This is a genomic window from Rouxiella silvae (genome assembly GCF_002093625.1).
Taxonomy (GTDB): Bacteria; Pseudomonadota; Gammaproteobacteria; order Enterobacterales; family Enterobacteriaceae; genus Rouxiella; species Rouxiella silvae.
In genome coordinates this window covers 1-107799 of record NZ_MRWD01000006.1, presented here as the reverse complement: position 1 = coordinate 107799, position 107799 = coordinate 1, and the positions used below count along the sequence as shown (strand labels likewise).

At 51.5% G+C, this 107799-nt stretch carries 89 protein-coding genes; 52 read left to right on the top strand and 37 right to left on the bottom strand.

Going from position 1 to position 107799, the window contains the following annotated elements; all coding sequences use genetic code 11:
* Window positions 1–289: 289 nt before the first annotated feature.
* A complete protein-coding gene (locus tag BS639_RS04225) occupies window positions 290–490 on the bottom strand; it encodes a DUF7736 domain-containing protein (protein ID WP_084982334.1) in 201 nt (66 codons plus the stop codon).
* Window positions 491–1498: 1008 nt separating this feature from the next.
* Here BS639_RS04225 and cspE point away from each other — a divergent pair.
* From cspE to BS639_RS04200, 5 genes are all read left to right on the top strand, one after another.
* Window positions 1499–1711 carry a transcription antiterminator/RNA stability regulator CspE gene (gene cspE, locus BS639_RS04220; protein ID WP_055781380.1) on the top strand — a complete coding sequence of 71 codons (213 nt, stop codon included), beginning with the start codon at window positions 1499–1501 and terminating at the stop codon, window positions 1709–1711.
* A 540-nt stretch (window positions 1712–2251) separates the two neighbouring features.
* A complete protein-coding gene (locus tag BS639_RS04215) occupies window positions 2252–2926 on the top strand; it encodes a heavy metal response regulator transcription factor (RefSeq protein ID WP_055781383.1) in 675 nt (224 codons plus the stop codon).
* Window positions 2923–4371 carry a heavy metal sensor histidine kinase gene (locus BS639_RS04210; protein ID WP_055781385.1) on the top strand — a complete coding sequence of 483 codons (1449 nt, stop codon included), beginning with the start codon at window positions 2923–2925 and terminating at the stop codon, window positions 4369–4371. The genes BS639_RS04215 and BS639_RS04210 overlap by 4 nt, the downstream gene beginning before the upstream one ends.
* A 1-nt stretch (window position 4372) precedes the next feature.
* Window positions 4373–5029: a Qnr family pentapeptide repeat protein gene (locus BS639_RS04205; protein WP_055781388.1), complete on the top strand. Its 657-nt coding sequence runs from the start codon at window positions 4373–4375 to the stop codon at window positions 5027–5029.
* 68 nt (window positions 5030–5097) lie between these two features.
* Complete coding sequence (locus tag BS639_RS04200) at window positions 5098–6198, top strand: DUF1615 domain-containing protein (protein WP_139804039.1); 1101 nt, start codon at window positions 5098–5100, stop codon at window positions 6196–6198.
* 49 nt (window positions 6199–6247) lie between these two features.
* Here the strand turns inward: BS639_RS04200 and BS639_RS04195 are convergent, their stop codons facing one another.
* Window positions 6248–6517 carry a hypothetical protein gene (locus BS639_RS04195; RefSeq protein WP_233427619.1) on the bottom strand — a complete coding sequence of 90 codons (270 nt, stop codon included), beginning with the start codon at window positions 6515–6517 and terminating at the stop codon, window positions 6248–6250.
* 151 nt (window positions 6518–6668) lie between these two features.
* Between BS639_RS04195 and licT the strand changes: the two genes are divergently transcribed.
* From licT to BS639_RS04175, 4 genes are all read left to right on the top strand, one after another.
* On the top strand, window positions 6669–7529 hold the full coding sequence (licT, locus tag BS639_RS04190; RefSeq protein WP_055781392.1) for a BglG family transcription antiterminator LicT: 861 nt from the start codon (window positions 6669–6671) through the stop codon (window positions 7527–7529).
* 244 nt (window positions 7530–7773) lie between these two features.
* On the top strand, window positions 7774–9663 hold the full coding sequence (bglF, locus tag BS639_RS04185) for a PTS beta-glucoside transporter subunit IIABC (RefSeq protein ID WP_055782087.1): 1890 nt from the start codon (window positions 7774–7776) through the stop codon (window positions 9661–9663).
* Between the two features lie 15 nt (window positions 9664–9678).
* Window positions 9679–11076, top strand: coding sequence for a glycoside hydrolase family 1 protein (locus BS639_RS04180; protein WP_055781395.1), 1398 nt, complete (start codon window positions 9679–9681; stop codon window positions 11074–11076).
* An 82-nt stretch (window positions 11077–11158) separates the two neighbouring features.
* Window positions 11159–11596 carry an aspartate/glutamate racemase family protein gene (locus tag BS639_RS04175; RefSeq protein WP_233427618.1) on the top strand — a complete coding sequence of 146 codons (438 nt, stop codon included), beginning with the start codon at window positions 11159–11161 and terminating at the stop codon, window positions 11594–11596.
* Between the two features lie 518 nt (window positions 11597–12114).
* Here the strand turns inward: BS639_RS04175 and BS639_RS04170 are convergent.
* The 4 genes from BS639_RS04170 to BS639_RS04155 all read right to left on the bottom strand — a co-directional run bounded on the left by BS639_RS04170 (window position 12115) and on the right by BS639_RS04155 (window position 16951).
* Window positions 12115–13482, bottom strand: a complete 1368-nt coding sequence (locus BS639_RS04170) for an L-serine ammonia-lyase (protein WP_055781398.1) — start codon at window positions 13480–13482, stop codon at window positions 12115–12117.
* Between the two features lie 41 nt (window positions 13483–13523).
* Window positions 13524–14816 carry an HAAAP family serine/threonine permease gene (locus BS639_RS04165; protein ID WP_055781402.1) on the bottom strand — a complete coding sequence of 431 codons (1293 nt, stop codon included), beginning with the start codon at window positions 14814–14816 and terminating at the stop codon, window positions 13524–13526.
* Window positions 14817–15265: 449 nt separating this feature from the next.
* A complete protein-coding gene (locus BS639_RS04160) occupies window positions 15266–15520 on the bottom strand; it encodes a hypothetical protein (protein WP_055781404.1) in 255 nt (84 codons plus the stop codon).
* A 168-nt stretch (window positions 15521–15688) separates the two neighbouring features.
* Window positions 15689–16951 carry an MFS transporter gene (locus BS639_RS04155; protein ID WP_055781407.1) on the bottom strand — a complete coding sequence of 421 codons (1263 nt, stop codon included), beginning with the start codon at window positions 16949–16951 and terminating at the stop codon, window positions 15689–15691.
* Between the two features lie 437 nt (window positions 16952–17388).
* Here BS639_RS04155 and BS639_RS04150 point away from each other — a divergent pair, with 437 nt between their 5' ends.
* Window positions 17389–18234, top strand: a complete 846-nt coding sequence (locus BS639_RS04150; RefSeq protein WP_084982332.1) for a VOC family protein — start codon at window positions 17389–17391, stop codon at window positions 18232–18234.
* Between the two features lie 309 nt (window positions 18235–18543).
* Here BS639_RS04150 and BS639_RS04145 read toward each other — a convergent pair whose 3' ends face one another.
* Window positions 18544–19431, bottom strand: coding sequence for a LysR substrate-binding domain-containing protein (locus BS639_RS04145; RefSeq protein WP_084982331.1), 888 nt, complete (start codon window positions 19429–19431; stop codon window positions 18544–18546).
* A gap of 104 nt (window positions 19432–19535) precedes the next feature.
* Between BS639_RS04145 and BS639_RS04140 the strand changes: the two genes are divergently transcribed.
* From BS639_RS04140 to glnB, 9 genes are all read left to right on the top strand, one after another.
* The gene (locus BS639_RS04140) at window positions 19536–19859 is read left to right on the top strand and encodes a carboxymuconolactone decarboxylase family protein (RefSeq protein WP_055781417.1); all 324 of its coding nucleotides are present in this window, start codon (window positions 19536–19538) and stop codon (window positions 19857–19859) included.
* Window positions 19860–19871: 12 nt separating this feature from the next.
* A complete protein-coding gene (locus tag BS639_RS04135) occupies window positions 19872–20279 on the top strand; it encodes a tautomerase family protein (RefSeq protein WP_055781421.1) in 408 nt (135 codons plus the stop codon).
* A 10-nt stretch (window positions 20280–20289) separates the two neighbouring features.
* A complete protein-coding gene (locus tag BS639_RS04130) occupies window positions 20290–20838 on the top strand; it encodes a DUF4865 family protein (protein ID WP_084982330.1) in 549 nt (182 codons plus the stop codon).
* 203 nt (window positions 20839–21041) lie between these two features.
* Window positions 21042–21407 carry a hypothetical protein gene (locus BS639_RS04125; RefSeq protein ID WP_055781428.1) on the top strand — a complete coding sequence of 122 codons (366 nt, stop codon included), beginning with the start codon at window positions 21042–21044 and terminating at the stop codon, window positions 21405–21407.
* A gap of 243 nt (window positions 21408–21650) precedes the next feature.
* On the top strand, window positions 21651–23597 hold the full coding sequence (mrdA, locus tag BS639_RS04120) for a penicillin-binding protein 2 (protein WP_055781430.1): 1947 nt from the start codon (window positions 21651–21653) through the stop codon (window positions 23595–23597).
* A 569-nt stretch (window positions 23598–24166) separates the two neighbouring features.
* A complete protein-coding gene (locus BS639_RS04115) occupies window positions 24167–25603 on the top strand; it encodes a sensor histidine kinase (protein ID WP_084982329.1) in 1437 nt (478 codons plus the stop codon).
* A gap of 62 nt (window positions 25604–25665) precedes the next feature.
* A complete protein-coding gene (gene qseG, locus BS639_RS04110) occupies window positions 25666–26403 on the top strand; it encodes a two-component system QseEF-associated lipoprotein QseG (protein WP_055782090.1) in 738 nt (245 codons plus the stop codon).
* Entirely contained in the window at window positions 26400–27740 is a 1341-nt protein-coding gene (gene glrR / locus BS639_RS04105; RefSeq protein WP_055781435.1) for a two-component system response regulator GlrR, read from the top strand. Before qseG ends, glrR begins: the two co-directional genes overlap by 4 nt.
* Window positions 27741–27891: 151 nt before the next feature.
* Window positions 27892–28230 (top strand): nitrogen regulatory protein P-II, encoded by a 339-nt coding sequence (glnB, locus tag BS639_RS04100; protein ID WP_009638933.1) that lies wholly within the window; start codon window positions 27892–27894, stop codon window positions 28228–28230.
* A 97-nt stretch (window positions 28231–28327) separates the two neighbouring features.
* Here the strand turns inward: glnB and hmpA are convergent, their stop codons facing one another.
* A complete protein-coding gene (gene hmpA, locus BS639_RS04095; RefSeq protein ID WP_084982328.1) occupies window positions 28328–29533 on the bottom strand; it encodes an NO-inducible flavohemoprotein in 1206 nt (401 codons plus the stop codon).
* Window positions 29534–29878: 345 nt separating this feature from the next.
* Here hmpA and glyA point away from each other — a divergent pair, with 345 nt between their 5' ends.
* Complete coding sequence (gene glyA, locus BS639_RS04090; protein WP_084982327.1) at window positions 29879–31132, top strand: serine hydroxymethyltransferase; 1254 nt, start codon at window positions 29879–29881, stop codon at window positions 31130–31132.
* A gap of 72 nt (window positions 31133–31204) precedes the next feature.
* Here the strand turns inward: glyA and BS639_RS04085 are convergent, their stop codons facing one another.
* Both BS639_RS04085 and csiE read right to left on the bottom strand, forming a co-directional pair.
* A complete protein-coding gene (locus BS639_RS04085; RefSeq protein ID WP_084982326.1) occupies window positions 31205–32350 on the bottom strand; it encodes a hypothetical protein in 1146 nt (381 codons plus the stop codon).
* Between the two features lie 89 nt (window positions 32351–32439).
* Window positions 32440–33720 (bottom strand): stationary phase inducible protein CsiE, encoded by a 1281-nt coding sequence (gene csiE, locus BS639_RS04080; protein WP_055781448.1) that lies wholly within the window; start codon window positions 33718–33720, stop codon window positions 32440–32442.
* A 222-nt stretch (window positions 33721–33942) separates the two neighbouring features.
* Between csiE and BS639_RS04075 the strand changes: the two genes are divergently transcribed.
* Together BS639_RS04075 and BS639_RS04070 are read left to right on the top strand one after the other, a co-directional pair.
* Window positions 33943–34599 carry a DUF1007 family protein gene (locus tag BS639_RS04075; RefSeq protein WP_084982325.1) on the top strand — a complete coding sequence of 219 codons (657 nt, stop codon included), beginning with the start codon at window positions 33943–33945 and terminating at the stop codon, window positions 34597–34599.
* Window positions 34590–35639, top strand: a complete 1050-nt coding sequence (locus BS639_RS04070) for a nickel/cobalt transporter (protein WP_139804036.1) — start codon at window positions 34590–34592, stop codon at window positions 35637–35639. The genes BS639_RS04075 and BS639_RS04070 overlap by 10 nt, the downstream gene beginning before the upstream one ends.
* Window positions 35640–35680: 41 nt before the next feature.
* On the opposite strand, the gene BS639_RS04065 is transcribed toward BS639_RS04070, so the two are convergent.
* Window positions 35681–36496, bottom strand: coding sequence for an SDR family NAD(P)-dependent oxidoreductase (locus BS639_RS04065; RefSeq protein ID WP_055781455.1), 816 nt, complete (start codon window positions 36494–36496; stop codon window positions 35681–35683).
* Window positions 36497–36766: 270 nt separating this feature from the next.
* Here BS639_RS04065 and BS639_RS04060 point away from each other — a divergent pair, with 270 nt between their 5' ends.
* From BS639_RS04060 to BS639_RS04050, 3 genes are all read left to right on the top strand, one after another.
* Window positions 36767–37714 carry a GlxA family transcriptional regulator gene (locus BS639_RS04060; RefSeq protein WP_055781457.1) on the top strand — a complete coding sequence of 316 codons (948 nt, stop codon included), beginning with the start codon at window positions 36767–36769 and terminating at the stop codon, window positions 37712–37714.
* 236 nt (window positions 37715–37950) lie between these two features.
* On the top strand, window positions 37951–39324 hold the full coding sequence (locus BS639_RS04055; protein ID WP_084982324.1) for an NAD-dependent succinate-semialdehyde dehydrogenase: 1374 nt from the start codon (window positions 37951–37953) through the stop codon (window positions 39322–39324).
* Window positions 39325–39388: 64 nt separating this feature from the next.
* Window positions 39389–39847 carry a tautomerase family protein gene (locus BS639_RS04050; RefSeq protein ID WP_055781463.1) on the top strand — a complete coding sequence of 153 codons (459 nt, stop codon included), beginning with the start codon at window positions 39389–39391 and terminating at the stop codon, window positions 39845–39847.
* A 58-nt stretch (window positions 39848–39905) separates the two neighbouring features.
* On the opposite strand, the gene suhB is transcribed toward BS639_RS04050, so the two are convergent.
* Complete coding sequence (gene suhB / locus BS639_RS04045) at window positions 39906–40709, bottom strand: inositol-1-monophosphatase (protein ID WP_055781466.1); 804 nt, start codon at window positions 40707–40709, stop codon at window positions 39906–39908.
* A gap of 172 nt (window positions 40710–40881) precedes the next feature.
* Here suhB and trmJ point away from each other — a divergent pair, with 172 nt between their 5' ends.
* The 5 genes from trmJ (at window position 40882) to sseB (ending at window position 45941) form a co-directional block, all read left to right on the top strand.
* Window positions 40882–41619, top strand: a complete 738-nt coding sequence (trmJ, locus tag BS639_RS04040) for a tRNA (cytosine(32)/uridine(32)-2'-O)-methyltransferase TrmJ (protein WP_055781468.1) — start codon at window positions 40882–40884, stop codon at window positions 41617–41619.
* A gap of 203 nt (window positions 41620–41822) precedes the next feature.
* Window positions 41823–42317 carry a Fe-S cluster assembly transcriptional regulator IscR gene (gene iscR, locus BS639_RS04035; protein WP_055781471.1) on the top strand — a complete coding sequence of 165 codons (495 nt, stop codon included), beginning with the start codon at window positions 41823–41825 and terminating at the stop codon, window positions 42315–42317.
* 267 nt (window positions 42318–42584) lie between these two features.
* Window positions 42585–43751 (top strand): IscS subfamily cysteine desulfurase, encoded by a 1167-nt coding sequence (locus BS639_RS04030; RefSeq protein ID WP_084982323.1) that lies wholly within the window; start codon window positions 42585–42587, stop codon window positions 43749–43751.
* A gap of 31 nt (window positions 43752–43782) precedes the next feature.
* Complete coding sequence (gene pepB, locus BS639_RS04025; protein ID WP_084982322.1) at window positions 43783–45090, top strand: aminopeptidase PepB; 1308 nt, start codon at window positions 43783–43785, stop codon at window positions 45088–45090.
* Between the two features lie 2 nt (window positions 45091–45092).
* A complete protein-coding gene (gene sseB, locus BS639_RS04020; protein WP_084982321.1) occupies window positions 45093–45941 on the top strand; it encodes an enhanced serine sensitivity protein SseB in 849 nt (282 codons plus the stop codon).
* Window positions 45942–46042: 101 nt separating this feature from the next.
* Here sseB and BS639_RS04015 read toward each other — a convergent pair whose 3' ends face one another.
* From BS639_RS04015 to BS639_RS04000, 4 genes are all read right to left on the bottom strand, one after another.
* Window positions 46043–47203 carry a DSD1 family PLP-dependent enzyme gene (locus BS639_RS04015; RefSeq protein ID WP_084982320.1) on the bottom strand — a complete coding sequence of 387 codons (1161 nt, stop codon included), beginning with the start codon at window positions 47201–47203 and terminating at the stop codon, window positions 46043–46045.
* A 50-nt stretch (window positions 47204–47253) separates the two neighbouring features.
* On the bottom strand, window positions 47254–48204 hold the full coding sequence (locus tag BS639_RS04010; RefSeq protein WP_055781484.1) for an ornithine cyclodeaminase family protein: 951 nt from the start codon (window positions 48202–48204) through the stop codon (window positions 47254–47256).
* Window positions 48201–49190: a threo-3-hydroxy-L-aspartate ammonia-lyase gene (locus BS639_RS04005; protein WP_055781486.1), complete on the bottom strand. Its 990-nt coding sequence runs from the start codon at window positions 49188–49190 to the stop codon at window positions 48201–48203. Before BS639_RS04005 ends, BS639_RS04010 begins: the two co-directional genes overlap by 4 nt.
* Before the next feature lie 61 nt (window positions 49191–49251).
* Window positions 49252–49890, bottom strand: coding sequence for a helix-turn-helix transcriptional regulator (locus tag BS639_RS04000; RefSeq protein WP_139804035.1), 639 nt, complete (start codon window positions 49888–49890; stop codon window positions 49252–49254).
* Between the two features lie 230 nt (window positions 49891–50120).
* Between BS639_RS04000 and BS639_RS03995 the strand changes: the two genes are divergently transcribed.
* From BS639_RS03995 to katE, 12 genes are all read left to right on the top strand, one after another.
* A complete protein-coding gene (locus tag BS639_RS03995) occupies window positions 50121–55151 on the top strand; it encodes an alpha-2-macroglobulin family protein (protein ID WP_084982319.1) in 5031 nt (1676 codons plus the stop codon).
* A 60-nt stretch (window positions 55152–55211) separates the two neighbouring features.
* Window positions 55212–57518 carry a peptidoglycan glycosyltransferase PbpC gene (gene pbpC, locus BS639_RS03990; protein ID WP_233427616.1) on the top strand — a complete coding sequence of 769 codons (2307 nt, stop codon included), beginning with the start codon at window positions 55212–55214 and terminating at the stop codon, window positions 57516–57518.
* Between the two features lie 180 nt (window positions 57519–57698).
* Window positions 57699–58124, top strand: a complete 426-nt coding sequence (gene ndk, locus BS639_RS03985; protein WP_009638953.1) for a nucleoside-diphosphate kinase — start codon at window positions 57699–57701, stop codon at window positions 58122–58124.
* Window positions 58125–58453: 329 nt separating this feature from the next.
* Window positions 58454–59593, top strand: a complete 1140-nt coding sequence (locus tag BS639_RS03980; RefSeq protein WP_055782096.1) for a bifunctional tRNA (adenosine(37)-C2)-methyltransferase TrmG/ribosomal RNA large subunit methyltransferase RlmN — start codon at window positions 58454–58456, stop codon at window positions 59591–59593.
* A 67-nt stretch (window positions 59594–59660) separates the two neighbouring features.
* Window positions 59661–60428, top strand: coding sequence for a type IV pilus biogenesis/stability protein PilW (gene pilW, locus BS639_RS03975; protein WP_084982317.1), 768 nt, complete (start codon window positions 59661–59663; stop codon window positions 60426–60428).
* The gene (gene rodZ, locus BS639_RS03970) at window positions 60418–61401 is read left to right on the top strand and encodes a cytoskeleton protein RodZ (RefSeq protein ID WP_055781500.1); all 984 of its coding nucleotides are present in this window, start codon (window positions 60418–60420) and stop codon (window positions 61399–61401) included. Before pilW ends, rodZ begins: the two co-directional genes overlap by 11 nt.
* Before the next feature lie 77 nt (window positions 61402–61478).
* Window positions 61479–62600 carry a flavodoxin-dependent (E)-4-hydroxy-3-methylbut-2-enyl-diphosphate synthase gene (ispG, locus tag BS639_RS03965; RefSeq protein WP_055781504.1) on the top strand — a complete coding sequence of 374 codons (1122 nt, stop codon included), beginning with the start codon at window positions 61479–61481 and terminating at the stop codon, window positions 62598–62600.
* A gap of 149 nt (window positions 62601–62749) precedes the next feature.
* Window positions 62750–64024, top strand: a complete 1275-nt coding sequence (hisS, locus tag BS639_RS03960) for a histidine--tRNA ligase (RefSeq protein WP_055781507.1) — start codon at window positions 62750–62752, stop codon at window positions 64022–64024.
* A gap of 13 nt (window positions 64025–64037) precedes the next feature.
* Window positions 64038–64658, top strand: coding sequence for a YfgM family protein (locus tag BS639_RS03955; protein WP_055781510.1), 621 nt, complete (start codon window positions 64038–64040; stop codon window positions 64656–64658).
* Window positions 64659–64669: 11 nt separating this feature from the next.
* The gene (gene bamB, locus BS639_RS03950) at window positions 64670–65851 is read left to right on the top strand and encodes an outer membrane protein assembly factor BamB (protein WP_084982316.1); all 1182 of its coding nucleotides are present in this window, start codon (window positions 64670–64672) and stop codon (window positions 65849–65851) included.
* Window positions 65852–66113: 262 nt separating this feature from the next.
* Window positions 66114–67598: a ribosome biogenesis GTPase Der gene (gene der / locus BS639_RS03945; protein WP_055781517.1), complete on the top strand. Its 1485-nt coding sequence runs from the start codon at window positions 66114–66116 to the stop codon at window positions 67596–67598.
* Window positions 67599–67828: 230 nt separating this feature from the next.
* Complete coding sequence (gene katE / locus BS639_RS03940; protein ID WP_084982315.1) at window positions 67829–70054, top strand: catalase HPII; 2226 nt, start codon at window positions 67829–67831, stop codon at window positions 70052–70054.
* Window positions 70055–70127: 73 nt separating this feature from the next.
* Here katE and BS639_RS03935 read toward each other — a convergent pair whose 3' ends face one another.
* A complete protein-coding gene (locus tag BS639_RS03935; protein ID WP_084982335.1) occupies window positions 70128–71207 on the bottom strand; it encodes a LacI family DNA-binding transcriptional regulator in 1080 nt (359 codons plus the stop codon).
* A 214-nt stretch (window positions 71208–71421) separates the two neighbouring features.
* On the opposite strand from BS639_RS03935, the gene BS639_RS03930 reads away from it, so the two are divergent.
* Window positions 71422–72735, top strand: a complete 1314-nt coding sequence (locus tag BS639_RS03930) for an MFS transporter (protein ID WP_055781523.1) — start codon at window positions 71422–71424, stop codon at window positions 72733–72735.
* Complete coding sequence (locus BS639_RS03925) at window positions 72732–75098, top strand: glycoside hydrolase family 31 protein (RefSeq protein ID WP_084982314.1); 2367 nt, start codon at window positions 72732–72734, stop codon at window positions 75096–75098. Before BS639_RS03930 ends, BS639_RS03925 begins: the two co-directional genes overlap by 4 nt.
* Before the next feature lie 45 nt (window positions 75099–75143).
* Here the strand turns inward: BS639_RS03925 and xseA are convergent, their stop codons facing one another.
* Complete coding sequence (gene xseA, locus BS639_RS03920; RefSeq protein ID WP_084982313.1) at window positions 75144–76547, bottom strand: exodeoxyribonuclease VII large subunit; 1404 nt, start codon at window positions 76545–76547, stop codon at window positions 75144–75146.
* Window positions 76548–76726: 179 nt separating this feature from the next.
* Here xseA and guaB point away from each other — a divergent pair, with 179 nt between their 5' ends.
* The gene (guaB, locus tag BS639_RS03915; protein WP_055781534.1) at window positions 76727–78193 is read left to right on the top strand and encodes an IMP dehydrogenase; all 1467 of its coding nucleotides are present in this window, start codon (window positions 76727–76729) and stop codon (window positions 78191–78193) included.
* 108 nt (window positions 78194–78301) lie between these two features.
* On the top strand, window positions 78302–79879 hold the full coding sequence (gene guaA / locus BS639_RS03910; protein ID WP_055781537.1) for a glutamine-hydrolyzing GMP synthase: 1578 nt from the start codon (window positions 78302–78304) through the stop codon (window positions 79877–79879).
* A gap of 80 nt (window positions 79880–79959) precedes the next feature.
* On the opposite strand, the gene BS639_RS03905 is transcribed toward guaA, so the two are convergent.
* Window positions 79960–80253 (bottom strand): hypothetical protein, encoded by a 294-nt coding sequence (locus BS639_RS03905; protein ID WP_206601148.1) that lies wholly within the window; start codon window positions 80251–80253, stop codon window positions 79960–79962.
* Between the two features lie 450 nt (window positions 80254–80703).
* Here BS639_RS03905 and BS639_RS03900 point away from each other — a divergent pair, with 450 nt between their 5' ends.
* Window positions 80704–81402: a molybdate ABC transporter substrate-binding protein gene (locus tag BS639_RS03900; protein WP_084982311.1), complete on the top strand. Its 699-nt coding sequence runs from the start codon at window positions 80704–80706 to the stop codon at window positions 81400–81402.
* A gap of 95 nt (window positions 81403–81497) precedes the next feature.
* Here the strand turns inward: BS639_RS03900 and BS639_RS03895 are convergent, their stop codons facing one another.
* The 11 genes from BS639_RS03895 to BS639_RS03845 form a co-directional block, all read right to left on the bottom strand.
* Complete coding sequence (locus tag BS639_RS03895; protein WP_084982310.1) at window positions 81498–82172, bottom strand: DUF3313 domain-containing protein; 675 nt, start codon at window positions 82170–82172, stop codon at window positions 81498–81500.
* Between the two features lie 108 nt (window positions 82173–82280).
* Window positions 82281–82715, bottom strand: a complete 435-nt coding sequence (locus BS639_RS03890) for a GNAT family N-acetyltransferase (RefSeq protein ID WP_082457427.1) — start codon at window positions 82713–82715, stop codon at window positions 82281–82283.
* 59 nt (window positions 82716–82774) lie between these two features.
* A complete protein-coding gene (locus tag BS639_RS03885; RefSeq protein WP_084982309.1) occupies window positions 82775–84052 on the bottom strand; it encodes an OprD family porin in 1278 nt (425 codons plus the stop codon).
* 125 nt (window positions 84053–84177) lie between these two features.
* The gene (locus BS639_RS03880; protein WP_084982308.1) at window positions 84178–85581 is read right to left on the bottom strand and encodes an FAD-binding oxidoreductase; all 1404 of its coding nucleotides are present in this window, start codon (window positions 85579–85581) and stop codon (window positions 84178–84180) included.
* A gap of 30 nt (window positions 85582–85611) precedes the next feature.
* Window positions 85612–86427: an ABC transporter permease gene (locus BS639_RS03875; protein ID WP_055781613.1), complete on the bottom strand. Its 816-nt coding sequence runs from the start codon at window positions 86425–86427 to the stop codon at window positions 85612–85614.
* Between the two features lie 4 nt (window positions 86428–86431).
* A complete protein-coding gene (locus BS639_RS03870; protein WP_084982307.1) occupies window positions 86432–87259 on the bottom strand; it encodes an ABC transporter ATP-binding protein in 828 nt (275 codons plus the stop codon).
* Entirely contained in the window at window positions 87256–88239 is a 984-nt protein-coding gene (locus tag BS639_RS03865) for an ABC transporter substrate-binding protein (RefSeq protein ID WP_084982306.1), read from the bottom strand. Before BS639_RS03865 ends, BS639_RS03870 begins: the two co-directional genes overlap by 4 nt.
* 13 nt (window positions 88240–88252) lie before the next feature.
* Window positions 88253–89134, bottom strand: a complete 882-nt coding sequence (locus BS639_RS03860; protein ID WP_055781623.1) for a creatininase family protein — start codon at window positions 89132–89134, stop codon at window positions 88253–88255.
* Between the two features lie 21 nt (window positions 89135–89155).
* Window positions 89156–89626, bottom strand: coding sequence for a RidA family protein (locus BS639_RS03855; protein WP_055781628.1), 471 nt, complete (start codon window positions 89624–89626; stop codon window positions 89156–89158).
* On the bottom strand, window positions 89616–90896 hold the full coding sequence (locus tag BS639_RS03850) for an amidohydrolase family protein (RefSeq protein ID WP_084982305.1): 1281 nt from the start codon (window positions 90894–90896) through the stop codon (window positions 89616–89618). The genes BS639_RS03855 and BS639_RS03850 overlap by 11 nt, the downstream gene beginning before the upstream one ends.
* A gap of 20 nt (window positions 90897–90916) precedes the next feature.
* Complete coding sequence (locus BS639_RS03845) at window positions 90917–91885, bottom strand: PDR/VanB family oxidoreductase (RefSeq protein WP_084982304.1); 969 nt, start codon at window positions 91883–91885, stop codon at window positions 90917–90919.
* Between the two features lie 237 nt (window positions 91886–92122).
* On the opposite strand from BS639_RS03845, the gene BS639_RS03840 reads away from it, so the two are divergent.
* The 4 genes from BS639_RS03840 (at window position 92123) to BS639_RS03825 (ending at window position 96747) form a co-directional block, all read left to right on the top strand.
* Window positions 92123–93046 carry a LysR family transcriptional regulator gene (locus BS639_RS03840; RefSeq protein WP_084982303.1) on the top strand — a complete coding sequence of 308 codons (924 nt, stop codon included), beginning with the start codon at window positions 92123–92125 and terminating at the stop codon, window positions 93044–93046.
* Window positions 93047–93304: 258 nt separating this feature from the next.
* Window positions 93305–94294, top strand: coding sequence for an ABC transporter substrate-binding protein (locus BS639_RS03835; RefSeq protein WP_084982302.1), 990 nt, complete (start codon window positions 93305–93307; stop codon window positions 94292–94294).
* Between the two features lie 11 nt (window positions 94295–94305).
* The gene (locus BS639_RS03830) at window positions 94306–95733 is read left to right on the top strand and encodes an amidohydrolase family protein (RefSeq protein WP_084982301.1); all 1428 of its coding nucleotides are present in this window, start codon (window positions 94306–94308) and stop codon (window positions 95731–95733) included.
* Window positions 95734–95760: 27 nt separating this feature from the next.
* On the top strand, window positions 95761–96747 hold the full coding sequence (locus BS639_RS03825; RefSeq protein WP_084982300.1) for an isopenicillin N synthase family dioxygenase: 987 nt from the start codon (window positions 95761–95763) through the stop codon (window positions 96745–96747).
* Between the two features lie 80 nt (window positions 96748–96827).
* Here the strand turns inward: BS639_RS03825 and BS639_RS03820 are convergent, their stop codons facing one another.
* From BS639_RS03820 to efeU, 4 genes are all read right to left on the bottom strand, one after another.
* On the bottom strand, window positions 96828–97886 hold the full coding sequence (locus BS639_RS03820; RefSeq protein WP_084982299.1) for an NAD(P)-dependent alcohol dehydrogenase: 1059 nt from the start codon (window positions 97884–97886) through the stop codon (window positions 96828–96830).
* 135 nt (window positions 97887–98021) lie between these two features.
* Window positions 98022–99290, bottom strand: coding sequence for a Dyp-type peroxidase (locus BS639_RS03815; protein WP_055781656.1), 1269 nt, complete (start codon window positions 99288–99290; stop codon window positions 98022–98024).
* Window positions 99291–99293: 3 nt separating this feature from the next.
* On the bottom strand, window positions 99294–100520 hold the full coding sequence (gene efeO / locus BS639_RS03810; RefSeq protein ID WP_084982298.1) for an iron uptake system protein EfeO: 1227 nt from the start codon (window positions 100518–100520) through the stop codon (window positions 99294–99296).
* Window positions 100521–100531: 11 nt separating this feature from the next.
* Window positions 100532–102124, bottom strand: a complete 1593-nt coding sequence (efeU, locus tag BS639_RS03805; RefSeq protein WP_084982297.1) for an iron uptake transporter permease EfeU — start codon at window positions 102122–102124, stop codon at window positions 100532–100534.
* A 549-nt stretch (window positions 102125–102673) separates the two neighbouring features.
* Between efeU and BS639_RS03800 the strand changes: the two genes are divergently transcribed.
* A complete protein-coding gene (locus BS639_RS03800) occupies window positions 102674–103909 on the top strand; it encodes a mechanosensitive ion channel family protein (protein WP_055781665.1) in 1236 nt (411 codons plus the stop codon).
* Between the two features lie 52 nt (window positions 103910–103961).
* On the opposite strand, the gene BS639_RS03795 is transcribed toward BS639_RS03800, so the two are convergent.
* The 3 genes from BS639_RS03795 to BS639_RS03785 form a co-directional block, all read right to left on the bottom strand.
* Window positions 103962–105389 carry a cytochrome c gene (locus BS639_RS03795; RefSeq protein WP_084982296.1) on the bottom strand — a complete coding sequence of 476 codons (1428 nt, stop codon included), beginning with the start codon at window positions 105387–105389 and terminating at the stop codon, window positions 103962–103964.
* Window positions 105389–107014 carry a GMC family oxidoreductase gene (locus tag BS639_RS03790; protein ID WP_084982295.1) on the bottom strand — a complete coding sequence of 542 codons (1626 nt, stop codon included), beginning with the start codon at window positions 107012–107014 and terminating at the stop codon, window positions 105389–105391. The genes BS639_RS03795 and BS639_RS03790 overlap by 1 nt, the downstream gene beginning before the upstream one ends.
* A gap of 114 nt (window positions 107015–107128) precedes the next feature.
* The gene (locus tag BS639_RS03785) at window positions 107129–107677 is read right to left on the bottom strand and encodes a sugar dehydrogenase complex small subunit (protein WP_084982294.1); all 549 of its coding nucleotides are present in this window, start codon (window positions 107675–107677) and stop codon (window positions 107129–107131) included.
* Window positions 107678–107799: the final 122 nt, after the last annotated feature.

Sequence of the window (107799 nt, the reverse complement as noted above, 5' to 3'; positions counted from 1 at the left end):
GTTTTATATCTCATTTAAATAAGGGTTTTAAGATAACCTTCGTTTGTGAAACTAAGAGTATTAAATAGCAAAGCAGGATGTAATACAACGATATTCCCCTCAACTAACCTTTTTCCGTACTCGTCCTAATCGTTGGTTAAATTTTAATATTAATCGGCAGGTGGGAACTTACTTTCACAATTAACAGGAAAGAAAATAAAATTTAAGGCGTTTAGAGCAACCGCGCAGTACGCGGGTCGCCCATGACCAAGACAATAAAGTGTGCTCGGCTAACTAAACATGCGGTCTATCAGTCTGGCATGAGTGCAGAAAAGTCGCCTTCATACAGCGCCTTGCACTGGTCCATAAATTCTGGGTATCCCAGCTCTGAAGTTTGCACCTCGCGAGCCAATCTTTTTTCCAGGTCAGCGTGAAACCATTCAAATTCGCCGTGCAGGATGCCGGTAAACCCGGTGAGGATGATGCATTGTTGTGGTGTAAGTTTGGTCACTGGAGGCCTCGTCATGTCAACGGCTGGGAATAATCTTCATCGTGGCATTCTGCACCAAAAAGGCGAGTGAGGACAACCAGAGTAAACCGATAAGCGGCAGTATCACGCTCGGAGAAAGCATCAAAAATGCTATGCTACAAGTGTGATGTTGATCACACTTAAGCTTTTTGCTATTACTAGCGCCAATATGGAAGGAAGGTTCTTTTGCGCCATCAGCGATGTTATTGGTGTTGGCTTCAGTTTCACCCGCCGTGTTGGTTGCCTCTCATATTAGGTCATTATTTTAAAAGGATTTTTATGAAAGTCGTTATTATCGCCTGCGCAGCCAGTCTTGCCTTTATGGCATTGATGGATTGGCAATTCATGGTGCATGTTTCTAAAAACTAATTAACAGGACTGGTTTCCGCGTCCTTGTTGCTGTGCTTTGAGGGTTTTATGCTGAAATTAGTTATCTATTCCAGCTTGGCGGTATTGTTGGCCAATCTGGTGATTGACTTGCCCTTTGTTCTAGAGGCGAGCGGTTTCTAAGCGCGAAGGTCAACGTTAGTACAAAAGTTCCCAAAGGATAATCGCAACAATGGCCAGCATGGCAACTAGCACTTCAACGTCCTGAATGGTTACTTTGCTCTGAGACTTGCCGTGGGTAATGTTCATATGTGCTCCTCGATTTGTTAGACAAATAGTGGCGCCGTTGAGAAAATATTTTTGTGATAAACATGTAAGTTTTAACAAAATGAACCTAACAGTTCACATTTTTGTTAACGAGGTCACTGTAAGAACTTAATAAAATAAACCTTGCGTAAATTTTTTCAGCGTGCGTTAATGCACTCCTCGGTTTGTAGTACAGACCTTATGAAAGCAATTTGAGTAAAGTAGTTCACTGTATTAGCGTATCCTTACTAGATATCTCTTCACCGCGAATTTCCTTCTTTAGTGCCCCATAAGTATCACAACTAAAAAAACAGACCTCCCTCGCCTTATGGCGGCTAAAATTTAAAGGAAATTATTATGTCTACTAAAATGACTGGTTTAGTGAAATGGTTTGACGCTGGTAAAGGTTTCGGCTTTATCTCTCCTGCAGACGGCAGCAAAGACGTGTTCGTTCACTTCTCTGCTATCCAGAGCAACGATTTCAAAACTCTTGATGAAGGTCAAAAAGTTGAGTTCTCTATCGAGAGCGGCGCTAAAGGCCCATCAGCAGTAAACGTTGTTGCACTGTAATCAGTGAGCAACGGGGTAATCTTACGATAGCGAAGAAGGTGTAAACCTGAGCAGATGAGTGACCCCAAGCCAAAAACCCGCCTTAGTGCGGGTTTTTGCGTTTTTGTCTTTCAAATTTTAATCCACATCTTCAACCCGTAACTTCAACCTACAACTTGAATCCGCAACAAAAACAGTTAGCTTCGTCATTTTTTTGTAATGATTGAGTCATGCTGCTGTGGACGCTAGGTCACTACACTAGCCTCATCGCGTAACAGCCTTATAAACTCAAGCGTTATTAAGGAAAAATCACGAAAAACTCATCAAAAAAAGGTGTCATTACGTCATCTCTTTTCGCCCATATTCCAGAGCCTCGTGGCAGGTGAAACCAAGTTGGTATAAGGTTGCGGAATTAAACCACACAATAAGTGGCAGAACGGATTGAGCAAAAGGCTACGCACCCCATTAGTTCAATACGCAACTCATCAAGCACTGTGATTACCGGGCAGGGCGCAATGGGTTATGCGTACCTACAGACCAGAACGTCAGAGGAGAAGTCGTGTGAGAATTTTGGTCATTGAAGATGAACCCAAAGCAGGTGAATACATGCGCAGCGGTCTGACCGAGGCCGGCTATGTTGTTGATGTCGCGAACAATGGACTTGACGGTCTACACCTCGCGCAGGAGTTCCTCTATGACCTTATCCTGCTGGACGTGATGATGCCTGAGATGGACGGCTGGGAAGTGATGAGACGGCTTGATAAGCAAGTTAAAACGCCCGTGCTTTTCCTTACCGCCCGAGGAACGCTTGAAGACCGGCTTAAAGGCCTTGATTTAGGCGCAGATGATTATCTGGTTAAACCGTTCTCTTTTGCCGAACTTCTGGCGCGCATCCGCGTGGCCTTACGCCGTGGGGGGCAGGTTCGGCAAGAGGACATCGTAGAGCTTGCAGATTTGAAAATGGATATCCCCAAGCGGCGTGTTATTCGAGCTGGAAATCGTATCAGTCTGACGAATAAAGAGTTTAATCTGCTTCAACTGTTTATGATGCATGAAGGGCAAGTGCTGTCGCGCTCGGCTATCGCATCGCGCGTCTGGGATATGAATTTTGACAGCGATACCAACGTGGTCGACGTTGCGGTACGCAGACTGCGGCAAAAAATTGACGATCCTTTCGAAAACAAGCTGATCCACACCGTTCACGGCGTGGGTTATCGCTGTGAAGATGAATCATGAAGCCTGTCATATTGCCTGTGAGGCGTCAGCTCTCGCTAACAACTCGGCTGTCGCTTATTTTTGCGCTGCTCTCGTTTGTGATTATCACACTGGTCGGTTTCACACTGTATCGCACGCTTGAAAAGCAGCTTAGTATCCGTGACGACGGGGCACTTCTCACGCGCGTTGAACAAATTCGTACTCTGCTGCGCGATGAAGACGTGATTAATCTTATTCACGACAAACCCAAACTTTTCGCCAATATGCTTGGCAACCATGAGGCCCTGTTGGTGCTGCGCTTTCCAGGGCAAGCGCCACTGATTGAAGTCAATCCAGGTCATTCTCCGGTACCCAATATCACGCCGGTTCCCGCCGATGCTGACCTTACCCTGTCAGCGGTTCAGCACAGCATTACCGAAAATGACACGCCATTTATCTCTGTTTCTGCCGCAGCTAAAACGTCTGACCAGCCGCACCAGTTAGAAATCATTAGCGGCAGGCTGATGACTGAGCGCACGCGAATTTTAGATGTCTATCGTGATCAAATAATCCTCCTGGCATTGGTGGCGGCAGCGCTTACCGCGTTTCTGGCCTATTTTATTGCAAGACGGGGACTTAGCCCGTTGCGCCGACTGGCCGGTCAAACGGCGGAAATCGGTATCAAGAACTTGTCCGTGCGAATTAACAATGCGCAGGCACCGCGTGAACTCTTAGCGCTAATCGACGCTTTTAACCAAATGCTCGACCGCCTTGAAATCAGTTTTACCCAACTAAGCCAGGTTTCTGCCGACATGGCCCACGATTTGCGTACGCCGATTGGTAATCTGCTTGGGCAAACTGAAGTCGCCCTCGGTCAGCGTCGCAGCGTGGAATATTATGAAAATCTGCTTGGCTCTAATTTTGAAGAGCTGCTTAGGTTGTCAAAAATGACGGACAATATGCTATTTTTGGCTCGTGCAGAGCACGCCGACCATGCGATTGAGCGTAGTGAGCTTCAGGTGGAAGACGAGTTTCAGCGGGTGGGTGAATATTTTGAAGGACCGGCCGACGAGCGCGACCTGCGGGTGAGCCTAAGCGGTGAGGGATGTGTTTGGGCCGATGCCAATTTGTTGCGACGTGCGCTGGCTAATCTGCTGGCCAACGCGATTCGCTATGCTGACCCCGGTAGCGAAGTCTCTTTATTGGCCGAGCAGGAGCCTGGAGGTACGCGCATAAGTGTAACTAATCATGGACCTACGATCGCGCCGCAGCATCTGAGTCGACTGTTTGACCGTTTTTATCGCGCAGATATTTCTCGCAGCACCACAACTCACGCGAGCGGGCTGGGATTGTCGATTGTACGCAGTATCATGGGCCTGCATCAGGGAACCTGGCAGGCGAGCAGCCAGGATGGAATTACGCGATTTACACTTTTCTTTCCGCTAAAAAAGCCTGCTTCAGGTTTGAAAAACGTCAACAGGGAATAGGATGATCGAAAATAAAACCTACAGCGACATGCGTATAGACGATGCGACTTTTTGCGGTGAAAAACTTCAAAACTGCCGTTTTATCCGCTGCGATTTTACCGGTGCAGATTTGGCTGAAACCGCATTTACTGACTGTAGTTTTTACGATGAAAGCCAGCAGCTCGGCTGCCGATTTGAACGCGCTCAGCTGCGTGAAAGCAGTTTTATCCGCTGTGATCTCACCATGGCTAATTTTAAGCACATTGACGCCATTGGCTGTGAAATTCGTGAATCTAAGGCATCTGGAGCCGATTTTCGCGGCGCCAGTTTTATGAATATGATCACCAGCCGCTCTTATTTTTGCCGCGCCTATATGACCAAAAATAATTTTAGCTATGCCAACTTTCAGAAAGTGGTGTTGGAGAAGTGTGAACTGTGGGAGAACCGCTGGACCGGTGCAAATCTTTTGGGGGCCAATTTCAGCGGTTCGGATCTTTCGGGCGGGGAGTTCCACCAAATAGACTGGGCCACGGCTGACTTCACTCACTGTGATATTACAAATTCTGAACTGGGTGACTTAAATATACGGCGGGTTAACCTCGAAGGCGTCAAAATTGATATTTGGCAACAGTCACAGCTATTAGAACGGATTGGTCTGATTGTGGTAGGCTCAGTTTAAAATTTAAAAGATTATTCAGGGATCTGATGACGCTTAATACTGCCACTATTCAATTAATTAGCCCCAATATGTTTCGGGAAAATCGCCTGAAACTGCCGATTTTTCCGCTACTTGGCATGGCCCTATTATTGCTGCTCGCGGGGTGCAGTTCGCAAAAAACGACTGAAAATGGTAAGCATCCAGAGCAGGTGCGTGCGGACATTGTCAGTCTGATGCCTGCCAACGTGGCGGACAAGCAGGGGTGGGCCAAAGATATTAACACCGCTTTTACCACGCAAAAAATTGATCCTTCGAAAGATAACATCTGCGCCGTTTTGGCGGTCACCGAGCAGGAATCAAATTTTAATGCCAATGCCCCGGTACCGGGGCTGGGAAAAATTGCCTGGAAGGAAATAGACCGCCGCGCTGGCGAGGTGCATATTCCGGCTTTTTTGGTTCACACTGCGTTAAAAATTAATTCACCCAACGGCAAGTCCTACAGCGAGCGCCTAGACAACGTACGCAGTGAAAAAGAGCTGAGTGCCATTTTCGATGACTTTATCGGCATGGTTCCGATGGGACAAAAACTGTTTGGCAATCTCAATCCAGTGCATACCGGCGGCCCGATGCAGGTCAGCATCGCCTTTGCCGAGTCAAAAGCCAAAGGCTATCCCTATCCCATAGACGGCAGCATTCGACGAGAAGTCTTCAGCCGCCGCGGCGGGGTCTATTTTGGTATTGCGCATCTTCTTGGCTATCCGACCCACTACAGCCAAACCCTTTATCGATTTGCCGACTACAACGCAGGGTTCTACGCCAGCAGAAACGCCGCATTCCAGCAGGCGGTGAGTCGTTTAACCGGTGTGCGTTTGGCGTTGGATGGTGACGTGGTGAGCTACAGCGACAAGCCCGGCAAGACAGAAATGGCGGTTCGCAGGTTGGGGAAAAAGCTCGATCTCAGCGACTCGAATATTTCACGCGATTTAAAGCAGGGGGAGTCGATAGATTTCGAGAAAACGCCGACCTGGCAGTTGGTGTTTGCTTTGGCTGATAAAACGGCCGGTAAACCCGTTGCGCGAGAGATGCTGCCGGGTATAGAACTTAACAGCCCGAAAATTACCCGCAAGCTGACCACCGCGTGGTTTGCTCAACGGGTTGACGAGCGCCGGCAGCGCTGTATGGCTAAGTAAGACCAGTAATTTCCCTGCAGTCAGCGTGCTGCAGGGATTTGAAAGGACCTTACAGCACGGTCGGCAGCAGGGAAGAGACGCAGTTCAGCACGTCAGTACGGAATTTCTTCGATGCATCTTCGATTTCGCTCGCGTTCAGCGCATCTTTCTCGCGCTCAACGAAGGTTTTCACACCCGACGTAAAGCTATTTTCAAACTTTGTATTCATGGTATTGCCGACGCTGCCGAACAAAATGCGCATTGCCGATACTTGAACCAGAAGTTCGCGGTTAACGCGTTCCAGTTGATCAATTCTTTGGATTAAATTTTCATCGCTCATTTCAGCCTCCTGTTTAAAACACGCAAACCCTACCCCAATTTTACGCAATAAGAAACGAGTGCTCGCTTTTTCCCACGGTTTACAAGAATAATAATCACCGCCCATCAGTGGTTTTCTGGGAGAGTTTTGCGATTTAACGCTAGGGAAGATAATGAAAATTATAAAAATTCTAAATAATAATGCAGTGATCGCTGTCGACGAACATCTCCATGAGCAAGTCATGATGGGAAAGGGGTTGGCATTTCAAAAAAAAATCGGTGAACTGATTGATTGCGACAAGGCTGAAAAGGTTTTCTCACTGCGGGGGAATCCTTTGAATGCGAGGCTTAGCGAACTGCTGGCTGAAATTCCTCTTGATGTATTAACTACCACAGAGAAAATCATCGATCTGGCGCAGACTCGCCTTGGTGAGAAACTCGGCAATAATATATATATTGCTCTCACCGATCACTGCCATTTTGCTATCGAACGATTTAAGCAGGGGATAACGTTGCCAAATGCGTTGCTGTGGGATATCAAACGCGTTTATCACCGCGAGTTCGCGATCAGTCTTGAGGCGCTGGATATTATTGAGCATCGCCTTGGCGTAAGGCTACCTGAAGACGAAGCCGGATATATTGCCCAGCATTTGGTTAAGGGGCAGCTTAACGGTGAGATGTCCGAGGTGGTGAAAATAACGCAAATTATTCAGCAAATTATGCACATCGTGAAGTATCAACTTCGGCTTGATTACCGTGAAGATACCCTGAGCTATCACCGTTTCATTACACATTTGAAATTTTTTGCCCAGCGCATGCTCAGCAAAAATTTGGTTCACAGTGACGATGAATCCCTGCACGATGAGGTTAAAAACCTGTACCCACAAGCTTGGCTTTGTGTGTTGAAAGTGGAACATCATATTCAGAAAAATTATCACTATGCGTTGAGTAAAGAGGAAAAAATGTTTCTCGCTATCCACGTTGAGCGTGTGCGTAAAGAAACGCTGAATCAGAACAACAGCACTGGCGATTAATTCGGGATCCTGTTCACAAAACCAGAACGTTAAAGATTTGCCGCCTTGAGTAAACGCGTCTCAAAGGGCATGCTGCTTCTGAAATTTAGGATTGTTACTGGAAAGCAGGCAAAACCTAAACCGATTTTTTGTTATCGCCTTTTGGGCGAGTAACAGGGCATCGGTTTAGGTTTTTTTTTGGCCTGAATTCCATCGGTGACTTACGCCAGCGCACGGACATTGGGCAGGAATAATGGGCAACTGTATGAAATTAAATGAATTAGCTAATGAAGTATTGGCAAAGGTCGGTGGGGCAGAAAATGTTGTTAGCCTGGTTCATTGTGCCACGCGCCTGCGTTTTAAACTGCGTGACAGCAGCAAAGCGCAAACCCTGGTATTAAAAAATACGCCCGGCATTATCATGGTGGTTGAGAGCGGCGGCCAGTATCAAGTCGTGGTTGGCAACGAGGTAAGCCAGGTTTATGAGCTGATTGCGCCTCTTCTTGATGGCGACGCATCTGAGCAGCAGCCTAATGAATTAGAGGGAAAAGAAGGTTTTTTTGCACGCTTTATCGACATTATTTCCGCAATCTTTACCCCGTTTATTAGCCTGCTTATCGCTGGAGGGATGCTTAAAGGTTTGCTCTCGGTAGCAATGGTTGCGGGTTGGCTGACGGCGCAAAACGGTACCTACCAGATTCTTTTTGCTGCCAGCGATGCCATGTTCTACTTCTTGCCACTTTTTCTTGGCTACACGGCCTGCAAAAAATTTAAGGGCAATCCGTTCATTGGTATGGCGATTGGCGGCGCGCTGGTCCATCCCATGATGCTCGCTGCCTTTACCGCATCGCAAATGCCCGGCGCGCAGCCGCATCACTTTCTTGGGTTGCCGGTCATTTTGATTAACTACAGTTCGTCGGTAATTCCGATTATTTTTGCCTGCTGGCTGTCGGCGTGGCTTGAGCGGCTAATTTATCTTCGGCTGCCAAGTGCAGTACGCAATTTTATCACCCCGCTGATTTGCATCGTGGTGGCCGTACCCCTGACATTTCTGCTGATTGGCCCTGCCGCAACGTGGGTGAGTAAAATGCTCGCCTTGGGTTACGAACTGCTTTACGGCTTTAATTCAGCCATTGCCGGTATGCTAATGGGGGGCCTGTGGCAGGTTTGTGTCATCTTTGGCGTCCACTGGGGCATGGTGCCTATCATGATGAATAACATCAGTATAACGGGTCACGACACACTGATCCCGCTGCTGGTTCCTGCAATTTTTGGACAGGTTGGTGCCACCTTAGGCATATTTTTACGCACTAAAAATGCACAGTTGAAAGGTAGCGCAGGATCGGCATTAGCGGCTGGGATTTGTGGAATTACCGAACCTGCTGTCTACGCGATTACTTTGCCCAACCGACGCGCCTTTGTTTTTGGTTGTCTCGGCGGCGCAGCGGGAGCAGGCGTAGTCGGCTATTTTCACAGTGCGGTGTATTCGTTTGGTTTCGCCAGCATTTTCACCCTCACACAGCTTATTCCACCTACGGGTTACGATTTTACGGTAACTGCCGCCATTATTGGCTTGTTAGTTTCTCTGACGCTTTCAACGCTGCTGACCTATTTCTTTGCGCGAGTTAATGCGCCCAAAACGGTTCCCTGTGCCGATAGCGCGGTGGACGCATCGTTAACACAAACGCATGGGCAGGTTGAGCGGGAGACTATCACCAGTCCGATGCAGGGCAGGTTGATGCCATTAACACAAATAGACGATCCCATTTTTTCCGGAGGATTATTGGGTAAAGGCGCATTTATTACGCCATCCCAAGGTCGCGTAGTGTCACCCGTTGACGGAACAGTGGCCTCATTGTTCAAGACGTTTCACGCCATCGGGCTGGAGTCATCGGGCGGCGCCGAAGTATTGATTCACGTCGGCATTGATACTGTCAAACTCGATGGAAAATATTTCACCCCGCACGTGGCTGAAGGCGACGAAGTCGTTCGCGGCCAACTGCTGCTGGAATTTGATGCTGACGCCATTCGCGCGGCCGGATATAGCCTTGATACGCCAATTTTGATCACCAATAGTGATGATTTTAGCGACGTTATTGTCTCTGATGTCAACGATATTGAAGAAAATACCCCTTTATTGACCTTGGTCCGTTAAAACAGGAGAAAGACGATGAGCCAACAGTTTCCAAATAATTTCCTATGGGGCGGTGCCGTTGCTGCCAATCAGGTTGAAGGTGCTTATTTGACCGATGGCAAAGGCCTTTCCACCTCAGACGTGCAGCCAAAAGGTATTTTTGGCGGCGTAGTTGAGCGCGTGGCAGGCGATAGCGGGATTAAAGATGTCGCGATCGATTTTTACCATCGCTATCCGCAAGATATTAAGCTGTTTGCCGAGCTGGGTTTTAGCTGCCTGCGTACCTCAATTGCCTGGACGCGCATCTTCCCGCAGGGCGACGAGCTTGAGCCGAACGAGGCCGGTCTGGCGTTCTATGACCGGTTGTTTGACGAAATGGCAAAATATAACATCACGCCACTGGTTACGCTGTCGCACTATGAAATGCCGTATGGCCTGGTGATTAATCACGGCGGTTGGGGAAGTCGTCAAACCATAGAATTTTTCGAGCGCTATGCGCGCACCGTATTCCAGCGCTATCAGCATAAAGTGAAGCATTGGCTGACGTTTAATGAAATTAACATGTCGCTGCACGCGCCACTGACCGGCGTGGGTTTGCCAGAAGACAGCAGCCCGCAAGCCGTATATCAGGCCATTCACCATCAACTGGTAGCCAGTGCAAAAGCGGTGAAAGCCTGTCACGAGATTATTCCTGATGCAAAAATCGGCAATATGTTATTGGGCGGACTGCTCTATCCGTTGAGCAGTAAACCAGAAGACGTGATGGAAACTCTCCAGCAAAATCGCGAATGGTTGTTCTTCGGTGACGTTCAAGTACGCGGGAGTTATCCGGCTTATATGAAACGCTTTTTTGCCGATCGCGGCATAGATATTACTATCACCGCCGAAGACAGGTCAGCGCTGAAATCAACAGTCGACTTTATCTCTTTCAGTTATTACATGACTGGCTGCGTAACCACCGATGAAGAGTTGAATCAGAAAGCGCGAGGCAATATTCTTTCTATGGTGCCTAACCCACACCTGCCCAGCTCCGACTGGGGATGGCAGATTGATCCGCAGGGTATTCGCATCCTAATGAATGAACTTTACGACCGTTATCAGAAACCGTTATTTATCGTTGAGAATGGGTTGGGTGCTTACGATAAGCCTGACGCTGACGGCGCAATCAATGATGATTACCGCATTGCCTATCTCAATGATCATTTGGTACAGATTGGCGAAGCCATTGCCGACGGTGTTGAAGTATTGGGTTACACCAGTTGGGGACCGATCGACTTGGTCAGTGCCTCAAAAGCCGAGTTCTCCAAGCGCTACGGTTTTATTTACGTTGACCGCGATGACGAGGGCAACGGCACGCTGGAGCGTCGTCGCAAGAAAAGCTTCTATTGGTATCAAGGTATTATCCAAAGTAACGGTGCATCCCTGAAGCGTTAAATCTACCCACTGCTCATCGGCGACGAATATAACGCCGATGAGTTTCTCACATAACTTTTGTACCGCGACACCCTGCCTACCTATGCGCACTGAAAATCTGCGTATGCCTTCCCTCGAACAGACTTTAGGTTATGATTCATACAGCGCGTTGAGTCATGCGTTTACGCGCATCATGTCTTGCTGTGAGCAAGCGCTCACCTTCAGCCACAGCGTTGGCGTTGTCGGTATTGAACCGTGCGCGCCCGAAATAATTTATGAAATGCTGCACGACAAACTCCGCACCTACCGACAGCCAAATGGGGTGAACTGTACCCATGAACTTCATACTGAAGCGGGAAAAGCAGCGATTATTGAAGCCGTTTTAGCCTGTGAAAAAGAGGGGGCAAAGGTCATTGCACTTGCCTGTACAGGCATGGCGACTACGGACGTTGCTGCGCTGGTTGCGCCTCACACTACTCTGCCGATTATTAATCCGGTGCTGGCAGCCGGTATTTCGGTGAGAAAATTACTCAACAGCTAGCGGAGAGGGGCTACTGTTTGCGTGGAGAAAAATCGCGCCAGTCACGCATCAAGGGTGACGAAAAGCAGAGCAGGAATTGTTAAATCTTATTTGGTCAAAGGCGTATTATCAGAAATATCCCCTTGCAGAGCTAACGCCGTTTTAAACGAGTGCCGGAGATAAGCGCCGGGAAAGGGGATGAAACATAAAGCCCTGCTTAAACAGCAGGGCTTTATGCCGTTTATCGTTCGGCAAACTTAAGTAGGATGACGAAAGCCTTAAAAAATAGGCAAAAAAAAGCCCGCTTGGGAGCGGGCAAAATAACAGGGGTACTACAGGGTTTCTACACAACAGGGTTTCTACAGATTTACACAGGGACATCACTTTCTCTCGATGGATTTAAGATACCAAACCCAATGTATGGTTTTGTCATCGTCCAGTAAGGTTAAGAATCGATATGTAAAGCGTTGCATTGATACGACGGAAAGTATAAAGGCTTACTTTTCAAGGTAAGCCTTTATACTGTTTAGCGATGCAAATCAGTGGCAGGGAAGGATTTTCAATGCCAGTCCGCCTAAGGACGTTTCGCGGTATTTAGCATTCATATCTTTGCCAGTCTCATACATTGTTTCAATGACCTGATCGAGACAAACCTGCGGTTTGCAGGTGCGTCGCAGCGCCATTCGTGAGGCATTGACCGCCTTTACTGAAGAAATGGCGTTGCGCTCGATGCAGGGAACCTGAACCTGACCCGCAACCGGGTCACAGGTCAGTCCCAGATGATGCTCCATGGCAATTTCCGCCGCGATAAACACCTGAACAGTATTACCGCCCAGCAGTTCAGTCAGACCCGCCGCCGCCATTGAACACGCAACGCCAACTTCTCCTTGGCAGCCTACCTCGGCGCCAGAAATTGAGGCATTCATCTTGAACAATGCGCCAACGGCTCCGGCGGCAAGGAAGAAGCGTGCGCTAGCATCGGTACTCAGCGGTCGAATAAACTGATCGTAATACATTAATACGGCAGGAATAATGCCGCATGCGCCGTTGGTCGGGGCTGTGACTACGCGACCCCCGGCCGCATTTTCTTCGTTTACTGCCATCGCGTACATGTTTATCCAGTCAACGACGCCCATCGGATCGATGCTGTTTTTGCCCTGCGTCACTAAAATGTTTCGCAGCGCGGCCGCACGTCTTCTGACCTTCATTGGACCCGGAAGCAGGCCCTCGGTGTGGATCCCGCGCTCGATACCTTCACTCATCACCTGCCAAATAGCCGCAAAATGAGCATCAATGGTCGCTTTATCATTCAACGCCAGCTCATTTTTCATCATCACGCTCGAAAGTGACAGCCCTGACTCATCGCAGTGGCTCTGCAAATCGGCGGCGGAATTGAACGGATAGGGCACACACGGCGCATTGGATTGCGTAACGCCAAACTCGGCATCGGTAACCACAAATCCACCGCCAATGGAATAGTAAGTCTGCGTGAGCAGCAGCGCATCGTGGTTAAAGGCGCAAATGGTCATGCCGTTTTCATGACGGGGTAAATTGCTGTCATGAAAGCGCAGGCCGTCCGGCAACGGAAAGTCTACCTCTTTACCCACGCTGGCGAGAGGTAGGCGACCGCTCTGTTGTACCTGAGCGATAAAAGGCTTGATGGCGTCAATATCTACGGTGTCAGGCTTATTGCCGGCCAAACCCATAATAATGGCGATATCGGTGTGATGTCCTTTACCGGTCAGTGACAAGGAGCCATAGACGTCAACCTGGAGACGCGTTGTTGACTCGAGCAAACCGCTCGAAGCCAGCTCATCGATAAACGCCTTCCCTGCTTTCATCGGACCTACGGTATGCGAGCTTGAAGGCCCGATACCAATCTTAAAAATGTCGAATACGCTGATCATCATTGGCCCCTTGGCCGAACTGTTTATAAACGGATCATGAATTAACCTACCAGGCTATAAACAATCGCAGACATAGCAACCAAACCGACCAGCACCACAAAAACATTGCTGATATGACCGCCATACTTTCTCATTGCGGGCACTTTACGAATAGCGTACATCGGCATCAGGAACAGCAGCATGGCAATAATTGGGCCACCCAGCGTTTCAATCATGCCCAAAATGCTTGGATTCCAGGTGGCAATTGCCCACGTCGTCAGCAGCATGAACACGGCCGTTACGCGATTCATTTTCACCAGACTGATAGTTTTACCGCGGCTGCGCAGCGATTTGGTTACTAGGCCATTAAACCCTTCACGCGCGCCAAGATAGTGGCCGAGGAATGATTTTGTAATGGCAATAAAGGCAATAACCGGAGCGATGTAGGCGATAATCGGCGTTTGGAAATGGTTGGCAAGGTAGGAAAGAATCGAGATGTTTTGCTGTTTGGCTTCCATCAGGTCCGCGGGAGAAAGGCTGAATACGCAGCTGAACACGAAGAACATGACGGTCACTACCATCATCAATGTACTAAAGGTCAGGATCTTAGAACATTTCTTCTCGGCTTCATCACCATATTCCTGACGTTTTGCAACGGCAAATGAGGAAATAATCGGCGAGTGGTTAAAGGAGAAAACCATCACTGGAATAACCAGCCACAGCGTCATTAACATCCCTTTTCCCACACCGTTAGTTGTTGCTGAGGCATGGTCGAAAATAGAAGCATTCCAATGCGGAATAAGGTAAAGCGACAACGCCATTAAAACAATAACAAATGGATAAACAAGAATACTCATTGCCTTAACAATTAGGTGTTCACCAAAGTGAACCAATGTCATCAGGCCCAGAATTAATATCAGTGCTAATAGGGCCCTTGGCGGGGCATTCATGTGCATTTGGTGAGTGATGAAACTTTCGACAGTATTGGTAATCGCCACGCTATAAACCAATAAGATAGGATAAATAGCAAAGAAATAGAGTAGCGTGATGAGCTTGCCTGCCGAAATCCCAAAATGTTCTTCAACGACTTCAGTAATATCCTGACCGGCATTCTTGCCAGAAAGAACAAAGCGGGTTAAACCTCGGTGAGCAAAGAAGGTCATGGGGAAGGCAAGAATAACCATGATGATCAGTGGGATAAGACCGCCAATGCCTGCGTTTATCGGCAGGAATAATACCCCGGCGCCAATGGCCGTGCCATACAGGCCCAGCATCCACATGGTATCAGTTTTACGCCATGCACCCGTTTTTTCAGCGCTTTCTGTTGCAAGAATATCAACTTGAGAATTACTCATAAAACCTCTGGTGAACAAATTTAAGTCATCTCAAATAGAGAGAGACTAGGTCACAATATTAAAAAATGTCGCCTGGGAAGGGACATATTTTGGATGGCGTGATGGTACTCATGAGAAGTAGGAATGTCCGTGATTTGGATCACCTAAAGATTAATATATGGAGTTTTTCGTACTTGTACGATAAATAAACTACAGAAGTGGTGATATAAGGATTTATTAACGAAGACGCCATTTCTTTTGCCATGCAGGGTGCTGAAAATATTCAGATTAGAATAGCATAAACCTTATTTTTCTTAAATTAAGACGCGGAATTGCATGGGGAAAGTTATCGTAAAAAAAGTATAGGCGGGTCAGAATAGGTAGACAGAAAGGCGGAATTAATCGGTAAGTACGCTGAATCAACCGCTCAAAATATCGGCTGATTCAGATTGATAACGAGAGTGAGTTTATTATTTAAGCAGTTCGTTATTGCCAAATAATTTATTACTGTTGCTACTCTGCAAGCTCGTCAGGCAGTGGTTGCTCGATTGATTAGCGGGTTGTTCTGGTATGTTAATCATATCGTGATTGCCTGCGTGGACGTTAAACGAAGCGTGTTCCACACAAGGTTGCGCCACGCTGCTCAGAGGGATTTCTGCCGCCTGAACGCCCAACGCCGCGCTGGAAAGTAACAGGGCGGCTAGAATACTTTTACTGCTGATCATGTTAAATGTGTCCGAAAATCTTCAGGTAAATAGCTGTCGAACCTCTCATCACGGATGCGGAGGTGAAGCTTTTATTAGGGTTTTAAGTGTGCAGAGGCTTAAGGCTGACGATAGAAAACGGGAGCCAGCGCTCCCGTTTACCGTTCATGAAAGGGTCAGAACATCGGTCTACACATGTTGGAGCGTATTCTGCTCTTGAATCTCTTTATTCGGTAGGCGAATCGTGGCAGAAATCGCAAGTGAGATAATTAATAGCACGGTAATGAAGCTGAAGGTCACGACAAATCCCCCAAACAGCGAAGCTATCAGTGAGCCTAGCACGCTGCCAATACCGAAGCCCAGATACAGCAGCCCATAGTTTTTGGTCAGGTTGTTAAGGCCGAAGAAATCGCTGACCAGTGACGGATAAACGGTGATCGTACCGCCAAAGCTGAAGGCAACGCAGGCAACGGAGGCAAAGAAGGTGGCTTCATTCATATGGGTGAAGAGCAGAATACTCATACCCACCAGAGAAATAACCTGCGCAATCGAGATAACGCGAATACGGGCTATTTTATCGGAAAGCACGCCCAGCACCAGTCTGCCGCTGAGGTTGGCGATGGCTATGACAGTAACGGCGTTGGCAGCAGTCACCGCATTCAGATGAACCAGGCCTTGGCCAATGTCTTTTGCTACACCGATGACGTAGAGGCCACTCATGCAGGCGGTCAGGAACATCAGCGCCAGCATCCAATATTGCGGCAAGCGAATCGCTTGGGCCAGACTGAAATCACGCGGTTGTTCGATGTGATTATTCACAATTTTAACTTCCTGCTTCGGCGCATCTGTCATCATCAGGCCGCCGATGATGATCATCGTCATGGCCAGCAATCCCCAAATGATGAAGGTATTTTCCAACGTGCCGATGCTCAGCAGGTAACCGCAAATAAACTTGAAGCCAAGGCTGCCCAATCCGTAGGCGCCGATAGCGCAGGCTGAAACCACGCCTTTGCGCTCAGGGAACCATTTTACACAGTTCGACAGTGACATCAGATACCCGGCACCGTCCGCCAAACCAACCAACACGCCAGCGCTGAGGTAGAGCATTATCAGGTTGTTGGAGTGGGCAGTCAGGAAAAAGCCTACGGCCATTAAGACGCCGGCACCGAGGGTTACATTGCGCACGCCAAAACGTTCTTGCAGTTTACCTGCGACGGAAGAGGCCACGGCCAGTCCCAAGCTCAGCAGACCAAACGAGAACGCAACGCGGCTGATAGGCTCGTCGAGTTTGGCCGAAAGCTGACCGTTAAACAGGCTCCAGGTATAAACCGATCCCAAAGCAAACATAGTGATGATGGTGCCTATCAATGTCATCCAGCGGGTGCGATTGAGATTGGGCGTTGCAGCAATGTGTGCTGCACTTGCATTTGTGAAGCCTGATTTATCACGCATAGTGGGTTCTCCCGAGCGAGACTGATTCAATTAGATTGACGCTATGATAAGTCTTAATCAGGAGACTGAACCGATTCAGGCATGAAATGCCCGGTTAGTGGAATGAAGTGCATTAATCGTGGTATGAATGGCCTAAAAACGGATTAAAACGCCTCCAAAACGCGTCGAAAGCCCCCTTTGCAGCCCGCGTGGTGCCTGGGTTTATTTGATCTAAATCACAATTTAGTCAGTTATATTCAGCGTTGCATCGCGCATCAACATCTTGAACGGCTATAAAAGCAAATCGTCATCACTTTTAGGCGTTTTTTGTGATGAGATAAATGGAGGTGTTTATCTCAAAAGAGGGATTGGTTTTGCGGAAAACTTCGTTCTTGAAAACCCCGCTTCTCTTTATCCTGCTTTCTATCGCTTACTAATATGATAGAAGAGAGTGTTATATGTCTTCCCTTACTCCTCATCTTGACCACGTGGTTATCAACGTTGCCGACGGCCTCGATCAGTCACAGTTGCTGTTTCGTCGACTGGGTTTCAGCCTGACTTCACGGGGGCATCACTCCCTAGGCTCAAGCAATCATCTGGCAATTTTTAATGATAATTATCTGGAACTGTTGGGTTATGAAGACCGCGCAAATTTGCAGCGCAAAGACTTGTGGCAGGCACCGCTTGGCTTGAACGGGCTGGTGTGGAAGACGCAGGATGCCGACGAGATTTATCAGCATCTTACTCGGCAACGGGTGGCAGACACGCCACCCAAGGCCTTTTTCCGACCAGTAAAATTGAACGACGGAACTGAACCGAACGCACGATTCCAAACCGTGTCGGTGGCCGCTTCGCGCATTGCACACGGCAGAAGCTTTTTTTGCCAGCATCTCACGCCGGAACTGGTTTGGCGCGCAGAGTGGCAGTCACACCCAAACGCCGTGTCGCACATCAGCGAGTTCGTTATTTCGGCGCCGGATATCCAGCAGGCTGCGCAGGTTTATGTTGAGATTTTTGGAGCAGAATATCTTGAAAACGTTGATGCAGAGGAAATAACCCTGCGCGCCGGACGCGCAAAGGTACGATTTGTCAGCCCGCAGAAGGCACTTTCTGGCTGGGGTGTTTCGCCAGAGGAGGAGCCTCAGGAGGCCAAAATGATCGCACTCGGTTTCGCCACTCACTCCCTGGAGGCGGCACGTCAAAGCCTCCAGCGCGGCGAGATTCATGTCGAAGACGATGGTCAAAAAATTGTGCTGCAGGTAGGGCATGGGCTGGGTCTAACGTTAACATTTAGTGAGCAATGATCGAGAAGTGTAAAAGGTGAAACTTCCGCTAAGGCCATCGGTCCAAAAGTCACAACATAACTTTTGGACAATCTTAGCGGGCCACACGATGCGTACTTTTAGCAAAATATCGATGATTGCATTGGTTTTTATGATTCTTAATGGTTGCACGTTGCAAGGTGATTCAGGTGATACCAACGTTCAGGCGCACGGCACCCTCAGTGCGGGTACGACGATAAGGTAATGACTGTTCCCGATGAGGAGCCTAAGGTTGATCCCCTCCCTCATTTTGTGCGTTCAGTTCACGTTGGGGGAGAGTTCGGCCACGCGTTATCTCGAAAACTGGAGTGGGAAAAGTTCACGGATGGTCTGCTGCAGGTATTCCGTTGCCGGTGTTAGCTGGCAGTTGGACTGGTGAAGCACAATGCCAATATCACCCATCTCAGGCAGTGACGAGGCTTCAAGATGGCGCAGGGAGTTCGGCATACCCATTTCGGTGCGCAACGTAATGCCTAATCCGGCCGTTGCGGCAGCCCAAATACCGCCCAGACTGCGGCTGGTGAAGGCTATTCGCCACGGGATGCCGGCTCTGTCTAGTGCGGCAGTGGCTGCATTTCGCATAATACAGGGCGCGTCAAACACCAGCAGCGGCAGCGGTGTATTACTGTCCAACAGGGCATTCACGTCGAATTGCGCATCCCCAATCCAGCGCAGCGGCAATCGGCCTAAGGGTTGACTAAAAGGCGTGCTGTCGTCTCCCTGCCAGCTAAGTGCGAGATCCAATTCATTTTGTTTAATGCCGGTGAGCAGCGGCAGATTTCTGCTGACGCTGGCTGAAATCTGTACATTGGGATGAGCGCGAGCGAACTTGCCGAGAATGGCCGGGAGCAGAACTTCACCAAAATCCTCCTGCAACCCAAGGCGCACTTCCCCCCCCACTGCACTGGCCGTCATCGCCGCGCATGCTTCATCATTCAAACTTAACAGCCTGCGGGCATATCCCAGCAGAATCTCTCCGCGTTCTGTCAGCGCCAAATGCCGTCCAGACTTTTGCACCAGCGCCGCGCCTGCCTGCTGTTCCAGTTTCTTAAGCTGAGCGCTGATAGCCGACGTTGAGCGCCCAAGCCGTTCGGCGGCAAGCACAAAACTGCCCAGCTCAATACCGGTGACGAAGCTTCTTAAAGCCTCGGCATCAAAAGTTAGCGGTCTTTTTGCCATTTCAATCATCCTGCTTTTAGGGATTAATGGTGCTGATATTTCTGATTTTATAAACCATCATAGGCGTTTATCTTCTTTATTACATCTATGAAGAGGAATTTCCCATGAGCCGTACTACGCCGTTAACCATCAATCGCGAAACCTTGTTACAGATTGCCCCTAAGCTGGCACAGCTGAGTGAAGACGTATTGTTTGGTGATGTCTGGCAACGCAGCGAGCTGTCGGCTCGCGATCGCAGCCTGATTACCGTGAGTGCGCTGGTAGCGCTCTCGCGAACCGAGCAACTGCCTTATCACCTACAGTTGGCTAAAAAAAATGGCGTAACCCACGATGAAATTGTTGAGCTCATCACCCATCTGGCTTTTTACTCAGGCTGGCCAACTGCCGCCTCGGCATTAACCGTTTTCGCTAATTTAGCGGCCGATTAACAGGAGGAAATTATGCCTATAACTCGAATTTCACTGCCTCGGCAGCGGCTCAATTATTGGCAAAGCGCCATTTCCAGCGCGCTTCAGCAGGCGCTGGAAAGCCGTTTTAACGTGCCAACTGGCGACTGTTTTCAGTTTTTTGACTGTTATGACCCTGAGCAGCGAGTCATTGACCGACATTACCTGTGTGGAGCAGAAGCGGGGCGCAGCGAAGACTATTTACTGTTTCAAATTACCGCTGGAAAGCCACGCAGCACCGAACAAAAGCAGGCGTTATATTCAGAATTAGTCGAGCTGTTACAGGCCTCTATCGGCATCAAAGCGCAGGATGTGATGGTGGTTGTGAGCTTTACCGAGCCTGAAGACTGGTCGTTCGGCAGTGGTGAAATGTTCCAACTCTCCAATATCCCCAAGAGCTAGGAGGCTAAACATGCTTGCGATGCAATACAGTTTTACGCTGCCCGCCGACTACGATATGGCGATTATTGAGCGACGCATTGCAGAAAACGGCCATCGGTTGGACGGATTTCCGGGCTTGTTGTTCAAAACGTACCTTTATGCACGCCAGAACTGCCCGCTTATCGGCAGTAAGGAAAATGTCTATGCGCCTTTCTATCTTTGGCAAGACGCCGACAGCATGCACCAATTTTTGCTTGGTGCCGGGTTTGAGGCATTAACCCGGGCGTTTGGCTGGCCTCAGGTGAAAGTTTATCCGGTGCTTGCCGCTTCGCTCGCAGACAATATCGACCAGGCAAAGTTTGCCACTCGTCAATTTGAGCCTATTGAACGCTATAGCTCACTCACGTCCCTGAGCGATTCGCCGGCGTTAGACGGCGCACTGGCGCAGGTGGTGGCATGGGATACCCAAAACTGGCAGCTTATCCGCATCAGCCTATGGCAAACCTTGCGGCAAAAAAGTGACGCGTCGAGGCAAAACTATCAGATTGGCCATATTTCCCTGCCTGCGCAACGACCCTGAAAACGCGGCCTGCGCGAGTCGTAAAAGGATTATTTGTCATCCTTCTGGATAGCGATATTTTATTGTCGCCCGCACGAAAAAAGTGCGGGCTTTTATTATCACGCTAAGCATTGAATAAATTATGACTATTTCTTTGCCGACTACTTTCTATAATATTGCCAAGTGATAGGATGTGGCTCACTTTTCTTAGTTGGGATTTTTCAATGGCCAGGCTCGTCGCTTTCATTGCGGTATTACTGACTTTTACATCTTGTTCAGCGTTTGCAGTGACAAACTATAAATGTGTTTTGACCCACAGCATTCAGCGCCCCGACGGTGATGACTCGGCTGAAGTCTTGAATAAAGACGCGCGGGTAGCGGACGCCGGTAATACTTTTACCGCCTACCCTGATAACAGCAGAACCATTACCAGCCCTGAACTGACCGATATTATCGGCCAGAATAATCAGCCGATGAAGGCGGGAACCGCTAACCATCTGATGTATATTCACGTGCAAAACAGTTTTGTCATCGCCAATGAAACCGAAGGTTTTATCTACGGTGACTGTATCAAAATAGAAGACAAGTAAGCTCTGCGCGCCTCAACCCCATAATTCATGGATTGAGGCTGTTATCCCGCCCCAGCCACTTTCCTGAAGCATTCATAACTTTCAATCCTGCTTAACTATTCATAAATAGAAACATTACTCTTGCTTGATTAGCACAGTTCTTATGGTCGTGCTGGCTGATAAGCGTTATCCTTTCGCCCTTTCCGAACACCCCGCATTTTTCGCATTTGACCGACGTTTGACAAGAAAGGTAATCCCCCGGTAATGGCCCTACTTAACGATGAAATCCGCGACCATACGGCTGAGTCACTGCTGTTCATACGCCGTGCCGTTATCGCTTTTGTTATTGTCGTGCTGCTGTTTGGGGTACTCATCTTCAATCTTTACCACCTTCAGGTAGGGATGCACTCCTTCTATCAGACGCGTTCGAATCAGAACGACATCAAAATGTTGCCGATCGCCCCAAGCCGTGGGCTGATTATGGACCGTAACGGCGTGATCCTGGCTGATAACATTACGCTTTATCAGATTCAGGTGATCCCAGGAAAAGTGCCGGATCTACAGGCCACTCTGAAGGCGCTGACGCCGATTGTCGATCTCACGCAAGACGATCTCGACAATTTTAAAGACTCGATGTATCACGGCCGTAAATTCGCAGAAATTCCACTGAAGCTTGCGCTGACTGATGAAGAAGTCGCGCGCTTTTCCGTTAACCAGTTTGAATTTCCCGGCGTGTCTATCAGCAGCTATCAGCAGCGTCGCTACCCTTACGGTGCAGAACTGGCGCACGTAGTAGGCTATGTGTCGAAGATAAACGATCGCGATGACAAGCAGCTCTCGGCTGACGGTCTGGCAGAAAACTATGCCGCCGACCACGATATCGGTAAGCAGGGTATCGAAAAGTACTACGAAAAAGAGCTGCACGGGCAAACCGGTTATCAGGAAGTTGAGGTGGATAACCACGGCCACGTGGTGCGTCTTTTAACCGAGACGCCGCCGCAGGCTGGTCAAAACATTAAGCTGACGCTGGACCTTGGGCTACAGCAGTACATTGAGCAACTGCTTAAAGGCCAGCGTGCCGCCGTGGTGGTGGTTGACCCGCGCGACGGTGCGGTACGTGCGATGGTCTCCAGCCCAAGCTATGACCCGAATCCGTTTGTTAACGGCATCTCTGGTAAGGCTTACAGCGCACTGCTGAAAAACCCTGACCTGCCGTTGATCAACCGCGTGACGCAGGGACTTTACCCGCCTGCATCCACCATCAAACCTTATATGTCGATTTCAGCGCTGTTTGCCGGGGTTATTACGCCGCAAACCACCTTCTTTGGCGCGCCGACCTGGACACTACCCGGTACCGATCGCCACTATCGTGACTGGATGAAGACCGGCCACGGCTACCTGAACGTCACCAAGGCGATTGAGGAGTCGGCGGACACCTTCTTCTATCAGGTTGCCTATGAAATGGGTATCGACCGCATTCATGAATGGCTGAGCAAATTTGGCTACGGTAAATCATCGGGTATCGACCTTGACGAACAGTATTCCGGCAACCTGCCAAGCCGCGAATGGAAAATGAAGGTTCATAAGAAAGAGTGGTATCAGGGCGACACAGTTTCGGTAGGGATAGGCCAAGGCTACTGGATTGCAACGCCGATTCAGATGGTCAAGGCGCTGACTATTCTTATCAATAACGGCAAGATTTTGACCCCGCACCTGATGGAGTCAATGCAGCTTGGCAAAGTGATTACGCCGTACAAAATGCCGCCAACGTCGCAGATTGCTGACCCGAAATCACCGTACTGGACCATTGTTAAAAATGCTATGTTCGGCATGGCCAATGCGCCAAACGGCACCGGTTATAAGCTTTTCCATACCGCACCTTACAAAATTGCGGCAAAATCGGGAACTTCACAGGTGTTTAGCCTGCGTGAAAACCAGAACTATAATGCCAAAATGACGCCAGTCCGCCTGCGTGACCATATTTTCTACACCGCCTTTGCGCCGTTTGATCATCCAACCGTTGCCGTGGCGCTGATTCTGGAAAACGGCGGCGGCGATGGGGTGGTTGCAGGCCCGACGATGCGCGCGATACTTGACCACATCTTTGTGAAAGATGATGCTACAGACTGTGTGGATGAAAAGAACAAGAGCAGCCCAGCCTGCCAGTTAACGGAACTTAAACCTGGAACGCAAGGCTACGACGAACACTAATACTGTCTGGGATTGGCGACAGCGAAGGCATTGAGTGTCTCCAAAAGGAGACGCTTAACTCACTGATTTATATGTATTCATGTTTTCTGCTGTTTATTTGTCGCTTTTTAGAGACTAAATGCCGGATTTTTAAGCATAAATAATCCGCTCAAAATGGACTTTTAAATTTAATTTAATTTTTTATCCAATGAATAACAGTAAGTTAGAATTTAGCTTTAATTGTTGGCATGATTCCTGCTATAATATTCTTGGTTGCTCATTCACTCAGTTATAAATGCTTTTGCGGTTTCACCGCAATTCACGCTCATAACCACTAGAATGACGCCGTAGAAAAGGTGCCTATCGTTCACTACTCCGATATCGTTGCTTCGGCAATCTTATCAAACATCGAACGACACGTTGAGTGAGGCACCACCTCTTCTGCCCTGTAGACCGGCCTTCGGCATGTTTGCAGGGCAATCCCCCAAGTTTGCATGATAACTCCAAAAAACACCTCTGCTTCACACAACGCTACGTTGTTTCTTTATTCATCCGGCTCGGTTAGCATCAGCGAATGTATTGAGAGCGAGATGATTTCATTGAAAAAGTGGCGTTTATTCCCAGGTTCGCTTAGGCAATTGGTTTTAATGGCCTTTCTATTGGTTCTGCTGCCACTGTTGATTTTGGCGTATCAGGCCTACGAAAGTCTTAATCATCTCAGCAGACAAGCGGCCGAAATTAATCGCACCACCATTGTCGATGCTAGACGAAGCGAATCGATGACCAGCATTGCGCTGGAAATGGAGCGCAGCTATCGGCAATACTGCGTGCTTGATGACGACACGCTTTCTACGCTTTATCAGAGCCAGCGACGTCAATATTCGCAAATGCTCGACGCACACGCCTCAATTCTTCCCGACGTTCGCTATTATCAAAATCTGCGCGACCTGCTGACCCAGCTCTCATCATTCAAATGTCAAAATAATAGCCCCGAGCCTGAAGCCTCGCGCCAGCTTGAGGAGTTTTCTCGCTCTAACGCCGAGATGGTGCAGGCCACCCGTGAAGTGATTTATTCACGCGGACAGCAGTTGCAGCATGCCATTGCCGATCGCGGCAAGTTCTTTGGCTGGCAGGCACTTGTTCTGTTCTTGCTCAGCGGCATGCTGGTTGTGCTGTTTACCCGCATGATTATCGGGCCGGTAAAAGGCGTTGAGCGCATGATTAACCTACTGGGGGAAGGGCGAGCACCAGGCAGCGCCTCTAAATTTCGCGGGCCGCGAGAGATTCGCGCTTTAGCAAAACGGATCAACTGGCTGAGTGACAGGCTTGCCTGGTTTGAGTCCCAGCGGCATGAGTTTTTACGCCATATTTCCCACGAGCTGAAAACCCCCTTGGCCAGCATGCGTGAAGGCACCGAGCTGCTGCGTGATGAGGTGGCCGGCCCCTTGACTGACGATCAGCGAGAAGTGGTCACCATCCTTAATACCAGCAGCCGACACCTGCAAACCTTGATTGAGCAGCTGCTCGACTACAACCGTCGACTGGCCGACGTGGCCGCAGACAAAGAGCAGGTCAATCTGTCTGACATTCTCAATAACATTGCTGCGGCACATAGTCTGACGGCGCGAGCCAAGATGATCCATACTGAGATAAACACTGAGGCGCAACATTGCTGGGCTGAATCTGTTCTATTAGTGCGGGTGCTGGATAATCTGTACTCCAATGCGGTGCACTACGGGGCTGAATCCGGTAACATTTGGCTTAATAGCTGGCAGGATGGCACACGCACAATGATCGATGTTGCTAATTCCGGGACGCCAATCCCTACGGCAGAGCGTGCGCTGATTTTTGAACCTTTTTTTCAGGGGAGCCAACTGCGTAAAGGCGCCGTTAAGGGCAGCGGATTGGGGCTGAGTATTGCCAACGATTGCATCAAGCGTATGCAGGGTGAACTAAAACTGGTCGATGTCGACTACGCCGATGTCTGTTTCCGCATCGAATTGCCTTCAGGCAGCGGAAAAATTTAGCTGAGTATAATCAAACCATGCAGACAAGATTTTTCTCTTTTTTGAGCCGTTTTGGCTTTTTCATGCCCAGGATTATCGCGCCGATCGTGCTGACACCGATCCTGCTTACCGGCTGCACGCGTGACAAAGGCGAGGGACTCTATCAGCCGGTCGAAGACGTTATTCCCGGCAGTAAAGTGATCGACTTCCGCATTGCGCCCTGTGAAACCCTTTGGTCGCTCGACGACAGCGCCACGTTGACCAACTCACTGTACTGGCTGCGGGCGATGGACTGCTCTGATCGTATGAGCAACACGCAGGCGAGTTATCAGGCCGCGCTCATTCCTGCGTCAGGATGGGCTAATATCTTTAAACAAAGTATTTTAGCCGCCGGCGCGGACCCTGATTTGTCGCAACGCAGAACGTTGCTTAACAATGTGAGTGACTATCGCGGGCAGATGCCGGGTAATATTCGTCCGTTGGTGCAGCTGTGGCGAGAGCGTCAGTCGCTGCAAATCGCTTTTGAAGATGAAAAAGCGCGTAATTCGCGCCAGCAGACTGCTAATGAAACTAAAATAGGCGAGATGTCCCTGCAGCAAAAAGAGTTGCAGGATAGCCTAGCGGACACGCGCCGCAAGCTCGAGAATTTGACCGATATCGAGCGACAGCTCTCTTCGCGCAAGCAGCTGCAGGGTGAAATACCCGACGGCGACGCCACGCCCGCGGCAACCGGCCGAAGCAGCACCGGCTCCAACGTTCAGGCTAAAGACACCTACGTTCCGCCCAAAGGCCTACAGTTAAAATCGACGGGAGACAAATGACCGCACGGAGAAATGCCAGCTTACTGCTGGTAGATGACGATCCCAGCCTGTTGAAATTGCTTGGGATGCGCCTTTCAAGCGAAGGTTTTCAGGTAAGTACGGCGGGCAGCGGTGAAGAGGCATTAAAGCTGCTGCGCCGCGAGCGCGTCGATTTGGTGCTCAGCGATCTGCGAATGGACGAAATGGACGGCATGGCGCTGTTCGCCGAGATCCAGAAGCATCAGCCCGGCATGCCGGTGATTATTTTGACCGCTCACGGTTCTATTCCCGACGCCGTGGCCGCCACTCAGCAGGGCGTGTTCGGCTTTTTGACCAAGCCGGTTGACCGCGATGCCCTGTATAAAGCGATTGATGAAGCGTTGGCGCAGTCTGCCCCGGCCGGTGATGAAAGCTGGCGCGAACAGATTGTCACGCGCAGCCCCGTTATGCTGCGTCTGTTAGAGCAGGCCAAAATGGTGGCACAGTCCGACGTTAGCCTGCTGATTAATGGCCAAAGTGGCACGGGTAAAGAGGTGCTGGCGCAGGCAATTCACCGCACCAGCCCGCGAGGTAAAAAGGCTTTTATTGCCATTAACTGCGGTGCATTACCCGAGCAACTGCTGGAGTCCGAGCTGTTTGGCCACGCTAAAGGGGCGTTTACCGGCGCAGTGAGCAGTCGCGAAGGCCTGTTTCAGGCAGCCGATGGTGGCACGCTGTTTCTTGATGAAATAGGCGACATGCCGCTCTCCTTGCAGGTTAAGCTGCTGCGCGTATTGCAGGAGCGCAAAGTGCGGCCGTTGGGCAGTAACCACGACCTCGACGTGAATGTGCGCATTATTTCCGCCACCCACCGCGATTTGCCGAAAGCGATGGAGAAGGGCGAGTTTCGTGAGGATCTGTTCTACCGACTGAACGTGGTTAACCTCAAGCTACCGGCGCTTAACGAACGTGCAGAAGATATTCCGCTTTTGGCCAATCATCTGCTGCGCGCCGCGGCGCAGCGGCATAAGCCGTTTGTCAGGAGTTTTTCAACCGATGCTATGAAGCGGCTGATGGCCGCGAGCTGGCCGGGCAACGTGCGCCAGTTGGTTAACGTAATAGAACAGTGCGTGGCGTTGACCTCAGCACCGGTTATCAGCGAGGCTCTGGTTGAACAGGCGCTTGAAGGCGAAAACACGGCGCTGCCGACCTTCGTCGAAGCTCGTAATACCTTCGAGCTGCACTATTTACGTAAGCTTTTACAAATTACACGCGGCAATGTGACACAGGCGGCGAGAATAGCCGGGCGCAACCGAACCGAGTTCTATAAGCTGCTTTCAAGACATGAACTCGAAGCCAACGACTTTAAAGAGTCTTAAAAATTGATTGCCGTTATTTCGCTGCGTTTTAAGCATGACGGGGATATGATACTTTATGCGCCTGCCGGTGCCGTTGGCACCCAAAAGCAAAGAATTAATCTTGCCGCTGCCAATAAAAAGCACCGACATACGAATGATAAAAGGGCCTGCCATGAAAAAAATTGACGCAATTATTAAACCTTTCAAGCTCGATGATGTACGTGAAGCGTTGGCTGAAGTGGGTATTACCGGGATGACGGTGACTGAAGTTAAAGGCTTTGGTCGTCAGAAGGGCCACACCGAACTGTACCGTGGTGCAGAGTACATGGTGGATTTTCTGCCTAAAGTTAAAATCGAAATCGTTGTGGCTGACGATATCGTGGATACCTGCGTAGAAACCATCATGACCACCGCGCAAACCGGTAAAATCGGCGACGGCAAAATCTTCGTCTTTGACGTGGCTCGTGTTGTGCGTATTCGCACCGGTGAAGAGGACGAAGAGGCTATCTAAGCACTCTTTGCGGGCCAGTTAGTATTTTACCGGCCCGCACCTACTTTATCATCAGCCATTATCGGTTTTGCGTGCCTGCGCAAAGCCTTTCCTTTCGTTATATAACCTTATGTGGGCCAAAGCATTCGTAATGTATGTGGGCTTCTTCAATACCTAGCTCTAGCAGCTGGCGCGCGGTAAACTGCATAAATCCAACCGGTCCACACAGGTAAAACTGCATCCCATCGGCAGCTAGTTCAGTTTTGACGGCGCTTAAATCCAGTAGTCCCTGATATTGATAATCTTCCCCCGGTAAATCGAGCACATTCGGGTGCTGATACCAGACATGTGTTTGCAACTGCGGCAGTGTGGCCTTAAGTGCGTTAACTTCGTCGGCGAAGGCGTGCACCTGTTTATTTTCCGCCGCATGTATCCATTGTACTGCCGCCGGATGCTTCTGCGCCGCCAACTGATTGAGCATCGCCAGCATCGGCGTTTGGCCTACGCCGCCGGAAATAAGCGCCACCGGCGTTTGTGGCGTGACGTCCAGATAAAATTCACCGTGGGGCGGTGCCAGATAAAGCGTGTCACCAACCTTTGCCCGCTGGTGCAGATAGTTAGATACCGTGCCCATAGCCTCGCGTTTCACCGCAATGCGGTATGTTTTTCCATTAGACGCCCTTGTCAGCGAGTATTGGCGAATTTCCTGATCCTCATGTTTTTCGCAGTTCAACTGCGCCTTGCTTAAGTAAATGGCGAGATATTGCCCGGCTTTAAAATCTGCAATCGGCTGATTATCAACTGGCTCAAGCTCAAAGCTGGTAATCAGCGAGCTTTGCTGCTGCTTCTCTTTGATACGAAACGCACGCGTCCCTTGCCATCCACCCAGCTGATTTTCGCTGCTTTGATAAATAGCGGACTCACGCTGAATAAACACATTAGCCAACACGCCGTAGGCTTTACCCCAGGCATCAAGCACCTCTTGTCCCGGACTCAGCAGCTCGTCAAGGGTTGCCAGCAAATGTTCGCCGACCACCTGATACTGCTCGGGGCGAATATTAAGACTGGTGTGTTTTTGGGCAATCCGTTCAACCGCAGGAAGCAGGGCCGCGAGGTTTTCAATATTGGCGGCATAGGCACAAATGGCATCAAATAGCGCCTGACGCTGGTCCCCGTTGCGCTGATTATTCATGTTAAACGTGTCTTTCAACTCAGGATTGTGCTCGAACAGGCGATCGTAAAAGTGGGCGGTTAATCGAGGTCCGGTAGCGGCAAGAACGGGAATAGTGGATTTGACGATAGCAATAGTTTGACTGTCTAGCATTGAGAGCTCCTGGGGACACGGCCCGGTAATTTTGACAACGGCTATAACATGTATTTTAAATGCATGTTATAGCTAGCCGCTCAATTTGTAAATACCCTTATCTTTTTAAAGGAAAAGCAGATCCTTGCGTGCTGGCTCACAAAGCTGAAAAATTTGCATGCAAGAGTGAAGAAAAGTCGCTTGAGCAGGGAATGTCTATAGCAGATCAAAGCCTTGTGCCACGGGTAGCCAATCGTTTGCTTAAAAACCTCTTGTAGAGACTATGCCAACGGGGGCGAAACAGTTTACACTGTGCGCCAGAACCCGTTAGGGGCTTATTAAAGTTTGTTGAGTCAGGAGATGCAGATGTTAAAGCGTGAAATGAACATTGCCGATTATGATGCCGAACTGTGGCATGCAATGGAGCAGGAAGTCGTACGTCAGGAAGAGCATATCGAGCTGATTGCGTCAGAAAACTACACCAGCCCGCGCGTTATGCAGGCTCAGGGTTCTCAACTGACCAACAAATATGCCGAAGGCTATCCGGGCAAGCGTTACTACGGCGGCTGTGAATACGTTGACATCGTTGAGCAATTGGCTATCGACCGTGCAAAAGAGTTGTTCGGTGCTGATTACGCAAACGTTCAACCCCACTCCGGCTCACAGGCTAACTTCGCGGTTTATACTGCTCTGCTGCAACCAGGCGATACTATTTTGGGGATGAACCTGGCACACGGTGGTCACCTGACTCACGGTTCTCCGGTTAACCTGTCTGGCAAGCTCTACAACGTGGTGCCTTACGGTATCGACGAAACCGGCAAAATCGATTACGAAGATCTGGCGCGTCAGGCTGAGAAATACAAGCCGAAAATGATCATCGGTGGTTTCTCTGCATTCTCCGGCGTGGTTGACTGGGCAAAAATGCGTGAAATCGCAGACAGCATCGACGCATGGTTCTTCGTTGATATGGCTCACGTAGCCGGTCTGATTGCGGCAGGCGTATACCCTAACCCGGTTCCACATGCCCACATCGTTACCACCACTACGCACAAAACCCTGGCGGGTCCACGCGGTGGCCTGATCCTGGCTAAAGGCGGCGACGAAGACCTGTACAAAAAACTGAACTCTGCGGTGTTCCCAGGTGGTCAGGGCGGTCCATTGATGCACGTGATCGCCGGTAAAGCGGTTGCGCTGAAAGAAGCGATGGAGCCTGAGTTCAAGGCTTACCAGCAGCAGGTTGCCATCAACGCGAAAGCCATGGTTGAAGTGGTGCTTGAGCGCGGTTACAAAGTCGTTTCTGGCGGTACTCACAACCACCTGTTCCTGCTAGACCTGGTTGAGAAAGGCCTGACCGGTAAAGAAGCCGATGCCGCACTGGGTCGCGCGAACATTACCGTTAACAAAAACAGCGTACCTAACGATCCGAAGAGCCCGTTTGTGACGTCTGGTATACGTATCGGTACGCCAGCCGTTACCCGTCGCGGCTTCAAAGAAGCTGAAGTGTGTGAACTGGCAGGCTGGATTTGCGACGTTCTCGACAATCTGAACGATGAAGCGACCATCGAACGCGTTAAGCAAAAAGTCCTGGATATCTGCGCACGCTTCCCTGTGTACGCATAATCTCGACTTTGCGGCAGCAAAAACCACGTTTCAGGACGTGGTTTTTTTATACCCACTTTTTTGTCTGTTAACTTATTGCTTCGCGATATTTTTTTTAAAATAGTTTAAAAATGGGGACTCATAGCCCTGGCTTTCTTGTTTTATCTCATGCTCCATCTGTTCACTTAGAGCTAAAAACTCTCTATACACAAGTTCAAAATCGGGTCTTCCTTTGCGAAAAGTGTGTTGCATATCTGCAAGCAGATTGCTTATTTTTACCGAAAATTCGTCCTTTATATCGTTGATATCAATGGTCAAGATTTCAGCTAGCGTTATTGATAAAGAATAAATAATCGCTTTATCAAGTTTCGGATATGATCTAAATATCTCTGGAGCAAAGCGATATGTCAAATATTCATTCTTGATAAAATCAGCACCGTATTTTATATCATGAGTAATTTCCGTTGATCTACCAAAAGGGTTATATTTATCTAGCATGCAATTTAAAATATAACCTTTCAATGAGAACCTGATTTCTCCAGATTTGTGGTTTTGTTCCAAATGATTTTCGTTGAAAAATTTAAATGTTTCGAAAGGTTCTCGGTATAGATGTCCTTCATCTGTTGATTTTTTTAGAAAACTCACCAAGCCTTTAGCCATAGCCCACCTCTCTTTTAACGATTGACCCGAAGTTAACTTAACAGGAGTAAACTCACCGGTGATTGATTGAATCTCAATAAGGTCGGGTGAGAAAGCTTTTCTTTTTGCCGTATCAAAGGTCGCTGTTTGATCGGGTGTATAACGCGTGGTTTGCGCGATAGATTCTGAGTCTGAACTTTCATAGTCAATCTCATAACTTTCATTCAAACCGCATGCGGATGCATAGTTCGCCGCTTTCTGATTAATAAATTCTTTATGTTCCTCCGAAATTATCATGGGCAGCGCCAGTATTTCATTTTTCATTATTTGTTGGGAAATTTTAAATTTTCCAATTGATCCGCAGAGCGTTCTTTTGATAACGCATTCGAGAGGGGTTTTTTGATAATTTGAATTTGATAATTGATCAGCCTTTGTCGGAACATACTGACTATGCGGTTGTTGATGGCTATTGCTAATATGATGGGCAGCAAGACGTGACGACGACGGTTCTGGATGCAAAGAACTATCCGTCTCCCTCAGCCTCGCCGAAATGGTATTAATATTTTTATGTGTTGTGTTCTGAATTGCATTATGTGGCATTTTATTCGGCTCTTTCCATGAGTAAAAAATCAGTCTATGGGAAGAGCCGAGAGATAAATTGCGCTAGGTCACACAATGCGTGCAACGAATTACTGTGCTTCTAACAATGAGCGAATTCTTTTTCTTTCTTCTTTGGTGAGAGGAAGTTGGGTGTAGATAATTAGCGGATCGGCATCGATAGTTTGGGTGGCGTAAGGGGTGACTATCATCGAAACGCCGCTCGGCGCGCCCTGCTGGTGAAATTCGTCCAGCGTTTGATATTTTATGTTTAGCGGCATCAGCGTCGCTTCGCGGATCTGCTGCTCTACCGCCTGTTCCAAATCAGGATTCGAGTGCGTCAGCAGTAAAATTTGTTTCTCCTGCAACGCATTGCCCTGCATGAGCCAGGCACCAAAAATCACCGCCACCAACCCCACTTCTTCGGATGAAAAGTTAATGCTATAGGCGGTTTTGAATCCCTGCAGCGCATCGTGCGTGGTGCGCATCAGGCGGGGATACATGCGGTTAACTTCATCTTGCAGCTGACTGTCTACCGTAATATCGAAACGGCAGCGCTCGATGGCGGGGCCAAGATGGGCAAAAAGCTGGCTTATCAATCCCTCATAGCTGCTGAAGGTCATGCCGGAAACGTCTTGAAAATTAGCCACCAGCTCTTCAACCTGCCGCATCAGCTTGAGATCCTCAACCGATCCAGAGCTGTCGTAGCTGTGATTTTTTATTAACGTCAGCAGTAGGGCAAAAAAGTCCCGTTCACACTCGGCGATGCTGGCTTCACAAAGCGTTTGCAGCTTGTCGTAGATGAGCGTTGCGGCGGCATATTCAGGTTTATCGTGCAGCCATTGCCGCTGTACATCGGTGAAAGCTAACTCAGTAGGCACAATGTTTTGCCACAGGCAGAGTTGAAAGTAGAGCTGCAAAAATTGCTCGTCGCGGGCGCTGAATTCGCGATTAAGCAACTGCGACAGGCGTGCGATCAGGCGTGGAAACTGCTGCTGATAATGAAGGTAGTCAACGTCGGATTTTTGGCTGAGCGTTTGTTCTAACAGCGGAGCAAAATATTGGTGGATAAACTCGGGGCTGCTTCTTATCGCCCGTCGCAGTCCGTTGATCAAACAAATCCTTTTATCGAGCAGACTGCCGCCAAGCTGGCAGTGCAGTGTGTCAGACACGTAAATGCTCAGCCGATGCAGGCGCTGAACTTCTTCGCTAAGCTGTGCAATATCTTTTTGCGTGGTGGGGAGATCTACGCCATTGAGTTGATTCGCGTTCTCCAGTTGCACCGCCTCTAATGGCGCATACAACATCAACAAAAGATTGCAGCGTCGTTGTTGAGCGGAGAGCTCAGGCACAGGGGAGGTGTCCAGGCTCATATCACCTTCCGTATTCATTATGTTGAAAATTCTTAGGATAGCATAGCAAATCATAGGTACTTCAATGTGCTGCCGATCGGGGTTTTACACCGGCTTACAACTCAGATCACAGTTATTTAGGGTGATTGGGTTAATAGATTTGTTTTAAGATGTTACTTTATAACAAATATTGTCAATTATTCGCTTTCGGACACACTTTTGGAAAGACTAAAACCGCGCCCGATGACAGCTTATGCCGCTTTTAAGAGAGGCTGTCTGCTGCTGGGTATTGCGCTGCTGGGGGGAATGTCCGCTCCAGCGCTGGCTCACCCACACAGTTTTATCGACATGCAAACGACGTTGGTCACCAAGGACAGTGCGCTGGTGGGCCTTAAAATGGTTTGGACCATGGATGAGATTACCTCTGCCGATCTGCTTTATGACGCAGGTAAGGCTGCGCCGGGTTCAGAAGTGTGGAAGAAGCTGGCGGCAGAAGTGATGGCGCGGGTCATGGCGCAGCACTATTTCACCGACGTTTATCGCGACGGCAAACCTGTGCGATACATGCGTCTGCCCAGTGAGTATCAGCTTTCACGCAGCGCAAATAAAGCCGTGCTGGAATTTGTTATTCCGCTAGCAGAGCCTGCCGCACTGGCCGGAAAACCGTTGATTATTTCGACCTTCGATCCCAGTTATTTCGTTGATATGACCTATAAAGATGCGCAAGCGCTGCATCTTCCAGCCGATGCGCAGGCCAGCTGTAAGCTTTCTTTATTTACCCCTGCGCCCAATTCGTCGCTGCAGGCCTATGCCTTATCGCTTGATAAAGCCGATGCACCGCCGGAAGACATGGATTTAGGCCAGCAATTTGCTCAAAAGGTGACGCTACAATGTCAGTAAAAGATATCTCGCCGTTATCTCAGTCAGGCACCTCAAGTTGGCGAGGCGCCTTGTCCCTCTGGCCTTTGGTCATCTTTTTACTGCTGTTGGCAACGGCCTGCGCGGCTATCTGGCATTACTGGCCGAGAATTTTATTAAGCAGCATTATCTGGCAGCGTGACCTGCATCAGCAGTTGGCCGCTATCTTGCAGCAGGTCAGCACGCATCCTGCGCAGGCCGGTCTCAGCCTCACGCTGTTTAGTCTAATTTATGGCGTGGTTCACGCCGTGGGGCCGGGGCACGGCAAAGTGGTGATTACTACTTATCTCGCCACCCATCCCTCACGATTGAAAACGAGCCTGCGGCTGACTTTTGCCTCCGCCGTAGTACAGGGGCTGGTGGCGATATTGCTGGTTACGCTGGTACTGGGGGTATTTCAGCTTTCATCACGCCAGCTTCATCAAAGCAGTTTTTGGATGGAGAAGGGCAGCTTTATTCTCGTCATGCTGCTGGGTATTATCCTTTGCTGGCGGGCGATAAAGCAGGGTATTCGGCAGATAAAAAAGTCACGGTCTTCCGGCAAACCTCATTCATACGGCATGAATATCCAGCGTATCAGCCCCATTATCGAAGGCCACCAGCATCATGAAAACTGCGGCTGCGGCCATCAGCACGTTCCCGACGATCGCCAATTACAAGCGGGTAAAGACTGGCGCACGCAGATTGCCGTCGTGTTGGCGATGGGACTCAGGCCCTGTTCTGGGGCAATTATGGTGCTGCTGTTTTCCAAGGTGATCGGTGTATATGCCTGGGGCGTGCTTTCTGCGTTGGTGATGGCGCTTGGTACTTCACTTACCGTTTCATTGGTGGGCTTTTTGGTGTTTTACAGCCGCGAACTGGCGGTGAGGCTCAGCGTCAATCGAACGCCGTCAATCTGGACTCAGCTTACCTTTTCACTGCTTTCTTTAACCGGAGGGCTGGTCTTATTGGGGGCAGGTATGATTCTTTATCAAAGCAGCGCCTCTGCCTTTGGCGGAGGAATGGGGCCGTTCGGGCACTAAAAGTACAATAAAAAAGGACGCAGAGGCGTCCTTCTTGAGCGTTAAGCTTTGTTGTCCGAGATGCCGTAGCGCGGAGCGGGCTTGGCATTGGCAAACTTAGGCGCAAGCGCACGGCGCTCAGCTTCCCAACGAGTCCAGTCTTCGCCGTCGTGCAGCGTAGGGATAGTCACCTTTTCACCTTGATCTAAACCGGCCAGCGCTGCATCTACCAAGTCTTCTGCGGTCATTGTGCTGGCCGCTTCTTTTTGTTTGGCATAACCCGCCACATCCCAGAAATCGGTGGCCGTGGCCGCTGGCAGTACAGTCTGGATGCGCACGCCTTTGTCGGCGAGGTCACGCTGAAGCGCATGACCGAAGCTCAGAACGTAGGACTTTGAGGCGCTGTAGACGCCGTTTAATGCCTCAACCGCAATGCCCACCGCCGAGCTGATGTTAATAATTGTGCCCGATGCCCTGGCGGCGAAAGCGGGAGCCACGGCATAAGTCAGACGGGTTAGCGCGGTGATATTGAGATAAATCATCGCCTCCATCTCATCGATGTTGCTGTCGAGCAACGATGCCACCGAACCGACACCGGCGTTGTTTACCAGCAGGGTAATACTGCCGTCCTCACGTAGCACGCTTTCAATTTCCGACAGTCCGGCCTTGTCATTGAGGTCTGCGGCAATGGTTTTCACCGAGCGACCCGTTTGCGCAGCCAAACGAGATGCCAGAGACTTCAGGCGCTCTGCATTACGGGCGACGAGAATCAAGTCATAGCCACGCTTAGCCAGACGGTCGGCATACACGGCGCCGATACCTGCCGATGCACCGGTAATTAATGCTGTTCCTTTAAAAGAAGTGCTGGAAGATGTCATGAAGGTTTACCTTTCAAAAAGTTCTCCCGACGAAGTGTCGAGGGGTAGACGCAATTTTGACCTTGTCCGTCCGTAGCATCAATGACGTATATGCAATGATTTAAGCCATGCTCGGCCAAACGTTTTTGTGGCAAATGCAGTAACAAATTGATGTTGCTCATTATTCTTTTTGGCAGCTCTTTCGGCGGATAAACCCGCGACGAAGTGAGGTGCTAATGTCCTGTAAAGGGTATGTATAATAAAAAAAAGCGATCTCTTGCGGGAGCCACCATGCACACTATCGGATTCATTGTTTTTCCAAACTTCCAGGCACTAGGCCTCGCCGTGGCGAGTGTTTTCGAGTACGCCAATCTCTTTCGCGGTGAGCAGGTTTATGATTTTCGCTTAGTGTCTGAGGACGGGGCTTCGGTGATGACGACTCAGCACTTTTCCGTCAATACGGAGCGACTTCGGGATTTGACTTACGACACGCTGATTGTGGGGGGAGACAATGATTGCCAGCCTCCTTCGGCCAGTCTGCTCGAGTATTTACGCAAGGCGCCCAGCGAAACCCGACGCGTTGCAGCCGTTTGTACCGGCGGATTCGTGCTGGCGGCGGCGGGGTTGCTTGACGGCAAGCATGCTACAACACACTGGTTTCATGCTAACGCGTTTAGAAAACAGTACCCCAATGTACTGCTCGATGAAGACCGCATCTTCGTGGTCGACGGACAAATCTGGACCTCGGCGGGCATGACAGCCGGTGTCGATCTTGCCTTGGCTATCGTGGAAAAAGACTTCGGATTAGAAACGGCTCGCATGGTTGCACGCAAACTCGTGGTGTACCAACGCCGAGGTGGCGGACAGTCCCAGTTTTCGGCTCTGCTTGAATTAGACGCAAAGTCCGATCGTGTTCAACGGGTCCTTTCTTATGCGCAGGAGAATTTGAGTAAAGACCTGTCGGTTGAATCCTTGGCCGACGTCGCGATGCTAAGCCCCCGTCAGTTCAGTCGGGTTTTCCGCGAAGAGACCGGGCAGTCTCCCGCCAAGGCTATCGAGAGGATCCGCGTCGAAGCCGCTAGGTTAATGATGGAAACGACTCGGCATCCGATAGAGATCATTGCTCGCGAGACGGGATTTGGCGATCGGGAACGTATGCGACAGGCTTTTTTACGTGCGTTTGGACAACCCCCTCAGGCGATACATCGCATCTCGGGGGGAGTAACATCGGTACTGTGAAGGAGGCGTCTTACTCGGCGTGATGCCCGTGTCGTCACGTGTTCTGCTCGACCCTCTTTCAATTCACAAAGCCTCATAAGTGATGATTTAGGCCATAGGTACCGCCTTGCTGCTATGTCCTAAAACATTGCAGATACGACATTGCTGCCACTTACACCTCAAGCCTAAGATGACTCCAACGATCCTTGCAGCGCAGGCCGCAGAGGATTTCTTTATCCCACAAACCGGAGTCACAAATGGCTTATCAAACGATCAATCCCACCACTAATGAACTGATCAAAACTTATCCGAACCACACCGATGCCGACATCGAGACGGCGCTTGACGTGGCTCATAAGTTGTACAAATCAGAATGGTCCAAGGGGCCAATCGCGCCACGCCTCCAGGTATTGGAACGTTTGGCCGACCTTATCGATGCACGTAAAGAAGAGCTGGCGCGTATTGCTACGGTTGAGATGGGCAAGCTCATCTCTGATGCGCGTGATGAAGTGTGGATTATCGCCGAAATTGCCCGTTACTATGCCCGTAACGCCGAGAAATTCTTGGCCCCGAGTAAAATCGACTCCCCGCTCGGTGAGGCGTGGGTCGAGCACCATCCGATCGGTGTTCTGCTCGCCGTCGAGCCGTGGAACTTCCCCTATTACCAACTGATGCGGGTGTTTGCACCGGCGCTTGCCGCGGGCAATCCGGTGGTTGCTAAACATGCCAGCATTGTGCCGCACTGCGCGAGCGTATTTGAAGAGCTGGTCAACGAGGCCGGTGCGCCGAAAGGGGCATGGAAAAATCTCTTTATCACTTCCACTCAGGTTGCCAACATTATTGCAGACGATCGCGTGCAGGGTGCGGCCATGACTGGATCTGAGGGCGCAGGCAGCGCAATCGCGGCACAGGCTGGCAAATATTTGAAGAAATCGACGCTGGAAATGGGCGGGAATGACGTTTTTGTGGTGCTCGATGATGCGGATCTTGATAAGGCCGTTGAAATCGGTGTGTTCTCACGCCTGCACATTTCCGGTCAGGAGTGTATCTGCGCCAAGAGATTCGTGCTGCATGAGAAAATAGCCGACAAGTTCCTGCAGAAATTCACGGCCGGCATGGCGGGCGTGAAGATGGGCGATCCGCTTGACGAAAACACCAGACTTGGGCCGATGTCCTCTGCCGAGGCAGTGAAGGGCCTGTCCAAGCAGGTCGAGCGCGCACTGGCGCACGGCGCTACGTTGCACCTGGGCGGCCTGGCTGTTGAGGGTGAGGGCAACTTCTTTGAGCCGACTATATTGACCCATATCAAACGTGATAACCCTGCTTACTTCGAGGAGTTCTTCGGCCCGGTGGCACAAGTGTACGTTGTGAAAAACGATGACGAGGCGGTCGAGCTGGCCAATGACTCACGCTATGGTTTGGCGGGCGCAGTCTTCTCGCAAAATATCGAACGTGCCAAGTCGCTGGCGTCGCGCATCGAAACCGGATCGGTTTGGATCAACACCTTCGCCAGCACGTCCCCCGAGCTGCCTTTCGGCGGCGTGAAGCGTTCCGGCTATGGTCGTGAGTTGTCCGAACTTGGCATTAAAGAGTTTGTGAACCAGAAGCTGGTCTTGGTCGCCAAGTCTTAAAACATCACTGAGCCTTCGGGGCGCGGGAAACTGTCTCCCAGAAGGCTCTGCCAAGGAGATAAACATGCCATCGTACGTATGTTCTGTTCCAAATGGGACGTTGAGTGAGGCTCAGAAGCAGGAGATCGCAACGTCCATTACCGGCCGCCACTGTGAAACAACGGGTGCACCGCCTTTTTTCGTGCAGGTTATTATTGAGGAAGAGGGGGCGTTGAAGCGTTACATTGGCGGCCTCGCAACAACGGAATATATCTGGATACGTGCCGATTTACGTGCAGGAAGATCGGAAGAGCAGCTCAAAAAACTGATGCTGCACATTGTTGACGATGTGAGCCGCATTTCAGGGATCCCCGCCGAAAACGTCTGGATCAACCTGTGTATGCTTGAGCCGACGGACATGGTGGAGTACGGGCGGGTCCTTCCCGGGCCGGGCAAAGAGCAGCAATGGTTCGAGGCCCTTCCTCTGTCAGTCAGGGACCGGTTGGAGAAACTGGGCACCGATAGGCACAAATTCCAGCTTTGACACGTGCAAATAAAAAAGGACGCCGAGGCGTCCTTTTTTAGTGCAAATTTTTAACTGATTAACGCTTCAGAGCGTCATGCAGTTCATCACGCATGGCAGTCAGAATACCTTTAACTACGCGTGGGTTACCGGCAACAACGTTACCAGAAGAATAATGATTGTGCCCGCCAACGAAGTCAGTGACCACGCCGCCAGATTCACGAACCATCAGTTCGCCACCGGCGAAGTCCCAAGGTTTCAAACCGATTTCAAAGAAACCGTCAACGCGACCGGCGGCAACGTAGGCCAGGTCAAGCGCAGCAGAACCAGTGCGGCGGAAGTCTGCACATTGGGTAAACAGTTTGCCCACTACATTGATGTAGCTGGTGGCGTGCTGTTTGACTTTGAATGGGAAACCGGTCGCCAGAATGGTGCCGTCGAGGTCTTTCGCGTTGGTGCCGCGCAGGCGGTAGCCGTTCAGCTGTGCGCCTTGACCGCGAGTAGCGGTGAACAGTTCGTTACGCATTGGGTCATAGACTACGGCAACTTCGGTGCGGCCTTTAATGCGCACAGCGATAGAAACAGCAAAATGAGGGAAACGTTTAACAAAGTTGGTGGTGCCATCCAGTGGGTCGATAATCCATTGTACGTCTTTGTCTTCACCTTCTAACTCACCACATTCTTCGCCGATGATGGTGTGTTTTGGGTATGACTTGCGAATAACGTCGATGATCATGCTCTCTGCATCGCGATCTACGTTAGTGACAAAATCGTTAGTGCCTTTCTGAGTTGCTTCTACAGAGTCTGGCGTTTCGTAATGTTTGGCAATCAGGTTACCGGCCTTGCGCGCAGCGCGCACGGCGATGGTGAGCATCGGATGCATGGATATCTTCCAACTAGGATGTTAAAGAACGGGAAACGGCGCGCAGTATAGCAATAGTTATTGTAAACGCCAATGACTTTGGCAAGTTTCACTCGTGGAGTACCCGCTAAATCATGACGTCGTCCTGGTTTGTGGTAAACTGTTGCGATTTTCCGCAACGCTTAGAGTTCGTATGCTACACAACATTCGTATTGTCCTGGTTGAAACTTCCCATACTGGGAATATGGGCTCCACCGCCCGCGCTATGAAAACCATGGGGTTATCCAACCTTTATCTGGTAAATCCACTGGTTAAACCTGACTCGCAGGCCATTTCGATGTCAGCGGGTGCCAGCGACGTGATTGGTAATGCCACCATCGTCGACACGCTGGATGAAGCCTTGGCAGGCTGCAGTCTGGTCATTGGTACCAGTGCGCGTTCACGCACTTTGCCTTGGCCAATGCTTGAGCCACGCGAATGCGGCGAGCTTAGCGCTAAAACCTCCGTCTCTTCACCGGTCGCACTGGTGTTTGGTCGTGAACGTGTCGGTTTAACCAATGAAGAGCTACAGAAGTGCAACTATCATGTGTGTATTCCCGCCAATCCGGAATACAGCTCGCTGAATCTGGCGATGGCGGTGCAGTTAATTGCCTATGAAGTGCGCGTTGCCTGGTTAAGCCAGCTTGAAGCCGCCAAGCCGCAGACCGAGCAGGAAGAAACGCCTTATCCGCTGGTTGATGACCTCGAACGTTTCTACGTACATCTTGAGCAAGTGCTGCTAAAAGTCGGGTTTATTCGCAAGCAACATCCGGGTCAGGTGATGAGTAGACTGCGTCGTTTATTCACTCGTGCGCATCCTGAAGCGCAAGAACTTAACATTCTTCGCGGTATTCTAAGCTCTGTTGAGAAGAGTGATAACGAAAAAGAATAGGCCTATAAAGTCTGTTATAAAGTTATTTATCAAAGTGTTACATGCCGGCTGATTAAAGGGAAAATACCCCTTTAAACTGCGCATGTAATACTTGAGTAAATTACTAGGTTAAATAGTTGACTAAATTAGTCGGGAATGTCAGACTCATTTTCATGTTGTCCCCCCATTGATATTTTTGAATTTCACTGACAGGTAATCATGTTATGAGACTGACATCTAAAGGCCGTTATGCTGTTACTGCAATGCTTGACGTAGCACTGCATTCCCAGGAAGGCCCAGTGCCTTTAGCTGACATCTCTGAACGTCAGGGCATCTCTCTTTCGTATCTGGAGCAGCTGTTCTCTCGTCTGCGTAAACACGAGCTGGTTGCCAGCGTCCGTGGTCCAGGCGGCGGTTATTTGTTAGGTCGTGACGCGGTTGAAATCTCTGTGGGTGCGGTAATTACAGCGGTTGATGAATCTGTAGACGCCACTCGCTGTCAGGGTAAAGAAGGTTGCCAGGGCGGTGAACGTTGCCTGACCCACACGTTGTGGCGTGACCTGAGCGAGCGCATTACTGACTTCCTTAATGACATCACTATCGGCGAACTGGTTAATAACCAAGACGTGCTGGAAGTGGCCGATCGTCAGAACAACGACGTGCGCCGCATGCCGAACGGTCGTCCACAAGAAACCATCAATGTGAATCTGCGCGCCTAATACCGCTCAGCGTCATCGCGCCAGCAAGTCTGGTGCAGTAGAAACCGGGTAGAATGAGGGCAACGACTCCGCGTCATTGCAACCTTGTTGCCCGGTTTTGTTTTATACATTATTCAGCGACAGAATAAGGTTGGATAAACATATTCTGCTCTCTATCCCTCGTATGGCATGATTTCCCTTTTAACCTGCAGTAAAGCCGTTTTAAACTAGTCACAATAATAAATTGTCACGTTCGTCTTAGAACGCGCAGTACGGAGCACTCTTGCCATGAAATTACCGATTTATCTGGATTATTCGGCCACTACGCCGGTTGACCCACGCGTAGCCGAAAAGATGATGCAGTGTTTAACGCTGGACGGTACTTTCGGTAATCCTGCTTCGCGCTCCCACCGTTTTGGCTGGCAGGCGGAAGAGGCGGTAGACGTAGCGCGCAACAATATTGCCGAGCTTATCAACGCCGACTCCCGTGAGGTGATTTTCACCTCAGGCGCGACAGAGTCAGATAATCTGGCCATTAAAGGTGCGGCGCTGGCTAACCAGCACAAAGGCCGTCACATTATTACGCTGACTACCGAGCATAAAGCGGTGCTAGATACCTGCGAGCAACTGGAAAAAGAAGGCTTTGAGGTCACGTATTTGAACCCTCAACCCGATGGGCTGCTCGATTTACAGCAGCTGGAGCAGGCGTTACGCACAGACACCGTTTTAGTGTCGGTGATGCATGTTAATAATGAAATTGGCGTCATTCAGGACATCGCCGCAATCGGTGAAATGTGCCGCAGCCGCGATATTCTGTTCCACGTTGATGCTACACAGAGCGTGGGCAAAATTACGGTCGATCTTGCCGAGTTAAAAGTCGATCTTATGTCATTTTCAGCCCATAAAATCTATGGTCCGAAAGGCATTGGCGCGTTGTATGTCCGCCGCAAACCGCGCGTGCGCATTGACGCACAGATCCACGGCGGTGGACACGAGCGCGGTATGCGTTCGGGGACGTTGCCCGTTCATCAAATTGTTGGAATGGGTGAGGCGTACCGCATTGCCAAGCTCGAAATGTCGGACGAAGCGCTGCGTTTGTCACATCTGCGTGACCGCCTGTGGCAAGGTATTCGTCAGATAAAAGACGTGTTCCTTAACGGATGTGAAGGGCACACGGCACCCAATATTCTCAACGTCAGCTTTGCCAATGTTGATGGAGAATCGTTAATTATGACCCTGAAAGATCTCGCCGTATCTTCAGGTTCGGCCTGTACCTCGGCCAGCCTGGAACCTTCCTACGTGCTGAAGGCGCTCGGCATCAATGACGAGCTGGCGCACAGTTCTCTACGATTTTCCGTAGGGCGCTTCACGACAGAAGAAGAGATCGACTACAGTATTTCGCTTATCGGTAAATCAATAAGCCGCCTGCGTGAGCTATCTAACGCTAATCATTGAAGATCAACTTAGAAGAATTTGGAGTGTTTTAATGACCACCGAAGCTACGACTACCGATGTAATGCCCGTCCTGCTGTCTTCAAAATCGGCCGACGCGCGCTGGGGTGAAAAAGCCCTGCTGAGCACGGATTCTGCGGGTATTACCATTCATTTTTCGGCTGAAGATACGTTGTCTTCCATTTCACGCGCCGGGCGCCGCATCGACGGACAGGGCGTGAAGAAGGTTAAACTGGCTGGCGAAGGCTGGAGTCTCGAAAACAGCTGGGCATTCTGGCAAGGCTTCCGCGGCCCGAAAGGCACCCGCAGCGTTGAATGGGCGGAGTTGTCAGAAACTGACGCCAAGGTGCTGCAACAGCGCCTGAAAATCATTGACTGGGTTCGTGACACCATTAATAAGCCGGCAGAAGACTTGAGCCCAGAAAAACTGGCTCGCAGCGCTGTCGATTTACTGTGTGAGTATGGCGATTCCATCACTTACCGTATTACCAAAGGCGATGAGCTGCGCGAAAAAGAGTATAACGGCCTCTACACCGTGGGTCGCGGCTCCGATCGCCCACCGGTATTGCTGTCACTCGACTACAATCCAACCGGGAATCCTGATGCACCGGTATTTGCCTGTCTGGTCGGCAAAGGTATTACCTTCGATACCGGCGGTTATAGCCTTAAACCCAGCGCCTCAATGGATTCCATGAAGGCCGATATGGGCGGTGCAGCCACTCTGACCGGTGCCCTGGCATTAGCTGCCGCAGGGGGATTAAACAAGCGCGTTAAGCTTTATCTGTGCTGTGCAGACAATATGGTAAGCGGCAACGCATTGAAACTTGGTGATATTATCCGTTATCGCAACGGTAAAACCGTTGAAGTCATGAACACCGACGCCGAGGGCCGCTTAGTGCTGGCCGACGGCCTGATCGACGCTGCAAAACACCATCCTGAATTACTGATTGATGCTGCCACGTTGACCGGCGCGGCTAAAACCGCATTGGGTAATGACTACCATGCACTGTTCAGCTTTGACGATGCACTGGCCGCCGAGCTGCTGACCAGCGCCGCCGCCGAGCATGAGCCTTTCTGGCGCTTGCCGCTGGCCGAGTTCCACCGTAGCCAACTGCCTTCCAACTTTGCAGAGTTGAATAACATTGCAGGCCCAGCCTACGGCGCGGGTGCCAGCACGGCCGCTGCATTCCTGTCTCATTTTGTGAAAGACTACAAAAAGGGCTGGCTGCACATCGACTGCTCTGCTACCTACCGCAAAAGTGCCGCTGACCAATGGTCTGCCGGTGCCACCGGTGTTGGCGTTCGCACCGTGGCTAACCTGTTGTTAGCAAAAGCGAAATAAGCATGAGCGTTCCGCATGATATTCCTGCTGCACCGCAGCAGGATGAGAATGAGCTTGAGCGTTTGCTGCGTCTTTCAGTGACGCAAGCAGCCTATCGCCCGGCATTTTATCAGGCGTTGCTCGAATCTACGGTCTGGGTTTTAGGCGATGCCGGCCAGCAAAACGCCGACAATCTGAAGGAAATAACCGCCGGTAGCGAACTGAATTTACTGCATTGGGAAAAGCAGGACGGCAGCTCGATTATTCCTTTCTTCTCTTCTGTTGAAGTGCTGGAGCGGGCCGCCGCGGGGGAGAGTGAGGACGAGCAGTCATTTGTTGCTCTTCCATCGCGCGTTTTGTTTGAGATGACACAGGGTGAAGAGCTGTTTCTCAATCCGAAGTCCGAGTTTGGCAAAGAGCTTTATCCCAGCGAAATCACCATGCTGCTTAATACCGGTGGCCTTGCTTTACCCACCGAGCTGGTGCTGGACGCCGAAAGTCAGCTGCTGATTGGCCAACCGGAGGAGTATCCTTCGGCGATGGTTGACGCTTTGACCACGCTGTTCAGCCAGAAAAAGCCGGTTCGCCGCGCATTTTTGGCGCTGATCCACGACAAAACCGTGGATCCTGAGCCAAATCTGCTGGTGGGGATCGAAGCCGACGGCACGGATGCAGAAATCGATGCCCTGATCCGTGAAGCCGGAAACGTGGCCAGTGAAACGTCGCCCGATGATAAGCCGGTCGATTTTTGCATCGTCAACGAGAAGGAAAGGGGGCTAAGCCATTATTTGATCAGCCACACTCAGCCTTTTTATCAGCGCAAGTGGGGCAGTTGGCTGCGTAATATTATTCCTTCATCTGGGAAAGCCTAGTCGCAGAGGCGTGAGCCGCTTGTTTCTGAATTCGATGTATTAAACTTTCGATGCGTTAAACCAAGGGCCGCTTTTGCGGCCTTTTTTACATGTTTGACTCGTTACCAGCCGTGAATAATTGGCCACTGTGCTTCAATTTTTTCGCTGCGGTCCCTTACGACGACAAACTCCGCATGCTGACTTACCGTGGCGCAGGCATGATTGGGCAGTATTCTTACCCGGCTGCCATAGGGCAAGTCTGGCAGCGTTTGCTGACTTCCCGCTCTTAGTGCCAAGATTCCGTGCTCCTGATTGACATCAATCATTACCAAATCTCCCAGCGGCTCACCCGACATGTCACAGACAATGCCGTAGCGCTGATCTACCGCCTGTGATGCGGTGCCACGGTCACGCGACATCGCCATCCAACCGGCGTCAACCATGATCCAGCCTTTTTGCCGCTGGTGGCCAATCACCGTGGCCACCACCGACAGCGCAATATCTGCTGTGTGGCAAACGCCAGCGCCGGTCATAACCAGGTCAAAAAGGGTAAATACTCCCGCACGAACTTCAGTTACACCGGTCAAGTCCTGACTAAAATGCGCCGTGGGCGTAGATCCAACGCTCACTACCGGGCTGGGTAATCCGGCGGCACGCAGGGCTTCGGCGCAGGCTACGGCGGCGGCACGTTCTTTTTCTGCCATTGCCTGATGAGCCTGCATACTTTTGCAGTGATACGACTCACCGGCGTGGGTAATAATGCCGCGCAGCTCAGCGCCTTCATTATGCAAAATTTTACCAATCTCAATCAGTAAGTTATCACCGGGAACCACGCCGCTGCGGTGGCCATCACTGTCGATTTCGATTAAAGCCGGAATTTTTACCCCTGATTGACGTGATGCTTCGACCACGGCACGGGCTTGTTCAAGACTGTCTAAAATGACGCTGATGTCAGTGCCGTTGTTGAGCAGAGCGATAACTCTTGCCAGTTTTTGAGGCGCGATGCCCACGGCGTAAATCAGGTCTTTGCATCCGGCGGCAGAAAAAACTTCAGCCTCCTTCAGCGTTGAAACGGTTGCTGGACCCTTTCCGTTAGTGAGGATCAAACGCGCGGCCTCAACGGATTTAACCGTTTTAAGATGTGGCCGTAGAGGGACGCCCAGCCGGTCAGTGTGCTCGCGCAGGCGGGCGACATTGCGTTCAAGCTTATCGCGGTTTAGCAGGAGAAAAGGCGTTTCTCGTTCGAGAATGCTCGCCGCGGAAATTTGGTTTTTATCTTTCATATCAGTAACCTGAAAAGTTGTGTTCATCATCGCGAGTGCAATAAGTTTTATTAAGCACCGACGCCGTCCAGTTCGGCAACGATTGCGGCGGCAATATATAAATCCTGGAGCGCAACGCCTGAACTGTCGAAAATCGTGATATCACTCGCGTTCACTCTTCCCTCTGATTGCTCCAAAATCACCTCACCGATAGCCGTGACGGTGATATTTGGCGCTTCACGCAGCGTGCTAATATGCTGAAACTCACCAATAGTGCACGACTGTTCGGGCAAATCGGCAAACAGACGAGCCCGGGTAAACAGTTCGGGAGGCAGCTCCTGCTTGCCCTTGGCATCGGACCCCATACTGGCGATGTGAGTGCCGGGCTTTATCCAATCAGCCTGAAACAGAGCCGACGTAGAGCCGGTAGCGGTAACGATAATATCGGCCGCTTTACAGGCTGTTTCTGCCTCGCTCAGCGTGGCGTTTACGCCTTTTGTGAGCAAATATTGGCGTAAGTTTTCAGCTTTTTGTGGGTCGCGATTCACAATATGTACTGAGGTAATCGGAAAGCGCTCGAGCAGGGCATCAACTTCGTAATAGGCCTGATGGCCTGCGCCAAATATTGCCAACTGCGCAGACTCCGCACGCGCAAGCACAGTGGCGGCCACCGCATCGGCAGCGGCAGTGCGGTAGGCGTTGACCTTACCCCCGTCTATGACTGTTTGAAGCTCACCCGTTTGGTCATTAAGCAGCAAAATATAAGAATTGTGGCACGGCAGTCCTCTTTCACTGTTTTTCGGCCAGTAGGTGCCAATTTTTAATCCACTTAGCGGTTCTGTTAGCGACTGAGTGGCCGACTTCACGCCAAAGCGGGTAGTGGTATCTGAACCGTGGCCGACCAACACCGGAAACAGCGTGCTTTGGGGAGAGGCGACGGCAATAAGGGCGGTTTTTATCGCATCGAATGCCAACTTGTGGGTGACAATCGAAAGGCATTGGGCCGCTGAAATAAATCTCATAATATATGGCCGCCCGCATTGGCATGCGCCGCAAGCAGGCGGCTAAAGTTATCGAGATCAACATTGCCGCCGCTAATGAGAACGCCGATGCGTTTACCTTTAAGCGACGATGCCAAGGCTCTAACTGCGGCCAGGCCAAGACAGCCCGTAGGCTCAACGACCAGTTTCATTCTGGAGGCGAAAAAGGCCATGCTTTCAACTAGCTGTTCATCCGTCGCGGTAAGAATGTCTGTGACGTCACGCTGGATTATCGCAAACGTATGGTGGCCAAGCGCCGAAGTTTGGGCACCGTCGGCAATGGTTTTTGGCGTGCTGATGGTGACGATTGAACCGCTGCGCAGTGACTGTTGGCCATCGTTACCGGCTTCGGGTTCAACACCATAGATTTTGCAGTTCGGAGACAGCGCACGAGCCGCCAGCGCAGAGCCAGCAAGCAGCCCGCCGCCGCCTAAAGGGATAAACAGCGCATCCAGTTCACCAACCTCTTCAATCAACTCTTTCACCGCCGTACCCTGTCCGGCTATCACCGGCGCATAATCATAGGCTGGTACCACTGCGTAACCGTGTTTCTCGGCCAGCGCTAAGGTTATAGCTTCTCGGTCCTGGGTGTAACGGTCGTATTCCACCACGGTGGCGCCGTATCCCTCAGTGGCTGCGCGCTTGGCCTTGGGCGCATCCTGCGGCATCACGATGGTGGCGGGAATACCTAATAGCGAGGCCGAAAGCGCAATGCCCTGTGCATGATTTCCAGAGGAGAAGGCAATAACGCCTCTTTTGCGCTGGGCTTCATCAAGCTGTGCCAGTGAGTTAAAAGCCCCACGAAATTTGAACGCCCCCATGCGCTGTAGGTTTTCACATTTGAAGAAAATTTCTGCCCCAAGTGCGTGATTGAGGATGCTTGATTGCATCACCGGCGTTTTGTGAGCAAAGCCTTCAATTCTATTTGCGGCAGCCACAACATCATCATAAGTAGGCAGTGTGATCATTTTTTCCTCTGTGATTCAGTAACACAATGGCGGCGAGTGCGAGTAGGCGCACGGCGATTAATCAGGATTTTACGTCGTTATACAGCGTTGCCCTCGATACGCCCAAGTGCTGGGCAATCGTGCTGAAAGCCTTGCGAACCTCTAAATAACCCGCTTGTTTTAGCTCGGCAAGCAGGGCCCGACGATCCTCGGGTTTAAGCGCCTGCGGTGCCTTGGAGCGACTGGCCGAAAACTTGTCGATATGCTCGCGGATAGTTTCTGCGTTGGCGGGGTCCAGCGTTTCTTTGATTTCTACATTATCCATCTGGCAGAACTGCGCCAGCATGCTTTGCATTTGTCCGAAAAGGTTGAGATCGACATTCATGCACAGCGCTGCAACATAGCGCCCCTGTTCATCCTTAATGCCAACTGAAGTGCTTTTTGCTCGACGACCATCGGCAAAGCGATTCGCATAATTGGCGATGACCTGCGGATAGTCAGGGTCGGCAATGCGCGCCAGACCTAGCTCTGTGGTGGGTGAGCCTACCTGGCGGCCCGAAAGATTATTGTGAATCGACAATATAGAGTGTTTGGGGTCGAGCAGGTCGTGAACCACGACTTCGCAAAAGGGCGCAAAAGTTGCGCCGATGCCTTGAGCTATCTGCTCAAGCTGGTTTAGCAAAGTTTGGTTGGACGGGAGGTCTGGCGTCATTTTTTTCATGATTGACAATTTATCTATATTTTTACAAATCGTCAATTTGTTTACTTTCCAAGTTATCTTTTGCGAGATGGATTCCAATCACTCTGGCAAAAAATGTCTTCTGGTGTATTTTTACGTCTTGCGGTAACGCAATTTTTCAAAGCATGTGGTTGTATTTCACCCCGCTCTGGCGCATGTTCATCGTCATTGAGGCGGTTTGCATCATTTCAATAATCATCAGGGAGAAGGAAATGCGTGAGTCGATATGCTCGGGAGTGAGCAGGGTGGGGAAGCGCTGGCAGGCAGTGATGCTGGCAATGGCCGTGCTTTGGCTTAACGGCTGCGATAACCCTAAACCTACAGACCCAGCACCTAAATCCGCCGCACAGACCCCATCCGCTGAAAAAACGTCGGCCCCGACGGCGATGGTGCAGCCCACTCATCCCACGGCCAGTCTCACCGGCCAACAGCGTGAAGCTCTCGCTAAAAAGAGTGCCGGACAGCCTCTTTCGCTGCTCGATGCCTCAGAGCTTCAGCTCGACGGCGCCAGCGCCTTGGTGCTAACCTTTTCTGTGCCACTCGATCCTGATCAAAAATTCTCTTCTCTGGTGCATTTGGTTGATACCAAAAGTGGTACGCCTGACGGTGCCTGGGAGCTTTCAGACAGCCTGACTGAACTGCGTTTTCGCCATTTGTTGCCCGACCGCAAGCTGGTACTCACCGTTGATGCGGGTATTAAGGCCGTTAATGGCGCGCAGTTGGGCGGCGAACAGCAAAAAAATATCACCACGCGTAACATTGAGCCTAGCGTCGGTTTTGCCAGTAAAGGCTCACTGCTGCCAACGCGTCTTGCCGAAGGTCTGCCGGTTATTGCATTGAATATCAACAATGTAGACGTTAACTTTTTCAGAATTAAAAGCGAGGCATTGCCGGAATTTTTAGCCGACTGGCAGTCGCGCAGTGCGCTCTCATCCTGGGAGTCTGACACACTGTTAAAACGGGCCGATTTAGTTTACACCGGCCGCTTTGCACTTAATCCACAGCTTAATACTCGTGAACATTTGCTGTTGCCGCTGGGCGCAATTGAAACGCTCAAGCAGCCGGGTGTTTATCTTGCTGTGATGCAGCAGGCAGGTCACTACAGTTACACCAATCCGGCCACGCTGTTTACCCTCAGTGATATTGGCGTATCGCTGCACAGTTTCAGCCAGCAGTATGACATTTATACCCAAGGATTAGAGGCCGGTACGCCGCTGGCGGATATTGACCTGCTGCTGCTTGATAATAAAGGTCGGACGCTGTCGCAAGGGAAAACCGACGCGCAAGGCCACGCACGCTTCACCAAAGACCCGAAAGCCGCGCTGCTGTTAGCTCAGCACGGCGGAGAAACCAGTCTGATAAATCTGACTGAACCGGCTTTGGATCTCGCCGAATTCGATATTGCCGGTCCGCAGGGGTATAACAAAACGCTGTTTGTCTTTGGTCCGCGAGATTTATATCGTCCGGGTGAAACGCTGTTGCTCAATGCGCTGCTGCGTGATGCTGACGGTAAAACAGTGGCCACCCAGCCAGTGAAAACGCAGGTGATCAAACCTGACGGCCAGGTGGCACGAACCTTTATGTGGCAGCCACAAAATGGCCTCTACCAATACCAGTATGCTATTCCCGATCAGGCACCCACCGGCGACTGGAAGGTCAGTGTTAACCTGGGCGATAACCAACTCCGCTATTACGAATTCAAAGTCGAAGACTTTCTACCCGAGCGTATGGCGCTCGACCTAAACGGCAGTAAGGCACCGCTCGCTATAGATGCCGCTGTGGATTTCAACGTAACGGGCCGGTATCTGTATGGCGCACCAGCGGCGGGCAACCGTTTACAGGGACAAGTCTATTTAAGGCCGCTACGTCAGGCGGTTCCGGCTTTACCTGACTATGAGTTTGGGGTCATTAATGAAGAAAATCTCTCAAGAACGTTAAGCGACATTGACCAGACATTGGACGAAGAGGGCAAAGGTGAGGTCAGCATTGAAAATAGCTGGGGCGACGTTCACTCGCCGCTGACCGTAATTTTGCAGGCCAGTTTGCTGGAGTCCGGTGGTCGACCGGTAACCCGCCGCGTGAGTCAGGCCGTGTGGCCTGCTGAAACACTGCCGGGTATTCGTCCACTGTTCCAAAAACAGGATGTTTACGATTACCGCACTGATAAAACGGTGTCTCAGGCAATGGTTAATGAAAACAGCCAAGCCGATTTTGATATTGTGTTTGCCAATGCCGCCGGACAAAAAATGGCGGTAAAAGGGCTAGAGGTTCGGCTGGTACGTGAGCGTCGCGACTATTACTGGCAGTGGTCAGAAAGCGACGGTTGGCAATCGCTTTATGATAAAAAAGACTTGGCGATCGCGCGCCAACAGATTGATATTGCTGCCGACGGTTCTGCTAAAGTCAGCTTCCCCGTTGAGTTTGGTGCCTACCGTATAGAGGTGGAAGACCCGCAAAGTCATCAAATTAGCAGCCTGCGTTTCTGGGCGGGCTACAGCTGGCAGGATAATACCGACGGAACCGATGCGGTACGCCCTGACCAAGTGAAGTTAAAACTCGACAAGCCTGCCTATCAGCCCGGCGAGCGGGCAAAAATTCATATTCAGGCACCGGCAGCGGGTAAAGGTTATTTGCTTGTCGAGTCCAGCGAAGGTCCACTGTGGTGGCAGGAAATTGATGTGCCAGAGGCCGGTATTGATGTTGATGTTCCGATAAACAGCGAATGGCGTCGACACGATCTCTATTTCAGTGTCTTGGTGCTGCGCCCTGGTGATAAAAAACGTCAATCGACGCCGAAGCGTGCCGTCGGGCTGCTGCATTTGCCGCTGGTTACTGAAGGTCGAAAACTGAATCTTCAATTAGCAGCGCCACAAAAAATTCGTCCGAATCAAATGCTGACCGTGAAAGTAAAAGCAGCCGTAGAGGGAAAAGCGGTGCCGCATCGTATTAATTTACTGCTCTCCGCCGTGGATGCTGGCGTGCTGTCGATTACTCAATTCAAAACGCCCGATCCTTACGAGGCATTTCTCGGTCGCAAGCGCTACGGCGTCGACCAATATGACGTTTATGGTCATCTGATTGAGGGAAAAGGGCGCTTGGCCAGCTTAAGTTTCGGAGGGGACGGTGATGAAGACCCCCTTTCTCGCGGTGGTCAGAAGCCAGTCACTGAAGTGACTATCGTGGCGCAGCAGGCCCAACCGGTGGTGCTCGATGACAACGGCGAAGGTGAAGTGCAGATCCCGATACCCGATTTTAACGGTGAACTGCGTTTAATGGCGCAGGGCTGGAGTGACGAAGACTTTGGCAGCGCTGAGGCCAAAGTCGTGGTTGCCGCACCGGTGATTGTTGACCTGGCGACGCCGCGCTTTATGGCCAACGGTGACACGGCGATGATGGCGCTTGACGTTACCAATCTATCGGGGGCCGCGCAGACGCTCAGGCTTGACCTGAAAACCTCGGGTTTAATCCAACTCGGCGGTGATGCTGCCCAGCAAAGCCTTGGCCTGGCGCAGGGCGAGCGTAAAACGCTGGCAATACCGGTAAAAGCACAGCAAGGATTTGGTGCCGGTCAGGTGAGCATTACCCTGAGCGGTATGCAGCTGCCGAATGAAAAACTTCCAGACTATCAGCGCAGTTGGTCGATTGGCGTAAGGCCCGCGTTTCCTGCATTGACGCGTAACTTTGGCACTGTACTGCACGCGGGGGAGCAGTGGCAGCTTCCGCCAGATGCAAACCAACAGCTTGCGTCCGATACGCTGGAGGGGAGATTACTGCTCAGCAGTAAACCGCCACTTAATCTTGCCCGCTATATTGCCGAGCTGCTGGCCTATCCGTATGGCTGTCTGGAGCAAACGGTTAGCGGGCTTTATCCTTCGTTATATATCAGCCGTGCTCAATTGGCCGCGATGGGAATTAAAACATCAACCGATGATGCGCGCCGCCACAGCATTGATATCGGTATCGACCGACTGTTTAGCATGCAAAAAGAAAACGGCGGTTTCGGTTTATGGAGTAAAGACAGTCCCGAGGAGTATTGGCTTACAGCCTATGCTACCGATTTCCTGCTGCGCGCTTCACAGCAGGGTTACAGCGTTTCGACGGATGGAATCGATAAGGCTAACAAGCGTTTGCAGCGCTATTTGCAAGACCCGAATCAAATTGACATTCGCTACAGCACGCAGCCAGACAGCACGCGGTTTGCGGTTCAGGCTTATGCGGGGCTGGTACTTGCCGCTCAGCAGCAGGCTCCGCTGGGTGCCTTGCGCCAGTTGTATGAAAAACGCAGCGCGGCGCAGTCTGGCCTGCCGCTGGTTCAGCTTGGTATTGCACTGAAGATGATGGGCGACATGCCGCGCTCGCAGGCGGCAATTAATGAGGGACTCAATAAAACGCGGCCAGAGAAAAACTACTGGCTTGAGGATTATGGCAGTTCACTGCGTGATAACGCTTTAATCCTCTCGTTGCTGACCGAAAATAACCTGTTGCCGGATGCGCGAGACAAACTGCTGCTGTCACTTTCAGACAATCTCAACGGTCAGCGCTGGCTGTCGACGCAGGAAAGCAACGCACTGTTTATGGCCGGGCGCAGTTTGATTAACAGTGCAGAAACGCCGTGGCAGGTTACGCTTGACGGCCAGACACAGCCGCTGTCAGGCACATCGGCTATGACTCAGGTCTTAAAGGCCACGCAGCTGCAGCAGCCGGTGGTATTGAAAAATACCGGCGATGCGGCCGTCTATACCCGATTTGATATTACCGGTTATCCGCTGCAGGCGCCGGCCGAAAGTGGAAATGTGCTGCATATAAAACGCAACTACATCGGTATGGACGGCAACCCTCTGTCGCTGGCTTCACTGAAAAGTGGTGATCTGGTGGTGGTGCATCTCGATGTTTGGGCTGACGCACACGTACCTGATGCGTTGGTGGTCGATCTACTCCCTGCCGGACTAGAGCTTGAAAATCAGAACCTAGCCGATAGCAGCGCCAGCTTAGGTGAGGCTGCCAGCGGGTTGACCGCGCTGATGAGTGATATGCAACAGGCTGATATTAAACATCAGGAGTTCCGCGATGACCGCTATGTTGCGGCCGTTAACGTTGACGGATATCGCCACGTTGCGCTGTTGTATTTGGCGCGCGCGGTAACCCCGGGTAGCTACGCGGTTCCTGCGCCTCAGGTTGAATCAATGTATGTGCCTGCATGGCGCGCAACGGGCGCTACGCCGGGGCGGATGAATGTGCACTAATGCGGTAGCCGTCTGGTCATGACGTGGCGAGGCGGGGCGCGGTCCATTTTTTGGGTGCGAATGGCGCGTTTTTTCCTGTTACTGATATTGGGCGGCGGCGTTTTGCTGTGGGCGGCAAACCGCCTGTGGCCTTTACCCTTAAAGGCGCTTCCAGTGGCTCGTGTGGTAACCGCGCAGGACGGTACGCCACTTTGGCGCTACGCCGACGCCCAAGGCGTGTGGCGTTATCCGGTCAAACTGGAGCAGGTTTCTCCCTACTATCTTGAGGCGCTGCTGACCTACGAAGACCGCTGGTATTGGGATCACCCAGGAATTAATCCGCTCTCGCTGCTGCGTGCAACTTGGCAAAATCTGCATAGCGGAGGCATTGTTTCCGGAGGCAGCACGCTGTCAATGCAGGTTGCACGGCTTATTGACCCTCATCCACGTACGTTTACCGGCAAGCTACGACAAATCGCTCGCACCTTTCAGCTTGAATGGACGTTGTCCAAAAAGCAGATACTCGAAATTTACCTTAATCGCGCGCCCTACGGCGGCACACTGCAAGGTATCGCTGCGGCAAGCTGGACTTATTTAGGCAAACCGCCTTCTGAGTTAACGCCGGGTGAGGCAGCACTTCTCGCCGTACTTCCGCAGGCGCCCAGCCACCTGCGTCCCGACAGATTTCCCGAGCGGGCAAAAGCGGCCAGAGACAAAGTATTGGCGCGTTTGGCCGAGTATCACGTTTGGTCACAAAAACGGGTAGATGAAATCCGTCAGGAGTCTATCTGGCTGGCACCGCGCCAGGTGCCTCAGCTTGCCCCTCTGCTGGCTCGAAGGTTGACGGCGAATAATAAACGCTCAGTGGTGACAACGACGTTAGACGCCACCCTGCAACGGCAGCTGGAGGCGTTGGCCACGGGTTGGAAGCACCAGCTACCACCAAAAACATCGATGGGCGTGCTGGTGGTTGAAAGCTCGACCATGGCAGTTAAAGCCTATATTGGTTCTGTCGATTTTAATGACGATGCCCGTTTTGGTCAGGTCGATACCGTCAGTGCGTGGCGATCGCCGGGATCGACCTTAAAACCTTTTTTATACGGTCTAGCACTCGACGATGGATTAATCAGCGCCGAGTCGCTGCTGCAGGATGTGCCGAGGCGCTTCGGCGATTATCGGCCGGGCAATTTTGATACCGGTTTTCACGGACCGGTTAGCGCCAGCGAAGCATTGGTGCGCTCATTGAACTTACCGGCCGTGCAACTGCTCGACGCCTACGGACCCAAACGTTTTACTGCCAATTTGCGTAATGCTGGGATACCTCTGCGCTTCCCGAACGCAAGTGATCCCAGTCTTGCTGTTATTCTTGGCGGAACCGGCTCACGACTTGATCAGTTAACGGAGGCCTACAGCGCGCTGGCTCGCGGCGGCAATGTCGCCAAACTGCGGTTTGAGCCAGAGCAGCATCTTCAACAACGCAGGCTGCTTTCACCCGGTGCCGCCTGGATCATTCGACGCATTTTGGGCGGACAGGCGCTGCCTCAGCCGGATGATTCATTGCCTGGCACGGTGCCACTGGCGTGGAAAACCGGCACAAGTTATGGCTATCGTGATGCTTGGGCAATGGGGGTAAATCCTGGCTATATCATTGGTGTATGGGTCGGTAGGCCTGATGCCACGCCGGTTGCCGGGCAGTTCGGTTATGCCACGGCAGTGCCCATTCTTAATCAGGTTAATAATTTATTAATCACCTCAGCACGTTTTAACGCGCATATGGCGGTTACCGACCCTCGGCCCGCTTCTGTGGGAATTTCCACATTGTGTTGGCCTGGTGGACAATCGCTAGAGGCCGGTGATGCAAACTGTCGTCAACAGCGGCAAAGCTGGACGCTGGACGGTACTCTGCCACCCACCTTGGCAGCTCCCGGGCAGGAGTTGCAGGGCGGCAGTTTAGTCACTCTTTGGACGAATTCTCAGGGCAAACAGGTGGCGGCCAACTGTCCTGACTCTCACTCTGTGCAGGTTGCGCTATGGCCTTTGCCACTGGAACCTTGGTTGCCGCAAAGTGAGCGTCGCAACCAGCGATTACCGACCCCGGACACGGTTTGTCCACCGTTGAGCAAGCCTGCAATAAGCCCGCTGCTGCTTATTGGCGTACGCCAGAATGCGATTTTAAAACCGTTACCTGGAAAAAACAGCCTCGACTTGCGCATTGAATCGCAGGGCGGTGCAGGGCAGCGCTGGTGGTTTCTTAACGGTGAACAGGTCGAAACGGCGGGATCAAACCGTACTTTTCAGACCACGCTGAGCCAGCCGGGACACTATCAACTCAGCGTGCTGGATGAGAGCAGTCAGGTCAGCACCCTCGATTTCACTGTCGATAGGTGAAATTCTTTATCGAAAATGGGCGTTTTGCGCCACAAAGTGAATCAGTGACACATTTTTTTAATCAAATGTTGTTATTCCTGTAGGCAAGCGTTACTTCGCCGCCTATAATCGGCGCCATTTTCCGGCAGTGTTAACATTTTATCGACCTGCACAACCTATAAAGTCAGACAGAGGTTTTTTATGACTATCGAACGTACTTTTTCTATCATCAAGCCAAACTCCGTAGCTAACAACGACATCGGCGCTATCACCGCGCGTTTCGAACGTGCTGGTTTCCAGATTATCGCTTCTAAAATGATCCGTCTGAGCAAAGAAAAAGCTGAAGGCTTCTACGCTGAGCACAAAGGTCGTCCATTCTTCGACGGTCTGGTTGAGTTCATGACTTCAGGTCCAGTTGTTGTTCAGGTTCTGGAAGGCGAAAATGCCGTTCAGCGTAACCGTGACATCATGGGCGCAACCAACCCAGACAACGCTCTGGCTGGTACTCTGCGTGCTGATTTCGCTGACAGCTTCACTGCAAACGCCGTTCACGGTTCTGACGCGGTTGAGTCTGCACAGCGCGAAATCGCTTACTTCTTCGACGAAAGCGAAATCTGCGCGCGTTAATAAGAAGTTTGGCGTTGGGTCGCCGAAGAGGGATCATCCGCAGATACAATAAATTTGTATTAACGGACTTTCATTCATAGCCACCCCGCCTTAAAATTTGTACAATGTTGCGCCCCAAGAGTCCTGCTCTTGGGGCGTTTCATTATTTTACTGGTTTGAGCAATAAGCATCGGTGGGAGATTATCCCCACACTTCCTTCGAGCCATAACGTGTAACAACGAGGCCAACATAGCATGTCCAATACTATTGAATTAGATATCCCCGTTCTCAGTTCGACCGAGATCGACTCCCTGAACGTTATCCGTGCCGAAAATGCAGCCAAAGCCGAAATGGCCGAAAAGTCTGCGGCACCGGTAAGCGCCAAAATTAACCTTCTGGATTTGAACCGCAAACAAATGCGCGAGTTTTTCATCAAAATGGGTGAAAAGCCGTTCCGTGCGGATCAGGTTATGAAGTGGATGTACCATTATTGCAGCGATGATTTCGAAGATATGACCGATATCAACAAAACGCTGCGTAATAAACTTGCCAGCGTTGCTGAAATTCGCGCGCCCGAAGTGGCGGTTGAACAACGCTCTGCCGATGGCACCATCAAATGGGCTATTCAGGTTGGCAATCAGCAGGTTGAGACGGTTTATATTCCTGACGGCGACCGCGCTACGCTGTGTGTGTCTTCACAGGTAGGCTGCGCGCTGGAATGTACCTTCTGTTCAACCGCACAGCAGGGTTTTAACCGCAACCTGCGCGTTTCTGAAATCATTGGTCAGGTTTGGCGCGCCGCGAAAATTATTGGTGCGGCAAAAATTGCCGGCACACGTCCTATTACCAACGTGGTGATGATGGGCATGGGAGAGCCTTTGCTCAACCTGAACAACGTCGTTCCCGCGATGGAAATCATGCTCGACGACTTTGGTTTCGGTCTTTCAAAACGCCGCGTGACGCTTTCCACCTCAGGTGTTGTGCCTGCACTCGATAAGCTCGGCGATATGATTGACGTGGCGTTGGCCATTTCTTTGCATGCGCCAAACGACGCCATTCGCGATGAAATAGTGCCCATTAACCGCAAATATAACATCGACGCCTTCCTGGCTTCGGTAAACCGTTATTTGAGCAAGTCGAACGCCAATCAGGGCCGCGTAACCGTTGAATACGTGATGCTTGACCATATCAACGATGGCACCGAACATGCGCACGAACTGGCTGAAAGGCTTAAAGATACGCCGTGTAAAATCAACTTGATCCCATGGAACCCCTTCCCGGGTGCTCCTTACGGACGCAGTTCAAACAGCCGCATCGACCGTTTTTCCAAAGTTCTGATGGACTATGGTTTTACCGTTATCGTGCGTAAAACGCGTGGTGATGATATTGATGCCGCCTGCGGCCAGCTTGCCGGTGAAGTTATTGACCGCACCAAGCGTACTTTGAAGAAAAAAATGGCCGGTGAGTCCATAATGGTCAAATCAGTCTAAATTTTTTTCGTAGTGGGTGATAGCTTGCGTTTGTCTTCTTATCGGTAGCGGGTAAAAGGATTTAAGTATGGCGAGAGTGCAGTGGCAGTGGAAAGGTTTTTTCACGGCGAGTGTGGCAGTTTGTCTACTGGCAGCCTGTTCCAGCTCGAAGCAACCCCCGGCTGAGGCCGTAACGGGTGCACCGCAAACGCAGCTTCAGATTGGCATGAACTTCCTGTCGCAGGGCAACATGCCTGCGGCAAAGTCCAATCTTCAACAGGCAGTTGATACGGCTCCTCAGGATTATCGCAACCAGTTGGGAATGGCTTTGTACGAGCAAAAAAACGGCAATGCCAATGCCGCCGAAAGTCGCTACCAGCAAGCGTTTAAGCTTGCCCCTCAAAATGCGACTGTCCTGAATAATTACGGTGCGTTTTTGTGTAGTTTAGGGCAGTATGTACCGTCACAACAGCAGTTTAGCGCCGCTGCTAGTTTGCCAGATTCCGGTCCGGTAGCTGACAGTTTGGAAAATGCGGGCTACTGTTTTCTGAAGGCTAATCAGAACGATGAAGCAAAAGTGTTATTGAGCCGGGCCCTGAAACACGATCCCGACAAAGGTGCACCGCTGATTACTGAAGCCAACAGACAGTTTAAAGAAGGTAAACGCGCCGAGGCGCAAGTTTTACTGGATGTTTATCAACATGTTCTGCCAGCCAGCGCTGACAGTCTTATGTTACAAATTCGTTTCGCGGCGTTAGCAGGCAATCCAGACAGCGTTCAACGCTATGGAAAGCAGCTTGCGCGGAACTTTCCACAATCCCAACAGTACCAGCAGTTCTTAGCTAATGAATACTGAAGCCACTCAAGATAAAAGCACTAAAGTGACAGCGGGCGAGCGCCTGCGTCAAGCTCGTGAACAGTTGGGACTCAGCCATCAGGCTGTGGCAGAACGCCTTTGCCTGAAGGTTTCCACTATTCGCCAAATTGAAGAAGGAAGTACGCCTGCCGATTTGGCACCGACTTTCTTACGCGGTTACATCCGTTCTTACGCAAAACTTGTTCACGTTCCTGAAGAGGAACTGGCGACATTAATCGGCAAGCAAGCGCCTATCAACGTGCCAAGAGTGGCGTCGATGCAAGGTGTTTCATTACGCAAGTCACGCAAAAAGCGCGACGGCTGGCTAATGGGCTTTACCTGGCTGATAGTTTTCGTTGTTCTCGGTCTGACCTGCGCATGGTGGTGGCAAAACCATCAGGCACAGCAGCAAGAGATTGCCAATATGGCAGATCAATCAACCGCTCAGCTGAACCAAGACAATGCTCAGGGACAGTCTATTCCTTTGAGCACGGGTGAAGCATCTTCACAAACCGCAGCTCAGCCCGTTGAACCGACCAATACCGGTACAACACCGGCGCAAAATTCGGTGCCGCTGAATACTACGCCAGATACCGCCGCAAACGCGGGAGCTGCTGCGCAGAACCAGGCACCTGCTGCGGTATCTACAAGCCAGCCGACTGCGGCTGAGAATCCTTCTTCTACATTGCCAACCGGTGATGCTCAGGCTAGCAACGCTGCAACAGATGCAGACGCTGTTAACATGACCTTTAAGTCAGACTGCTGGTTGCAGATTGACGATGCTACGGGCAAAACATTGTTCAGTGGCATTAAGAAAGGGGGAGAGAAATTGAGTCTGAAAGGCAAGGCTCCTTATAAATTGAAAATCGGCGCACCTGGTGCGGTTGACATTCAATATCAAGGCAAGCCTGTAGACCTAAGCCGTTTTGTAAAATCAAGCCGTGTTGCTCGTCTGACTCTGGCTGCTGAATAATTTAGCAGCCTACGTTGACCCCGTTTTTCAGGTGAAAAGCGGGGTCAAGACACTGGTAACAATGGAGAAGAGTATACATGCATAGCCAAGCACCCATTACCCGTCGCAAATCAACTCGGATTTACGTCGGCAAGGTGCCTGTCGGTGATGGCGCACCTATCGCGGTGCAGTCAATGACCAACACCCGCACCACCGATGTCGCCGCAACCGTTGCTCAGATCAAAGCTCTTGAGCGCGTTGGTGTAGATATTGTTCGTGTTTCAGTGCCTACCATGGACGCTGCTGAAGCCTTTAAGCTGATTAAACAGCAGGTTAACGTACCACTGGTTGCCGATATCCATTTCGACTACCGCATCGCGCTTCAGGTTGCCGAGTACGGCGTTGACTGCCTGCGTATCAATCCGGGCAATATTGGTAATGAGTCGCGTATTCGCTCGGTCGTTGACTGCGCGCGCGATAAAAACATTCCTATTCGTATTGGGGTAAACGGCGGGTCTCTGGAAAAAGATCTCCAGGAAAAATACGGCGAACCTACGCCGCAGGCCCTGTTTGAATCCGCAATGCGTCACGTAGATATTCTCGACCGACTCAACTTTGATCAGTTCAAGGTGAGTGTGAAAGCTTCGGACGTGTTCCTGGCAGTCGAGTCTTATCGACTGCTGGCCAAGCAAATCGTGCAGCCTCTGCATCTCGGTATTACCGAAGCGGGTGGTCTGCGCGCTGGCTCGGTAAAATCAGCGATTGGCCTTGGCCTGCTGCTTTCTGAAGGGATTGGCGATACGCTGCGCATCTCTTTGGCCGCCGATCCCGTTGAAGAGGTGAAAGTTGGGTTTGATATCCTCAAGTCGCTGCGTATTCGCGCTCGTGGTATCAACTTTATCGCCTGTCCAACCTGTTCGCGTCAGGAATTTGACGTTATCGGCACCGTAAATGCCCTTGAGCAGCGTCTCGAAGACATTATTACCCCGATGGACATCTCTATCATTGGCTGCGTTGTTAACGGCCCGGGTGAAGCGCTGGTGTCAACTATGGGTGTAACCGGTGGTCATAACAAGAGCGGCTTCTATGAAGACGGCGTTCGTCAAAGAGAAAGATTCGACAATGAGCAGATGATCGACCAGCTTGAAGCCAAGATCCGGGCCAAAGCGGCCGTGATGGATCAAAGTAAGCGCATTGTTATTAATCATCTCGAAAAGTAACCTGAGCTCGCGCTGCAATTGCGGCGCGCCTGCCCTTTGGGCCGAATTAAACTGAACCCGATATGAAGTGTTGACCTATCCGCATTGAACCTCAGGATAGAAAACACCTATAATCGGGTTCATTTTTATAAAAAATATAGAGAACTGACGTGGCAAAGAACCTCCAGGCCATTCGCGGCATGAACGATTATCTGCCTGCAGACACTGCACTCTGGCAGCGCATTGAAGGCACGCTCAAACGCGTTCTCGGCACCTACGGTTTCAGTGAAATCCGTATGCCGATTGTAGAGCAGACCCCGTTATTTAAACGTGCGATTGGTGAAGTTACCGACGTCGTTGAAAAAGAAATGTACTCCTTTGAGGACCGCAACGGCGAGAGCCTGACTCTGCGTCCTGAAGGGACCGCTGGCTGCGTGCGCGCCGGCATCGAGCATGGTCTGCTGTACAATCAGGAACAGCGTTTGTGGTACATCGGGCCAATGTTCCGTTACGAGCGCCCGCAGAAGGGTCGCTATCGTCAATTCAATCAGCTGGGTGTAGAAGTATTTGGTCTGCAAGGGCCTGATATTGACGCCGAGCTTATCATGATGACAGCCCGCTGGTGGCGTGAGCTGGGCATCGCCGAGCACGTGTCACTTGAGCTTAACTCTATTGGTTCTCTCGATGCGCGCAAGAACTATCGCGATGCGCTGGTTGCCTTCCTTGAGCAACACATCGAGAAGCTTGACGAAGACTCCAAACGCCGCATGTATACCAACCCGCTGCGCGTTCTGGACTCTAAAAGTCCAGAGGTTCAAGAGCTGTTGAACGGCGCGCCTGCGCTGGCTGATTACCTCGATGACGAATCTCGCGAACACTTTGCAGGTCTGTGTGAACTTTTAAGCCTTGCAGGTATCCCATATACGGTTAATCAGCGTCTTGTGCGCGGTTTGGACTACTACAACCGCACCGTATTCGAATGGGTAACGACCAGCCTCGGCGCGCAGGGTACAGTTTGCGGTGGGGGTCGTTATGACGGTTTAGTCGAACAGCTGGGTGGACGTGCGACTCCTGCCGTGGGTTTTGCGATGGGTCTTGAGCGTCTGGTTCTGCTGGTTCAGGCCGTGAATCCCGATTTCAAAGCGCCAGCTACGGTAGATGCTTACGTCATTTCATCTGGTACAGGTACGCAGGGTGCGGCGATGCAACTGGCTGAAACGCTGCGTGACGCGCTACCTGAGCTAAAAGTGATGACTAACTACGGCGGTGGCAACTTTAAAAAACAGTTTGCCCGTGCCGACAAATGGGGGGCGCGTATCGCCCTGGTATTAGGTGAGGACGAAGTCGCGGCTCAGCAGGTAGTCATCAAGAATCTGCAAAGTGGTGAGCAAGAAACGCTGGCGCAGAGCGAATTGGCTGTGCGTCTGGCCTCGATGTTAGGTTAAGGAGAAGGACCACGTGGAAGTCTATACCACTGAAAACGAACAGGTTGATGCCGTCCGCCGCTTCTTTACCGAGAATGGTAAAGCGCTGGCAATTGGCGTCGTGCTGGGTATTGCTGCTTTAGGTGGATGGCGTTATTGGCAGGTTCATCAGAACACTGCTTTAACGGAAGCCTCTGCTTCATACCAGCAGGTATCCACCGCATTGACGGATAATAAAGCCGAAGGCGTTGCCAATTTAGAGAAGTTTGCCCAGAGCAACAGCAACAGCTATGGCGTTTTTGCTGCGCTGCAGTTGGCCGACCATTTTGTTCAGGCCAAGGATTTTGCGAATGCTGAAAAACAACTGACGCAGGCGACCCAGCTTTCTAAAGACGAAAACTTATTATCACTGGTTAATTACCGTCTCGCACGCGTTCAACTGCAGGAAAACAAGTTGGACGACGCGCTGAAAACCCTCGACAACGTTAAGGGCGACGGCTGGATGGCGATGCAACAAGAGGTCCGTGGTGACGTTCTTCTCGCGAAGGGCGACGCCAAAGGTGCCAGGGATGCATACAGTAAAGGCCTTGATTCCAAGCCATCTCAAACGCTGCAAACCATGCTGCGTATGAAATTGAATAATTTATCCAGCTAAGGGGAACCCCGATGCAATTGCGTAAAACACTCTTGGTGGGCGTAGTCTCTGTTGCCCTGCTGAGCGGCTGTTCCTGGTTCAGCGGCGAAGAAGACGTGGTAAAAATGTCTCCGCTGCCAAAGGTTGAAAATCAGTTCACGCCAACTGAAGTGTGGAGCACTTCCGTAGGCGACGGCGTAGGCGCGTATTATTCTCACCTGCATCCGGCCTGGAAAGACAACACGATTTACGCTGCTGACCGCTTTGGTATCGTGAAGGCGCTTGATGCTGACAATGGTAAAGAAAAATGGAAAGTGAACCTGTCTGAAAATCCGGGCTTCTTCTCCAGTAATATCTCTGCCCAGCTTTCCGGCGGCGTAACCGTTGACGGTGCAAACCTGTATATCGGTAGCGAAAAAGCGATCGTTTACTCACTGAACACCGCAGACGGCACCGTGGCCTGGCAGTCTAAAGTGGCGGGTGAAGCTATCTCCCGTCCGGTCATCAGCGACGGTCTGGTATTGATTCACACCAGCAACGGTATTCTACAGGCGTTGAATCAGAAAGACGGCAGCATTGCCTGGAGCGCCAATCTTGATATGCCTACGCTTTCTCTGCGCGGTGAATCTGCTCCAGCTGTAGCCTTTGGCGCGGCGATTGTGGGCGGAGACAACGGTCGTGTGAGCGCCGTGCTGATGAAAGAAGGCCAGATGATTTGGCAGCAGCGTATTTCTGAGCCAAGCGGTGCGACTGAAATCGACCGTTTGAGTGACGTTGATACCACGCCAGTTATCGTTAACGGTGTGATTTACACCGTGGCTTACAACGGTAATCTGGTGGCAATGGATCTGCGTTCAGGCCAAATTATGTGGAAACGTGAAGTCGGATCGGTAAATAACATTATCGTTGAAGGCGACCGTATTTATATGGTTGACCAGAATGACCGCGTTATGGCCCTCAATACTCAGGGCGGTGTGACCATATGGACACAAAGCGAACTGCTTCACCGTAATCTGACCGCGCCAGTTCTGTATAACGGCTTTATTGTGGTCGGCGATGCGGAAGGTTACCTGCACTGGTTGAACACTAATGATGGCCGCTTTGTTGCCCAGCAGAAAGTGGACAGCTCAGGCCTGTTGAGTGCGCCGGTTGTGGCAAGCGACAAGCTGGTTGTGCAAGCCAAAGGTGGAGAGGTTTATTCCTTTAAACGCTAATACTCGACGTTGTTGACGCTGTCGCTGCGTTGGCTTCAGTGTCAATTACTTGGGTATATATCTGCATCATAGGTATAATAGCTGCGCCATTAAACGGCTCCTGAATTGCTCAGGGGCCGTTTCGTATTCTAAAAACAGCAAAAATGGTTCTCCTTTTCTGTTGTAAGAAATTGAATTTTAATGATTTGCATTATAGCGATTTGATGTTCGAACCCCTTGGGTTGGGCATGTTTATTGGCTATAAAAAAATGAGGCTTCAAAAATGATACCTGTCGTCGCGCTTGTTGGGCGCCCGAATGTGGGTAAATCCACCTTATTTAACCGTTTGACCAAGACGCGAGATGCGTTGGTGGCGGATTTCCCCGGGCTAACGCGTGACCGCAAGTATGGTCGTGCCGAGATCGAGGGTAACGAATTTATCATCGTTGATACCGGTGGTATCGACGGGACCGAAGACGGCGTTGAAACCCGTATGGCGGGTCAGTCACTGCTGGCTATCGAAGAAGCAGATATCGTGCTGTTTATGGTTGATGCTCGCGCGGGCGTAATGCCTGCCGATCAGGGCATTGCTCAGCACCTGCGCAGCCGTGAAAAAGCCACTTTCCTGGTGGCAAATAAAACCGACGGCCTTGACCCAGACAGCGCAACGGCTGATTTCTACTCACTGGGACTGGGCGAAGTTTATGCTATCGCTGCCTCGCACGGTCGCGGTGTTAACCAGCTTATCGAACACGTACTGATCCCGTTTGTGGGTGAAAAGCCTGAAGAAGCTGAACTGACTGAAGAAGAGGCCAATGCGGCCTATTGGGCAGAACAGCTGGGTGAAAACGGCGACGAAATTCCGGCAGACGTGGAAGACGATTTCGATCCGACCACCTTGCCCATCAAGCTAGCTATCGTTGGGCGTCCTAACGTAGGTAAGTCAACGCTTACCAACCGTATCCTCGGCGAAGACCGTGTGGTCGTTTATGACATGCCGGGAACCACCCGCGACAGCATTTATATTCCGATGGTGCGTGACGAGCGTGAATACGTGCTTATCGACACCGCGGGTGTGCGTAAACGCGGTAAAGTGACTGAAACCGTTGAGAAATTCTCGGTTATCAAAACTTTGCAGGCGATCGAAGATGCCAACGTGGTGATGTTGGTTATCGACGCGCACGAAGGCATTTCGGATCAGGATTTGTCCCTGCTCGGCTTTATCCTCAACAGCGGCCGCTCATTGGTTATCGTGGTGAACAAGTGGGATGGACTGACTCAAGAAGTTCGCGACCAGGTGAAAGACACCCTTGACCTGCGTCTCGGCTTTATCGATTTCGCACGCATACACTTTATCTCCGCGCTGCACGGCAGTGGCGTAGGTAATCTGTTTGAGTCCGTTAACGAAGCCTATAACTGTGCCACCAAGCGCGTAAGCACCTCTTTGCTGACACGTATCATGCAGATGGCCGCTGACGACCACCAGCCACCGCTGGTTAACGGCCGTCGCGTTAAGCTGAAATACGCGCACGCCGGGGGGTATAACCCGCCAATCGTTGTTATCCACGGTAATCAGGTGAAAGACCTAGCCGACTCGTACAAGCGTTATTTGATGAACTACTTCCGTCGTTCATTAGAAATCATGGGTACACCCATACGTATTCAGTTCAAAGAGGGTGAGAATCCGTTTGAAGGCAAGCGTAACCCACTGACACCTAACCAAATGCGTAAGCGTAAGCGTTTGATGTCGCATCTGAAAAAGAAATAATTAGTCAGATTAGGCACACGCTGCACAACTGCATCTTACGTTTTAGACTCGGGTCTGAAATATTAAGATGCAGTTTTTTTTATTCTTTTTTTGAGCCAAGGCAACGGCTTGCCCTGAAGTTACCCCTCACTTTCCCTCTCTCCAGCCTTCACCGAAAAGCGCGCACTGTCACAGGGACTATAATTTTTCAGTACCCCTGTTTTTAGTAAGTCTTTCAAGGAGAGTCATTAATGTCAGTAAAAAAAGATAAATCAGAGTCCGCTAAGCCACATCTTGATGATACCGCGCCGCAAGGTGCGCCCATTAAGCCGCAAAAAAGTGTCAGTCCTCCAGGGGCGGAGCCCACGGCGGCGGGCAGCGATAAGAATCCCTCGGTCACCAATACCAAGCTTGAGCAGCTCGATGCCTATCGCGAGGACCCTGAGAATCAGGCATTGCGCACCGATCAGGGTGTGAAAATCGCGGATAACCAAAATTCATTAAAAGCCGGCGTCCGTGGATCCACGCTGCTTGAAGATTTTATTCTCCGTGAAAAGATTACCCACTTTGACCATGAGCGCATTCCCGAGAGGATTGTTCACGCGCGCGGTGCCGCAGCGCACGGTTATTTTCAGGTCTATAAATCTCAGCAAGCGCTAACGAAGGCCGGTTTCCTGGTCGATCCGGGTCTTGATACGCCGGTATTTGTCCGTTTTTCTACCGTGCAGGGTTCACGAGGCTCCGCCGACTCTGTGAGGGATATTCGCGGGTTCGCCACCAAGTTTTACACCCAGGAAGGTAACTTTGATTTGGTCGGCAACAACACGCCAATCTTCTTTATTCAAGATGCCATTAAATTTCCCGATTTCGTTCATGCCGTAAAACCTGAGCCGCATAATGAAATCCCACAGGGGCAAAGCGCACACGACACCTTCTGGGACTATGTATCACTGCAGCCAGAAACGATGCACAACGTGATGTGGGCGATGTCCGACAGGGGCATTCCTCGCAGCTATCGCATGATGGAAGGATTTGGGATCCACAGTTACAAACTGATAAACGCCGAGGGAAAAAGCCATTTTGTCAGATTTCATTGGAAACCAACCTGCGGTGCCGCGTCGTTAATTTGGGATGAAGCACAGGTGCTGACCGGCAGAGACCCGGATTTCCATCGTCGTGAACTATGGGAATCTATTGAGGCGGGCGACTATCCTGAGTATGAGCTGGGGCTGCAAATTATTCCCGAAGAGGACGAGCACAAGTATGATTTTGACATTCTTGACCCGACCAAACTGATACCGGAGTCCCTGGTGCCGGTCCAAATCGTCGGCAAAATGGTGCTGGATCGTAATCCCGACAACTATTTCAGTGAGACGGAGCAGGTGGCGTTCTGTCCCGGAAATATTGTGCCGGGGTTGGACTTCTCGGATGACCCCTTGCTGCAAGGGCGGCTATTTTCGTATCTGGACACGCAAATCAGCCGACTCGGTGGCCCGAATTTCCACGAAATCCCGATCAACAAGCCGGTTTGCCCGTTCCATAATCATCAACGAGACGGCATGCACCGGATGGGCATTTCGGGCAAGGCCAACTATGAGCCTAATTCAATCAATAATAACTGGCCTCGCGAAACGCCACCGGCCAAAAAAGACGGGGGATTCTCGACGCATGCTCAGCCGCTGAGTGGAGAAAAGGTGCGCGTCAGGAGTGAATCGTTCAACGATTACTATTCGCAGCCTCGACTGTTTTGGCTCAGCCAGACTAAAACCGAGCAGGATCACATTGTGGGCGGTTTCAGCTTTGAACTCGGTAAGGTGGTGCGTCCGTGGATCCGCGAACGTGTAGTGGATCAGTTGACTTATATTGACCACCAGCTTGCCGCTCGCGTCGCGGAAAACGTCGGGCTTGCTCTGACTAAAGAACAGCTTGCACATCCGATCCCCAAAGACGTAAACGGGCTGAAAAAAGATGCGGCGCTGAGTCTGTACGGCGAAAAAGAGCATCCAGTCAAGTCTCGACAGGTTGCATTGTTGGTGGCCGACGGCGTCTGTGGTGAGTCGGTTGCAAAAATCACCGCTGAGCTTAACGGGCTGGGTATCCACACCAAAATTTTCGCCCCGCGTCTGGGAAAAATTAAAACCCTGCAGGGTAAAGAAGTGAATGCCGACGGAACGATTGAAGGCAACCCGTCGGTGTTGGTAGACGGTGTGATCGTAGTGACCGGCAAAGAGAGCATTGAGGCATTGCTTAAAAACGGTAATGCAAAAAACTATCTTCTGCAGGCGTTTAAGCATCTTAAAGCCATTGGGCTGCAGGGCGAGGCGCTAAAACTGTATCAGGCGCTGCCGCTGCCTAAACCGGACGAAGGTGTGTTGGTTGATGACGATGCGAAAAAGGTCGCCGAAAAGTTTGTTACCGCGCTGAAGAAACATCGTGTGTGGTCACGTGAGGCGGCGGCACAGGAAGTTCCGGCTTAACCCGCATTGCGCGTAATTGCATACGCTATCTACAGGCTCCCTCTTTTAGGGGAGCCTTTTTATTGCCGCATCGTCATAAACTCTGTGGATCATAAAGCTGATGCTGGCGCAGGGCGACCGGTCGCGCACCGGCTTTTCTTACTGATTCGCGAACCACCAGCTTCCCCTGTAATAGCTGCGTGGTGAAAGGTGCGTCGGGGCGAAAAATACGGCGCTGAAGCAGCGCTATCGCCTCGGTGCCAATTTCGTCACGAGGAACCTTTACCGCCGTTAACGAGACATCGTGAATTTCAGCCAGATTAAAACCGTCGGTGCTCATTACGCTGAGATCTCTCGGCACGGATAAACCGCGTTTTCTCAACGCCGCCACCGCACCTGCCGCCATAAAATCACCGCCAGCCAGAATCGCACTGGGCAGGGCGGCGTCGGGTGCCAACCTATCAAAGTAGTCGAGCAGCGTTTGTTCCGCCTCTTGGGCACCAAATCCCGAGGTGCTCAGTAAGTGCTGGCTATCGCGAAAAGTTTGATGATTGCGGGTAAACGCATTTTTAATGCCATTGAGACGCAGCTCCATCGTCTGCCGCCGCAGGCACTGTAATGTAACAATATGCTGATGCCCTTGAGAAAATAGGTAGTCACAGGCGAAGTCACCCATACTTTGATGATCCGGCGAGACGCTGTCATGGCGCATCAGGCGATCCTGACAGTTCACCAGCACGCAGGGTTTACCGACGTCGGCGGCAAGTTGATGAATGTGCGCATCGTCAATGCCGACCAGCAGCACCGCATCGGTCAAAGGATCGGAAATTTTTGCCATAAACAGCGCCGCATCGGCGTTCTCTTCCTCCATCGCATAGTAACGTACCCGCACTTCGTGCTGAGCGGTGGCGGCGAGAATGCCCTGAATAAGCTTGTAGTAAAAAATATCGCTGCGGACGTCGAATGCGCGAGCAGGCGCAAACAAAACAATATTGTTGAGCATCAGTCTGCCTGTCGACAGACCGCTAAGCGTTCCCTGCGATTTGGCACACGTCAACACCCGCTGTCTGGCCTGAATGCTGGTATTACTTTTTCCGGCCAAAACGCGAGAAACAGTGCTGATTGAGAGGCCCGTTTGGTCAGCAATCTGCTGGATATTCAACTTTCCTTTCAAACTGTGATCTCCTTCAAATTCAATCGTGCAAAATTTTTCATCACGGTCGAAGCCCAGTAGATAGGCGCTAAAGCGGTGTTCCTTCGTTAACAACGTTATAACGTGAAAGCTTTTGCAAAAAATCACGTTTCGCTCACAAATCGGCCTGCTTACTCTTCTGGAGTACCTTACATAAACATCATCTGCACACTGAATGACGGATGGGAGCACAGGCATGACAATTCAAATTAATACCGCGTCGACGGCCGTTGTTGCGCGAAGAAAATTCAAAGCCTTACGCTGGTGGATGCTGGCACTTTTTCTGCTTGGGGTCACCGTTAACTACATCACTCGTAATTCACTTGGATTACTGGCACCGGAGTTAAAAACTAGCCTCAGTATGAGCACCGAGCACTATTCTTGGGTGGTTGCGGCGTTTCAACTGGCCTACACCCTTTTTCAACCGCTGTGCGGCTGGGTGATTGACGTTATCGGTTTGAAACTGGGTTTTATGATTTTCGCCGCCGTGTGGGCGGTGGTGTGCATGATGCACGCTGGGGTAGGAAGCTGGATACAGCTGGCGGTTTTACGTTTTTTTATGGGCAGCGCTGAGGCCGCCGCAACGCCCGCCAATGCTAAAGCTATTTCCGACTGGTTTCCTCGTAAGGAGAGACCGGTGGCCGCGGGTTGGGCGGGGGTCGGCTTCTCAATTGGTGCCATGCTGGCACCGCCAATCGTTATCGTTGCCCATCTCTCATTCGGCTGGCGCGGAGCATTCCTCTTCTGCGGATTTTTGTCACTGCTGTGGGTGGTGCTTTGGTGGCGTTTTTATCATGCGCCTGAAAGCCATCCTAATTTGAGCAAAGAAGAACTCGCCCTGATTCGCCAGGATAACGAACCGCAGCAAACGCGTTTACCGTTTATTGCCTCATTGAAAATCGTAGCAAAAAACAAAAAGTTTTACGGCATCGCCATACCGGCATTTCTGGCTGAGCCTGCCTGGGCGGTGTTCAGCTTTTGGGTTCCGCTGTACCTCGCCAATGAGCGAGGCATGGACCTCAAACACATTGCCATGTTCGCCTGGTTGCCGTTTCTTGCCGCCGATATCGGTAGCGTAGCCAGCGGATATCTCACCGCGCTTTACCGTAAATGGTTCAAATGCACGCGAGTTAACTCGGTGGTTGCCAGTTCGGTAACCGGCGCTTTTATGATGGTATCACTGGCTTTTGTGGCGATGACTAAGGACCCGTATCTAGCCATTGGGCTTATTTCGATTGGCGGATTTGGGCATCAGGTGATCTCCTGCATGTTGAGCGCCCTCGTGGTGGAGTCTTTTGATAAAAGTCAGGTGGCGACGGTGAACGGTATGCGCGGATCGTCTGCATGGATCGCAAGCTTTCTATTTTCTCTGCTGATCGGCGCAGTAGCCGACACCGTTGGTTTTAATCCGCTGTTTATCGCGATGGGTTTTTTTGATTTGGTCGGGGCAGTTTTTTTGATTGCGCTTATCGCCGAGCGTCGTAATCCAGCAAAAGGGGAGCAAGCATGAAGACGTTAAAACATTGGCAACTGGAGAGTCGGCACGCGGCGGGCATAGATTTGCGGGTCGATGAGATACATCTTTTCAGCCTGCGCGTGCTGGAAACTGGGCTGTTTCGCGTGTTGCTGCGCCGCAGGGGCGAACTGGCTCTGGACCGTACCTGGAGTATTGCGCCTCATAAAGACGTACCTCTAGAAGGCCGCGATCGGCTGAGCAATGAGGGATTCAGCCTGCCAGACTTTAGCCTAGAACAGCACGAAAATAGTCTGACGCTTACCACCTCGCAAATGCGCGTGACGGTGCATCAGCCGCTGCGGCTGGAGTGGGAGGGTAAAGATGCGCAGGAAGAATGGCGGCTTATGGCAAGCGATCGTCCCACAGGTGCCTACTTACTGCCGTCGGAGGGGGGAGGGGTAGAGCATTTTCAGCGCCGTTATGCGCAGGATAATTACTATGGGCTAGGTGAAAAAGCCGGAGACTTAAACCGTACTGGCCGCCGCTTTGAGATGCGTAATCTTGATGCGATGGGGTATAACGCGGCCACTACCGATCCACTTTACAAGCATATTCCGTTCACTATCACGCGAAATGAAGCACTCAGCTTTGGCCTATTTTATGACAATCTGAGCACCTGCCGTATCGATTTGGGCAACGAGCTGGATAATTATCACCTGCCGTATCGGCGTTTTAGCGCTGAGGCGGGCGACCTCGATTACTACCTCTTTTTAGGGCCGACGATGGTAGACGTCACTAAAAAGTTTGTTCGCCTCACCGGTAAAACATTTTTTGGTCCGAAATGGAGCCTGGGCTACAGCGGCTCGACCATGTACTACACTGACGCGCCGGACGCTCAGCAACAGTTGATGCAGTTTATACGGCTGTGCGCGGAGCATCGCATCCCGTGTGACTCATTCCAGCTCTCCTCGGGGTATACCTCGATCAACGATAAACGCTACGTTTTCAACTGGAATGACAGCAAGTTTCCGCAGCCTGAGGCGATGACGGCGGCCTTTCACCATGCGGGAATCAAACTGGCGGCCAATATCAAACCCTGTCTGTTACAGGACCATCCGCTGTATGCGCAGGTGGCAGAACAGAAACTTTTTGTGCTGGATTCGGAAATTGAACAGCCTGAACGCTCCAGCTTTTGGGACGACGAAGGCTCACATCTGGACTTCACCAATCCGGCCACCGTGCAGTGGTGGCAGTTACAGGTGACCCAACAACTGCTTGAAAAGGGCATCGATTCGACCTGGAACGATAACAATGAATTTGAGGTCTGGGACGGCAATGCGCGCTGCTTTGGCTTCGGAAAAACAATCGCTATCAAACATATACGTCCGGTGATGCCGTTGCTGATGATGCGCGCTTCTTTTGAGGCACAGCAGCGCTTTGCACCGAACAAACGGCCCTACCTCATCTCGCGATCCGGCTGTGCGGGCATGCAGCGCTACGTGCAGACCTGGAGTGGTGACAACCGCACCGACTGGCAAACTCTGCGTTACAACACCCGTATGGGGCTCGGCATGAGCCTGTCAGGGCTTTACAACGTGGGTCACGATGTCGGCGGATTTGCCGGCCAAAAACCGGATGCCGAACTGTTTGTGCGCTGGGTGCAAAATGGCGTAATGCACCCGCGTTTTACCATTCACTCGTGGAATGACGACCATACGGTGAATGAGCCGTGGATGTATCCCGCAGCCACGGCGGCGGTACGTTCAGCCATTGAGCTGCGCTATCGTTTACTGCCCTATTTTTACACTCTGCTGTGGCAGGCCCACGCCGACGACGAGCCAATGCTGCGCCCGACTTTTCTTGATAATGAGCACGATGCGAACACTTTTCTGGAAAACGACGATTTTATGATTGGCCGCGACCTGCTGGTGGCCAGCGTGGTTGAGCAGGGCCAATGCCTGCGTGACGTTTATCTGCCGGACAATACCCGCGGATGGGTAGATTTCTACAGCGGCGAATGGTTTGCGGGTGGGCAATGCATCACGCTTAATGCGCCACTTGAGCGATTGCCACTGCTGGTGCGTGCAGGAAGCGCGCTGCCGTGCTCGGCAAGGCTCGCACACTGCGACGTTGAGCTAGACACTCAGCGCAGCTTACAGCTGTTCCCTATGCCAGGTGAAGGCAAAGCCTGCGGCAGTCTGTTTGAGGACGACGGAGAGAGTTATGGCTGGCAGCAGGGGATGGCGCTGTGGCTGTCGTGGGACATTGAATATACCGCCGATCGCATTACGCTTCGCTTCACCCGACGCGGCGAATATCGTCCTGCCTGGCGTGGCTTAAATGTTGTTTTACCTGCCGGAGAAACGCGTGAAGTGTGGATAGAAGGCGTTAAAACGTCGTGCTATTTGCTGTGGTAACGAAAGTGGGATAACCCCCGTGGCGATAGTGTTACACCACGGGGCTTATTGCGTTGATGTAGATTTAACCACGCGGCTACGTGGTTTTTTTTCGACGGAATTTTCTTCAACGTGCAACGCTTTGACTTCGCTCTCGATCCAGCCATCGGCCAAACGCGTTTTTAAGACATCACCCGGCGCGGTTTGAGTGGTTTTTTTCAGCAAGTCGCCCTGTGGCGTGGTCGTCACGCTGTAGCCGCGCGCCAGCGTTGCCAGCGGACTGACTGCCTCAAGCTGCGTCAACGCAGTGCCAAAACGCTGCCGATGTTCGCCAAGCTGGGCCGACATCGACTGCTGTAGGCGATACTGTAGTTTCTGCACCCGCTGTTGCAACTGATGGATACGTCGCTGTGGTTGATGCTGATTCAGACGCTGCTGGAGGCTTTGTGCTCGGCGCAGCAGGCGGCGTAGATGATTTTGCATCGCCTCGTCCATACGGCTGCGTAGTTTAAACAGCGCGGTTTGCTGACGGGACAAACGCAGGTGAGGGTGCTGCTGCTGAAGCCGATGATTCAGTCGCGTAAAGCGTTGGGTCATTTGCGCCAGGTAATAATCCATCGCCATTTCCAAGCGCTGTTGCTGTGACTGAATTTGTCGCAGCAGTTCAAGCTGGTTACGGCTGATGAGTTCAGCGGCGGCAGAAGGCGTTGGGGCACGCAGGTCGGCAACAAAATCGGCAATTGTCACGTCGGTTTCGTGACCCACGGCGCTAACAATCGGCAGGTGGCTGTTATAAATAGCTCGCGCAACACGTTCGTCGTTAAAGCTCCATAAGTCTTCAAGTGAACCCCCGCCGCGGCCAACAATCAGCACGTCGCACTCATTGCGCTGATTGGCGAGCGTAATGGCTCTAACGATTTGCAGCGGCGCATCAACACCCTGAACGGAGGTGGGGTAAATCACCACCGGCAGAGAGGGGTCTCGACGTTTTAGCACCTGAAGAATATCGTGCAGCGCAGCCCCGCTGGCCGAGGTGATCACCCCGACGCACTTGGCCGGAGAAGGCAGCGGTTGCTTATGTTCAGCGTCGAAAAGCCCCTCAAGCGAGAGCATTTGTTTAAGTTGTTCAAACTGCTGCTGCAACAGGCCGTCACCGGCGGGCTGCATGCTTTCGGCAATCAGCTGAAAATCACCGCGCGGTTCGTAGAGCGTAATCGAGGCGCGAACCAATACCTGCTGACCGTTTTGCGGTTTAAAGGTAGTGCGCCGATTGCTGTTGCGAAACATCGCGCATTTAACCTGCGCGCGCGCATCTTTTAGCGTGAAATACCAGTGACCGGAGGAGGGTTGAGAGAAGTTTGAAATCTCGCCAGAGAGCCAAACCTGACCCATTTCGTTTTCCAGCATCTCGCGAACCGTCTGATTGAGGCGGCTTACGGTAAAAATGGGTGGCGAAGAAGGTAGCGGCATGTGACCCAGATCAAATTCGAAAACAGAGACTTAATCAATCGATACTACAGGCCCAAACGAAGTATTCAAGAGTTTTTTATAAAAAATGTGAAATAGTACTAGAGCAAACGGTTAACTGCCTGTATACTCTCGCTGCAATATTTTATCTTTTCCGCATCCACCTTGGTGAGATATTGCCTATGTTACGTTTAAAGAAAGAAGCACTCACGTTTGACGACGTTCTCCTCATTCCAGCTCACTCCACAGTTTTGCCCAATACTGCCGATCTCAGCACTCAGCTGACCGCTAAAATCCGTCTGAACATTCCTATGCTCTCTGCGGCAATGGATACCGTTACCGAAGCGAACCTGGCTATTGCCCTGGCTCAGGAAGGCGGCATGGGTTTCATTCACAAAAACATGTCCATTGAGCGCCAGGCTGAAGAAGTTCGCCGCGTCAAGAAGCATGAAAGCGGCGTCGTAGCCGATCCTAAAACCGTAACGCCGGCAACCACGCTGCGTCAGGTTAAAGAACTCACCGCAATCAACGGCTTTGCTGGTTATCCTGTTGTGACCGAAGGCAACGAACTGGTCGGTATTATTACCGGTCGTGACGTGCGCTTTGTGACCGACCTGGAGCAGCCGGTAACGGCAGTAATGACCCCGAAAGAGCGTCTGGTTACTGTCAAAGAAGGTGAAGCGCGTGAAGTTGTTCTGCAGAAAATGCATGAAAAACGCGTAGAGAAGGCGCTGGTTGTTGACAGCCAATTCCACCTGCTCGGCATGATAACCGTTAAAGACTTCCAGAAAGCAGAACGTAAACCTAACGCCTGTAAAGACGAAAACGGCAGCCTGCGCGTAGGCGCTGCGGTTGGTGCGGGTGCAGGCAACGAAGAGCGTATCGACGCACTGGTTGCTGCAGGCGTTGACGTGTTGCTGATTGACTCCTCACACGGCCATTCTGAAGGCGTTCTCGGACGCATTCGCGCAACCCGTGCAAAATATCCTGACCTGCAAATCATCGGCGGCAACGTTGCCACCGGCGAAGGCGCACTGGCGCTGGCAAATGCTGGTGTTAGCGCGGTTAAAGTCGGTATCGGCCCAGGCTCAATCTGTACTACTCGTATGGTGACCGGCGTAGGTGTTCCACAAATCACGGCGGTTTCTGACGCGGTTGAAGCGCTGGAAGGCACCGGTATTCCGGTCATCGCTGACGGCGGTATTCGCTTCTCCGGCGACATCGCTAAAGCTATCGCTGCGGGCGCAAGCTGCGTGATGGTTGGCGGTATGCTGGCAGGTACTGAAGAATCTCCGGGTGAAATCGAGCTGTATCAAGGCCGTTCGTTCAAATCATACCGCGGTATGGGCTCTCTGGGCGCGATGTCTAAAGGCTCTTCTGACCGTTACTTCCAAAGCGATAACGCCGCTGACAAATTGGTACCGGAAGGTATTGAAGGCCGCGTTGCCTACAAAGGCCGCCTGAAAGAGATAGTGCATCAGCAAATGGGTGGCCTGCGCTCCTGTATGGGTCTGACCGGCTGTGCTACTATCCTCGACCTTCGCACCAAAGCTGAATTTGTTCGCATCAGCGGTGCCGGTATTCAGGAAAGTCACGTACACGACGTAACGATTACCAAAGAGTCACCAAACTATCGTATGGGTTCTTGATCCTTTCTGGCTTAGTTCTTTTTGGATATAGAATTCTCTAGCCCGGTTTCGGCCGGGTTATCAAGTTCCTTGTTTTTAATACTTTAACCGCTCTGGAAAATCACCCGCATGAGTGAAAATATTCATAAGCATCGCATTCTTATCCTTGATTTCGGCTCCCAGTACACCCAACTGGTTGCGCGCCGCGTTCGTGAACTCGGTGTGTATTGCGAACTCTGGGCCTGGGATGTGACCGAAGCCCAAATCCGTGAATTCAATCCCAACGGCATCATCCTGTCTGGCGGCCCGGAAAGCACTACCGAACACGACAGCCCACGCGCACCGGATTACGTGTTCGAAGCCGGTGTCCCTGTTCTGGGCGTGTGCTACGGCATGCAGACCATGGCAATGCAGTTAGGTGGCCACGTTGAAGGCTCAACCGAGCGAGAGTTTGGCTATGCACAGGTTGAAGTGCAGACCAACAGCGCCCTGGTTCGCGGCATTGAAGACGCACTGAGCGCCAACAACAAACCGCTGCTTGACGTGTGGATGAGCCATGGCGATAAAGTCACCGCTATTCCTTCCGATTTTGTTACCGTAGCCAGCACCGACAGCTGCCCGTTTGCCATTATGGCCAACGAAGAAAAACGCTTCTACGGCGTGCAGTTCCACCCAGAAGTGACGCACACCCGTCAGGGCTTGCGCATTCTTGAACGCTTCGTCATGGACATCTGTGAGTGCGAAGCGCTGTGGACGCCGGCAAAAATCATCGAAGACGCCATTGAGCGTCTGAAAGTGCAGATCGGTAACGATCACGTGATCCTCGGCCTGTCCGGCGGCGTTGACTCCTCCGTAACGGCGATGCTGCTGCATCGCGCCATCGGCGATCGTCTGACCTGCGTGTTCGTTGATAACGGCCTGCTGCGTTTGAATGAAGCGGATCAGGTGCTGGAGATGTTCGGCGACCGTTTCGGTTTGAACATCGTTCACGTTGCCGCCGAAGATCGTTTCCTGTCGGCTCTGGCCGGTGAAAACGACCCAGAAGCCAAGCGTAAAATCATTGGTCGCGTGTTTGTCGAAGTCTTCGATGAAGAAGCCTGCAAGCAGGACGCGGTTAAATGGCTGGCGCAAGGCACAATCTACCCTGACGTTATCGAATCCGCCGCGTCTGCGACTGGTAAAGCACACGTTATCAAGTCTCACCACAACGTGGGCGGCCTGCCGAAAGAGATGAAACTGGGTCTGGTTGAACCGCTGAAAGAGCTGTTTAAAGACGAAGTGCGTAAAATCGGTCTGGAACTCGGCCTGCCTTACGACATGCTTTATCGTCACCCGTTCCCTGGTCCAGGTTTGGGCGTACGCGTGCTGGGCGAAGTGAAGAAAGAGTACTGTGACCTGCTGCGTCGCGCCGATGCTATCTTCATTGAAGAGCTGCATAAAGCCGACCTGTACCATAAAGTCAGCCAGGCGTTTACTGTGTTCCTGCCGGTTCGCTCCGTGGGCGTCATGGGTGATGGCCGTAAATACGATTGGGTTGTTTCACTGCGTGCAGTAGAAACCATCGACTTTATGACCGCGCATTGGGCGCACCTGCCATACGATTTCCTCGGCCGCTGCTCCAACCGCATCATCAACGAAGTCGACGGCATTTCCCGCGTGGTTTATGACATCTCCGGTAAACCACCGGCGACGATTGAGTGGGAATAGTTTACAGCCACTTGTTAACGATTTAGGTCGATAGCTAAACCTTTGAGCCCTCTGCATTTGCAGGGGGCTTTACTCATGTATTAACGGCGCCCGTTACACTCAGCATTCTCGCTGACGCGACCGTTCTTGCACATGTCCAGCTTGTCTTTGCGCTTGAAGCCTGCGTCTTTCATGCAATAGAAACGCGTTAATCTTACACCGATTGGCGACGCATCCCCCGCGCCATCGAGATTGGTATACCCGCACGCACGCATCGCATTATCGATTTCGTCCTGGGATACGCCTTCCTTGTACCATTTGGTGTAGTCGCCCGGAGGCGGTTGAAAGCCTCTGCCCGTGCAGCCGATCAATAAAAAAGCGCAAATACTCGACACTAGGCTCTTCCTGAACATCTTTTTTCCCCATTATTTGACTCGGGTAACGCGCGACACGCCGTGGGTGAATCTCTTCATAAATACTTGCAGCGGCCCCGCAATCCTCATCGCGGTTATGCACTGGTTTATCGTCGCCCAATACTTTCAGCCCTTATCATAGACGAGCCAATTCAAGCATGTAAAATATTGACCCATATACCAATATTTCGCTGGCGGTGACTCCAAGAGTGTTCATATTTAGCCGCAGAATCAGCCAGGCAGCTCGGAAAGACCCGTGAAGTTTTTGATTGTGCTGAACCTCGTGCTGCTTTAACCGCTTTTATAATGACCAATGTGAGGCTGAATGATAATGTTCTTAAACATAATCTGAAGGACCGCATTCACCCAACGGCTTAAGACTTGTGTCTAAGGGATGCGTCGACGTTACTGATAATCATGAGATAACCAACAATGAGTCATTCATCTTCATTACAGCTTGTCTGTACGTTCGTCGTGCGCTCGCCTTTTGATGCGCAAATTTTGCCAAGCTGGGAACAGCAGGGTCAAGGCATTGAGGTTAAATGGAGTGCGACCAGCATTATTATCGACAGTCTGCGCGCCGGTCAGCGCGGCGACGTGGTGATTGTCACCGTGGCGGCGATGGATGAACTGATTGAAGCGGGGATTATTGATGCCAGCACCCGCGTTGAGCTGGTCGAATCACGCATTGGCCTGGCGGTAAAAAGCGGTGAGCCGCATCCTGATATCTCAACTACCGAGGCGTTAGTTAATACGCTGCAAGAGGCGCGTTCCGTGGCTTATTCACTCGGCGGTGCCAGCGGGATTTATTTTAAAACCTTGATTGAAAAACTGGGCATTGCCGATGAAATTAATCGCAAAGCTAGCACTATCCTCGAAGGTTTTTCGGCTGAAAAGCTTATCTCAGGAGACGCGAGTTTGGCCTTGCAGCAGGTGAGCGAACTGCTGGTGGTGCCGGGGATTGAAGTGATTGGCACGCTGCCAGAAGACGTGCAGAAAGTGACTTCCTTCTCGGCGGCGGCGTTTAAAGAGGCAAAAAATCCGCAGCTTGCCAAAGAATTTCTCAAGCATTTGCAGACGCCAGAAGCCGCCATCGCCTATCGGGCTAAAGGGCTTGATCCGATTTTCTAGTCCTGACCATAGGGGTTTCACGGCGCGGGTGATGCTACGCCGTGAGACTGCTGTTCTTAAAAGAATTATTCAGTGGGGCGAATGTCACCCCAAAACTATGACTTCGACGCACCATTAAACTGGGTGATATCGACCGCCAGATTATCGATGACACTCTTCAGATCGTTAACCGTGACCTGCTGAGAAGAGTTAGGCACCGATTTTCCTTCCCCCATGCGCACCACTTCAACGACGGTTTTTCCGGTTGCGGCGTCGATCAGCTCGCCTTCAAAAAACAGTTCGGTATTTTTGGTTCGATGGCCGGTAGCTGTTTGTGTGCCAGCTATGACCAGTGCAACCGGGATAACTTCATAGAACTGTAGCCCTTCGGTCGAGGTGCTAACGCCGGTGATAGCCCCTTTAAAGATGAGCGTTCCCGCTACCGGTGTTTGGGTCAGCGGCAGTCTTGTGCCCATCGCCGACTTAATTCGGGTGTTGGCGTAATCCAGCACGCCGTTCAGCGTGGCCTGGCTGATTTGGCCGGTAGGTTTAGGCGTTGGATAGTAAGTTAGCGGCTGGTAGTAAAGTGAGGTGTATTTTGTTTTATCGAATGAAGGATCAATCCAGCGCATCACCGTTTTGCCAGAAGGGGTTTTGGTTGGTTTTAATTTGGAGTAGTTGCCCAGAAAACCTGAGTATTTTTCAGGTTGCGTAACTTGAGAGGCGCAGCCGATCAAGGCTAGTACTCCGCCGAGCAGCGAAGCCAGGATCACCTTATTAGACGTTTTCATTTTTATCCTATTGGTAACGGGATGTAACTAATAAGGTATAGCAGGGATTGTGACTACGGGTGGAGCAAGTTAATTGACTTGGATCGATAATATGCGGTTTAAATGGGTTTATCGCTTAAGACGAAAATGGAATAGGTAGTATTCGCCGGTTGAACTGTCGCCGGTAGACACTGTTTCCCAGCCGCGCTTGAGATAGAAAGACACTGCCTTCTGGTTTTTAACCAGACACTTAAGCGAACCGGTGCGTGTGAAGTTTTGTTCGACGATGCCGATAAGGTGGCTACCCACGCCTTGGCCCTGAGCCTCGGGGTCAATAAACAGATTATGCAGAAAATTATCGTGCAGTAGAATCGAGGCAAAGCCGACAATTTTCCCCTCGCGCTCGGCGACAATCACTTTCTCGCCGATTACCGAACGATCAAAATCCTCGAGCGCCCATTCGCTCTGATCCAGCCAAGTGAACGTCGCCTTGCGCGCGGCCAGATAAAGGGTGCGTAAAAAAGGGCGATCGGCTTCTTGATAAGGGCGGATCCTGATAGACAATAGAAACTCCTGTTAAATATTAATTGTCCCGGGGAGTGCATCCCCGGGAAACTTTCTATTTAAAAATCATATTCCAATGCCAGGCGGTTCTGCCAGAAGTTTTTATTCGAGGTTGAGGTCGTTTGAACACCAGCGAAGTCGGTCAGGCTAAGGCCTTTTAGCACGCCGTCGAAACTGTAGGTGCCATACACCAGATATTCAGACTGATTGCTGCTGGAGGCGCCCGAGTTCGGCGTTAAATCCATAAACGAGTAACGACTGCCCAACGAGATATTTTCGTTGACGGTCCAGTTTAGGTCGGTTGAGTACGCATTGCCGCTGCCCAGGTCCTGGGTGCTGGTGAAGAACGGCTGGGCGAAGTAGGTGCCCGACGAGGTGTTGTGCGCGTAGGGAGCGACTAATGCACCGTTGCCGTAGGCGTTTTCACTGGCGGCGATGTGGTCGTAGTTCAGTGACCATATCAGTGACGGTGTCAGGTTCATGACAAACTGTGCGCCATAGCTGGTGCTGTCGACCTGTCCCGCCAGTGCCTTGCCTTCACTCAGGCCGCGGATAAACTGAATGCCGATTTTAGGCTGGTAAGGCGTGTCTGACCACGACAGGAAGCTGTCGGCATAGACCATTTTGGTGTAGTTGTTGTAATCCTCATACCACAGCTGGCCGTTGAGCTTTTTATTATCCAGCTTGATGGCACGCCCGCCGCCGATGCCCCACATGCCGTTAGTGGTGCCTTCGGCGTCGGTGTAGGCAGTGGTGTCAAGGAACTGGTCGTCGCCCCACGGCTTGTAGCGGGTAATTTTTGTCGCGTGCAGAAAGTTGTCGCTGTCGCCGTAATTGGCGTCAATGCCACGGAAGAGAATAGGCGTGATACGCCAGTCGTAGTCGCCGATGAACGGAATATTAATGCGCTGGTCACCGGCAGTAATGCGAAAGTCCTGATAGTGCCAGCTCAGGTAGGCTTCGCCCACGCCGGTCTCGTTTGGGCCAAGCTCCGTGATCAAGTGGTCATCATTGTGCGCAATGCCGCGCTGGAAAATACCGCTCACGCCGAGGCTTAGGCCATAATATTCTGCGGTGGCATATTTAACACTGCCGCCGTAGCTGATGGTGTCTTGAGAATACCCGGGCACGAAATAAGCATTTTTAGTTGAATAGTATAGGGTTCGCAGGCTGCCGTGCACCGAGCCGCAGGTAAACATTTCTGTCAATGAATCAGCTACGCCAGCGTCACAGCTTGAGGCAATCGGTGAGGCTGCCAGCGCATGCCCCATAAAGAGAGCCTGAGAGACAATGACAGCACCAAATTTAAGCGTGAAATTAAATTTATTTATTTTCATTAATACCTTCCTGTCAGAAATATAATAAGTTTCTTCGACCGCAAAAACGGTCAATAGCTTTTTATAAAGTAATACGCAAGCGGAAGTCCCCCTGCCTATTGATGGCAGGGGGTTAATTATTATTTTTATTGGTCAGCTAATAACAGTGGATCATTATCTAACGTTAATGTGTCGCGTACTTCCCAGCCTCTGAGCTTGCCGGGGTTAAGTAATCCATTTGGATCTAAGCACTTTTTGACAGAGACGACATCGGATTTAATTTCACCTTGTTTACCATCTTCAATTTGATAAACGTGTGGGTTATTTATTTTGACGTCATTATTACGAAATATCTGCATTATTTCATTTAATCTTTCTTCAGTCGAATAACGAATTAACTGCAAACCACTGGCGGTTATATTTCCGTCATTGTCGCGCAGGAATTCTATATGTGAAATCACCTCGTCGCCAAATAACGCTGCCATATCGATAATCTGTTGACGATAGTTATTATAATTAAACGCCGTTTGCAGATAGGTGAGCGTCGGGTCAATTTTGAGCGCGTGCAGCGTCGTGTGGTTCCAGCAATACTCCATCAAGGAAGCGTTAGCGTCACGGGCTTCATCAGCCGTTTGGCGCACGGCACTTTGCCCACGGTGTTTCGCCAGCAGGTTAGTGCAAAGGCCTTCACTTTCCTGGGCAATGACGCTGATCACTGCGTGCTGAGTGGCCTGATAGTGTCCGTTTAAATGACTAAAGTAGCTTGGGATCGGCGCGGCAAACAGCGCCAGCTGCCGTTTTACCAGCCCAGGAGAGCGGGCAAAGGCGTTGGCGTAATCCAGTGCGTCGGTAAAGTCGTCGAATACGTCCAGCCGTTCAATCCAGCGATGCGCAGGCGCCAGCGCCAATTCAACCTCGAGCACAATTCCGTTGCTGCCGTAAGCATGATGCAGCAGCAGCGCCTGGGGTGCGGGAACGTCGAGAATGCGCGGCTCGGCCTCCATGGTCATCACTTTCACGCTGAGCACGTTGCCCGGCGCACCCAGTGGACCATAATTGATGGAGCCGATGCCGCCAAATCCACCGCCGTAAAGGCCCCCCAGACTGGCCAGCCGATAAGTTGACGGCATGCAGCGAAGCTCCCAGCCTGCGGGGCGGGTGACGGTTTCAATGTCTGCCAGGCGAATTCCCGCTTGCGCACGCACCACGCCATCACCCAGCGCGCAAACTTGGTTAAACCCAGTCATGTCGACCAAAATACCGCCCCGCAGCGGGACCAGTTGACCATAATTACCGGTCGCGCCGCCGCGCAAAATCAGCGGTAACTGATGCCTCACGCAGGCCTGAACCAACAGGCGCAGCTCTTCTTCACTGCGCGGTTTGACCACCGCATCGGCCTGTTTATTTTCCAACTGTTGTTTCAGCACCGGGCTGAACCAGTGAAAATCGCGCGAAAGGCGTTTCACCTTTGGCGCCTGCACAGTCCAATCGAGGTCGGGAAGCGCCTGCTGTATCAGGGCCAGCGCGCTCTTACGTTGTTCACTGTCCATATTCTTTTTGCCTGCAAATAATGAATGATTTTAATGAGACTGCACGACTTCGCTTTCATGCCAGGCACTCAGGACACGACGAGAAATCCACGACATCACCCCAAACAGCGCGATACCGGTCAGTGAAATTAACAACAGAGCGGCAAACATCAGCGGAATGTCGAGCTGATATCCTGCCTGAAGTATCTGGTAGGCCAGGCCGGTATTATTTCCGCCGGTTCCCGCGACAAATTCAGCCACTACTGCACCAATTAGCGACAGTCCGCTGGAGATACGCAGTGCGCCAAAAAAATAGGGCAGGGCAGAAGGAATACGTAGACGAACAAGAATCTGTAGGCGGCTTGCGTTGCTCAGCTGGAAATAGCTCAGCAGGCCGGGCGAAACGCTGCGCAGCCCCTGAGTGGTGTTAGAAATAATCGGGAACACCGCCATCAGCGTCGAGCAAACCACCAAAGAGAGCGTGGTGTCTTTCACCCAAATAATAATCAGCGGTGCGATGGCAACGATAGGCGTGACCTGTAGAAATACGATGTAGGGAAACAGCGCCGTTTCCACAAAGCGGTTCTGCACCAGCACAAAGGCCACCGCCGCGCCGATAACAATCGACAGTAAAAATGATATCAGGGTGATTTTTAGCGTAAACAGCAGCGACATCATCAGCGAACCCAGATTGGTCCACAGGCTTTGCAGCATCACCACCGGTGAAGGCACCAGAAACTGGGGGATTTTGAAATAGCTGACCCAGCCCTGCCACAGCAAAATTACCACTACCGCCACCAGCGCGGGATAAAGAATTTTTCGAAACGTGGGATTATTCATCCATGGGGAGGATTTTTGAGTGGGCATACGATTACTCCATACCTGATTGGCTGGCTTGCAGCAGGCTGTCCTGCAACTGCTTCGCATAGTGTGAAAAAACGGGACTGACGCGGAAATTTTCGCTGCGTGGGAAAGGCTCCGTGATGGCAATATCTTCCACTACGCGCCCCGGCCGCGCTGCCATCATGACAACCCGCTGAGAAAGAAATACGGCTTCATGTATCGAGTGAGTCACGAACACCACCGTTAACCCCTGCTCACGCCACAGCCGCAGCAGGTCACTGTCGAGCTTGTTACGGGTTATCTCGTCGAGTGCACCAAAAGGTTCGTCCATCAGCAACAGTTTGGGGCGTGTCACCAGTCCGCGAGCAATTGATACGCGCATCTGCATGCCGCCCGAGAGCTCGCGCGGCAGCACTTTAGCAAACTTGCCCAAACCGACCAGCTCCAGCGCTTCACTGACGCGAGTGTTGGCTTCGGCGCGCGGTACGCCAGCAAGATCCAGCGGAAGACGCACGTTATTTTGCACGTTGCTCCACGGCATCAGCGTCGCTTCCTGAAACACGAAAGAGAGCGGCACCTGGCCTTTTTCGCGACTGTCTTTGCGCCACAGCACCAGTTTGCCGTCGCTTGGCTCGATAAGTCCTGCCACCATCTTGAGCAGCGTACTTTTACCGCAGCCGGACGGGCCGAGCAGGGTCACGAATTCGCCCTGATTAATGGTGAGATTGACTGGCAACAGCGCGCGTGTGCCGTTGCTGTATATTTTCTCCGCCGACAGCACCTCGATGGCTGGCGTTGAAGGGGCGCTTGCGGTGCGCACGTCGCTCATAATCGTCAGTTTCGGTGCGGAATTCATGGCATAACCTTCGCATCTTTGATCATGTCGAGGGTATACGTCTGCTCAAACGGCACTTTATCGGCATCGATCAGCTTGTTTTTTACCAGCATGTCCCAGGTCTTTTTCAGACGGGGTTCAGTGATAATGCCAATGCCGCCGGTCTGTGCATCGCCGCCGGTAACTAACTGATATTTCTTCATCTGTACGATGCCGAAGGCAATCTGGTCTGCACCCATGCGTGGATTATCTTTGTGAATCAACGCGTTGCCCGCCGTTGGATCCTGAAGATACTCCTTCCAGCCCTGCATCGAGGCTTTCACAAAGGCAGCCACCGCGGCTGGGCGTTTCTTAACGGTATCGGCCATGCAGATAATTGAGTTGCCATAAGGCGGGTAGCCCCAGTCGCTGAGCATATAAACGTAGAAAGGTTTGCCGCCTTTTTCGACCGAGAAAGGCTCGGAGGTGACATAGCCCTGCTGCACCAGATTATTGTCTGCCAAGAAAGGCTGAACGCTAAAGGTATAGGGACGAATTTTTGCGCTGGCCAGACCCAGTTCGCTCTTGGCCCACGGCCAGAAAGAGGTGTAGGCCTCAGTGGCGAGCAGGAAGGTTTTGTCCTTCAATCCCTGCGCATTTTCAACCTTGTCGTGACTGATAAATACTGTGGGCGAATGCTGAAACACTGTCGCAACCGTTACCGCATGCACACCGGCCTGCCAGGTTTCGAGCGCCTGACCGTTGTCGCCAAGAGTACAGTCTGCCTGACCCGCGGCCATCAACTGCATGACGTTAACCTGTGGGCCGCCCATTTTGATGCTGACGTCGAGGCCGGCATTTTTATACAAACCCTTGGCCTCGGCGTCATAAAAACCGCCGTGCTCGGCCTGCGCGTACCAGTTAGTCAAAAAGGTAAATTTCTCTTCGGCCATGCTGGTGGTAGAAATCCCGGCCAGCAGCAGCGCAAGCAGAGTGTGAGTCGGGGTAGGCAGTTTTATCATCGCGGCAGTTCCTTTATTCAGAGACAAAAGAAGACGAAGGGGGAGTAAAAGTGGTTTGCACGAAGCCGTTCCAGTGGTGTTTTCCCCAGGTTGGCTCACTGCGTACTTTCCATTGCATACGGTGGATTTCGACGATCGCCTGTGCCCAGCTGTCTGCCAGCGAGTCGAGGATCGCGTGGCCCTGTTCAACGGTGGCCTCGGTCGGATCGCCAATTACGCCGCTGGGGCCAAAATCGTAAGAGGCCCAGGCAGCAGCAGGGCGGCCGCTTGAAAGCGTCGGACACGGGAACTCAGGCGGATAATTGGCCACCGCGTGCTCCATGTGGACACATTCCGGGGCCAGCGCCATCATCACCGCGGTTTCACTGTGGCCGGCGTGCATCGCCATTTTTTGCTCTAACGCACTCAGGAACTGATTTTCAACGTTAGGCACGCGGAACACGTCGTGGGGGATCATTATCATGTCGCCGTGGCGCAGACGCATTTCACGCGATGCCATCTGCAAAACCTGTGGCTGTCCACCGTGGCCGTTAATCATCAATAGCTTACGGAATCCAGCGCGATACAGCGATTCGGCAATTTCGAGCACGGTTTGCAGCAGCGTGTCGCCGGTCAAGGTCAGCGTGCCGGGAAAGTTGAGATGTTCGTCAGACTTGCCGTAGGTTATGGGCGCAATAGCATAGGCCGGAATATCCTGTGGCAGCCGCGCCAGTGCGTGCCCGGCCACGCCGGAGGAGATCACGCTGTCAACCGAACAAGGCAGGTGTGGGCCGTGCTGCTCAATGGCACCGGTCGGCAGCACAATAACGGTATTGGCTTTGTCAGGCAGGGCAGCGATCGCCGTCCAGCTCAGGAAAGGGAGAAAACGTGCTGCGGGAATATAGCCGTTAATCATACTGTGCCTCGTCGTCAGACGTTATTGGGTTAAGCGGGATTGGGGTAACCAGGCCGTGGCCTCAACTTCTATCAATACCTCGGCGCTGGGCAGCATTTCACTGACCTGCACCACGGTAGAAACCGGCGGTTGCCCGGGATAGAACATTTTTCTCACCCGGCTGTAGTACGGGAAGTGGTCGAGATTGCGAAAATACTGCACCAGCTTGATGACATCGCTCATTTGACCACCGGCCTCTTCAATGGTGTGGCGGATGCTTTCAAGCACATACCAGCTTTGTGCAAGAATTGGGCCTTGTTTGGCATCGGTTGAGAACTCACCGGTTTCACCCAGCAGCAGGCGAGCTTGGGCCGGAATATCCTGAAAACCACGCACGATAGTCGCGCTCTGTGGGTTGACCGGAATAATGCCTGAGAGAAAGATAAAATCGCCTGCGCGACGCCAGGCGGCATATTTGGCGAGCGGTTTGCCCGCGCCGGCTTCAAGACTCATGAGATAACTCCTGATTCCACGTGCGTTGATGGGTCAGCCTGCCGTGGTGGATAACCAGGCGGGCCGCGCTGTTTAACGGCCAGGTCGCGATGTTGCTACCGGGGAATACGACCAGCGTAGCGGCGCTGCCCTCCGCCAGCGGGGATTGCGTGTGCGCATTGCCGGTGAGCGCCGCCGAGTCACAGATAAGCCGCGACTGTTGGTCAAAAAGGGTGTCGAGTTGCAGAGAGAACAGGGCGCAGCTCAGCGTATCCAGCGGGTCATAGCTGCCTGCCGGACAGAATGCATCCTGCACGTTATCGCACCCCAGCAGCGTCGGAATACCTGCAACCTGCGCTTCTTTAAGCACGGTTATTCCGCGCTGGCGCGGCGTGCGGCCCACCACAGCGTCCTGCAGCAGCAGGTTAGTCATCGGCAACGCAATCAGCGTCACGCGCTGCGCTGCCAGCAGGGCTAACACTTCCTGCGCCTGCCCTTCGCTGCCCGAGGCCAGCGCACAGCCGTGGCTACAACAGATGTGGCCGCTAAAGGCGTTTTCTGACAAATAGTGCGCCAGCCAAGTCAGTCCGTGGGCGGTGGCGGTCAGCTCTTCGTCAATGTGCAGGTCCAGATTTAATTGCCAGGCGGATGCACTGTGCATCAGATTCTTCATCGCCGCTGGGTCCCAGTTGGACGAGTGAATAAAGCCGCCCAGCAGACAGTGTTCACCGCTTTGCGCCACAGCACGGGCAATGTCGTCTGCCACAGAGGCATTGGCAAACAAGCCCAGCGGTACCAGCGCGACCCGCTCAAGGGTAACGCCGTGCTCTTCAACATGGGCCATTTCATGCCAGGCCACCGGCGGCGTTGCAGTAAACCAGTCAATGTGCGTGCGTAAATGCGTTACCCCGTGGGCAGCCGCCCATGCCAGACCTCGTTTGCCGCGCTGCTGAAGGTCTTCGGCGGTCCAGTGTTGGCGGTCCTGATGCATTGTTTCAATGGCGGCCAGCAGACCCGGTTTTGACGGACGGCTGCGGCCAATGGTGAAGGTTTTATCAAGGTGCGCATGCGGCTCAATCATTCCCGGCAGTGCCAGTGCGCCTTGAGCGTCCCATAGGTCAAGCTGCGGGGGATGACTCGGGGTCAGCGACGAAATTTTGCCGTCCTCAAAGCGCAAGTCCGCCGTTGCCGGTTCGCCTGACTGTTGCGGCCAGCTCGGAGGCAGCAGCCACGCCGGAAGGCGCAGGTTGGCAATGCCGTTAAGCGCTGTTGCAGTGTTAAGAGAGGTCATCTTGATGCTCCGCGTTGACATTACAGGTCGAGGACCAGAACAGGACTTTTAGAACGCGAACAGCACAGCGTAATTTGCGTGTTCTCCTCTTTTTCTTCTTGGCTTAGTACGCAGTCGCGGTGGTCCGGAATGCCGTCTATGACATCAGTAATACAGGAACCACAAATACCCTGTTCGCACGACAGCATAATATCGACCTTAGCGCTCAGTAATACTTCGGCAATTGTTTGATTAGGGCTGACTAAATAACGCTGGCCGGTCGAATTCAACTGAATATAAAACGCTTTCTCATCGGCAAGGTTATTTACGGGTGCAGGGGTAAAGCGTTCAAAAGATAATTGTGCCGCTTGCCATTGATGCTTGTGCAGCAGGTCCTGCAGGCGTTCAATAAACCCCTCCGGCCCGCAGGCGATAACTTTTGCCTCTGGCTCAGCGTTGAGTAGGCAATCGGGCGTTTTTTGGCGCAGGGAATCGTTTGCGTCGCTGTAATGAAGAAAAACGTGTTTCGCCAATGTCGGCGCACTCAGGCGGTTCATAAAGGCCGTTCCCTGTCCGTTAGAGACATAGTAATGCAGTTCAAAATCAATATCTTGAGCTGAAATTTTCTCGGCCATCGCCAGCAGCGGAGTAATGCCAATTCCGCCTGCAAACAGCAGATAGCGCGTTGCCGCAGGCAGATGAAAATGATTGCGCGGTGCAGAAATATTCAGGCTATCGCCCGCCTTGAGGTGGTGATGAATGAAATGCGACCCCCCAGAAGATATTTCCGAGAGCTTGACGCAAATTTCATAATATTCAACGCTGTCGATTTCGGTGCAGAGAGAATATTGACGAGGACCAATATCAGGAATAAATACGTCAATGTGTGCGCCGGGTGAGTAAGTCGGTAATAGGTGCCCTTGCTGCGCGATAAGCTGCAATGAAATATTCCCTAAACCGTTTCTCGTGACAGTCTTTATAGTGACAGGAATTAACTCGGCGTCTTTCATTCTGGTTTACCGTATTTGTCTTATTTAAAAAATATAAAAATGAAAAGTGTTAAAACGGGCGTTTTAACCTCTTAACCACACAACCCACTGCGGGAGGGGCTAATGGTATGAGGAGGCTGCTTTTTAAGCGGTGAAACGATTGTTCCCGTTGCAATGAAAGCTACGTTATTGTTATAAAACCGTTGCGTCCAGCGCTTTGATTCGCACATCCCGTTGCATAAAAGAGAGCACCCAACTATGTTCGCATTCTCCCGATTTCTGCTGTACTTCACCGAAGTTGCCCGTCAGGGATCGTTTCGCAAGGCGTCAGAAACTTTGCACGTGGCGGCATCGTCTATTGACCGACAGATACTGCGGGTTGAAAAAGAGCTGGCGATGCCGCTGTTTGAAAGACACCCGACCGGGCTGCGGTTGACGGCGGCGGGAGAGCTGTTGCTCCACGCCGCCAATAATTGGAAAAAGGATTTTAATCGCGTTTGTGAACAGCTTGATGACCTGCGCGGCCTGAGGCGCGGGCACGTCCGCATTGCGACTATTGATGCCATAAATCGGCACTTTTTTTCCGCGATGCTCAAGAAGGTTCATCTCGACTATCCCAACATTTCATTCACGCTGACTACCATGAATAACATCGATATTCAGCAGGCGCTGATGTCGGGTGACGCCGACTTCGGGATCATGCTCAATCCTCAAAGTTCCCGAGAGTTACAGGTGCAGGCTTTTGCCGAAATTAATCTGGGTATCGTGGTGCCGAAAGGGCATCCGCTGGGCGAGAAGCGCAGTATTCGATTCAATCAGTGTATGGAATATCCGTTTATCATCCCCTCTGCGCCATTGATGCTTTCCGAGCCGGTTGAGGCGCTAATCAACATTAACGGTGGCCTGATTAATGAGGTCGCGGTTTCCAACAATATTCATATGATCCGTTCACTGATTAAAGAGAAAATAGGCATCGGTATTTTGTGCTGGCTCGATATCATGGACGAGGTGCTCGATGATCAGTTGCAGTTTATTCCGCTCACCGATCCGCAGCTAAAAACCTTTACCTTGTCGCTGTGCGTCGCACCGTCGCGCCAGCTCTCTCTTGCAGCGTCGATGATGCTTAAACAGCTCGAACTGTTGTTTAGCCAGATTCAAAATCCAGGCAACGAAACGCCGTAAATTGCACCAACGTAGTGCTCACTGCTCTGCTTTGAATCAAAGGTTGCAGAGTTGAATTAGCTTAAAACACCCACAAAGCGCATGGATTGGGCATGGGTAGAGTTGGCATCGTTTTTGTATAGCTACAAGTGAGTAGAAGCGGTCAGTGCAGAAAAGTGCGCGGGACATTGCTCAGCAACCATTTCGCGGTTCATTTTGAGACGGAGGCTGAGCGGCTTTTTGCTTGTCCTCCTTCCGGCGATGATTAGGAGAGGAGCAATGAAGTTAACATCTCGCATTCCCCTGTCTTGCTGCGTGCTGAGCACGCTGATACTGGGGACTTTTTCGCTGACGGCCCACGCCGACGAGAAGCTTGTTCTGCTGACCTCGTGGTATGCCCAGGCCGAGCAGGGCGGTTATTATCAGGCGCTGGCGACCGGTATTTATAAACGTTATGGGCTGGATGTCACGATTCAGTCCGGTGGGCCGCAGATCAATGGCATGCAGTTGCTGCTGTCCAAGCGTGCCGACGTGATTATCGGCTATGATCTCCAACTGCTCGATGCCGTGCAGCGCGGTTTTCAGGCTATAGCGATCGCCGCACCGTTTCAGTTCGACCCGCAGGGTTTACTCACCCACGCTTCGGTCACCTCGCTTGACGGCTTAAAAGGTAAAACTATTCTGGTGTCCAGCTCGGGCCAGTCAACTTGGTGGCCGTGGTTGAAAGAGCGCTATCACCTCAGCGATTCTCAGGCTCGGCCTTACACCTTCAATATCCAACCCTTTGTTGCCGATGACAATGTTGCCCAGCAGGCCTACGTCAGCTCTGAAGTATTTCAGGCGAAAAAGGCTGGGGTGAAATCTAATTTCTTCCTCTTCTCCGAGCACGGATATCCCCCTTATGGCGGTATTTTGATTACCCGTCCGGATCTGATCGACAGCCGTAAAGACGCCATGGCCAAGTTTGTGCGCGCCTCAATGGAAGGCTGGGTCAGCTATCTGCAAAACCCTGCACCGGGCAACGCGTTAATCAAAAAAGACAACCCGAAAATGACCGACGACCTGTTGGATTGGGCGGTATTGCAAATCAAACAGCACCACTTGATTGACGGCGGTGACGCCGCGACGCAGGGCTGGGGAACCATGACGCAGGCCCGTTGGCAGAAGACCCGAGATTTTATGGTCAATGCTAAATTGCTCAATGCCGACACTGACTGGAAACAGGCCTATACCACGCAGTTTGTCGAGCATATGGACGTCAAACCCTGAGGAGCGTTGTAATGTCATCTCATTCATTGCTGATTAAAAATGCGCACGCCATTCTGACCGGCCTGCCGGGTGATGCTGCCCGCCACACTGGGCCAGATATTCGCGTGCGCGACGGCGTAATTGAGGCCATCGGGTCTCTGACGGCACTGCCGGAAGAGAGGCTGATTGACGCCCGAGACTGCGTGATATATCCGGCGTGGGTCAATACGCATCATCACCTGTTTCAGTCTTTGCTTAAAGGCGAGCCACAGGGGCTGAACAAAAGCCTGACCGAGTGGTTAAGCGCTACGCCTTATCGTTTTCGCGCCACCTTCGATGAAACAACGTTTCGTCTGGCGGTGCGCATTGGCCTGATTGAGCTGCTGCGTTCGGGCTGTGCTACCGTTGCCGATCATAACTATCTCTACTGGCCGGATATGCCGTTTGATCCCTCAGAGATTGTGTTTAGCGAGGGTGAAGCGTTAGGCATGCGCATCGTGTTGTGCCGAGGAGGGGCCACGCAGGGGCGGGCAATTGAGCGCGATTTACCTCAGGCGCTGCGACCGGAAAACGTCGAACACTACATGGCGGATGTTGAGCGCTTGGTCGCCCGCTATCACGACTCGCGTCCGGCGTCGCTGCGTCGCGTCGTGATGGCACCGACCACGCTGCTGCATTCGGCGCCGGGACCGCAGCTGCGTGAAATGGCTAAACTGGCTCGCCAGTTGGGCATTCGCCTGCACAGTCACCTCTCAGAAACGGTGGATTATCTTGATGCAGCGCGTGACAAATTTGGCATGACGCCGGTCGAATTTTGCGCCGAACACGATTGGCTGGGCGATGACGTGTGGTTTGCGCATCTGGTGAAACTGTTGCCGCAGGAAATAGCTATTCTGGGGCAAACCCGCACCGGTATTGCCCACTGTCCGCAGAGTAACGGGCGTTTGGGCAGCGGTATCGCCGACCTGTTGGCATTGGAAAAAGCCGGCGTGCCGGTTTCTTTGGGCGTTGACGGTGCGGCGTCTAACGAGGCGGCCGACATGCAGAGTGAGGCGCATGCCGCCTGGCTGTTGCAGCGTGCCAGAAAAGGCATGCAGGCGCAGCCGCGCTACGACGGCGGCACCTTTGAAGGCGGCGGTGATGCCGCGTCCATTGAAGATGTGGTGCGCTGGGGCAGCGCGGGCGGTGCGCAGATCCTCGGCCTGCAACAAAGCGGGTCATTGCAGGTGGGCATGCTGGCGGATATCGCCGTTTATCGGCTGGACGACCCGCGCTACTTCGGCCTGCATGATATGGCCATCGGTCCGGTAGCCTGCGGTGGTCGCGCTTCGCTCAAAGCTTTGATGATTAACGGTCGCGTGATTGTTGAAAACGACGTCGTGCCGGGTCTCGACCTGGAAAAGATGCGCCATCAGGCGATGTCAGCGGTTCGTACCCTACACCAGCGCGCGGCGCGTTAACCCTATTGATTAAGAAGGAAAATGATAATGACACAGTCAACGCAAACTCAAGGCTATGCACTGCAAGAGCTGGAAAAAGAAGCACAAATGGGCGCAATGGGAGAAGAGACGTTTGCCCGTGAAGTTCGCTGTATTAACCTCTCGGATTTTGAGAACCGCAAAAGCGAGATAGCCGACGAACTTTGGCAGGCGGCGGTTGAAATCGGCTTCTTCCAGGTGACCAACCACGGTATAGCGCTGAGCGACATCCGTCAGGCCTTCAGCATGACCGCCGATTTTTTCTCGTTACCCAATGAGGTCAAGGCGCAGTATCCGCTGGCGCGCAACGCCGGTTGGGAAAATAAATCACAGGTTCGCCCGTCGACCAAAACACCCGACCAAAAAGAGTCCTATCAAATAACGCGCCCGCTAATGGATGCGCTGTGGCCGAGCGATCGAGAGCTACCGGCGTTTAAAAATACCATGTTGGGCTTTGAGTCTCAGTGCTGGCAGTTGGGGATGAAGCTGCTGTCGTGCTTTGCACTCAAACTCGGCTTCCCCGAGCAATTTTTTGAACACGCGCATAATCCTGATCAGAAAACCTACCAAAGTACGCTGCGCATGCTGCATTACTACGCCACCGAACAGTCGCAGCAGGGGATGTGGCGCGCCGGTGCGCATACTGATTTTGACTGCCTGACGCTGTTGTTCCAACGTCCCGGTCAGGGCGGGTTGCAAGTTTGTCCGGGTAAAGACCGTGAAAGTCAGCAGTGGACCAGCATCGAACCGCGTGAAGAGGTGATTACCTGTAACATTGGTGACATGCTGATGCGCTGGAGTGACGACCAGCTGCCGTCGAATTTCCACCGAGTCAGAAATCCGCTGCCGGGTGAATATCAGGGCGAACGCTACAGTCTAGCTTTCTTCTGTCAGGCCAATAAAGACGTCGAAATTCTTGGGCCGCAGGCCAAGTATCCGGCGATCAGTGCCGAAGACTATTTGCAGCAGCGCATTCAGGCGAATTTCGCCAAGTAATAGCAGAGGGTGTAAAAGCCTAAAAAATGGCCAGGCAATGGCTGGCCATTTTAGTCAACACTGAGCGCGACGTTTTGCGATTATGCCGTTGCACCGGCGGGCAGCGTTGCCATATCGATAACAAAGCGATAGCGTACGTCGGCATTTTCCATGCGTTCGAAGGCTTCGTTGATTTCGTCCATGCGGATCATTTCACAGTCGGGAAGGATATTTTTCTCAGCGCAGAAATCCAGCATTTCCTGTGTTTCTTTAATCCCGCCAATCGGTGAACCGGCAACGCGTCGGCGTCCCATCAGCATAGGAACGGTATTGAACTCGTTCATTGGCCCAACCTGACCGACCAGAACTAGCGTGGCATCTACGTCCAGCAGCGCCAGATAAGGCGTAATGTCGTGTTTTACCGGCACGGTATCAATAATTAAATCAAAGTGATTGGCGGCCTGCGCCATAGCCTCTTCATCGGCGCTAACCAGCAGTCTGCTCGCACCCAGCGCCAGCGCATCGGCTTCTTTGGCGGCGCTGCGACTCACTACGGTGACGTCTGCACCGAGGCCGACGGCCAGTTTAACCGCCATGTGCCCCAAACCGCCGAGGCCAATTACGCCAACACGGCTGCCTACGCCGACGTTCCAGGTTTTTAGCGGTGACCAGGTGGTGATGCCGGCACAAAGCAGCGGTGCGGCCTTGGAAAGGTCAAGCCCGGCAGGCATGCTTAAACAGAACTCTTCACGCACAATTAAATGCTTGGAATATCCCCCCTGATTCGGCGCTTTAGTGATGCGATCGTGGCCGCCGTAGGTGCCAGTCATGCCTTCGCGACACAGCTGTTCTTCGCCTTTTTGACACTGGTCGCACTCCTGACAGCTGTCGACCAGACAGCCTACTGCCACGTGGTCGCCCACTTTATAGCGGTTAACCTGCGGACCCACGGCAGTCACGCGACCGACGATTTCGTGGCCGGGAACAATCGGATAATAGCTCCATCCCCAGTCATTTCGCGCAGTATGTAAATCAGAATGGCACACGCCACAGAACAAAATCTCCATGGCGACATCGTTGGGGCGCAGCGCACGGCGTTCAAACTCATAGGGTGCAAGCGGCTTTTTCGGGTCGTAAGCGGCAAATCCGACGGTTTTCATTAACAGACTCCTGAATTGTTTTTATTAGCGGCAGTTGCGATGTAAGAGACGGGCTTGGCTGTGACTTTTTGTGTGATATATCGTCAAGCATCGTCTCTTAGCGTAGCCCATGCGGCGAACAAACAGGGGATTTAGTTAACTCTCAAACATTTCGGCGCCGATGTAAGACCCCTCTTTTGGCGCAGGCGGCACGAAGAAGATGCCTGATCCAATATGCGAGATGTATTCGTTCATGGCATCCGAAGCGCCCAGTTTAGTTTGCAGAATCTCAAACTGCGCCGGATCTTTCTGATAGCTGATAAACAGCAAGCCGGCGTTCATCATGCCCAAATTGTTGAGGCCGTCGGTATAGTTATACGAACGACGCAGCAGCTTGATGCCCGCATTATTCTCATGCGCCACCAGGCTGATGTGCGACGTTGGCGGGATAACCAGATTTCCGCTCTCATCCTTTTTGGTAAAGTCGGGCGTGTCGAACTCCTGTTTCCCACTAAGCGGGCAACCCGAGACTTTATGGCGGCCGATAACATTATTTTGGTCGCTGACCCTGTCGGTGTCCCAGTTTTCAATGCGCATTTCAATCTTGCGCACCACCTGATAGCTGCCCTGCTGCTGCCAGGCTGGACCGCCGTCGTTGATCCAAACAAACTTGTCAAAATCACTCTTTTCGGTGAGATTGCGCGTGCCGTCTTTAAAGCCAAACAGGTTGCGAGGCGTTGATTGACCTTTTCCGGCCGAGGCGCGCCCAAACCCTAATACTGACCAGCGAGTTGCCGCTGCGCCCGTCTCTTTGGCAATGCGTGCCAGATTGCGTATCGCATGGTAGGCCACCTGCGGATCGTCGGCACAGGCCTGCAGTGAGAGGTCGCCGCCGCTCAGCTCGGGCTTCATATTGTCGCTGGGTAACTGAACCAGTTCGCGCATCAGGGCAGGTTTGTGCTGAGCAAGCCCAAAGGCATCGCCGAAGATGCGAGGGCCCAAGCCAACGGTCACCGTCAGCGAGGCCGGACCGAGGTCGAGCGCTTCGCCGGTGTCCATACCTACGCCGCTGTCGCGCGTTGGTTCAACCTGCCCAATGGTTTCGCCCTTCATGAGCTGGGCAATGGCCGAGGACCAGCGGGCCAATAAAACCTGTAAATCACGCGGATTAGTCGAGGTCATATCAAAAGTCATGTACATGATATAGCGCTGTGGAGGCGTATCGATGCCCGCCTGTCCAGCCTCGCCATAAAAAGCATGCTCCTTTGATAAATCAACGTTATCTTCCGGATCAGTTTGCGCCACGGCTTTAGGGTGTGCGCTGCCGACCATAGGAATGGCCAGCGCACTGGCCATCGCTCCCTTCAATAAATGACGACGAGAAAAATTTCCGGCCTCCCTGGCCGGATTTTGTTTACTGCTCATTAATCATGCGCCTCCGCTGGTGGCCACTTTTTCAGCGATTTTAGACAGCGGTTCCTGAAGTGCCTGAACGGTACGGCTCAGTTTTGCACCATCGGCCGCTTTGATGTCTGCGGTGTAGTATTTGAAACCACCGGCAACTTTCGGGTCGCGATAGGTATCAAGCAGAGTGTGTACCGCGGCAAACTGGGCGGATACGCGCTGGGTCAAATCGGGATCGATTTTCTCAAGGCCCGGTTTCAGATAAGCGAACGACTGCTCTGCGCCCTCAATGTTGCCGGCGAAATCGACCAGGTCGATATGGCTGAAGGCTTCTTCTTCACCGCTGATTTTGGTGCTCTGCACTTCTTCAAGCAGATCTGCCGCGCCGTTTGCCAGGTCTACCGGCTTGTAGGTTAGGCCTTTAACCAGCGTGTCGAGCTGTTTGACGTTCTGCTGTAGTTCAGTTGAAAGTTTCTTGGTGTCTGGGGTTATTTTGCCGTTGCCGTACAGGTCACGCTCGATGGCGTGGAAGCCGTGCCAGCCCACTTTAGGGTCAAGGTTAGAGGCACGCATGTCGATCAGATAGTCGAGGTTGCCCGCATTATCGGTAGCCTTGAAGCCCGGTAGCACAAAGCCGTTCACGTCGGATTCAATGCGCTCATAGAAAGGACGGGCTTTAGAATAATCAGCCTTGGCCTTTTCTAGGTTACCGGCCTCAATGTCGGTATTTAGGCGGTTAACGGCGACCACCATGGCATCAACCACGCCATTCACGTAGGTTGCATAACCTTTTGCGCCATCGGTCAATACGGTTGCAGTGCTGCCGGTAGGCTGTGCGGCGCTTTTACCGGTTACGGTGAAGGTGATCAACTCCTGTTTGGCACCCGGGCAGTACAGCTGATAGGTGCCGCCGTCCAGCGTCAGGGTAAATTTAGCGGCAGGCAGACCCGGTGCCAGGTTCTCTTTTTCGCCCAGAATACGGTTGTCGCTCAGCAGTTCCAGCTCGGTCAGCGAAGTGGCCGTTTTATTCACCACGTTGAAGGTGACTGGACCGGCCTTGGCGGTGTTGTGATCGAGAATACAGGTGCCACCGTCGGCACTGGTCATGGTGACGTTAACCTGCGACACGCCGTTTTTAACCGGTGCCTGCGCGGCGTCTTGAGAATAAGCATCCACAGAGAACATCAGCAGTGCGGTCAGGCATCCGGCTGTCGTCAGCGCTTCTTTTCTCTTAAATGTCTTTTTAAACATTGTGCTGTCCCTTATTTATTATCTTGCAGAGTTGTTGGTGAATAGGATTTATGCGACATGCTTTTTTGTCGGGTTATTTTTTGTTTTGCTACGAACAGTAAAATAATGGCTAACAGCGCCAAAAATACGGGCAAGTGATGAGCCCAAAAACGATAGGTTTCAAACGATTGCTGCTGGGCCTTTAGCTGGCTCAACACCTTGTTTTGATAAGCGTCTGCCACCTGCCAGTGGCACAAAGCGTCTGGCGCACTGCTGCGCACGCTAATGGTGCGTGGCGACTGCAGTCCACTGCCGCTCAGGGTGACAAAAGTCTCGGCTTGAGCGGTTGAAGAGAGCAGGGTCCCCTGAGCGGCGGTGGTGGACACCGAGCAGTTTATTGACCATTTAGCCTCATAAGGCCCGGGATGCTGGCTCGGACTTAGCCCGATAGGAATGCGATTTCCATTGAGCGCCATCACTTGGTCCAGCGTGAGAACCGGTGAAGCGCCCTCTGGCACAGTGTTAAAATGTGCCATCCAATGCTGCACGCGAATTCCCTGCTCGGGGTTGCCGTGACTATCACTATTATGCAAGGCGATTTTCAGTGATTTTCCAGCGGGTAATTCAACCCGCAGTTCGGGCACTGTGTTATCGCCGCTGAGCAGGCTGGCACGGCCAATGACGGGCTGCTCAGCATTGCCAACCAGCGGGGCGAATTCAGGAATATTCAGCGGCGTCTGCGGATAAAATGAGAACAGGGCAACGGCAGCCATCGCCAAGATAGCGGCAGAGGTGAATAACGCGCGAGCAGCGACTTTAGGAGAGGGACGCAGTCTGGCAGGCCAGTAAATAAGCACTGCGACAAGAATAATATACAGTAGCCAGCCCGCCATTTCGATTTGACGCGGGTCGGTGGGAACGCCAAGTACGCCGGAAATCAATGCAGACTGCACCGTGCCTGGAGGCACTAGCCACATAAGATTGGCGATGCGGTCTTGACCTATATTGAGCCAGCCCGCCTCATGGGCGCTGCGCAGGGAGGAGATAATGAGGCCTGCGGCAACCAGGATCAGGAACATGCCGGTATAGCGGAAGAAGCGTGCGAGATTTATGCGGATGCCGCCAACGTAAAATCCCCAGCCGATAATCACCGCCATCAGCAGTCCAACTACCGCGCCGACCGCCGCCCAAACGGCTGATTGAGCCACGGAGAAAGTTGCCAGTAAAAACACGCTGGTTTCGAAACCCTCTTTGAGCACTGCAAGAAAGGCCATGCTGGCCAATGCAAAGGCGCTCGACTGACTTATTGCCTGGGCCGCGCCGGTTTCAAGTTCTTTTTTGATGTCTTTGGCGTGGGTATTCATCCACATCACCATGCCGGTAACAAAAAAAACGGCTACCAAGCCAATCACCGCCTCCATTGACTCCTGACTGGCCTGCGGTAGGGCGCGCTCGGTCATTTCAAGGGCCACGCCAACAATGATTGAGAGCACTACCGCCAGAAAGACGCCTACCCACATAGCCGACAGGCTTTTGCCATTTTTGCGTAAAAATGCCGCAATAATGCTGACAATAAGCGCGGCTTCAAGTCCTTCCCGCAAGGCGATAACAAATGTTGCTAACACTGCGACTGCTCCACATCATTAAATGATTCATCGAACGATAATCATTATTAATATCACTATCATTATTGGCGTGGAAGACAGTGCCCAAGACAAAAAAGTAACAAAATTCTTTAAATGAAAAAGTTTGTATCAACTTATTTTTGCCGTTAAAAACGGCAGCATGAAGAGGCGAATAAAAATGAAAGTGAATCGTGTGATTTTATTGATTTGATTTTATTGATAATTATTTATTGAGAGGAATTTTATAAACGACTGTTTACTTTTATGATTGGACATTATGCCCATTGGGAATTCATTATCGCCCGTTTAAAAGCGCTAACCCTGAAATATTATCGACACACTTACGACCGCGCACGTCACGTTTTCATTCTATCGGCAAAGCCGCATTTTTATATTCATGAGGTTATTGGTCGGGGCGTATTACTGTAAAAATCCCACCGCTTTTATCAATCTGAGACTCGCGAAAGTGACGATCCCATTTTTAGTGCAGAAAATTTGTCATAATCCTTCATGATCGTCTGCATCATGGGAAAATATCAGGATCTTAGAATGCAGGATGTTATTAACGTTTGGAACTGGGTTTATTCGAACCAGATTACCTTCTCTCTACTGGCAATTCTGCTCATGCTGGTGGCCGGGTTTATCTCGTCGGTCATCTGCCGGTTCTTTCTGCTGGGCGTTGTTCGACGCTTTATTCTTCACACAAATAAAAATAGCGACCACCAAGATAAAGACATGCGAATCACCCGTCGGCTTGCCAACGTAGTACCGGTGGTCACGGTTTATTTCATGTCTCAGTTGATAAACGGTTTACCCGATGCGCTGATCGAAGCCATTCGAACGCTATGTGGCGTGTTGTTTATCGTCAATATTACGATGCTTATCAATGAACTGCTCGACACAACTATCAGCGCTTACACCAAACGCCACGGCTCGAAATCCGGTTCGATTAAAGGCTATGTGCAGATTGGTAAAATTGTAGTGTCTTCTATCGCCACGATCTTGGTGATTGCGACGCTTTCCAATAAATCGCCGGTGATTATTATATCCAGCCTGGGAGCCGTTGCTGCCGTGCTGATGCTGGTATTTCAACACACGCTGATTTCACTGGTCGCCAATATACAGGTCTCGTCTTCGCACGTTATTCAGCTTGGTGACTGGATAGAAATGCCGGTTTGCGGGATAAGCGGTGAAGTGACTGATATTGCCCTGCATACTATTACGGTTCGAAACTGGGACAACACGCTTTCACAGGTGCCGACCAAGAATTTTATTACCGAGCCTTACACCAACTGGCAGCCGATGTTTGAATCCGGCGGTCGCCGCATTAAGCGAAGCTTTTTCATCGATCAGTCCAGCATCTCTTTTGCTTCTACCGAACTGCTGGATGGACTTAAGGCCGCCGTGCCCGGAAAAATCGACAGTACCGAGGCGTACCTCGACCAGCGTTTAAGCGAGCGTTCTGACCAACAGCTGATTCATCACGGCATTACCAATCTGGGACTTTTCCGCGGCTATGTCATGGATTATCTCAAGCAGCGCGATGACATCCGTAATGATATGTATGTCATTGTGCGCCAATTAAGCCCAACGGCTGAAGGCTTGCCAATCGAAATTTACTGTTTTACGTCAAACGTATTTTGGGCCGCGTATGAAGAGACGCAGTCTGAAATATTCGAGTTTATGTACGCGACGGCAGGCTATTTCAATCTGGGGATATTTCAGAAACCTTCGGGGATTGATGTCGCGAATACGTGGCCACAGCGGAGAAAAAGTACACTTTAACCAACCTGTGTTTAAAAAGGCCCTCGTGAAAGAGGGCCTGAGTGTCATTCAACTACTTTAGGTTGTTCTTGGTTTTTCTGGCGCGGCGAACATACAGCCAAAGGGCCAATATCACCACAACCACAGCGCCTACGATAATCCCTATGCGTGCAACCAAGACCAAATAAGACGCGGGGCCACCCTGACGAACGGTCGCCACATCTTGGGCGGTAACTTTTTTGTCCGATTTTCCATAGGTCGCTATGACATAATTAGACAGTGTCGCGATTTGCTGGTCTGAAAGGTTATTGATGTCATTAGGATGATGACCAAAGCCTGGCATGAAGACTTGCCCCTCTTTTGTCGTCCTGTTAACACCGTTCAGAATCGTCGCTATTACGTTATTACTGTTAGATGAGCCTGTTACTGAATTATGGAATAAGCTTGGATAATACTGGTCTTTGCTCCCTTCACCCAAAGGTTCATGGCACGATGCACAGTTGCCCTGAAATAAGCTCAGGCCCTCAAGGTTGGCATCTTTAATAGCTTGTGAAGATTTACCGCGTAAATCATCTAAAGATGTACCGGGTGCTCCTTGATTAAAGCGGGAACCTTTATTCTCTTCCGTACTGATCGGTTTCACGGTTTTTATATACGTCGCGACCGCATTAAGATCCGCATCGCTAAGATATTGGAAGCTGTGCTCTACGGCTTCTCCCATGCTTCCCGCCGCCTGTGCTTTATTGGGCAGGTTTCCGGTACGAAGGTACTGAACCAGTTGCTCTTTGCTCCAACTGCCAATCCCTGACTCATTGTCGGAGGTAATATTGGGTGCATACCATGCCCCCACCTGGCCGCCACTCAAGAACTTACTGTTCTCTTCTTCCATCAATGGACCGCGCGGCGTATGGCAAGTACCGCAGTGTGCAGCACCCATCACGAGGTATTTTCCGCGATTCCACTCTGCGCTTTGCGTATTGTCCGAGGCGATAGGCTTGTCATTGAGGAATAACAAATTCCAGCCCATCATCATGGTTCTGATACTCATCGGGAAAGGCAACGCGGTTTCAGGCGCAGGGGTATTGACCGGCTCAACACCGTGCATGAAATATTCATACAAGTTGTGAATATCACCGTCGGTCATAACCGAATAGGCGGTATAGGGCATCGCCGGATATAAATTAGCACCGTCTTTTCGTATACCTTTACGCACTGCATCAGCAAATTGCTGCTCAGTATAGCTTCCTATACCCGCCTGCGTGGACGGCGTAATATTACTGGCAATGATTGTGCCGACTGGAGAAATAATCTTCAGGCCGCCTGCAAAATCTTTTCCGTCTTTATTGGTATGGCATGCCGCACAGTCCGAAGCGATGGCTAGATACTTCCCTTGTTCGATGGCACGAGAGGTATCACTGTCAGCCGCGTTGGCATTTATGGCAGATAACGAACTCACCAATAATGAAAATGTGAACGCTAAATTATAGGCATATTTAACCATTAGGCTTTCCCCAGTTGCAGGTGAATAGCATCAGAGGCTTTTAGTGCCAGCGCCGCCATCGTCAATGTGCTGTTACCACACCCGCCGGTGGTCATCGCTGCGCCTCCTGGAAGGAAAAGATTTTCGTGGTCGTGCGCACGACAGTCTATATCGACGACAGAATCCGCCGGGTCATTACCCATAATACAGCCACCCATGATGTGGTCACTGTTGGTATATTGTGTCGATATATCAACCTTAGTTGCGCCTAATGCGCCAGCAAGGCGTTTGGCCGTCGGAATGGAAAAGACTTGGGATCCTTTGCGGACATAGTCGCCGACATCATAATAAATATTAGGTTTCGGCAAACCTAACCAATCTTTTTTACTCGATAGCGTCAGCCTATTGTGCGCCGCAGGCATTAACTCATGCTCGATGGCTATTTCGGCCGTGCAGGCAGCCTGGCGACGAATTTCTTTATCTAACGCTTTACCCACTAAACCTTGGGCAAGGGCCGCCGTGGCACCAATACGGCTTCGGGCCATGTTATTGAAACGGAACAATGCGCCGCAGTGTTCTGAACGGAAATCACCCTGAGAAGTTTCCATAATGCTGCTGCCCTGAACGGGACCTACACCGGTCCACGCCGGTTCAGCCAATTCAAGTTCAACCACTAATTTGGGCTGATCCATCATATTGCGTCCGACCTGGTCAGAGCTGTTGGCAACGCCGTTAGGGTTGCGCGTATCGGTAGACATCAGTAAAAGTTTAGGTGTTTCAATCCCATTACAGGCAACGACATAAATAGAGCCGGTGACGCGATGGGTATTCTTCTCGCTGTCATAATAATGAACCGCCTGAATTTGATTTTTTTCGCCGGTTTCTATTTTATAAGCCACAGCATTAGTCAAAATCTTGCCGCCTTTAGACTCAATTCGAGTCAAAGAGGTCGCCGCGTCGTATTTTGCACCAATTGGACAAACGGGAATGCAGTTGTTATTGCCGCAGCATGCCGGTCGGTCGCCATAGGCAACACCACTGTTACGCGCCTGTGCTGACGGGAGGTTTACTAATCCCACGGTTGCGGCCGCGTCGGTAAAACGCTGTTCGCCCGGCCCAAACGGCAGACGGCCCATTGGATAAGGTTTTGAACGAATCGGTGGCCATTGCAGCTCGGGTTCTGAAGGACCACACACGCCTAAAGCATATTCCGCTCTCACGTAGTAAGGCTCTAACGTCGCGTAATCAAAAGCCCAGTCACGGCCTACGTTATAGAGCGATTTAAGCTTCATGTCATCGGGGGTTAGACGCCAGCAAATACCGGCCCAATGCCAGGTCGCACCGCCCGCATAACGGACATAACCTTGCTGATAAGCCCGCGCATTAGGCCCTTCCAACTGTAGATATTCGGCGGCCTGTTCCGGGGTGGCAGACATCAAATGGGGCGCCCACGGTTTAGGGGGGTAAGGCGCATTGAAGTGCAGGCGTGAAGTAGGAGGAAGATTTCGATAATTCTCGACAATTTGCCAGCGTTCTACGCGTGGACCTGCCTCGAGCATCAGGACCGAATGTCCGGCGTCCAACAGTTCTTCCGCTATCAGACAACCGACAACACCCGTGCCGATTACAATTACATCTGCGTTCATTATGTTAATCCAGCTTAAATGTGATTCCCGCGCAGTACGTGAATAAACGCGAGTATTTAATCATCAGTGAAGTAGTGCGTTAATGGCTATTATGGGGAAATAACCTTTTATGCCTTAAAATTCAGGCATATCTGCAAGCGGGGGCGCATGAGATGTCCAGCCGTTAGGGCCTGAGATCGCATAGCTTGGAATAGTCATGACATCAATAGTCGGTTGATACATCAAGGCGAGTTCATAGGTGAACACTTCTGCATCAGGAGCATCAACCAGCACGCCCTTATACCAGGCCGAAATAATGTCTAGTGCTGCCACTTTGAGTGGGCCTGCCGGGATATCAGGAAAGAAGTCTTCGACAATTTTTGCATTTTTAGCGTTGGCAATAGCCAGAATATCGCTCACTTGCTGGGGGGTAAGCATTTTACTCGTCTGCATTGCCGCAGCCAGTCTTAAACCTACATTTTTATCCAGCTTATGATTAACCAATAGCGTTGACAGTTGCATAAACTGGTTAGTATATGAGGCATTTTGTAGACTATCAGCCCATGCCGGTAGGGTAGGCCCTAGATAACTACTGCCAATTAATACAACGCCGCCGAGCAGAACTTTCCTTCGTGATAGGTTATATTCTGCTGGGGAGTCATCACGAATAATTTCATTACTCATTTTCGTTGCTCCGATAAAATATTAAGTCTTGTTTTAATTCTGTTTTTCTAATAATTTGGTTGAAATCAACAATCATTCAACATTTAAATTTTAATTTGGAAAAAAAATTAACAGTTGTAACG

Excerpts from the sequence above, each read along its gene's own strand:
- cspE (WP_055781380.1), top strand. The coding sequence starts at position 1,499 with ATGTCTACTAAAATGACTGGTTTAGTGAAATGGTTTGACGCTGGTAAA.
- BS639_RS04210 (WP_055781385.1), top strand. The coding sequence starts at position 2,923 with ATGAAGCCTGTCATATTGCCTGTGAGGCGTCAGCTCTCGCTAACAACT.
- BS639_RS04205 (WP_055781388.1), top strand. The coding sequence starts at position 4,373 with ATGATCGAAAATAAAACCTACAGCGACATGCGTATAGACGATGCGACT.
- BS639_RS04200 (WP_139804039.1), top strand. The coding sequence starts at position 5,098 with ATGTTTCGGGAAAATCGCCTGAAACTGCCGATTTTTCCGCTACTTGGC.
- BS639_RS04195 (WP_233427619.1), bottom strand. The coding sequence starts at position 6,517 with ATGAGCGATGAAAATTTAATCCAAAGAATTGATCAACTGGAACGCGTT.
- licT (WP_055781392.1), top strand. The coding sequence starts at position 6,669 with ATGAAAATTATAAAAATTCTAAATAATAATGCAGTGATCGCTGTCGAC.
- bglF (WP_055782087.1), top strand. The coding sequence starts at position 7,774 with ATGAAATTAAATGAATTAGCTAATGAAGTATTGGCAAAGGTCGGTGGG.
- BS639_RS04180 (WP_055781395.1), top strand. The coding sequence starts at position 9,679 with ATGAGCCAACAGTTTCCAAATAATTTCCTATGGGGCGGTGCCGTTGCT.
- BS639_RS04175 (WP_233427618.1), top strand. The coding sequence starts at position 11,159 with ATGCGCACTGAAAATCTGCGTATGCCTTCCCTCGAACAGACTTTAGGT.
- BS639_RS04170 (WP_055781398.1), bottom strand. The coding sequence starts at position 13,482 with ATGATCAGCGTATTCGACATTTTTAAGATTGGTATCGGGCCTTCAAGC.
- BS639_RS04165 (WP_055781402.1), bottom strand. The coding sequence starts at position 14,816 with ATGAGTAATTCTCAAGTTGATATTCTTGCAACAGAAAGCGCTGAAAAA.
- BS639_RS04160 (WP_055781404.1), bottom strand. The coding sequence starts at position 15,520 with ATGATCAGCAGTAAAAGTATTCTAGCCGCCCTGTTACTTTCCAGCGCG.
- BS639_RS04155 (WP_055781407.1), bottom strand. The coding sequence starts at position 16,951 with ATGCGTGATAAATCAGGCTTCACAAATGCAAGTGCAGCACACATTGCT.
- BS639_RS04150 (WP_084982332.1), top strand. The coding sequence starts at position 17,389 with ATGTCTTCCCTTACTCCTCATCTTGACCACGTGGTTATCAACGTTGCC.
- BS639_RS04145 (WP_084982331.1), bottom strand. The coding sequence starts at position 19,431 with ATGGCAAAAAGACCGCTAACTTTTGATGCCGAGGCTTTAAGAAGCTTC.
- BS639_RS04140 (WP_055781417.1), top strand. The coding sequence starts at position 19,536 with ATGAGCCGTACTACGCCGTTAACCATCAATCGCGAAACCTTGTTACAG.
- BS639_RS04135 (WP_055781421.1), top strand. The coding sequence starts at position 19,872 with ATGCCTATAACTCGAATTTCACTGCCTCGGCAGCGGCTCAATTATTGG.
- BS639_RS04130 (WP_084982330.1), top strand. The coding sequence starts at position 20,290 with ATGCTTGCGATGCAATACAGTTTTACGCTGCCCGCCGACTACGATATG.
- BS639_RS04125 (WP_055781428.1), top strand. The coding sequence starts at position 21,042 with ATGGCCAGGCTCGTCGCTTTCATTGCGGTATTACTGACTTTTACATCT.
- mrdA (WP_055781430.1), top strand. The coding sequence starts at position 21,651 with ATGGCCCTACTTAACGATGAAATCCGCGACCATACGGCTGAGTCACTG.
- BS639_RS04115 (WP_084982329.1), top strand. The coding sequence starts at position 24,167 with ATGATTTCATTGAAAAAGTGGCGTTTATTCCCAGGTTCGCTTAGGCAA.
- qseG (WP_055782090.1), top strand. The coding sequence starts at position 25,666 with ATGCCCAGGATTATCGCGCCGATCGTGCTGACACCGATCCTGCTTACC.
- glrR (WP_055781435.1), top strand. The coding sequence starts at position 26,400 with ATGACCGCACGGAGAAATGCCAGCTTACTGCTGGTAGATGACGATCCC.
- glnB (WP_009638933.1), top strand. The coding sequence starts at position 27,892 with ATGAAAAAAATTGACGCAATTATTAAACCTTTCAAGCTCGATGATGTA.
- hmpA (WP_084982328.1), bottom strand. The coding sequence starts at position 29,533 with ATGCTAGACAGTCAAACTATTGCTATCGTCAAATCCACTATTCCCGTT.
- glyA (WP_084982327.1), top strand. The coding sequence starts at position 29,879 with ATGTTAAAGCGTGAAATGAACATTGCCGATTATGATGCCGAACTGTGG.
- BS639_RS04085 (WP_084982326.1), bottom strand. The coding sequence starts at position 32,350 with ATGCCACATAATGCAATTCAGAACACAACACATAAAAATATTAATACC.
- csiE (WP_055781448.1), bottom strand. The coding sequence starts at position 33,720 with ATGAGCCTGGACACCTCCCCTGTGCCTGAGCTCTCCGCTCAACAACGA.
- BS639_RS04075 (WP_084982325.1), top strand. The coding sequence starts at position 33,943 with ATGACAGCTTATGCCGCTTTTAAGAGAGGCTGTCTGCTGCTGGGTATT.
- BS639_RS04070 (WP_139804036.1), top strand. The coding sequence starts at position 34,590 with ATGTCAGTAAAAGATATCTCGCCGTTATCTCAGTCAGGCACCTCAAGT.
- BS639_RS04065 (WP_055781455.1), bottom strand. The coding sequence starts at position 36,496 with ATGACATCTTCCAGCACTTCTTTTAAAGGAACAGCATTAATTACCGGT.
- BS639_RS04060 (WP_055781457.1), top strand. The coding sequence starts at position 36,767 with ATGCACACTATCGGATTCATTGTTTTTCCAAACTTCCAGGCACTAGGC.
- BS639_RS04055 (WP_084982324.1), top strand. The coding sequence starts at position 37,951 with ATGGCTTATCAAACGATCAATCCCACCACTAATGAACTGATCAAAACT.
- BS639_RS04050 (WP_055781463.1), top strand. The coding sequence starts at position 39,389 with ATGCCATCGTACGTATGTTCTGTTCCAAATGGGACGTTGAGTGAGGCT.
- suhB (WP_055781466.1), bottom strand. The coding sequence starts at position 40,709 with ATGCATCCGATGCTCACCATCGCCGTGCGCGCTGCGCGCAAGGCCGGT.
- trmJ (WP_055781468.1), top strand. The coding sequence starts at position 40,882 with ATGCTACACAACATTCGTATTGTCCTGGTTGAAACTTCCCATACTGGG.
- iscR (WP_055781471.1), top strand. The coding sequence starts at position 41,823 with ATGAGACTGACATCTAAAGGCCGTTATGCTGTTACTGCAATGCTTGAC.
- BS639_RS04030 (WP_084982323.1), top strand. The coding sequence starts at position 42,585 with ATGAAATTACCGATTTATCTGGATTATTCGGCCACTACGCCGGTTGAC.
- pepB (WP_084982322.1), top strand. The coding sequence starts at position 43,783 with ATGACCACCGAAGCTACGACTACCGATGTAATGCCCGTCCTGCTGTCT.
- sseB (WP_084982321.1), top strand. The coding sequence starts at position 45,093 with ATGAGCGTTCCGCATGATATTCCTGCTGCACCGCAGCAGGATGAGAAT.
- BS639_RS04015 (WP_084982320.1), bottom strand. The coding sequence starts at position 47,203 with ATGAAAGATAAAAACCAAATTTCCGCGGCGAGCATTCTCGAACGAGAA.
- BS639_RS04010 (WP_055781484.1), bottom strand. The coding sequence starts at position 48,204 with ATGAGATTTATTTCAGCGGCCCAATGCCTTTCGATTGTCACCCACAAG.
- BS639_RS04005 (WP_055781486.1), bottom strand. The coding sequence starts at position 49,190 with ATGATCACACTGCCTACTTATGATGATGTTGTGGCTGCCGCAAATAGA.
- BS639_RS04000 (WP_139804035.1), bottom strand. The coding sequence starts at position 49,890 with ATGAAAAAAATGACGCCAGACCTCCCGTCCAACCAAACTTTGCTAAAC.
- BS639_RS03995 (WP_084982319.1), top strand. The coding sequence starts at position 50,121 with ATGCGTGAGTCGATATGCTCGGGAGTGAGCAGGGTGGGGAAGCGCTGG.
- pbpC (WP_233427616.1), top strand. The coding sequence starts at position 55,212 with ATGGCGCGTTTTTTCCTGTTACTGATATTGGGCGGCGGCGTTTTGCTG.
- ndk (WP_009638953.1), top strand. The coding sequence starts at position 57,699 with ATGACTATCGAACGTACTTTTTCTATCATCAAGCCAAACTCCGTAGCT.
- BS639_RS03980 (WP_055782096.1), top strand. The coding sequence starts at position 58,454 with ATGGCCGAAAAGTCTGCGGCACCGGTAAGCGCCAAAATTAACCTTCTG.
- pilW (WP_084982317.1), top strand. The coding sequence starts at position 59,661 with ATGGCGAGAGTGCAGTGGCAGTGGAAAGGTTTTTTCACGGCGAGTGTG.
- rodZ (WP_055781500.1), top strand. The coding sequence starts at position 60,418 with ATGAATACTGAAGCCACTCAAGATAAAAGCACTAAAGTGACAGCGGGC.
- ispG (WP_055781504.1), top strand. The coding sequence starts at position 61,479 with ATGCATAGCCAAGCACCCATTACCCGTCGCAAATCAACTCGGATTTAC.
- bamB (WP_084982316.1), top strand. The coding sequence starts at position 64,670 with ATGCAATTGCGTAAAACACTCTTGGTGGGCGTAGTCTCTGTTGCCCTG.
- der (WP_055781517.1), top strand. The coding sequence starts at position 66,114 with ATGATACCTGTCGTCGCGCTTGTTGGGCGCCCGAATGTGGGTAAATCC.
- katE (WP_084982315.1), top strand. The coding sequence starts at position 67,829 with ATGTCAGTAAAAAAAGATAAATCAGAGTCCGCTAAGCCACATCTTGAT.
- BS639_RS03930 (WP_055781523.1), top strand. The coding sequence starts at position 71,422 with ATGACAATTCAAATTAATACCGCGTCGACGGCCGTTGTTGCGCGAAGA.
- BS639_RS03925 (WP_084982314.1), top strand. The coding sequence starts at position 72,732 with ATGAAGACGTTAAAACATTGGCAACTGGAGAGTCGGCACGCGGCGGGC.
- xseA (WP_084982313.1), bottom strand. The coding sequence starts at position 76,547 with ATGCCGCTACCTTCTTCGCCACCCATTTTTACCGTAAGCCGCCTCAAT.
- guaB (WP_055781534.1), top strand. The coding sequence starts at position 76,727 with ATGTTACGTTTAAAGAAAGAAGCACTCACGTTTGACGACGTTCTCCTC.
- guaA (WP_055781537.1), top strand. The coding sequence starts at position 78,302 with ATGAGTGAAAATATTCATAAGCATCGCATTCTTATCCTTGATTTCGGC.
- BS639_RS03900 (WP_084982311.1), top strand. The coding sequence starts at position 80,704 with ATGAGTCATTCATCTTCATTACAGCTTGTCTGTACGTTCGTCGTGCGC.
- BS639_RS03895 (WP_084982310.1), bottom strand. The coding sequence starts at position 82,172 with ATGAAAACGTCTAATAAGGTGATCCTGGCTTCGCTGCTCGGCGGAGTA.
- BS639_RS03885 (WP_084982309.1), bottom strand. The coding sequence starts at position 84,052 with ATGAAAATAAATAAATTTAATTTCACGCTTAAATTTGGTGCTGTCATT.
- BS639_RS03880 (WP_084982308.1), bottom strand. The coding sequence starts at position 85,581 with ATGGACAGTGAACAACGTAAGAGCGCGCTGGCCCTGATACAGCAGGCG.
- BS639_RS03875 (WP_055781613.1), bottom strand. The coding sequence starts at position 86,427 with ATGCCCACTCAAAAATCCTCCCCATGGATGAATAATCCCACGTTTCGA.
- BS639_RS03870 (WP_084982307.1), bottom strand. The coding sequence starts at position 87,259 with ATGAATTCCGCACCGAAACTGACGATTATGAGCGACGTGCGCACCGCA.
- BS639_RS03865 (WP_084982306.1), bottom strand. The coding sequence starts at position 88,239 with ATGATAAAACTGCCTACCCCGACTCACACTCTGCTTGCGCTGCTGCTG.
- BS639_RS03860 (WP_055781623.1), bottom strand. The coding sequence starts at position 89,134 with ATGATTAACGGCTATATTCCCGCAGCACGTTTTCTCCCTTTCCTGAGC.
- BS639_RS03855 (WP_055781628.1), bottom strand. The coding sequence starts at position 89,626 with ATGAGTCTTGAAGCCGGCGCGGGCAAACCGCTCGCCAAATATGCCGCC.
- BS639_RS03850 (WP_084982305.1), bottom strand. The coding sequence starts at position 90,896 with ATGACCTCTCTTAACACTGCAACAGCGCTTAACGGCATTGCCAACCTG.
- BS639_RS03845 (WP_084982304.1), bottom strand. The coding sequence starts at position 91,885 with ATGAAAGACGCCGAGTTAATTCCTGTCACTATAAAGACTGTCACGAGA.
- BS639_RS03840 (WP_084982303.1), top strand. The coding sequence starts at position 92,123 with ATGTTCGCATTCTCCCGATTTCTGCTGTACTTCACCGAAGTTGCCCGT.
- BS639_RS03835 (WP_084982302.1), top strand. The coding sequence starts at position 93,305 with ATGAAGTTAACATCTCGCATTCCCCTGTCTTGCTGCGTGCTGAGCACG.
- BS639_RS03830 (WP_084982301.1), top strand. The coding sequence starts at position 94,306 with ATGTCATCTCATTCATTGCTGATTAAAAATGCGCACGCCATTCTGACC.
- BS639_RS03825 (WP_084982300.1), top strand. The coding sequence starts at position 95,761 with ATGACACAGTCAACGCAAACTCAAGGCTATGCACTGCAAGAGCTGGAA.
- BS639_RS03820 (WP_084982299.1), bottom strand. The coding sequence starts at position 97,886 with ATGAAAACCGTCGGATTTGCCGCTTACGACCCGAAAAAGCCGCTTGCA.
- BS639_RS03815 (WP_055781656.1), bottom strand. The coding sequence starts at position 99,290 with ATGAGCAGTAAACAAAATCCGGCCAGGGAGGCCGGAAATTTTTCTCGT.
- efeO (WP_084982298.1), bottom strand. The coding sequence starts at position 100,520 with ATGTTTAAAAAGACATTTAAGAGAAAAGAAGCGCTGACGACAGCCGGA.
- BS639_RS03800 (WP_055781665.1), top strand. The coding sequence starts at position 102,674 with ATGCAGGATGTTATTAACGTTTGGAACTGGGTTTATTCGAACCAGATT.
- BS639_RS03795 (WP_084982296.1), bottom strand. The coding sequence starts at position 105,389 with ATGGTTAAATATGCCTATAATTTAGCGTTCACATTTTCATTATTGGTG.
- BS639_RS03790 (WP_084982295.1), bottom strand. The coding sequence starts at position 107,014 with ATGAACGCAGATGTAATTGTAATCGGCACGGGTGTTGTCGGTTGTCTG.
- BS639_RS03785 (WP_084982294.1), bottom strand. The coding sequence starts at position 107,677 with ATGAGTAATGAAATTATTCGTGATGACTCCCCAGCAGAATATAACCTA.